General features: G+C 59.2%; 103 protein-coding genes and 1 pseudogene (2 of these 104 cut by a window edge). 75 read left to right on the forward strand and 29 right to left on the reverse strand.

Annotation, left to right across the window (positions count from 1 at the left end; all coding sequences use genetic code 11):
- The 7 genes from ACM1ZW_RS25595 to ACM1ZW_RS25625 form a co-directional block, all read left to right on the forward strand.
- Nucleotides 1-15, forward strand: partial view of a lecithin retinol acyltransferase family protein gene (locus tag ACM1ZW_RS25595; RefSeq protein WP_414880407.1) — the 3' portion only. The gene continues 585 nt to the left of window position 1, outside the view; 15 of the gene's 600 nt are visible here — the last part of the coding sequence; its start codon lies off the left edge, out of view; the stop codon is at nt 13-15.
- A gap of 189 nt (nt 16-204) precedes the next feature.
- Entirely contained in the window at nt 205-2,043 is a 1,839-nt protein-coding gene (locus tag ACM1ZW_RS25600) for an ATP-binding protein (protein WP_414880406.1), read from the forward strand.
- A 62-nt stretch (nt 2,044-2,105) separates the two neighbouring features.
- The gene (locus tag ACM1ZW_RS25605) at nt 2,106-2,681 is read left to right on the forward strand and encodes a response regulator transcription factor (RefSeq protein ID WP_416740846.1); all 576 of its coding nucleotides are present in this window, start codon (nt 2,106-2,108) and stop codon (nt 2,679-2,681) included.
- A 113-nt stretch (nt 2,682-2,794) separates the two neighbouring features.
- Complete coding sequence (locus ACM1ZW_RS25610; protein ID WP_414880404.1) at nt 2,795-3,187, forward strand: response regulator transcription factor; 393 nt, start codon at nt 2,795-2,797, stop codon at nt 3,185-3,187.
- A 359-nt stretch (nt 3,188-3,546) separates the two neighbouring features.
- Complete coding sequence (locus ACM1ZW_RS25615; protein WP_414883897.1) at nt 3,547-4,494, forward strand: LysR substrate-binding domain-containing protein; 948 nt, start codon at nt 3,547-3,549, stop codon at nt 4,492-4,494.
- A 230-nt stretch (nt 4,495-4,724) separates the two neighbouring features.
- The gene (locus ACM1ZW_RS25620) at nt 4,725-5,357 is read left to right on the forward strand and encodes a carbonic anhydrase (RefSeq protein WP_017338978.1); all 633 of its coding nucleotides are present in this window, start codon (nt 4,725-4,727) and stop codon (nt 5,355-5,357) included.
- Between the two features lie 68 nt (nt 5,358-5,425).
- The gene (locus ACM1ZW_RS25625) at nt 5,426-5,902 is read left to right on the forward strand and encodes a DUF1348 family protein (protein WP_017338979.1); all 477 of its coding nucleotides are present in this window, start codon (nt 5,426-5,428) and stop codon (nt 5,900-5,902) included.
- Nucleotides 5,903-6,112: 210 nt separating this feature from the next.
- On the opposite strand, the gene ACM1ZW_RS25630 is transcribed toward ACM1ZW_RS25625, so the two are convergent.
- A complete protein-coding gene (locus ACM1ZW_RS25630; protein ID WP_144425262.1) occupies nt 6,113-6,655 on the reverse strand; it encodes a hypothetical protein in 543 nt (180 codons plus the stop codon).
- 151 nt (nt 6,656-6,806) lie between these two features.
- On the opposite strand from ACM1ZW_RS25630, the gene cynS (ACM1ZW_RS25635) reads away from it, so the two are divergent.
- The 4 genes from cynS (ACM1ZW_RS25635) (at nt 6,807) to grxC (ending at nt 8,622) form a co-directional block, all read left to right on the forward strand.
- Complete coding sequence (gene cynS / locus ACM1ZW_RS25635; protein WP_416739619.1) at nt 6,807-7,274, forward strand: cyanase; 468 nt, start codon at nt 6,807-6,809, stop codon at nt 7,272-7,274.
- A 104-nt stretch (nt 7,275-7,378) separates the two neighbouring features.
- Nucleotides 7,379-7,627 (forward strand): DUF2790 domain-containing protein, encoded by a 249-nt coding sequence (locus ACM1ZW_RS25640; protein WP_017338982.1) that lies wholly within the window; start codon nt 7,379-7,381, stop codon nt 7,625-7,627.
- Between the two features lie 38 nt (nt 7,628-7,665).
- Entirely contained in the window at nt 7,666-8,328 is a 663-nt protein-coding gene (locus ACM1ZW_RS25645) for a carbonic anhydrase (protein ID WP_017338983.1), read from the forward strand.
- Nucleotides 8,329-8,358: 30 nt separating this feature from the next.
- A complete protein-coding gene (gene grxC / locus ACM1ZW_RS25650; protein ID WP_017338984.1) occupies nt 8,359-8,622 on the forward strand; it encodes a glutaredoxin 3 in 264 nt (87 codons plus the stop codon).
- A 17-nt stretch (nt 8,623-8,639) separates the two neighbouring features.
- Here the strand turns inward: grxC and ACM1ZW_RS25655 are convergent, their stop codons facing one another.
- The 12 genes from ACM1ZW_RS25655 to ACM1ZW_RS25710 form a co-directional block, all read right to left on the reverse strand.
- Nucleotides 8,640-10,712: a pyridoxamine 5'-phosphate oxidase family protein gene (locus ACM1ZW_RS25655; protein WP_414880398.1), complete on the reverse strand. Its 2,073-nt coding sequence runs from the start codon at nt 10,710-10,712 to the stop codon at nt 8,640-8,642.
- Between the two features lie 194 nt (nt 10,713-10,906).
- Nucleotides 10,907-11,587, reverse strand: a complete 681-nt coding sequence (locus ACM1ZW_RS25660; RefSeq protein WP_017338986.1) for a glutathione S-transferase family protein — start codon at nt 11,585-11,587, stop codon at nt 10,907-10,909.
- Between the two features lie 100 nt (nt 11,588-11,687).
- Nucleotides 11,688-12,311, reverse strand: coding sequence for a DJ-1/PfpI family protein (locus ACM1ZW_RS25665; protein WP_414880397.1), 624 nt, complete (start codon nt 12,309-12,311; stop codon nt 11,688-11,690).
- A 269-nt stretch (nt 12,312-12,580) separates the two neighbouring features.
- Nucleotides 12,581-13,492 (reverse strand): LysR family transcriptional regulator, encoded by a 912-nt coding sequence (locus tag ACM1ZW_RS25670; protein ID WP_017338989.1) that lies wholly within the window; start codon nt 13,490-13,492, stop codon nt 12,581-12,583.
- A complete protein-coding gene (locus ACM1ZW_RS25675; RefSeq protein ID WP_416739620.1) occupies nt 13,492-14,412 on the reverse strand; it encodes a LysR substrate-binding domain-containing protein in 921 nt (306 codons plus the stop codon). The genes ACM1ZW_RS25670 and ACM1ZW_RS25675 overlap by 1 nt, the downstream gene beginning before the upstream one ends.
- Before the next feature lie 204 nt (nt 14,413-14,616).
- Nucleotides 14,617-15,246: a glutathione S-transferase family protein gene (locus ACM1ZW_RS25680; protein WP_017338991.1), complete on the reverse strand. Its 630-nt coding sequence runs from the start codon at nt 15,244-15,246 to the stop codon at nt 14,617-14,619.
- 107 nt (nt 15,247-15,353) lie between these two features.
- Nucleotides 15,354-16,271: a transcriptional regulator CynR gene (gene cynR / locus ACM1ZW_RS25685; RefSeq protein WP_416739621.1), complete on the reverse strand. Its 918-nt coding sequence runs from the start codon at nt 16,269-16,271 to the stop codon at nt 15,354-15,356.
- A gap of 332 nt (nt 16,272-16,603) precedes the next feature.
- Complete coding sequence (gene gorA / locus ACM1ZW_RS25690; RefSeq protein WP_416739622.1) at nt 16,604-17,965, reverse strand: glutathione-disulfide reductase; 1,362 nt, start codon at nt 17,963-17,965, stop codon at nt 16,604-16,606.
- Between the two features lie 46 nt (nt 17,966-18,011).
- Complete coding sequence (locus ACM1ZW_RS25695; RefSeq protein ID WP_416739623.1) at nt 18,012-18,245, reverse strand: hypothetical protein; 234 nt, start codon at nt 18,243-18,245, stop codon at nt 18,012-18,014.
- 293 nt (nt 18,246-18,538) lie between these two features.
- On the reverse strand, nt 18,539-18,796 hold the full coding sequence (locus ACM1ZW_RS25700) for a DUF2790 domain-containing protein (protein ID WP_416739624.1): 258 nt from the start codon (nt 18,794-18,796) through the stop codon (nt 18,539-18,541).
- Nucleotides 18,793-19,368: a reactive chlorine resistance membrane protein RclC gene (gene rclC / locus ACM1ZW_RS25705; protein ID WP_017338996.1), complete on the reverse strand. Its 576-nt coding sequence runs from the start codon at nt 19,366-19,368 to the stop codon at nt 18,793-18,795. The genes ACM1ZW_RS25700 and rclC overlap by 4 nt, the downstream gene beginning before the upstream one ends.
- Nucleotides 19,369-19,541: 173 nt before the next feature.
- A complete protein-coding gene (locus ACM1ZW_RS25710) occupies nt 19,542-19,883 on the reverse strand; it encodes a carboxymuconolactone decarboxylase family protein (protein ID WP_017338998.1) in 342 nt (113 codons plus the stop codon).
- A 111-nt stretch (nt 19,884-19,994) separates the two neighbouring features.
- Here ACM1ZW_RS25710 and ACM1ZW_RS25715 point away from each other — a divergent pair, with 111 nt between their 5' ends.
- The 6 genes from ACM1ZW_RS25715 to ACM1ZW_RS25740 all read left to right on the forward strand — a co-directional run bounded on the left by ACM1ZW_RS25715 (nt 19,995) and on the right by ACM1ZW_RS25740 (nt 25,055).
- Entirely contained in the window at nt 19,995-20,891 is an 897-nt protein-coding gene (locus ACM1ZW_RS25715) for an AraC family transcriptional regulator (RefSeq protein ID WP_031318950.1), read from the forward strand.
- Between the two features lie 317 nt (nt 20,892-21,208).
- Nucleotides 21,209-21,859, forward strand: coding sequence for a response regulator transcription factor (locus ACM1ZW_RS25720; RefSeq protein WP_017339001.1), 651 nt, complete (start codon nt 21,209-21,211; stop codon nt 21,857-21,859).
- A gap of 473 nt (nt 21,860-22,332) precedes the next feature.
- Nucleotides 22,333-22,800, forward strand: coding sequence for a cyanase (cynS, locus tag ACM1ZW_RS25725; RefSeq protein WP_416739625.1), 468 nt, complete (start codon nt 22,333-22,335; stop codon nt 22,798-22,800).
- Between the two features lie 86 nt (nt 22,801-22,886).
- A complete protein-coding gene (locus ACM1ZW_RS25730) occupies nt 22,887-23,135 on the forward strand; it encodes a DUF2790 domain-containing protein (protein ID WP_017339003.1) in 249 nt (82 codons plus the stop codon).
- Nucleotides 23,136-23,603: 468 nt separating this feature from the next.
- Nucleotides 23,604-24,380, forward strand: a complete 777-nt coding sequence (locus tag ACM1ZW_RS25735) for an alpha/beta fold hydrolase (protein ID WP_414880502.1) — start codon at nt 23,604-23,606, stop codon at nt 24,378-24,380.
- 135 nt (nt 24,381-24,515) lie between these two features.
- On the forward strand, nt 24,516-25,055 hold the full coding sequence (locus tag ACM1ZW_RS25740) for a cytochrome P460 family protein (protein WP_416739626.1): 540 nt from the start codon (nt 24,516-24,518) through the stop codon (nt 25,053-25,055).
- Between the two features lie 89 nt (nt 25,056-25,144).
- On the opposite strand, the gene ACM1ZW_RS25745 is transcribed toward ACM1ZW_RS25740, so the two are convergent.
- Nucleotides 25,145-26,065 (reverse strand): LysR family transcriptional regulator, encoded by a 921-nt coding sequence (locus ACM1ZW_RS25745; protein ID WP_031318951.1) that lies wholly within the window; start codon nt 26,063-26,065, stop codon nt 25,145-25,147.
- 114 nt (nt 26,066-26,179) lie between these two features.
- Here ACM1ZW_RS25745 and ACM1ZW_RS25750 point away from each other — a divergent pair, with 114 nt between their 5' ends.
- Nucleotides 26,180-27,049: an NmrA family NAD(P)-binding protein gene (locus tag ACM1ZW_RS25750; RefSeq protein WP_416739627.1), complete on the forward strand. Its 870-nt coding sequence runs from the start codon at nt 26,180-26,182 to the stop codon at nt 27,047-27,049.
- A 198-nt stretch (nt 27,050-27,247) separates the two neighbouring features.
- Here ACM1ZW_RS25750 and ACM1ZW_RS25755 read toward each other — a convergent pair whose 3' ends face one another.
- Nucleotides 27,248-27,475 (reverse strand): hypothetical protein, encoded by a 228-nt coding sequence (locus tag ACM1ZW_RS25755; protein WP_416739628.1) that lies wholly within the window; start codon nt 27,473-27,475, stop codon nt 27,248-27,250.
- Here ACM1ZW_RS25755 and ACM1ZW_RS25760 point away from each other — a divergent pair.
- Genes ACM1ZW_RS25760 through ACM1ZW_RS25770 form a run of 3 tightly spaced genes read left to right on the forward strand, consistent with a single transcriptional unit; the run spans nt 27,457 to nt 31,115 of the window.
- The gene (locus ACM1ZW_RS25760) at nt 27,457-28,983 is read left to right on the forward strand and encodes an efflux transporter outer membrane subunit (RefSeq protein WP_416739629.1); all 1,527 of its coding nucleotides are present in this window, start codon (nt 27,457-27,459) and stop codon (nt 28,981-28,983) included. The genes ACM1ZW_RS25755 and ACM1ZW_RS25760 overlap by 19 nt on opposite strands.
- Entirely contained in the window at nt 28,976-30,100 is a 1,125-nt protein-coding gene (locus ACM1ZW_RS25765; RefSeq protein ID WP_416739630.1) for an HlyD family secretion protein, read from the forward strand. The genes ACM1ZW_RS25760 and ACM1ZW_RS25765 overlap by 8 nt, the downstream gene beginning before the upstream one ends.
- On the forward strand, nt 30,090-31,115 hold the full coding sequence (locus ACM1ZW_RS25770; RefSeq protein WP_416739631.1) for a DUF2955 domain-containing protein: 1,026 nt from the start codon (nt 30,090-30,092) through the stop codon (nt 31,113-31,115). Before ACM1ZW_RS25765 ends, ACM1ZW_RS25770 begins: the two co-directional genes overlap by 11 nt.
- Here ACM1ZW_RS25770 and ACM1ZW_RS25775 read toward each other — a convergent pair.
- Both ACM1ZW_RS25775 and ACM1ZW_RS25780 read right to left on the reverse strand, forming a co-directional pair.
- The gene (locus ACM1ZW_RS25775; RefSeq protein ID WP_031318953.1) at nt 31,100-31,552 is read right to left on the reverse strand and encodes a YMGG-like glycine zipper-containing protein; all 453 of its coding nucleotides are present in this window, start codon (nt 31,550-31,552) and stop codon (nt 31,100-31,102) included. The two genes, ACM1ZW_RS25770 and ACM1ZW_RS25775, sit on opposite strands and share 16 nt — an antisense overlap.
- Nucleotides 31,553-31,615: 63 nt before the next feature.
- Complete coding sequence (locus tag ACM1ZW_RS25780; protein ID WP_414880386.1) at nt 31,616-32,527, reverse strand: helix-turn-helix domain-containing protein; 912 nt, start codon at nt 32,525-32,527, stop codon at nt 31,616-31,618.
- Nucleotides 32,528-32,688: 161 nt separating this feature from the next.
- Here ACM1ZW_RS25780 and ACM1ZW_RS25785 point away from each other — a divergent pair, with 161 nt between their 5' ends.
- From ACM1ZW_RS25785 to ACM1ZW_RS25830, 10 genes are all read left to right on the forward strand, one after another.
- Nucleotides 32,689-34,047 (forward strand): glutamine synthetase family protein, encoded by a 1,359-nt coding sequence (locus tag ACM1ZW_RS25785; RefSeq protein WP_017339014.1) that lies wholly within the window; start codon nt 32,689-32,691, stop codon nt 34,045-34,047.
- 155 nt (nt 34,048-34,202) lie between these two features.
- The gene (locus tag ACM1ZW_RS25790) at nt 34,203-35,291 is read left to right on the forward strand and encodes a polyamine ABC transporter substrate-binding protein (RefSeq protein WP_416739632.1); all 1,089 of its coding nucleotides are present in this window, start codon (nt 34,203-34,205) and stop codon (nt 35,289-35,291) included.
- Entirely contained in the window at nt 35,288-36,589 is a 1,302-nt protein-coding gene (locus ACM1ZW_RS25795; RefSeq protein ID WP_414880385.1) for an NAD(P)/FAD-dependent oxidoreductase, read from the forward strand. The genes ACM1ZW_RS25790 and ACM1ZW_RS25795 overlap by 4 nt, the downstream gene beginning before the upstream one ends.
- 267 nt (nt 36,590-36,856) lie before the next feature.
- Nucleotides 36,857-37,453, forward strand: a complete 597-nt coding sequence (locus ACM1ZW_RS25800) for a paraquat-inducible protein A (protein WP_017339017.1) — start codon at nt 36,857-36,859, stop codon at nt 37,451-37,453.
- Nucleotides 37,450-38,100: a paraquat-inducible protein A gene (locus tag ACM1ZW_RS25805; RefSeq protein WP_017339018.1), complete on the forward strand. Its 651-nt coding sequence runs from the start codon at nt 37,450-37,452 to the stop codon at nt 38,098-38,100. The genes ACM1ZW_RS25800 and ACM1ZW_RS25805 overlap by 4 nt, the downstream gene beginning before the upstream one ends.
- Nucleotides 38,081-39,736, forward strand: coding sequence for an intermembrane transport protein PqiB (locus tag ACM1ZW_RS25810; RefSeq protein ID WP_416739633.1), 1,656 nt, complete (start codon nt 38,081-38,083; stop codon nt 39,734-39,736). The genes ACM1ZW_RS25805 and ACM1ZW_RS25810 overlap by 20 nt, the downstream gene beginning before the upstream one ends.
- 18 nt (nt 39,737-39,754) lie before the next feature.
- Nucleotides 39,755-40,315 (forward strand): PqiC family protein, encoded by a 561-nt coding sequence (locus tag ACM1ZW_RS25815; protein ID WP_416739634.1) that lies wholly within the window; start codon nt 39,755-39,757, stop codon nt 40,313-40,315.
- A gap of 140 nt (nt 40,316-40,455) precedes the next feature.
- The gene (locus ACM1ZW_RS25820) at nt 40,456-41,469 is read left to right on the forward strand and encodes an iron ABC transporter substrate-binding protein (protein ID WP_416739635.1); all 1,014 of its coding nucleotides are present in this window, start codon (nt 40,456-40,458) and stop codon (nt 41,467-41,469) included.
- 3 nt (nt 41,470-41,472) lie between these two features.
- Nucleotides 41,473-43,071: an ABC transporter permease gene (locus ACM1ZW_RS25825; RefSeq protein ID WP_031318954.1), complete on the forward strand. Its 1,599-nt coding sequence runs from the start codon at nt 41,473-41,475 to the stop codon at nt 43,069-43,071.
- Complete coding sequence (locus ACM1ZW_RS25830) at nt 43,068-44,138, forward strand: ABC transporter ATP-binding protein (protein ID WP_416739636.1); 1,071 nt, start codon at nt 43,068-43,070, stop codon at nt 44,136-44,138. The genes ACM1ZW_RS25825 and ACM1ZW_RS25830 overlap by 4 nt, the downstream gene beginning before the upstream one ends.
- Here the strand turns inward: ACM1ZW_RS25830 and ACM1ZW_RS25835 are convergent.
- Nucleotides 44,135-45,025: a site-specific integrase gene (locus ACM1ZW_RS25835; protein ID WP_017339024.1), complete on the reverse strand. Its 891-nt coding sequence runs from the start codon at nt 45,023-45,025 to the stop codon at nt 44,135-44,137. The genes ACM1ZW_RS25830 and ACM1ZW_RS25835 overlap by 4 nt on opposite strands.
- A gap of 404 nt (nt 45,026-45,429) precedes the next feature.
- On the opposite strand from ACM1ZW_RS25835, the gene arnB reads away from it, so the two are divergent.
- From arnB to ACM1ZW_RS25900, 13 genes are all read left to right on the forward strand, one after another.
- Nucleotides 45,430-46,578, forward strand: coding sequence for a UDP-4-amino-4-deoxy-L-arabinose aminotransferase (gene arnB, locus ACM1ZW_RS25840; protein WP_416739637.1), 1,149 nt, complete (start codon nt 45,430-45,432; stop codon nt 46,576-46,578).
- Nucleotides 46,575-47,594 (forward strand): undecaprenyl-phosphate 4-deoxy-4-formamido-L-arabinose transferase, encoded by a 1,020-nt coding sequence (gene arnC, locus ACM1ZW_RS25845; protein ID WP_416739638.1) that lies wholly within the window; start codon nt 46,575-46,577, stop codon nt 47,592-47,594. The genes arnB and arnC overlap by 4 nt, the downstream gene beginning before the upstream one ends.
- Nucleotides 47,591-49,582: a bifunctional UDP-4-amino-4-deoxy-L-arabinose formyltransferase/UDP-glucuronic acid oxidase ArnA gene (gene arnA / locus ACM1ZW_RS25850; protein ID WP_416739639.1), complete on the forward strand. Its 1,992-nt coding sequence runs from the start codon at nt 47,591-47,593 to the stop codon at nt 49,580-49,582. The genes arnC and arnA overlap by 4 nt, the downstream gene beginning before the upstream one ends.
- Nucleotides 49,582-50,466: a 4-deoxy-4-formamido-L-arabinose-phosphoundecaprenol deformylase gene (gene arnD, locus ACM1ZW_RS25855; protein ID WP_416739640.1), complete on the forward strand. Its 885-nt coding sequence runs from the start codon at nt 49,582-49,584 to the stop codon at nt 50,464-50,466. The genes arnA and arnD overlap by 1 nt, the downstream gene beginning before the upstream one ends.
- Nucleotides 50,463-52,112 carry a lipid IV(A) 4-amino-4-deoxy-L-arabinosyltransferase gene (arnT, locus tag ACM1ZW_RS25860; RefSeq protein WP_416739641.1) on the forward strand — a complete coding sequence of 550 codons (1,650 nt, stop codon included), beginning with the start codon at nt 50,463-50,465 and terminating at the stop codon, nt 52,110-52,112. Before arnD ends, arnT begins: the two co-directional genes overlap by 4 nt.
- Entirely contained in the window at nt 52,109-52,453 is a 345-nt protein-coding gene (arnE, locus tag ACM1ZW_RS25865; RefSeq protein ID WP_416739642.1) for a 4-amino-4-deoxy-L-arabinose-phosphoundecaprenol flippase subunit ArnE, read from the forward strand. Before arnT ends, arnE begins: the two co-directional genes overlap by 4 nt.
- Nucleotides 52,450-52,851: a 4-amino-4-deoxy-L-arabinose-phosphoundecaprenol flippase subunit ArnF gene (gene arnF, locus ACM1ZW_RS25870; RefSeq protein ID WP_416739643.1), complete on the forward strand. Its 402-nt coding sequence runs from the start codon at nt 52,450-52,452 to the stop codon at nt 52,849-52,851. Before arnE ends, arnF begins: the two co-directional genes overlap by 4 nt.
- A complete protein-coding gene (locus ACM1ZW_RS25875) occupies nt 52,848-54,227 on the forward strand; it encodes a UDP-glucose dehydrogenase family protein (protein ID WP_017339032.1) in 1,380 nt (459 codons plus the stop codon). The genes arnF and ACM1ZW_RS25875 overlap by 4 nt, the downstream gene beginning before the upstream one ends.
- A 293-nt stretch (nt 54,228-54,520) precedes the next feature.
- Nucleotides 54,521-56,521 carry a type VI secretion system tip protein VgrG gene (locus ACM1ZW_RS25880; protein ID WP_416739644.1) on the forward strand — a complete coding sequence of 667 codons (2,001 nt, stop codon included), beginning with the start codon at nt 54,521-54,523 and terminating at the stop codon, nt 56,519-56,521.
- Nucleotides 56,518-57,384 (forward strand): DUF4123 domain-containing protein, encoded by an 867-nt coding sequence (locus tag ACM1ZW_RS25885; protein WP_414883921.1) that lies wholly within the window; start codon nt 56,518-56,520, stop codon nt 57,382-57,384. Before ACM1ZW_RS25880 ends, ACM1ZW_RS25885 begins: the two co-directional genes overlap by 4 nt.
- A complete protein-coding gene (locus ACM1ZW_RS25890) occupies nt 57,381-60,995 on the forward strand; it encodes a toxin VasX (RefSeq protein ID WP_416739645.1) in 3,615 nt (1,204 codons plus the stop codon). Before ACM1ZW_RS25885 ends, ACM1ZW_RS25890 begins: the two co-directional genes overlap by 4 nt.
- Nucleotides 60,979-62,115: a hypothetical protein gene (locus ACM1ZW_RS25895; protein WP_416739646.1), complete on the forward strand. Its 1,137-nt coding sequence runs from the start codon at nt 60,979-60,981 to the stop codon at nt 62,113-62,115. The genes ACM1ZW_RS25890 and ACM1ZW_RS25895 overlap by 17 nt, the downstream gene beginning before the upstream one ends.
- Nucleotides 62,105-62,707 (forward strand): GNAT family N-acetyltransferase, encoded by a 603-nt coding sequence (locus ACM1ZW_RS25900; RefSeq protein ID WP_416739647.1) that lies wholly within the window; start codon nt 62,105-62,107, stop codon nt 62,705-62,707. Before ACM1ZW_RS25895 ends, ACM1ZW_RS25900 begins: the two co-directional genes overlap by 11 nt.
- On the opposite strand, the gene ACM1ZW_RS25905 is transcribed toward ACM1ZW_RS25900, so the two are convergent.
- Complete coding sequence (locus tag ACM1ZW_RS25905; RefSeq protein WP_017339039.1) at nt 62,652-63,623, reverse strand: LysR family transcriptional regulator; 972 nt, start codon at nt 63,621-63,623, stop codon at nt 62,652-62,654. The genes ACM1ZW_RS25900 and ACM1ZW_RS25905 overlap by 56 nt on opposite strands.
- 307 nt (nt 63,624-63,930) lie before the next feature.
- Between ACM1ZW_RS25905 and argH the strand changes: the two genes are divergently transcribed.
- The 11 genes from argH to ACM1ZW_RS25960 all read left to right on the forward strand — a co-directional run bounded on the left by argH (nt 63,931) and on the right by ACM1ZW_RS25960 (nt 75,892).
- Entirely contained in the window at nt 63,931-65,358 is a 1,428-nt protein-coding gene (gene argH, locus ACM1ZW_RS25910; RefSeq protein WP_017339040.1) for an argininosuccinate lyase, read from the forward strand.
- Between the two features lie 150 nt (nt 65,359-65,508).
- On the forward strand, nt 65,509-66,387 hold the full coding sequence (locus tag ACM1ZW_RS25915; protein ID WP_017339041.1) for an amino acid ABC transporter permease: 879 nt from the start codon (nt 65,509-65,511) through the stop codon (nt 66,385-66,387).
- A 10-nt stretch (nt 66,388-66,397) separates the two neighbouring features.
- Nucleotides 66,398-67,162, forward strand: coding sequence for an amino acid ABC transporter ATP-binding protein (locus tag ACM1ZW_RS25920; RefSeq protein WP_017339042.1), 765 nt, complete (start codon nt 66,398-66,400; stop codon nt 67,160-67,162).
- 39 nt (nt 67,163-67,201) lie between these two features.
- A complete protein-coding gene (locus ACM1ZW_RS25925) occupies nt 67,202-68,026 on the forward strand; it encodes an ABC transporter substrate-binding protein (protein ID WP_017339043.1) in 825 nt (274 codons plus the stop codon).
- 184 nt (nt 68,027-68,210) lie between these two features.
- On the forward strand, nt 68,211-69,059 hold the full coding sequence (locus ACM1ZW_RS25930; RefSeq protein WP_416739648.1) for a polysaccharide deacetylase family protein: 849 nt from the start codon (nt 68,211-68,213) through the stop codon (nt 69,057-69,059).
- Complete coding sequence (locus ACM1ZW_RS25935; protein WP_416739649.1) at nt 69,052-69,939, forward strand: polysaccharide deacetylase family protein; 888 nt, start codon at nt 69,052-69,054, stop codon at nt 69,937-69,939. The genes ACM1ZW_RS25930 and ACM1ZW_RS25935 overlap by 8 nt, the downstream gene beginning before the upstream one ends.
- Nucleotides 69,936-71,285: an MmgE/PrpD family protein gene (locus ACM1ZW_RS25940; RefSeq protein ID WP_416739650.1), complete on the forward strand. Its 1,350-nt coding sequence runs from the start codon at nt 69,936-69,938 to the stop codon at nt 71,283-71,285. Before ACM1ZW_RS25935 ends, ACM1ZW_RS25940 begins: the two co-directional genes overlap by 4 nt.
- A 79-nt stretch (nt 71,286-71,364) precedes the next feature.
- Entirely contained in the window at nt 71,365-72,543 is a 1,179-nt protein-coding gene (locus ACM1ZW_RS25945; RefSeq protein ID WP_414879246.1) for an MFS transporter, read from the forward strand.
- Between the two features lie 159 nt (nt 72,544-72,702).
- Nucleotides 72,703-73,410, forward strand: a complete 708-nt coding sequence (locus ACM1ZW_RS25950) for an HPP family protein (RefSeq protein WP_414879245.1) — start codon at nt 72,703-72,705, stop codon at nt 73,408-73,410.
- A 220-nt stretch (nt 73,411-73,630) separates the two neighbouring features.
- On the forward strand, nt 73,631-74,737 hold the full coding sequence (locus ACM1ZW_RS25955) for an enoyl-CoA hydratase/isomerase family protein (protein ID WP_414879244.1): 1,107 nt from the start codon (nt 73,631-73,633) through the stop codon (nt 74,735-74,737).
- A gap of 3 nt (nt 74,738-74,740) precedes the next feature.
- Nucleotides 74,741-75,892, forward strand: a complete 1,152-nt coding sequence (locus tag ACM1ZW_RS25960; RefSeq protein ID WP_017339050.1) for an acyl-CoA dehydrogenase family protein — start codon at nt 74,741-74,743, stop codon at nt 75,890-75,892.
- A gap of 122 nt (nt 75,893-76,014) precedes the next feature.
- On the opposite strand, the gene ACM1ZW_RS25965 is transcribed toward ACM1ZW_RS25960, so the two are convergent.
- The 6 genes from ACM1ZW_RS25965 to ACM1ZW_RS25990 form a co-directional block, all read right to left on the reverse strand.
- The gene (locus ACM1ZW_RS25965; protein WP_017339051.1) at nt 76,015-76,788 is read right to left on the reverse strand and encodes an enoyl-CoA hydratase; all 774 of its coding nucleotides are present in this window, start codon (nt 76,786-76,788) and stop codon (nt 76,015-76,017) included.
- A gap of 45 nt (nt 76,789-76,833) precedes the next feature.
- The gene (locus tag ACM1ZW_RS25970) at nt 76,834-77,961 is read right to left on the reverse strand and encodes an acyl-CoA dehydrogenase (protein WP_416739651.1); all 1,128 of its coding nucleotides are present in this window, start codon (nt 77,959-77,961) and stop codon (nt 76,834-76,836) included.
- 83 nt (nt 77,962-78,044) lie between these two features.
- Complete coding sequence (locus ACM1ZW_RS25975; protein ID WP_017339053.1) at nt 78,045-79,238, reverse strand: acetyl-CoA C-acyltransferase; 1,194 nt, start codon at nt 79,236-79,238, stop codon at nt 78,045-78,047.
- 12 nt (nt 79,239-79,250) lie between these two features.
- Nucleotides 79,251-80,012 (reverse strand): SDR family NAD(P)-dependent oxidoreductase, encoded by a 762-nt coding sequence (locus tag ACM1ZW_RS25980; protein ID WP_017339054.1) that lies wholly within the window; start codon nt 80,010-80,012, stop codon nt 79,251-79,253.
- 16 nt (nt 80,013-80,028) lie between these two features.
- Entirely contained in the window at nt 80,029-81,693 is a 1,665-nt protein-coding gene (locus tag ACM1ZW_RS25985; protein ID WP_416739652.1) for an AMP-binding protein, read from the reverse strand.
- Between the two features lie 185 nt (nt 81,694-81,878).
- Nucleotides 81,879-82,895: an AraC family transcriptional regulator gene (locus ACM1ZW_RS25990; protein WP_416739653.1), complete on the reverse strand. Its 1,017-nt coding sequence runs from the start codon at nt 82,893-82,895 to the stop codon at nt 81,879-81,881.
- 235 nt (nt 82,896-83,130) lie between these two features.
- On the opposite strand from ACM1ZW_RS25990, the gene efeU reads away from it, so the two are divergent.
- Genes efeU through efeO (ACM1ZW_RS26010) form a run of 4 tightly spaced genes read left to right on the forward strand, consistent with a single transcriptional unit; the run spans nt 83,131 to nt 87,342 of the window.
- Complete coding sequence (efeU, locus tag ACM1ZW_RS25995; RefSeq protein ID WP_017339057.1) at nt 83,131-83,970, forward strand: iron uptake transporter permease EfeU; 840 nt, start codon at nt 83,131-83,133, stop codon at nt 83,968-83,970.
- 8 nt (nt 83,971-83,978) lie between these two features.
- Nucleotides 83,979-85,178, forward strand: coding sequence for an iron uptake system protein EfeO (efeO, locus tag ACM1ZW_RS26000; protein ID WP_416739654.1), 1,200 nt, complete (start codon nt 83,979-83,981; stop codon nt 85,176-85,178).
- A 17-nt stretch (nt 85,179-85,195) separates the two neighbouring features.
- A complete protein-coding gene (gene efeB, locus ACM1ZW_RS26005) occupies nt 85,196-86,494 on the forward strand; it encodes an iron uptake transporter deferrochelatase/peroxidase subunit (protein WP_416739655.1) in 1,299 nt (432 codons plus the stop codon).
- Between the two features lie 23 nt (nt 86,495-86,517).
- A complete protein-coding gene (efeO, locus tag ACM1ZW_RS26010; RefSeq protein WP_017339060.1) occupies nt 86,518-87,342 on the forward strand; it encodes an iron uptake system protein EfeO in 825 nt (274 codons plus the stop codon).
- Between the two features lie 62 nt (nt 87,343-87,404).
- On the opposite strand, the gene ACM1ZW_RS26015 is transcribed toward efeO (ACM1ZW_RS26010), so the two are convergent.
- On the reverse strand, nt 87,405-93,209 hold the full coding sequence (locus tag ACM1ZW_RS26015; protein WP_416739656.1) for a hypothetical protein: 5,805 nt from the start codon (nt 93,207-93,209) through the stop codon (nt 87,405-87,407).
- A gap of 107 nt (nt 93,210-93,316) precedes the next feature.
- The gene (pssA, locus tag ACM1ZW_RS26020) at nt 93,317-94,660 is read right to left on the reverse strand and encodes a CDP-diacylglycerol--serine O-phosphatidyltransferase (protein WP_017339062.1); all 1,344 of its coding nucleotides are present in this window, start codon (nt 94,658-94,660) and stop codon (nt 93,317-93,319) included.
- Nucleotides 94,661-94,875: 215 nt separating this feature from the next.
- Between pssA and ACM1ZW_RS26025 the strand changes: the two genes are divergently transcribed.
- The 4 genes and pseudogenes from ACM1ZW_RS26025 to ACM1ZW_RS26040 all read left to right on the forward strand — a co-directional run bounded on the left by ACM1ZW_RS26025 (nt 94,876) and on the right by ACM1ZW_RS26040 (nt 97,078).
- Nucleotides 94,876-95,439 (forward strand): TetR/AcrR family transcriptional regulator, encoded by a 564-nt coding sequence (locus ACM1ZW_RS26025; protein WP_017339063.1) that lies wholly within the window; start codon nt 94,876-94,878, stop codon nt 95,437-95,439.
- Nucleotides 95,440-95,494: 55 nt separating this feature from the next.
- Entirely contained in the window at nt 95,495-95,971 is a 477-nt protein-coding gene (locus tag ACM1ZW_RS26030; RefSeq protein WP_414879237.1) for a DUF1348 family protein, read from the forward strand.
- Nucleotides 95,972-96,077: 106 nt separating this feature from the next.
- A pseudogene (locus tag ACM1ZW_RS26035) lies at nt 96,078-96,185 on the forward strand (hypothetical protein); the annotation flags it as partial.
- A 113-nt stretch (nt 96,186-96,298) separates the two neighbouring features.
- The gene (locus ACM1ZW_RS26040) at nt 96,299-97,078 is read left to right on the forward strand and encodes a TSUP family transporter (protein WP_017339065.1); all 780 of its coding nucleotides are present in this window, start codon (nt 96,299-96,301) and stop codon (nt 97,076-97,078) included.
- On the opposite strand, the gene nudC is transcribed toward ACM1ZW_RS26040, so the two are convergent.
- Nucleotides 97,046-97,876: an NAD(+) diphosphatase gene (gene nudC / locus ACM1ZW_RS26045; protein ID WP_017339066.1), complete on the reverse strand. Its 831-nt coding sequence runs from the start codon at nt 97,874-97,876 to the stop codon at nt 97,046-97,048. The two genes, ACM1ZW_RS26040 and nudC, sit on opposite strands and share 33 nt — an antisense overlap.
- 7 nt (nt 97,877-97,883) lie before the next feature.
- On the reverse strand, nt 97,884-98,696 hold the full coding sequence (locus ACM1ZW_RS26050; RefSeq protein WP_017339067.1) for a crotonase/enoyl-CoA hydratase family protein: 813 nt from the start codon (nt 98,694-98,696) through the stop codon (nt 97,884-97,886).
- A gap of 555 nt (nt 98,697-99,251) precedes the next feature.
- Here ACM1ZW_RS26050 and glgA point away from each other — a divergent pair.
- The 12 genes from glgA to ACM1ZW_RS26110 all read left to right on the forward strand — a co-directional run.
- The gene (gene glgA, locus ACM1ZW_RS26055; RefSeq protein ID WP_416739657.1) at nt 99,252-100,838 is read left to right on the forward strand and encodes a glycogen synthase GlgA; all 1,587 of its coding nucleotides are present in this window, start codon (nt 99,252-99,254) and stop codon (nt 100,836-100,838) included.
- Between the two features lie 14 nt (nt 100,839-100,852).
- Nucleotides 100,853-102,649, forward strand: coding sequence for a malto-oligosyltrehalose trehalohydrolase (gene treZ / locus ACM1ZW_RS26060; RefSeq protein ID WP_416739658.1), 1,797 nt, complete (start codon nt 100,853-100,855; stop codon nt 102,647-102,649).
- Complete coding sequence (malQ, locus tag ACM1ZW_RS26065; RefSeq protein WP_017339070.1) at nt 102,646-104,724, forward strand: 4-alpha-glucanotransferase; 2,079 nt, start codon at nt 102,646-102,648, stop codon at nt 104,722-104,724. Before treZ ends, malQ begins: the two co-directional genes overlap by 4 nt.
- Nucleotides 104,721-107,507 (forward strand): malto-oligosyltrehalose synthase, encoded by a 2,787-nt coding sequence (locus ACM1ZW_RS26070; protein WP_416739659.1) that lies wholly within the window; start codon nt 104,721-104,723, stop codon nt 107,505-107,507. Before malQ ends, ACM1ZW_RS26070 begins: the two co-directional genes overlap by 4 nt.
- Before the next feature lie 2 nt (nt 107,508-107,509).
- Nucleotides 107,510-107,851, forward strand: coding sequence for a DUF2934 domain-containing protein (locus tag ACM1ZW_RS26075; RefSeq protein ID WP_416739660.1), 342 nt, complete (start codon nt 107,510-107,512; stop codon nt 107,849-107,851).
- Nucleotides 107,852-108,058: 207 nt separating this feature from the next.
- Complete coding sequence (gene glgX / locus ACM1ZW_RS26080; RefSeq protein WP_017339073.1) at nt 108,059-110,218, forward strand: glycogen debranching protein GlgX; 2,160 nt, start codon at nt 108,059-108,061, stop codon at nt 110,216-110,218.
- 1 nt (nt 110,219) lies between these two features.
- Nucleotides 110,220-111,209 (forward strand): acyl-CoA dehydrogenase, encoded by a 990-nt coding sequence (locus tag ACM1ZW_RS26085; RefSeq protein ID WP_416739661.1) that lies wholly within the window; start codon nt 110,220-110,222, stop codon nt 111,207-111,209.
- Nucleotides 111,206-111,964 (forward strand): PIG-L deacetylase family protein, encoded by a 759-nt coding sequence (locus tag ACM1ZW_RS26090; protein ID WP_017339075.1) that lies wholly within the window; start codon nt 111,206-111,208, stop codon nt 111,962-111,964. The genes ACM1ZW_RS26085 and ACM1ZW_RS26090 overlap by 4 nt, the downstream gene beginning before the upstream one ends.
- A complete protein-coding gene (locus ACM1ZW_RS26095) occupies nt 111,961-112,560 on the forward strand; it encodes an SAM-dependent methyltransferase (protein ID WP_414883944.1) in 600 nt (199 codons plus the stop codon). Before ACM1ZW_RS26090 ends, ACM1ZW_RS26095 begins: the two co-directional genes overlap by 4 nt.
- On the forward strand, nt 112,557-113,216 hold the full coding sequence (locus tag ACM1ZW_RS26100) for a glycosyltransferase (protein WP_416739662.1): 660 nt from the start codon (nt 112,557-112,559) through the stop codon (nt 113,214-113,216). Before ACM1ZW_RS26095 ends, ACM1ZW_RS26100 begins: the two co-directional genes overlap by 4 nt.
- A gap of 120 nt (nt 113,217-113,336) precedes the next feature.
- Nucleotides 113,337-114,095, forward strand: a complete 759-nt coding sequence (locus tag ACM1ZW_RS26105) for a PIG-L deacetylase family protein (RefSeq protein ID WP_017339078.1) — start codon at nt 113,337-113,339, stop codon at nt 114,093-114,095.
- A 99-nt stretch (nt 114,096-114,194) separates the two neighbouring features.
- Nucleotides 114,195-114,944 carry the 5' portion of an endonuclease/exonuclease/phosphatase family protein gene (locus ACM1ZW_RS26110; protein WP_017339079.1) on the forward strand. It continues 51 nt past the right edge of the window, so the window shows 750 of its 801 coding nt (coding positions 1-750); the start codon lies at nt 114,195-114,197; its stop codon lies beyond the right edge, outside the window.

Consider the following 114,944-nt stretch of genomic DNA (forward strand, 5'->3'; position numbering starts at 1 on the left):
GGTTTGATAGCTTAGTTTGTCGTACGCTTCCCCAACTTTATGTTAGCTGTCTTCACTCATAGAAACGCGGGAGCGACGTCGTTTCCCGGCACGAACCAAAACGCTTTGCTTTCGGATATGGGTTTTGCTTGCTGCAATTTCGCCAGGGGTGTTCACTGCAATCACCCGTAACGAAATGCGTTCCCAGCAGGCCTATTGATTGATATGAAAATCTCAATTGAACCGACGGTAGCTGTAGAAAATCCCGCCCCCCCTACCCTTCATATGCACCTCCAGAGATTTGGCGCCGCCACGCTTTCAGCCGCCATCTTCATCATCGACACACTCACTTCCATCCATATCGCCATTGCGGTGCTCTACGTCGCCGTGATTTTGATGTCGGTGAACCTGTTTTCCCGGAAAGGTGTAATTGGCGTTTCGCTCTCCTGCTTTGGATTGACGTTGGCTGCGTTTTTTATTTCCCATGGCAGCGACTTCAATAGCTCCGCGTTCGCCCGTTGCCTGGTCAGCCTGTCCGCGATCGGTATCACCACTTTACTGGCACTGAAAAACAAAGCGGCCAATGACGAGTTGCAGGAGCAGGTGCGGATGCTCGCGCAAACCCACGACGCCATCATCGTTCGAGACATGAATGGCATCATCACCACGTGGAGCCCGGGCGCCGAAGCCTTGTATGGCTGGTCAAAAGCACAAGCTATTGGTCAGGATTTTCGAAAGCTCCTGCGGCCTCAGCTGACGCTCACCTGGGAGCACGTGATGAACTCGCTGATTGAAACCGGCCGATGGGAAGGCGAAGTTGTGGAACACCGTCGTGACGGAACACCCGTGACGGTTGTAAGTCGTTGCTCCCTGTCACGGGACGAGAGCAATCAACCAAAAGCGGTTTTGGCCACTCACAACGACATCACCGAGCAAAAAAGGGCCATCAATGCCCTGCGACGCAGCGAAGCGTTTCTGGCCGGTGCTCAATGGCTGAGTCAGACCGGGAGCATTGGTCTGAAAATCCCAAGCGGCGAGATGTATTGGTCCGACGAGGCTCGGCGGATATTCGAGTTCGGCGACGACGAGGAACCACTGCTGTCCAGCGTCCTGAAAAAAACCCATCCAGATGATCTGGACGTGGTCAAAGTATCAATCAAGCACGCCTATCAGAAAGAGCCTCACATCAAGGTGGACTACCGGCTTTTGATGACTGACGGGCGGATCAAGCATGTGCAAATGCTGGCTCATCCCGTCCAGGATGCCGCCGGGAATTTTGAATACATCGGAGCACTGATGGACGTCACCGATGCAAAAATGTCTGAGGAAGCGCTCCACCGCTCGCAGACAGAATTGGCTCACGTGACCCGAATCACAACGTTGGGTGAACTGGCCGCATCGATAGCACATGAAGTCAACCAGCCATTGGCGGCCGTAACCACCAATGGCACTGCCGGTTTGCGTTGGTTGAATCGCGAGGTGCCAGACATCGACGAGGTGCGCAGTGCAATGGAGCGGATGATGAGCGAGACCCATCGAGCGAGCGAGGTGATTCGACGTATCCGCGCAATGTCACGCAAGACCGATCCTCAAAGCGTCCCGGTTGATCTCGTGGAAGTCATAGAAGAGTCATTGGCACTGGTCGACAGAGAGGTCAGACGGAACAAAATTGTGCTAGACCATCAATACGATACTGAGGTTGCCCAGATTATTGGTGACCGTGTCCAACTTCAGCAGGTCATCATCAATCTGATCATGAATGGTGTGCAGGCAATGTCCAATACCAAAGGTAAACATCGCACACTCCATTTGCGCCTCAGGCGTTCTGATGCGGGCGAACTGTGCGTTGATGTCAAAGACAACGGCCCCGGTATTTCGCCGCAAAGCATGCCTAAACTCTTCAACGCTTTCTACACCACCAAGCCCGATGGAATGGGTATGGGGTTATCCATTTGTCGATCGATCATTGATGCTCACGGTGGCCGTATCTGGGCAACAAGTGAAGCAGGTGAAGGCGCGGTATTCCACTTGTCCTTCCCCTCCAGCAATGAGGAGCCTGCGTGAACGCAGATATTTCTTCCATAGATAAGGCCCCGGTTGTCTTTGTGATTGACGACGAGGCCCCCATGCGCGAAGCGCTCAGTAGTCTCTTTCGTTCGGTGGGGCTCCAAGTGCAGACGTTTGCCTCGCCGACAGAATTTCTACAACTACCCGATCCCGATGCGCCCAGCTGTCTGGTCCTCGATGTACGGCTTCAAGGCGCCAGTGGCCTGGAGTTCCAACATCAGTTAGTGGAATCGAAGATCGCATTGCCCATCATCTTCATCTCCGGACATGGAGACATCGCCATGTCAGTCAAGGCGATGAAAGCCGGGGCCGTGGATTTTCTGGTCAAACCGTTCCGCGATCAGGATTTGCTGGATGCCGTCGCCGCTGCTCACCACAGGGATGCCAAGCGTCGGGAAATCGACCAGCAGGACGCCGAAATGCATGCCTGCTACCAAACGCTGACACCCCGGGAGCGAGAGGTCATGGCCCACGCAGCCAAGGGCCTGATGAACAAACAGATTGCGGGAGAAATGAATCTGAGTGAAATCACCGTCAAAATCCATCGCGGGCATGTGATGAAAAAAATGCACGCAAAGTCGTTTGCAGACCTGGTTCGAACGGCACAAGCCCTGGGGATCGGACCAAAACGCTGAGCAACACATACGTGTGTATGATTTCTTTTAAGGCTATCGGCAAATAGAGTGGAATTGGCGCGATAGCTTTTCAGCTGTTTCGAACCCATTGATATCGCGCCAGGATCTGCGCGATGAATAAAATCCCTGTGATCTCCATTGTCGACGATGACGAATCTGGTCGAATAGCACTCAGTAGCCTGGTGCGCTCCATGGGCTGTGAACCCAGTCTTTTTTCCTGCGCCGAAGATTTTCTCGCCTGCGCCAAAAGCTACAGCACGGACTGCCTGATCTCGGACGTTCAAATGCCGGGCATGACTGGCCTGGACCTGCAATCTGAACTCCTCAGTAAAGGGCACGACATCCCCATTATTTTCATCACCGCATACCCGGAGGAGTTGGTTCGCAAACGTGCAAATTCCGCAGGGGCGATCTGCTTTCTCAGTAAACCATTTGATGGACAAGTCATGATTGACTGTATTGAACAAATCTTGAGAAATAGGGAGACAGGCCTTGTCACAAATTGACAACCGCGAGGCGTCCAGCAAAGCCCAGCGGTTTAACGGCCAACATTAACTGTCTCTTTTCCGACGCCCAGCCTTAACCCACTCAACTAACACCTACATACTCAAGTATTAGCCCTTACCACTTACACCCTAGACAAACAAAACCTACGTAGAAGTGCCAAGCAAGTCATCATCAATCACTATACAACCAAGCCAACGACAGCGGCATTTCAATTAAATATCAGCCATCAACGCTGTTTAATTGATTCGGTTATTACCGCCCGCCTAGAGGCTCACAAGCAATGAGCCAGATGTCCTTTGAACACCGCTCTTTGCGCGCCGAAGCACAATAACGGGCCGCAACCCTTTTGGTGATGACGATGAATAGAAACGATCTTCGCAAAATCGACTTCAGCCTTCTGATCGTTTTCGAAACGCTGATGCACGAACGAAATCTTACCCGCGCCGGTGAGAAATTATTTCTCTGTCAATCGGCAATCAGTGCTTCCTTAAATCGGTTGCGTCAGTTTTTCGATGATCCGCTGTTTATTCGGATGGGTCGAACCATGGAGCCCACGAGCAGAGCATTTGAAATACAACTCACGTTGACTCCGGCGCTGGACAACATGGCGGCTGCGCTGAGCAATGTTAGCGAATTTGATCCCACGACCAGTACCAACGTCTTCAGAATTGGACTTTCCGATGATGTGGAGTACTCCTTGCTGCCGGGCCTGCTTCGCCAACTGCGTATGGAAGCGCCTCAAGTCAGTTTCGTCGTGCGCCGTACCGACCATTCTTTGCTGGCCAACCAACTGGCTACGGGCGAGGTGTCACTGGGCGTGTGCCACTCCCGGGAACTCCCCGCCAATGCCAAACGAAAATTTCTGCGCAGCATCCGGCCGACTGTTTTAAGTGCCAACACCCTCACGGGTCTACTGGACCTCAACGAGTACTGTAATCGGCCACATGTCTCTGTTTCGGTCAACGGTGAAGCGTCCGATTACATTGACCGGGCGTTGGGATCTCTGGGGCGGCAACGCCAGATTATCCTGGCAGTTCCGCAATACAGTGCGCTTAAAACACTGCTTGAGGACACGCAGATGTTGGCCGTCGTACCCGATTACGTGGCCAAGGCCATGATTCGACAAGGTGGTTTACGCGCGGACCCCGTTCCGATGAGTCTCCCGACTCTCGATCTATCCATGTCATGGAGCGCCACATTGGACAACGATCCAGGCGAGCGTTGGTTACGCTCGAGAATTACTGATTATTTAAGTGAAAAAAGTGGAACCTTGATCGAAATTAGTGCAAAAAAAGAAGCGGCTTAAGATTTCAGTTAATAATTAAGACCCACCAAGGCTAATTATTTCAATAATTGGCAGGGAAAATCACAACCTCCCTTAAACAATACGCAGGCAGCACAAAAGTTCAACAGTATTAGATTCATCCTATCTAACAGATAAATCGTTACTCCCTCTTATTCTTGGACGATGTTTAGCAAGACTTATAACATTGGTCATCGCAATCTCACACAGAGGCTTAACGCCGGTACTTGCACATGAAAGCACTCATCGAAGGCTTCATAAAGTTTCAAAAAGAAGTTTTCCCGCAGAGAACGGATCTTTTCAAATATCTCGCCACCACTCAAAATCCAGAAACGTTATTTATCACGTGCTCCGACAGTAGAGTCATTCCGGAACTGCTCACACAGCAAGAACCCGGAGAGCTGTTCGTTATACGCAACGCTGGAAACATAGTTCCCTCCTATGGGCCGCAGCCGGGGGGTGTCACCGCCTCTGTCGAGTATGCCGTTGCGGTACTCGGGGTCCGTGACATCGTCATTTGCGGTCACTCGGATTGCGGAGCAATGACGGCGGTTTCCAGTGGCAGATCATTGAATCATTTACCGGCAGTGGCAGCCTGGATGAGCTATGCAGAGTCCGCAAAAGTTATGAACGCGACCCGTACCCACGCATCCGATAAAGAACGTGTCAGCTCGATGGTTCGGGAAAATGTTATCGCTCAGCTCTCCAACCTGAAAACCCACCCCAGCGTCAGATTGGCTTTGGAACAGAAAAAACTGAATCTGCATGGTTGGGTGTACGACATCGAAACAGGGTCCATCGTCGCGCTCGATGGCAGAACCAACACATTCGTTCCATTGGCGGAGTTCCCGGAAACTACGGCATAGGACTAACCTGTTGCCTAAGCACATTGCCTGCTCGACCACGATGTCCCCACACATTCGGAGTGAAAATCATGGCTGAATCTGAAACCCGTCCCCCACTGCCCCCTTTCGATCGCGAATCGGCGATTCTTAAAGTCCGGCTTGCAGAAGATGGCTGGAACTCCCGCGATGCAGAAAAAGTTTCACTGGCTTACACCACTGATACCCAGTGGCGAAATCGAGTCGACTTCGCAGTAAACAGGTCTGAAGCCGCAGCATTCCTCACCCGAAAATGGAACAAAGAGCTGGACTATCGACTGATCAAAGAGTTGTGGGCATTTACCGATAACCGCATCGCGGTACGTTACGCCTACGAATGGCACGATGACTCCGGTCATTGGTATCGCTCATACGGAAACGAGAATTGGGAGTTTGCTGAAAACGGACTGATGGCTCATCGGTTTGCCTGCGTCAATGACATGCCAATCAAAGAATCGGAGCGAAAATTTCGTTGGCCGTTAGGCCGTCGCCCTGACGATCATCCAGGTCTTTCTGATCTAGGCCTGTAACCATTGGCGTTCGACAGACGATGTAGCGAAACGTGGTTTGGAGAGTAGTGCGCTCTTCACACGAAAATTTGTAAGTGTCAAAGGCAGACGACTGCAGGCCGTTACTCCCTAAAAAATTACGGCTGTGGAAGTAGATTGCGCCTGTCCTTGACTTTCCCCTCTGCGACTTACACAAAGCTTCGCCTCGTCGGCCAGATCGAGGCGAAAGCTTCACCCTCCCCACCGCAGCGCCAACAGCCTCGCCAATGCCTCTGGCAGATCGCTTAGCCAATCCCGGAAAGGCCGGACCGTTATCGATTCAGGATCATGGTCATGGGATTGCGTGGTCCAGACCACATCGTAACGAGCGAGGATCTCAATCATGTCGCTGCGTTGGTAAGCCTTTTCAAGGGCGGCCACCGCAAGTTCTCGAAATGCTTGTTCGACCGCACCTGGCCATAACACCGCACCGACAGTGCTCGCCACCGTTCCACGCTGATGGATGCGGTGAGCGATCCCGGGAGCGAGTTTTATAGCCTCGCCTTCCTGAAGTAAGGCGATTCGCTGTCGACCGGCACGAATATCCAGTTCGCCCTTGAGCGCCACCACCAGTTTGGTTTCCTGACGATGCATCAACGGTAGGTTGTGAGCCTGTAAGGGCAACACAAAGCGCATCGCCGTGCCCGCCCCTCCAATGCTTGCCTGGGCTACGTCAATCCACACCGGAAAGCCGTTGGGGATCAATAGCAGTGCCTCTGAGTTTTCAACGTTCATCAACACTCCGACCTGCATCTATAGGAACCACCTATGCGCAGGATTGTATATCGGTCTTGGACGCTATGGAGCAAACGGCAGAAGATTGCTTCACACCCAAGCAACACCAACCTGGCAACCGCCACCAAGCAAACCCGATAGGAGAAACACCATGCAACAGTCCCACGCTTACAACGACTCCAGCCTCGAGCTGACCGCGAAAATCCTCGACGCCAAGGCGCGTAAAAACCTGTCCTTCGAAGACGTGGCCCAAGGCACCGGCCTCGGTCTGGCTTATGTCACCGCCGCCCTGCTCGGCCAGCATCCACTGCCTGAAGCCGCAGCCAAAGTGATCGGCGACAAACTGGACCTGGACGCCGACTCGGTCGCCCGTCTGCAAATCATCCCACTGCGCGGCAGCCTGTCGGGTGTTCCAACGGACCCGACCATCTACCGCTTCTACGAAATGATTCAGATCTACGGCACCACCCTGAAAGCCCTGGTTCACGAACAGTTCGGCGACGGCATCATCAGCGCGATCAACTTCAAGCTGAACATGCAGAAAGTTGAAGATCCGGAAGGCGGTCACCGTGCAGTGATCACCCTCGACGGCAAGTTCCTGCCACTGCGTCCTTTCTAAGGATGCAACCGGACCTGTAAATCGGCCCGCAGCCTTGCGGGCCTGCTTCAAAAAAATTCTTAACCCTTTTCGATCAATCACCACATTTGAATGGAGGATCCGTCATGAAAAAAATTCTGTTTCTTGCCCTGTCACTGACCGCTTCGCTGTCGGCCTACGCCCAGCCAGCCGTAGTCGCACCGGAGGCCATTCCATATGCGTATGGCATGCAGCTGGATATCGCCAAAGTCATTCACATCACCCCGACGGCGGATGTCTGCGGTCCGACAGCCGTGCAAATGGCTTACCGTGATTCGCACGGTGAAACCCACATCCTGGAATACAGCGTGATCGGTAGCGGCTGCACCAACTGACGGTCACTCACTCAATACTCAATGAAAGGTAAAACATCATGAAAGCGCTCATCGAAGGTTTTTTGAAGTTCCAAAAAGAAGCATTCCCACAACGCACTGACCTGTTCAAACACCTGGCCACCACGCAACATCCGGGCACCTTGTTCATCACCTGTTCCGACAGCCGCGTCGTACCGGAACTGTTGACCCAGCAAGAGCCTGGCGAACTGTTCGTAATCCGTAACGCTGGCAACATCGTGCCGTCCTACAGCCCTCATTCCGGCGGTGTGTCGGCCACGGTCGAATACGCCGTCGCCGTACTGGGCGTGACTGATATCGTGATCTGCGGCCATTCCGATTGTGGTGCCATGACCGCTGTCGCCAAGTGCAAGTGCATGGATCACCTGCCTGCGGTCGCCGGTTGGTTGCAGCATGCCGAGTCGGCGAAAGTCATCAACGAATCGCGTCCTCACGCCAGTGAAAGCGCCAAAGTCAGTTCCATGGTGCGTGAAAACGTCATTGCCCAACTGGCCAACATTCAGACTCATCCAAGCGTGCGCCTGGCTCAGGAAAAAGGTCTGGTGAATCTGCATGGCTGGGTCTACGACATCGGGACCGGTTCAATCGACGCCCTGGACGCCGACAACAAGACCTTCAAGTCACTGGTCAAGCATCCGAACACCGTTGCCGTTCATGCCCGTCCAGCAAAAGCTGTTGCCTGAATCAGCCACTAATTTCCAGGAGTACTCAACATGCTTGAAGTCACTATGTACACCACCACGACCTGCCCCTACTGCCGCAATGCCAAGCGTTTGCTCGATACCAAAGGGGTGGCGTACAAGGAAATCGATGTGCGCTCAGTCGACGTGAAAAACGAAATGATCAGCCGAAGCGGTCGCCATACCGTCCCGCAGATCTTCTTCGGCAACTGGCACGTTGGCGGCTTCGATGACCTGGCTCAACTTGAAAGCGAAGGCGGCATCGACCCGGTACTCAACCCGCGCATGGCGGGATGAGCACCGATGACGCCAGCTCACAATTCCAGCACCAGGGGGGCGTCGCCCTCCTTGGCTTGCGCTGGCACCGCACAGCAAATCAGTACTTCCCCTTCGGCCGGCATCTCAGCCGGCAGGTTCAGATAATGCACTTGGCCACTGACCAATCGGGTCCGGCATGTACCGCACGATCCGCCCCGGCAACTGAAGTCCGGGTTCAGGCCGCGGCTCTCGGCCAGTTCCAGTAAACTCCCGCCACCCGGCTCCCAACGAGCTTCCTTCGCCGACGCCGAAAACAGCACTTTGACCGGGCTGCTTGCCGCGGGTATCTGCTCGACCGCCGGGGTTAAATGATCCCGTTGGCGAACCAGGGTCGAAGGACCGAAAGTCTCCGCGTGAATACGGTCATCGCCAATACGCAACTGACGCAGGCCGTCGTAAAGCGCCTGGGTAAAAGCACCAGGGCCACACAGGTAAAAGTCGTAATCGTCCAGCGGCAGCAAAGCCTTGAGCAGTTCGACATCCACCCGCCCCGCCACCTCAAAATCCTCACCAACGCGAGCATGAGTTTCCGGCTGGCTGAGCAGGCGCAGCGCACGAATTTTATCCTTGGCTCGAGTCGCCAGTTCGTAAAGCTCATCGCGAAACCCGAGTTCACCCAGGCTGCGCGCACTTTGGATGAACCAGGTGGGTCGAGTGCGACGGATGCGTTCGCCTTCATAAATCACTTCGCGCAGCATCGACAGCAGTGGCGTCACGCCCACGCCCGCGGCCAGCAAAACCAACGGTCGATATTCATCGGCTTGCACCGTGAAACGCCCTTGAGGGGCGCGGGCTTCGACCAGATCCCCTACCTGAACGCGGTCGTGCAGATGCGACGAGATGAGTCCGTCACGCTTGACGCTGATGCGGAAAAAACTGTCCGACGGCGCACTCGACAGGCTGTAGGTTCTGACCAGAGGCGCCTGTCCTTCAGCAAGGCAAAAGCGAACCGGCAGATGTTGGCCAGCCTCGAACCGCGGTATGCCCGCGCCATCGGCCGGTTCAAAATAGAAGGAGCGAATGGAACTGCTCTCGTCAACGATCCGCGTCACCCTCAGCGGCCGCCATTGATCGCGCAGGTAATCGGCTTGCAATCGGCCCTCAGCTTGCTTCCAGCTGCCCGTCATCAGGCTGTTAGGTGAAAAACCTTCAAACCGCCAACGGAGGGCCAACACAGCCTGACGTCGAACCACCTGTTCCACGGTCAGCGTCCAGAGCCGTTCGGCCCCCTGAAAGGCGGCAATCTCCGGCCCCTCGAGGATGATCTCGGTACGCCCGCTGACTTGCAGCATGTCGCCTGTTTCAAAATCGATGAACACCAGCCCCGCGCGCGGGTTGAGCAGGAAATTACCCAAGGTGTTGAAGTGCAGGTTGCCGGCGAAATCGGGAATCGTCAGCACGTTGCTTTCTATCCTGACGAAACCTGAATTGCCACCTCGGTGAGAAACGTCTACCGAGCGCCGGGTTGCGTCGCCATCCAGGTCGACATAGCTGGCGATGAAAAAGGTATCGGCCTTGCTGATGGTCGCCTTCGCGGCTTCATCCAGTTCACTGAGGCATTCGACCGCCACGTTTGCCGAGGCTTGGCCAAGGCTGACCGGCTCAACGCCTCGCAACTGGATGTATTGCGGGCAGTTGCCGAAAGCGTGCACCACAGAAACGGCAAAACCGCCTGACGAGGCGGTACTGATGTTGCCGTTCATGCGATTGCGCCTTCGGGTCTTCAGGTCAATACCCAGCAGTCCCACCGCAGCGCCCTGCTTAAGGGCCGCCCGAACCGGATCACCCTCGGCGGGCAGGCGGTCGAGTTGCAGCATTCGCGGATCGGGAGAATGGATGAAGCCAGGGGGGCCTTCGATCAACGTGGCCCAAGGCATCCCTTGTTCATCGACCGCGCCCACCACCAGGTAAGGCAACTGGTTGTAAAACAATCGATGCTGATCAGGCATGAAGTCACGCACGACCTTGCGTCCGAATATCTCCATTTGATCGGCGACGCCGACGCTTTCCTGCAATTCACGCTCACCCGCATGCCAAGGGGTTGTTCCTGGCGCGTCCGACTGACTCATGATCACCTCTACGCATTCGTAAACAGGTGTCCTTCACCCGCCGCCCGGCGAGGAATGGTTGAATCCCCGGCAGCGGGGTAAATACGCCATTGCCGGTGATCATCAACTCTGCGTTTTGCAACCTCAGGAAGCTCGATACAGACCCTGCACGCACTCGAGCAACCCGGAATCGCCTAAGGGGGGTAGCGACCCCGCTATGGAAGCCCATATAGCTTTTTTCTGTCTTGATCAGTTTGACCAGATGGACGAATTCGCTCGCCTTTAACGTAGGCGCGAACCACTGCTGGACGCTTACTGATTTTCTCTAGCCAAGCGGCGACGTTAGGATAACCATCGAGCGTCATTCCTTGCTTGTCATGTTGCAGCACCCAAGGATAGATCGCCATATCGGCAATGGAGTACTCGCCGGCGACATAAGGCCGTTCGCTCAATTGCTGCTCCAGAACGCCATACAAACGTTCGGTCTCTTTACTGAACCGTGACACGGCGAGCGGCACATGTTCAGCGGCGTAATTCAGGAAGAACACTGTCTGTCCCAATATCGGCCCCAGGTTCGCCGCTTGCCAGAACAGCCACTGCATGACTTCAGCCGCCCCTTTCGCATCGGCGGGCATGAATTGCCCGCGACGCTGAGCCAGGTACAACAAAATCGCCCCTGACTCAAAGACCGATACCCCAGTCTCTCTGTCGACTATCGCTGGAATACGCTGATTGGGCGAAATCCGGGTGAACTCGGTGGAAAATTGCTCACCATTGCTGATATTGACGGGGTGCGCGACGTAGGGATGTTCCGACTCCTCCAGAAAAATGGCGACCTTCTGCCCGTTGGGGGTTGGCCAGTAATAGTAATCGACAGCACTGGAAAGATTGAACATTGGGTTCCCCAATTCGGCAACAGAATGAAAACCTAGGTCACATACTCGTCAGTGCTCAGCTCAAGGCAGCCATGAACGCCGTCGGAGTTGGCGGATCATTTCAGGGCACTTGCGGCGTTTCGTACCAATCACGGCTGGGGGTGGCGAAGCGCATCTTCTTGCGGATAACAGCGGCATTTTCGACGCTGGTTATTTTTTCGAGCAGTACGAATGCAACTTCAGTGGCAGTCCCCGGCCCGCTTGACGTGATGATCTGGTCATCGACAACCACGGGGCGATCGACAAAGCGTGCACCGGTTTCCAACAGTTGGTTTTTCCGCTTGCCTCCCTCCTGGTGATAGGTCGTAGCGTTCCTGTCACGCAACACGCCGGCCACGCCGAGGCATACGGAAGACACGCACACGCTGGCGACGGGTTTACCCGCTTCGACGAAATGCCGGATGGTCGCCAGGAAGGGTTCACTCAAGGCTTCCTCGTAAAAACCCGACGGTTCAAAACCACCCGGCAGTGCCAGGGCATCGAAGCTGCTCACGTCCAGATCGCTCAATAAAAAACTCGGATTGAGCATGAGGCCAAAGGTGGTCACGATCTTTCTGCGAAGGCCGGCGTTGACCAGTTCCACAGGGTGATCACCCAGCAGGTTGGCCCAGCCAAGCACATCGGTAAAAGCGGCCATTTCCAGGGGCTCCACGCCGTTGGCCAGTAACATAAGCACGCGTTTCATCAGTCATTAGCCTCTGCGGTACAGCATGGAAGAGTGTGTGCTTATGCTCCGCCTTAAGCGCGATGTAGAGAACGACCAGAAAATACAATCCACTATTTCGCGCACTGAAATGCCCGAGCGGGCACACGCGAAGAAGACTGTCGTAGTCAAAGACGCGTCCCTTGGGATGATGGTGTCCAATCCGACAGTCGTTGCCTGCCTGTTTGAAACAGCTGCCACTGCCAAGTAATGGCTCGCAGTGACCTCCGCGGTTGGTGCGCTGCAAGCGTTCAAAGCACATCCGGCTGCATGGCCGGATGCTCGCGCAGGCCGTCGACGATGTGGTCAACAAAACTGCGCACCCGCATCGAGGCCTTGCGCCCTTCGCGGTACACCACGTGCACCGGCAGCGCCGGTAACTCATAGGGCTGCAACACACGCCGCAATCGCCCAGTGTTCAAATACTCATACAACGGATAGCTCAGGCAACGGGTAATGCCGGCGCCATAAGCGGCTGCATCGATGGCCGCCTGTACCGTCGCGCAACTGATCCGTGTACGGGCTTTCAAGTGATTGATCTCACCGTCGTGTTGGAAGTCCCACTGGACTCGGTCTCGATAAGCATGGGTGGCGACCAGTCGATGATTTTGCAGTTCCTCGGGTTCGCTGGGCTCCCCGTGAGTAGCCAGATAAGCCGGGCTGCTGCATACCATCGAGCGTACGTAGCCCACCTGTCGTGCGATCAATGACGAACTGGGTAGATGGCCGACCAGCACCGCCACATCGATGCCTTCTTCATTCATGTTCGGAAAACGATCATGGTATTGCGCAAAGACTTTTACCTCCGGGTACAGGCTCATGTAGTCCGTCAGAATCGAGGTCATGACATAACGGCTGAACAGCAAAGGCATCAGCACCGTGAGATTGCCTTGGGCCTGTACATGCAAGCCCTTGGCCGAAGCCTCTGCGTCTTCGATGGCCCTGAGAATGCGTGAACAATCGACCATGAAACCGGCGCCGGCCTCGGTCAGCGACACCCCACGGGTGCTTCGAATCAACAGAGGCACGCCAAGACGTTCCTCCAGCCGTGCAATGGCGCGAACGACCGTAGGTCCGGACACATCCAGACGACGGGCCGCAGCAGCGAGACTGGGACGCTCCGATAACGCTTCGAACATCAGCATTTCATGGTAGCGATCCATCAGTTGGAACCCTTCACCACAGCCTTGAGCGCCGAGTCCTTGCCGAGTCGATCCGCGAGAAAATCCACGAAGGTACGAACCTTTGCCGGAATTCGGGTGCTCTTGAGGTAGACCACTTGAATGGGCAGCGCCGGTGGTTCGAAGTCCTCCAGCACCAGTTCCAGTTCGCCAGCCGCCACCTGGTTGGCCACCTGATAGGACAACACCCGCGTGACACCCCAGCCCAGGCTGGCGATATTGATCGCGGCCTGATTGGCGGTGACCACCAATCGCGGTTCGAATCGAAAGCTCAGGGCGTTGCCGTCGTTGACGAATTGCCAGTCGCTCAGCAAATGGCTGGCCGAAGACATGACGATGTTGGCGTTACTGAGTTCACCGGGATGACGCGGCCTGCCGTTGCGTTCGAAATAATCGGGAGTACCGCAGATCACCTGACGTACTTCGCCAACTTTGATGGCGTGCTGATTAGTCTCATGCAAGTGGCCGATGCGTATGGCCACATCGATACCCTCGTCCGTCATGTTCACGACACGATCCACCAGCAAGGCATTGAGGTGCACCGAAGGAAACTGGTCCACGTAGTCGGCCAGTAGCGGCGCGATGTACAACTCGCCAAACAGCACCGACGCGGTCACGGTCAAATGCCCGCACGGTATCGAGTAACTCCCGGCAGCCGCCTCCTCCGCCTCGTCGATATCACTGAGGATACGCCGACAATCCTCGAGATAGCGTTGACCCGCTTCGGTAAGATGCAGGCTGCGAGTGGTTCGAGAAAGGAGCTGTGTGCCGATTCGCTCCTCCATCGCGGCAATGGCACGGGTCACGCTGGGGGGAGAGATATTCAACAGCCGGGCGGCGGCGGCAAAGCCTTCTTCCTCGGCCACGGCCATGAATATCTGCATTTCTTGAAAACGATCCATAGTCGCCCCTGTCTTGATGAGAGGACAGCGAGGTATCTGGCCGCTTGCGCGGTAAGACCTGATTGCCAGTATCGTCGGCTACAGCGACTTTCGCACGCGCCGTCGGGCTGGCTGCATTTACGTAAAGCGTCCTGGGAAAACCGCGAAACAAATGAAAAGGAGCTGGCCGGAATTATTTTCCCGGCAAGCTCCTTCAGAATCGAGTCAAGCCTCTTGCAAGCCTACAGCAGTACGTTGCATGCCAACGAAGTTCGGCAAACCTTCGATGCTGCTCAACCAGGCACGGACATTCGGGTAGTCAGTCAGCGCCACGTTACCTTCCGGCGCGTGGGACACGTAAGTGTAGGCAGCAACATCGGCGACGGTCGGCTTGTCGCCGGCCAGGAATGTGCTCTGACCCAACTCTTCTTCCATGACCTTAAGCAGGGAATGAGAGCGTTTGATCGTATCTTCAGCGTCAAGACCGGCACCAAACACCGTGATCAATCGTGCGGCGGCAGGACCCGAACTGATTTGACCGGCGGCCACCGACAACCAGCGTTGAACCTTGGCTTGCTCTAAAGGATCGGTTGGCAGCCATTGGCCCTTGCCATATTTGGCGGCGAGGTAAACCACGATGGCGTTGGAATCTGCCAGGACGGTGCCGTTGTCATCGATCACCGGCACTTGGCCGAAGCGGTTGAGCGCCAGGAAATCAGGCGCTTTGTGCGCGCCCTTCATCAGATCCACGAAAACCAGTTCGGTTGGCAGTCCCAGCAGGGACAGCATCAGTTCGACCCGATGAGAGTGGCCAGACAAAGGGTGACGATAGAGTTTGATCGCTTGCTGAGACATGACGTGCTCCGATAGTTGTTAGACTTCGACCCGGTGATCGCGTCGATGGAGTTATCTTCCCCTCCTCTCGTAAACAGCGGAATGACCAGCAATTACAATCCAGCATTTCATTGCATGTAATAATCATTTTTTTCCGACCCTGCTGCCCCTCCCGACACTCCCAGCATCAAGTCCATAAAGGCCACTGACGCCGCGCTGTGATAGTTGTTTTTACGCCGTAACAGCGCGGCTCCGCGCCGTGGCCCCTTGTCCAGCAGCGCGATCCTGCGCAGGGCTCGGTCCTGGGTAGCGATAGGCTCCGGAAGAATAGTGGCGACCGCCGTGTGCCGCATGACTTCCAGCAAGGTATTTACCGAATTGACCTCGATCACCACCTTGGGTGTGATCTGCGTCTTGGCGAAGTACTCGTCAATACAGATGCGGGTGGCGAAGTCGGGCGTCAGCAACGCAAAGTCCAGTTGAGCGACCTGCTCGGCGGTCAACGGTTTCTTGCAGTCGTATAACGGATGATCCCGCCCCACCACCAGCCCCAGGGTTTCTATAAAAGCCGGGATCGTTTCGATGTCCGGGTTTCTCACCTCATCAAACGCAATGGCGATATCCAGTGAGTCATCCGCCAGGCCGGTTTCGATATCGGCCATGGAGAGTTCAAAGATCTCCAGGTGGATATTTGGATAGAGAGCCATGTAGTCGCGCATCAACGGTCCTACCAGGTACGCCATGAACGTCGGTGTCATGGCCAGGCGCAGGGTACCGCGGGACAGATCCTTCACATCGTGCAACGCGCGCTTGCCAGCTTCCAACTCAACCAATACGCGACGTGCACATTCGATGTAAGCCTGCCCCGCATCGGTAGGTTTTACCGTGCGCGAGGTCCGGTCGAACAGCACAACGCCAAGGGTCTCTTCCAACTGTCGGATCTGTTGCGACAAGGTCGGCTGGGAAACATGCAGCGCCTCGGCGGCGCGGGTGAAGCCGGCGTTATCGGCGACAGCCAACAAATAGCGCAAGTGTCGTAGCAGCATGGGATTCCCCCTCTATAGGCCGTGCTTATGCGTTGCATTGTATATCGGTCCTGGACGCTATCGAGCAACCACCAGGACATTGCTCATACCCCGGCAACACCAGGAATGCCAAAGGTTATTCCGGCGAATTGATGTGCGACGCGAACAGCAAACTGGACACCAGTCGTACAAAAGCGCTTTTACACAACCTCTATCGAGGATGTGTAAAAACGTCATAGAGGGATTTTGAATCTCAGGTCCAAGCTTTTTGAGGGTGACGTTCCGTCGTTGCGTCCGGCGTCATCGACAAGTAAGCACATGCCGTGAAAAAAATATGAATTGGCCGTCTGCTGTCATCTGCCAGAGACAGGTGTACGCAGGGTCACAAATTCTTCTGCCGAGGTCGGGTGTACACCGATGGTTTCATCGAACAGACGCTTGGTCGCACCCGCTTTCAACGCGATGGCCAGCCCCTGGATGATGTCTCCGGCGTCGGGCCCCACCATGTGCGCGCCCAAGACCCGATCAGTAACGGCATCCACCACCAGCTTCATCAACGTCTGCTCGGACGAGTCCGTGAGGGTCAGTTTCATCGGCTTGAATCGGCTTTCGAAAACGATCACATTCTGGCCATTCTCCAGCGCCTGTTCCTCAGTCAGCCCAACGGTTCCGATGTTGGGCTGGCTGAACACAGCAGTGGGAATGTGGCGGTAATCTACTGGACGATATTCTTCAGGTTTGAACAATCGACGAGCGACCGCCATGCCTTCCGCCGTTGCAACAGGGGTCAGTTGCACCCGTCCAATCACATCACCCAACGCCAGGATCGATGGTTCGCGAGTTTCAAAGTTGTCATTGACGTCTATGTAACCCTTCTCATTGAGTTCGACGCGGGTATTTTCCAGGCCCAGATTGTCGAGCATCGGCCGCCGGCCAGTGGCGTAGAAAATGCTGTCCGTCTCCAGTTGACGACCGTCGTTGAGTGTCGCCAATAGACTACCGTCAGGCTGTTTATCGATCCGGACGATATCGGTGTTGAATGCCAATTGCAGTCCGCGCTTGGTCAGCTCCTGCACCAGGTGCGTGCGAACCGCCTTATCAAACCCACGCAGGAACAGATCACCGCGATACAGAAGGCTGGTGTCGGCACCAAGGCCATTGAAGATGCCGGCGAATTCGACGGCGATGTAACCGCCGCCCACCACCAGTACTCGCTTGGGCAGTTGCTCCAGAAAGAAGGCTTCATTCGAAGTGATGGCATGCTCGCGACCTGGAATTTCCGGAATGTGTGGCCAGCCGCCAGTTGCAATCAAAATGCGTTCGGCGCTGAAACGCTGTCCATTGATTTCCACATGATGCGCGTCGGTCAGTCGTGCATGGCCTTCGAGTAACGTTACGCCGCTGTTGATCAGCAGTTTGCGATAAATACCATTGAGTCGTTCGATCTCTCGGTTCTTGTTGGAAATCAATTTTTGCCAGTCGAATTGCGCCTTGCCGGCCGTCCAGCCAAAGCCCTCGGCCTGATCGAAGTCGTCGGCAAAATGCGATCCGTAGACCAGGAGTTTCTTCGGCACACAGCCGACATTAACGCATGTACCACCGAGGTAACGACTCTCGGCAACTGCCACTTTCGCGCCGAATCCCGCGGCAAAACGCGCTGCACGGACACCGCCGGAACCAGCGCCAATCACAAACAAATCAAAGTCGTAGGTCATCTCAATTCTCTGCAAGGTCGCACAACACATGTGCTGCCAAATATCGTTAAAGGGGAGAAAAACGAAGTTTCAATGCACGCAACATCGAGACGCACCGTTCCAGGACCGAAGCCTGGTTCTGACGCGTGCCGGATCTATACGTGACAGGAGCCGCGATGTATTCGCTAGCCAGCGCTCCCATCAATTGGGGCAGCAAAAAGCCGCCTTCGTATTCGGTAACGACCATGACCGGAGTATCCAGCCAAGGGTTACCGTCGCAGGAATGAGCGACATCAATCATGTGGGGACTCCCTGGATGGACACTGCATTCACCCGAATTGGGTCAATTGCTTCTGCGTTCAGTCTCACCATGTATGGGCAATTAGAGAACCAGCAGGGATGTCATGACTTAATTGTGCTGAGTGAAACAATCCTGCGAGGCGTTGTTCTGAACATACTGATCAGGCTGCCGTCAGCGTCTTATGCGAGGTCATTGACAGTCACAAATTCCACGCTAATCCCTCTTTCCAGCGACCATCCGACTATGAGGTCGCTGGAAAGACACGGGGGCTTATCGCGTGTTGTCAGGGTCGCTTAGCCGCCGCTGCACGCCGATCCCCAGACTTGATACGTCACGGTGTGACGCTGGCCCTGGGAATCGTCATACGTCAGTACCACGGGGACGATTCCGCAGGCATTACTGACATCGGTGATGCTGATTGTTTTGACGATATCAAGGGGCATTCCGGTCCGTGCAACCTCCTCAGCCGGTGCTGCCACGATGCTGCTGGAAACAATGGCTAACGTCAGAGCAATCACCGGTTTGGAAAAGTTCTCCAATAAGCGGTTCATGCGTGACTTTCCCGCAGCAAATTGCGAGCGGAATCGGCCATCACGGCAAGAGAGCCGGCCAGCATCAATACGTCTTTGAGCACCAGGCGACCGCCACCGGACAGATAGGGAAAACCGTGTTGAGCATCGCCCAGAGCCCCCACCCAGGCTTCGGGCGTAGTGATCAGAAAGCTCAAAGTCACCAGCGGCGTACCGAAGGCCAGCGCACCACCGAGCAAGCCGGTGCGACGTGAGATCGGGTTGGACAGCACCAACAAGCCAATCAGGAGTTCGACAATGCCCAACCCCGTCGAGAATCCGTAAGTGTTGTTGCCTGTCTGCCATGCGCGCTTCTCCACGTTCAGTTCACCTTCATGTGTCAGGTGAGCCTTGTACTCTTGGGGGTGTTCGTAGAAGAACGACATGAAGGGACTGTTGGCCACAAACGGTGTGATGCTATCGGCCTCATATGGGACGAATTTGAGCGCGCCGATCCACAGGAAAACGATGCCGATTGCCAGTCGCATGAGCGAAGCGCCAAAGGTGTCCACTTTGCTGAGGAACCGTAACCAGGTTGTAAATGAGGTGAGCATGGGACTTCTCCAGAACATTGAATGTGGAGTCAGTCTGCTGGTTTTGAGACCAGTGCTTTTGTTCGTCATGCTCAAGTTGTTGCTTGATCGTCTCAACGTGACCTTCACGTTTCAATGACGTAAAAAAACCTCGGCACTTTGTAGTACCGAGGCTGCTTGGACGCGATGTCAGGCTAGTTTTTCAGCGCATCAAACGCTTCGAGCGTGCGTAGCGAATAGATGTAAGCAGCGCCCGCGTTCATCGAGATAGCCGTGGCCAGGGTCGCAGCCACCTCTTCGCGGCTCGCGCCTGCCTTGATCGCTGAGTTCGTATGTGCGGCGATACAACCATCGCAACGAGTAGTGACAGCGACGGCGATCGAGATCAACTCGCGTGTCTTGACATCAAGCACATCGTTTTCGGCAGCGGCTTCACCGAGTGCCATGTAGGCTTTGACCATCTTGGGGTTGCTCTTGCCCAGTGCGCCGAAGGCTTTCTGGATAGTGGGCAATAATTCGGACCAATTATTGAACATAGCGTAAATTCCTGAGCAGGTTGAGTGTACTGTTTCGACACACTCAGTTTTCTCCAGTGGCGCGATTCAGGTTTGTTCGATCGGCTCAGCTTTTATTGCGAAAGACTCAAAATGAATTCAATCGATAAACTCATCAGCTTGGCCAACGTGCGCGGCAGCCTGGATTTGCGCTGCCAGTTCGAGGGGGATTGGGCTCGCGAGCATGAGCAGGAAGCCTTGGGCAAGGCGCCCTATCACATCGTGTTGGCCGGAGAGTGCCAGGTATATTTTCCAGATGGCGAGCGTGTTTCCATGAAGACCGGGGACATTTTGCTGCTTCCACGGGGCGTGCCGCATGTCATGCACAGCACAGGCAAAACCGTAGCGCCGACCGTGCCGTACGTTAGCGAAGGTGGTGTCGTGCCGATGCATCGTATTGGCGGGGCCAGTCGCGATTTCGACATGCTCTGTGGCGGGTTTCACTTCAATCGCACGTCACTGCTCTTCGCTGCGCTGCCCGAGTATCTGGTCATCCCGCCCACCGCCAGTGGGCAGCTACTTGCGCTGGTGGAGATGCTGCGTGGCGAAGCGGACGGCGACCAGGTCTGCTCCAGATTCATGCTCGACGCGCTATCCCAGGCGCTGTTCACCTTAATCCTGCGAGCGCACCTGGCAAGCGATGGCCAGACCACTGGCTCATTGGCCTTGCTCAGCGACAAACGCCTCGGACGCGCCTGGCAGGCGATGCTGGCCGACCCTGCATTCGAGTGGACCGTTGAAGGGCTGGCGGAAATGGCGAGCATGTCCCGCGCAACGTTCCTGCGCGCATTTGCACGTGTGGCTGGCGCGTCACCCTGGGTGCTGTTGACTCAGGTCCGTATGGAAATGGCGTTCAACCTGCTGAGCCATTCCCATCTGGGGCTGAGCGATATTGCCGTACAGGTCGGGTACCAATCGCAATCGGCCTTCAGCAAGAAATTCAAGGAGTTTTACGGCGAGGCGCCAGGCAAACTGCGTCGCGGGATTTAATTCTACGGCAGGTCCATCGGCGACACGGCGGTCACGATCTTCAAGGAAACCTCCCCCGGCCGTATGCCTGTTCGCGCCGCCCTGGCAACAGGATTGTGCTAGACCTTAGATATGATTGCGCTGGTGTCGAAGTCGTAGGGAGGCCGCATCCAATGGCGCCAGGTGATCAGCCATTTGCTCATCAATGACTTGCAGTCAATCACAGATGCCACAGCAAGGCTTCCCGCCTTGTGCTCGAGCCTTTGACCATAGGGAGGTTCTGAGCGAGGAGACACCGCCGCTTTCCACTTGTCGTTACCTACCTGGGAGGAGCACATGTGAGTCGAGATTCCCTCTCTGATTCGCCTCTGGATAACGGACCAATAGTCTTCGTTGTTGATGATGATGAGTCCGTGCGCATCGCATTGAGCAGTCTTTTCCGCTCGATGGATGTGCGGGTCGAGACGTTCGCCTCCGCGGCCGAATTCATTCGCCGCCCCGACCCTCAAACACCGTGCTGCCTGGTGCTGGATGTTCGCCTACAAGGGTCCAGTGGCCTGGATGTCCAGCGAGAGTTGCTTGAGTCGGCGAATAAGTTGCCCATCATCTTCATTTCCGGGCATGGCGACATCGCGATGTCTGTTAAAGCGATGAAGGCTGGCGCCCTGGACTTCCTGGTCAAACCGTTTCGCGACCAGGACCTCCTGGACGCGGTATCGGCTGCACTAAGGACAGATACAAAGCGCCGTGAACTGGCCAAGGAGGACGCTGGTTTGCATGCCTGTTACCAGTCACTGACTGCCCGGGAACGCGAAGTCATGGCTTATGCCGTGAAGGGTCTGATGAATAAACAGATCGCCGGCGAGATCTGTATCAGTGAAGTCACTGTCAAAATTCACCGCGGGAACGCGATGAAAAAAATGAAGGCGAAGTCGTTTGCTGATCTGGTACGAATGGCTGAATCGCTAGGGATAGGAGGTAAGCACTGAATCAATTTAAGGCGTAAGTACTGTGTACTTGGAAGCAATACGCTCTTGGAGTGTCAGGCAAATGCCTCTATGCACCTGCCCCACCGTCCGTCCCCTCTCTTATTACTCCCACTCATACTCACAAATCTCGCCCAGCTGAACGCCGACAAATTGTCCAGCACAATTAAAAAATCAAAATCTCGCCGTCCGCCATTAATACTCAAGTATTAGCCGCTACCACTCACGCGCTAAAAAATTCGACCTTATGTCGAAGTGCTTATCGGCTGCGACAGTCCTATCCTGTGTTCAAGCAAACGAAAACACCGAACGAGCAGACACCAGTGACAAAAGCAATCAGTCCCAATGCATACAGATCAATTCGGCGAACTTGAATGGAGGCTCAGACACTACCAACAGTTTTGACAATGATTACCGATTTCTAAAACAACACTAATCAATATCATCCGTTACATAATCTCGACTGGAGAAACGCCATGACACAGTCACACGTTTATAACGAAGTCAGCATTGCATTGACGACCGAAATCCTGCAAGCCAAAGCCAGCAGAAACCTGTCATGGCAGGACCTGTCAAACGGTACCGGGCTGGGCCTGGCTTACGTTACTGCAGCCCTCTTGGGTCAGCAACCGCTGCCAGCTGACGCAGCCAGAATCATCGGCCAAAAACTGGGCCTGAACTCCGAGAGCGTGGCTTTACTGCAAATCATTCCACTGCGTGGAAGTTTGTCAGGGGTCCCTAGTGATCCAACCATTTACCGTTTCTACGAGATGATCCAGATCTACGGAACGACGCTGAAAGCGCTGGTTCACGAGCAGTTCGGCGACGGCATTTTCAGCGCAATCAACTTCAAGCTGAATATGCAGAAAGTTGAAGATCCAGAGGGTGGCCACCGTGCAGTGATTACCCTTGACGGCAAGTCCCTGCCGCTACGTCCTTTCTGACGGTATAACAGGCACAACAGGCCGACGTGCGGGCCAATTAAAGCCCTCTCAACGAGCTCACATCCATTAAACCGGAGATCACTTTCATGACTAAATTCCTGTTTTTCGTCTTGTCCGTTACGGCCTCATTATCGACATACACACAAGAAGCCAACGCAGATCCAACAGTTGACATATATAAATATGGAATGCATCTAGACATTGCTAACGTGGTCAAAACCTCACTGGCAGCTGATGTCTGCGGACCCACACCAGTGCGGATGACATACAACGACTCTGACGGTGAAGTACACATCCTGGAATACCGCGTCATTGGCACCGGATGCACGAATTGAGGTAACCATAGGAACGCGAGGATAATGAAAATAAAAAACACCTCATTGGCGTTTTTTTGAAAAGTCACTGCTAGCACACCCAACGACCTGCGCATTACCTGCTCGCCATACCCGCGTTGCTGCGTGATACAAGAAAAGATCACTCTGGCGAAAGCGCCAGGCCAGTAAGAGGGCAATAGCCTTTCAGCGCTTAAACTTCGGCTGTTTCACCCAGTGAAATATTAGATTGTTCTTTTTGGTCGTTCTCACGCAATTGATAGAAGCAGACCATGATCCGCGCAGTCGATCGATTCGTTACAGGTATAGCTGTCTGTGCTCGAAGATCCGTGGACTTCTGGATGGCGCAAAAAAGTGTCTGAAACGCTCCATAGACGTTGCGCCAACGCCCTCCCCATGAAGGCGCAGACAGTTCTGCACCCGTTTCAAATTTACCTGACTGCGTCAATCTTCTATACACAGGAACATTCGATGAAACAGTTATTTGCAGGGCTTGCGCTCGCAGCAACAATGATCAGTTCGACCGCTGCATTGGCCGCTCCGATCAAACCAACCGTTGTGTTGGTGCACGGAGCCTTCGCCGACTCCAGCAGTTGGAACGGTGTGGTAAGAATTCTGGAAAAGGATGGATATCCGGTAATCGCGGCCTCCAACCCTCTTCGCTCGCTCAAGGGTGACGCACAGTCTGTCGCGGATGTGTTAGCGAGCATCAAGACTCCAATCGTCTTGGTCGGGCACTCTTATGGCGGTCCGGTCATCAGCGAAGCTGCCTATGGAAATGCCAACGTCAAAGCCTTGGTTTACGTCGCTGCTATTGCGCCCGAGGCAGGTGAGTCCACCGCAGACCTGGCGGGTCGCTTCCCAGGCAACACACTTGGCCCAACCTTGGCGCCACCGGTTGAATTGGCCGACGGTGGTAAAGACCTCTACATCCAACAGGACAAGTTTCACGATCAGTTCGCCGCGGATGTGTCGAACGCCGACGCCAAGGTCATGGCTGCGACCCAACGCCCTGTGACCGCAGAGGCGCTCAACGAAAAGTCGAGCGAGCCAGCGTGGAAAACCATTCCTTCATGGTTCGTTTACGGTGACAAGGACAAGAACATCCCCGCGCAAGCCCAGGCGTTCATGGCTGAACGAGCGCATGCCAGACAGACCGTCGCGGTCAAAGGCGCGTCCCATGTCGTGATGGTGTCCAATCCGAAGGTCGTTGCCAGCCTGATTGAAGCGGCTGCCACTGCCAAATGACGATTGCCTGCAACCGTCAATGGAACGGTCGTGGCACTCGTTCAATCAGCATCTGGCCGAAAGGCCGGATGCACTTGCAGACCTTCGACAAGGTCGTCGACGAAACTGCGTACACTCATCGTTGGAGAATTTGTGATGACTTCCAAATTGCTCGTTCTGACCGCGACCCCCAGTATTCTTTGCGGGCTAGCTTTCTCTATTGTTGCAAACGCTGATTCAACCCCCGGTACGGCCGCAGAGGGGTCGCCAGTGTTTGGGGTGACACTCCCACCGGGCTACCGGAACTGGCAATTTGTCAGCATTGCTCATGAAGAAGGTGATAAACCTGACATCCGTGTCATTCTGGGAAATGATGTCGCCATGAAAGCGTTCAGGGATGGGACACGGCCATTTCCAGATGGCACTGTCATCGCTCGACTCGCTTATCAATATGAATCCTCCGCGCAAAACAACGCTGTGTTTGGTCGGGACCAATCTTTCATCGCGGGCGAGCCCACGAACGTCCAGATCGAAGTCAAAGACTCTAAGCGTTACGCCAATACAGGCGGATGGGGTTACGGGCAGTTTGAAAACGGCAAGCCCAATCCCAGTGAAAAGATCGTCAATGGCTGCTTCGCTTGCCATACGAAATTGCCCACTGCGACGGACCTGATATTCACAAAGTATTCCGAATAACTGGCCGTCGCTGGTGAACAACCGTCACTGGACGGGTGCCCACCGATGCGAGTATTGCTTCAGTTATGCTGGCTCAATCGCCGTAGGCGTCAATCGGCACGGAAGTGTTGGCAGAGCGATTCTCGAAAATGCTCCAACAGAAAATCGACGAACACCCGTGTTTTGGCCGGCAAAGATTTTTTGGAAGAGTAGTAAACCGAAACCACGCCCAGATCGACATACCAATCTGGCAATAATCGAATCAGCTCACCGCGTTGCAAGCGAGGCCAGGCGCGATCCAAGGGCAGCAGTGCGACACCTAGCCCCATCACAGCACAGCTGCATAGCGCCTCCGGGTCGTTCATGATGGCTGCGGGTTTGAGATTGAGGTCGAACCGCCCTTCCCCAGCATCACGAAGCGTCCAGTTCAGCAAACGCCCTGAGTTGGTCGAACGCATTACGATGCCATCAACCCCCTGCAACTCGCTGGGCGTAGTGGGCAGCGGCTTGCCTTCCAGCCATGACGGAGCAGCGACAGCCACGAGATGAAGTTTGGCGAGTTCTCGTGCCACAACGCCAGGTGACAATTCCATGCCGCCACCGATAGCGACATCAAACCCTTCACCTATCAAATCCACGCGTCGTATTTCTAAATGCCAATCTGGCACCACCGCGGGGTAACGCTGCATGAAGGTCTTGAGCAATGGCAATACATAATCGTAAGCCAAAGATGGTGACAAATTGACCCGCAATCGTCCTGCGGGGACTTCTCTGGCTTCGCTTATCTGATTGATGGCCCCCTGGAGGGTTTCCAGGCCTTCTGCGACCTGTTGGTAAAACAACTCTCCCGCTTCGGTGAGGGTGATACTTCGCGTGCTGCGGTGGAACAAGCGCGTACCCAGATTGGCTTCAAGGCGCGCCACATTCTTACTGACAGCGGCTGCGGAAATGCCCATGCGCCGTGCGGCTTCGGAAAAGCTGCTGGCTTCCGCGGCACGGGCGAAGGATTCTAGATTACCTAGAGTTTCCACGATCATCTCCAACTTTTGGTTGAAGCTGATTCTACCTATTGAAGACTAATTTATCTTTTATGCTTTGGTCATGATGGGCTTCCTCCTGGTTATCAAGATTGGAAGCAAAGCATCATGGCAAAATTTCTCGTTACTGGCGCGACAGGCAGATTGGGCAATGCTGTCTTGCATTCACTGGTACAAAAAATCCCGGCATCCGATGTTGTGGCAATGGCACGTGATATTGAAAAAGCCGCGCCCCTGGCTGCACTGGGTATAGAAGTGCGCTACGGGGATTACACCGATTACGATTCGTTGGTGGCGGCATTCGAAGGCGTCGAAAAAATCTACATGGTGTCAGCCGTAGCCTTCAGTGATCGTCTTGCCCAGCATAAAAACGTGATCGTTGCTGCCGGCCGGGCCGGTGTTCGCCATGTGGTTTACACCAGTATTCAACGGGTCAACGATGAGCTGGCTCCTATTGAAGGCGTGACTGAAAGCGATATCGCTACCGAACGATTGCTCAAGAGGTCGGGCCTCACGTACACGATTGTTCAACATCCCCTATACGCCGACGATTTGCCCTTCCTCACCGGCGCCGATGCGGCAAAAGAAGACTTCAGTGCCCCAGCAGGTCAAGGTCGAGCCAGCTTCGCCACTTTTGCCGAGCTGGCAGAGGCCGGTGCCGCACTGTTAACCGAAACGGGGTATGAAAACCGCACTTGCCTGCTGAATGCGGGACAGACGTGGTCATTCCAGGACATCGCTAACGGGTTGGCTCGACTGACGGGGAAGCCGATTGATTACCAACCCATTTCCACTCAAGCATTCATCGCCGCTCGGGAGGCTGAAGGCTGGCCAACCTCGGTCGCGAAATTCCTCAGCGGCTGGGGTAACGCCATTGATAAAGGCGCTTTCGACCAGAGCAGTCATACGCTTGAAAAACTGTTGGGACGCAAGCCGAAAGACCTTGAGGGTATGCTACGGGTCGCTTTCTCTCTCTAACTATTTGTTCTTCGTTCCTTCCCATGCTGCATAGCGTCTTGGTGGGAGGCTGCGTGTTGAGGCGGGTGAACTGCCGTCTCAACCCACAATACTCCCCCCAGCCCTCATTCTATTGTCAGTTGTTCAATCAATGCCGAATGCTCGGGAAACTCCGCACAGGGCTTTTGCCTGCTGCCGCTGCCGCCACGATGGGCACCATCAGCCATGAGCCATCAGCCATGAGCCGAGCATCAGATCTATGATCGCGATGCCCAGTCTGAAGCGCCATCCAGCGGCATGCGGTGCATTCATGGCTGCCGTTCCTTTTTGACGAGTCATATTGAATGTGATGCCGCGTGAAAGCTTAGCAGTCGGCTGATCATCAGGGCGTCTATGCTCTTGTGAACTTAATGGACCGGAAAACGTGCATGCATTTGACGCGATCAAGCCAACTGCTCCTGCTGGGTGTACTGGGCTTGAGTGGTTGCGTGCGCCTCGGGCCGGATTTTCAGTCACCGAAGCCAGCCTGGATTGACCACTGGAGCTCCCCTGCTCTTGAGCAATCCAGCCAGCGCAACCTGCATCCTGATCTGCGGCAGTGGTGGCAAGTCTTCGGCGATCCGGTGCTCGATCGTTTGATCGCCGAGGCGGACGCCCAAAATTCGGATCTGAAAATCGCCGGTCTACGAGTGATGGAGGCCCGTGCCCAACTGGGCATCGCTCAAAGCGGGCGCTACCCGCAATTGCAGCAAGCCAGCGTCGACAGTCTGTACTTCAACCGCAGGCAATCCGGCGGAAGCAATCCGCAGGACAGTCATTTCTGGCAACACAGCGCCGGGTTCGACATTGGCTGGGAGCTGGATTTCTGGGGTCGCTTCAGCCGTGCCATCGAATCCGCCGATGCCGGTTACTTCGCCGCACAGGCCAACTACGAAGACGTGCTCGTCCTGCTGCGTGCCCAAGTGGCGGACACCTACTTTTCGTTGCGCACCACCGAGGCGCGTTTGCGTGTGGCGAAGGAAAACGCCAAACAACAAAAGCGTAATTTCGAGATCACCGAAAAGCTGTTCAACAGCGGCCAGCAAGCCGAGCTCGACCTGCAACAGGCCAAGACTCAGTACCTGGGCACCCTGAGCACCATTCCCAACTTTGAAGACCAGGTGCTGCGTATCCGCAATGCGCTGGCTGTGCTGGTCGGTCAGCCACCCGGTGCACTGTCACAGTTGCTTGAGAATGAAGGACTGATCCCGCTGGTAGACCGCGCAGTGCTGCAGGATGTGCCCGCCAACCTCCTGCTGCGCCGACCTGATGTGCGCGCGGCCGAACTCAACGTCGCAGCCCAGTCGGCGCTGATCGGTGTGGCCGAAACCGAGTTCTACCCGTCGTTGACTTTGCTCGGCAGCATCGTCTGGTCGGCCGACACGCTGAACGGCACCTCCAGAAGCCTGGACTTCATCGGCGGCCCCAGCCTGCGCTGGAACCTCTTCGACCATGGCCAGATCAGCAACAACGTGCGTATCCAGGATGCGCGGTTGCAGCAGTTGATCGAAGCCTACCGCGACAAGGTTCGCCAGGCGGCGCGTGAGGCCGATGACGCCGCCAGCGGATTGATCAAATCCCTGGAGCGCGAACGTATCCTGCGTGAGGCGGAAGTCTCCGCCAAGCGCTCGCTGGTGCTGGCCAACGCGCAATATCGTGAAGGTTATTCGGACTTCCAACGGGTGCTGGATGCGCAACGCGCCTTGCTGGAGCAACAGGACAATTACCTGGTCAGCCGCAGCAATGCCGTGAGCAATGTGATTGCCCTGTACAAAGCCCTGGGCGGTGGCTGGTATAGCGCGCTGCCGAAAATCGATGCGGCGACCCGCCGGCAAATGGAGCAACGTACGGACTGGGGCGATCTGCTGGATGAGCCTTCAGCTGCACAAGCCAACAAGGTAAAAGACCATGAGTGAAGCCGCACCGCCCTCCCCCAAGGCACCCGAGCCGCCCGCCGATCCGGCGAAGAAAGGCATCAAATGGGTGTTGCTGGTCATCGTCCTGAGCCTGGCCTGGTATTTGTCGGCGGACCGGTTCACGCCTTACACCCAACAGGCCCGGGTAGGCGCCTTTGTCATTCCGGTGGCGGCTGAAGTGGCCGGCCGGGTCAATCGCGTCAACGTGCGCAACAATCAGGACGTCAAGGCCGGAGACGTTCTGTTCGAGGTGGATCCCCAGCCGTATCAGATCGCCGTCGACCGCGCACGCGCAGACCTCGAATCGACACGCCGACAAATCGGCGCCAGCACCGCCGGCATTGCCTCGGCACAAGCCAATCTGCGCGCCGCCCAGGCCAACGAACTCAAGGCGCGCCAAGACAATCAGCGCCTTGAGGGGCTGTATCGCGATGACCCCGGAACCATTTCCGTACGGCTTCTCGAAGTGTCTCGGGCCAATCGCGAACAAGCCGTCAGCCAGGTCGCCGCGGCCCGTGCCGAAGTCCAGCGTGCGCGTGAGCAGGAAGGTGGCAGTGAGGAAGATAACGCTCTGCTGCGCAGTGCCGCGACGGCGTTGTCGAAAGCCGAACTGGACCTGGCCAACACGCAGATTCGCGCAGGGTCGGCAGGCTTGATCACCGACCTGCGCACCGATGCCGGGCAGTTCGCCGCCGTCGGCAGTCCGGTGATGACCCTGATCGCCATCCACGATGTGTGGATCAGTGCTGACATGACCGAGAACAACCTCGGTCGGGTCAGGGTCGATACGCCGGTGGCGATTGTTCTGGATGCGCTGCCGGGCGAAGTGTTCGACGGGCGCGTGCGCAGCGTCGGTTACGGCGTCAGTGTCGGTCAGACGCCGGCACCCGGTACCTTGCCCAATGTACAGAACAGCCGCGACTGGCTGCGTCCAGCCCAGCGCTTCCCCGTGATCATTGAGTTTTCCGAGGAATCCAAAGCGCGGCTGCGCGACAGCCGTGCGATGCGTGCCGGCGGCCAGGCTGAAGTCATGGCCTTTCCTACCCAAGGCAATCCATTGAACCCGCTCGGTCGTCTATTTTTTGGTCTGATGAGCTGGCTGTCCTATGCCTACTAAACGCACACCCAGGGCTCAACGCGCACTGCGCCTGGCCACGGGCACTGCGTTGTGTCTCGCCGGGAGTTTCGGTTTGGGCTTGCCGATTCCCTTTATCGCGCCGGTGCTTGCGTTGTTGCTCCTCGCCACCGTCAACCGGCCTTTGCCGTTCAAGGCCGGAATTGTTCTGGCCGTCGTTGCAATGTTGACCACCGGAGTCGGCCTGTTGTTGATACCGGTTCTGCGTTATTACCCGGTCAGTGGCGTGCTGCTGGTCGGCGTCTGTCTGTTCCTGGTTTTTCGTTTTGGATTGCGCGGCGGCAACAACCTGATCGTCACGTTCCTGGTGATCGGCCTGACCATGATTTCTTCAGCCGGTGTCGCCGAGTTCGACCTCGCGGCGATGGTTATTGGCGCCCTGGTCAAAGGATTACTCCTCGCCGTTTTGGTGGTGGCGGTGAGTCACTGGCTGTTTCCCGACCCGCCCAACGCGCCGTCGCCACCCCCTGCGCCGCTGTTACCGGAGGAAGAAGTCAGCCGGGTTGCGCTGCGTGCAACCCTGATCGTGTTGCCAGCGTTTTTGCTGGCAATGATCGATCCGGCGAGCTACCTGCCGATCATTCTGAAGGCAGTCGGCCTGGGCCAGCAGAGTTCCACCACGGCCCGAAATGCCGGTCGCGAACTCGTCGGTTCGACCCTGCTGGCCGGCGTGCTGGCGGTGTTGTTCTGGAGTGCGCTGAGCCTGTTTGTGCACCTGTGGATGTTTTTCCTGTGGATGCTGCTGTTCGGTCTGATCCTGGCGCGCAAGTTGTACGCCCTGAGCCCGACCCGGCTGAGCCCGGGGTTCTGGCTCAACAGCCTGATCACGATGATTATCCTGCTCGGTCAGTCGGTGCAGGACAGCCTTGCGGGCAAAGACGTCTACACGGCATTTGCCGTGCGCATGGGACTGTTCATGCTAGTGACGTTGTATGCGTGCCTGATGGTTTATCTGCTGGATCAGCGACCGCCAAAACGCGTTCAGGGATTAACCTGATACCCCTTTCCTTGCAGGCAACTGGTGTAGGCCGTCGAACTGGTGGAAGCGGCGGTTTTCTGTTGCGCCCGGCGTTCCTGGCGTTGACGCGATCCCCCCACCACCGCACCGGCGGCCGCCGTCTCTTTGGCCCGGTTCTGCCGATAATCCTGCTTCACATCGTCATCCACACGGTCATAAAACTCATCGTGCTGGCGACCGCGAACCTGAGCTCCAGTGGCGCCGGCAGCGGCACCGACAGCCGCTCCTTTCAGGCGGCCACCGGATGCAGGCGGCGGCGTCGAAGTCTGACCCGCGGCGATGTTGTGGCAGGCCTCGATGTCCAGTTGGGTTTGTTGCGACGTCTGGCCCTTCAACGGGACCACCGTTTCGGCCCACGCCTGCGTGGCGGCAATCGACAGCGCGACACACAGACCAAGGGAAGACAAGCTGTTCATGATGACCTCCGAGGTGTCCTCAGCCTCCAGAGTGTAGATCACCCCCGCGCGCCCTCCCCCGACTTATGACTGACGGCCAGCACGCTTGAGCGTTTCACTCGGCAGCTCTTTGAACAGCGCGCGATAACTGCTGGAAAACCGACCCAAATGCCAGAACGACCATTGCATCGCCACTTCGGCCACAGTGGTTTCCGTGGGCGAGCGACTGAGCAGTTCGCGGTGAGCGCTGTTGAGGCGGCGCAGGCGCAGCCAATGGGTCGGCGTCATGCCGGTGTACGCCTTGAAGGCGTGCTGCAACTGACGCAGCGACACCCCGGCGACCTGGGACAGTTCCAGCAAATTCAAGGTTTCTTCCGGGGAATCGGCCGCCCATTCGCCGATACGCTTCATCACCGCCCGCTCTTCGGCGCGACGCTGCAAACCGCCGCGGTCCAGGCAGACACAGGCGTTGTCGAGGATGTACAGACAGTCTTCCAGCAACTGCTGGGTCAACGCCTCTTTGCTCGGCGGATCGAGGGTCTGCGCCAGACGGGTCAAGGTTCCGCTCAACCAGCGACTGAACAGCGCGTTCTGCTCCGAGTTCAACGGTGCCATGAACAGCCCTTCGAGCCTGGCGACATTCAGCCCGTGCCGTTGAACGAACTCAGGCCCGAACACCACGGCAATTTCCTGATAGTTCTCCGGCGTGATCCAGATGTTGCGGCTTTCTTCATTCAACACGTACAGCGCGTTGTCGCTGCGATCGAAACAGAACGCCAGTGAACCCTCGGGCGCGCTGAAATTCTGTTCGACCCGAGTGTTCATGTGTTCCTCGTAGATCTCTACGCCTTGCAGGTCCAGATACCGCACCCGCCCGGCAAAATGCCCCGGCGACATCTGCTGGTAATGCTGGACCCATCCCGGCGTGGCGCGGATTTGCTCGGCGACATCGGCGGTGTTGAACGCTTGGACCTGTAATGGATTGCACGTTGTCATGGGTGACCTTACGCACTCGTTTGGTGCGTTTTGGTGCTGCTGAAAGTGGATAGATGGAACGTCAAGGCTCGCCCAAGATAGTCGTCAACGCGTCCCAGGGGAAGTGTGTGGCGGATGAAACCACCCTCCCCGGCGTTAATAAAACCAATAACGAGGTCTTTATGAATGTCCCTTTCGATCAGCTGCTCACATGGCTGAAAGATCACAAGATTACCGAAGTCGAGTGTGTCGTCAGTGACCTGACCGGCATTGCACGCGGCAAGATTGCACCCACCAACAAGTTCCTGCATGAGCGAGGCATGCGCCTGCCGGAAAGTGTGCTGTTGCAAACGGTAACCGGGGACTTTGTCGACGACGACATCTACTACGACCTGCTCGACCCGGCCGACATCGACATGGTGTGCAAGCCCGTTTCAGACGCGGTCTACGTGATCCCATGGGCCATCGAGCCTACCGCGATCGTGATCCATGACACCTTCGACAAATTTGGCAACCCGATCGAACTGTCGCCGCGCAACGTGCTGAAGAAAGTCCTGCAGCTTTACACCGATAAGGGCTGGAAACCGATTGTCGCGCCGGAAATGGAGTTCTACCTGACCCAGCGTTGCGAAGACCCGGACCTGCCGCTCAAGGCCCCGCTGGGCCGTTCGGGCCGGGCGGAAAGCGGTCGCCAGTCGTTTTCCATCGACGCGGCCAACGAATTCGACCCACTGTTTGAAGACGTCTACGACTGGTGCGAATTGCAGGGTCTGGACCTCGACACGCTGATCCACGAAGACGGCCCGGCACAGATGGAAATCAACTTCCGTCACGGCGACGCGCTGGACCTGGCCGACCAGATCACCGTGTTCAAACGCACCATGCGCGAAGCGGCTCTCAAGCACAACGTCGCGGCGACGTTCATGGCCAAGCCGATCGGCGATGAGCCGGGCAGCGCCATGCACATCCACCAGAGTGTGGTGGACATCGCCACCGGCCAGCCGATCTTCGCCAATGCCGACGGGCAGATGAGCGAGCTGTTCCTGCACTACATTGGCGGCCTGCAGAAATACATCCCCAAAGTACTGCCGATGTTTGCGCCCAACGTGAACTCGTTCCGCCGCTTCCTGCCCGACACCTCCGCACCGGTGAACGTCGAATGGGGCGAGGAGAACCGCACCGTGGGCCTGCGTGTGCCGACCTCCAGCCCCGAGGCGATGCGCGTGGAAAACCGCTTGCCGGGCGCGGATGCCAACCCGTACCTGGCCATCGCTGCCAGCCTGTTGTGCGGCTACCTCGGCATGGTCGAGCGCATCGAGCCAAGCGCTGCGGTGCAGGGCCGGGCCTATGAGCGACGCAACCTGCGTTTGCCGATCACCATCGAAGACGCGCTGACGCAGATGGAAGAATGCGAAACCATCGGGCGCTATCTGGGTGACAAGTTTGTCCGCGGTTATGTCGCGGTCAAGCGCGCGGAGCACGAGAACTTCAAGCGGGTGATCAGTTCGTGGGAGCGGGAGTTTTTGTTGCTCAGCGTCTGAGCCCTACACACATCCCCTGTGGGAGTGAGCCTGCTCGCGATGGCGTCGGCACAGCCAACCTCTGTATCGATTGGCCCACCGCTATCGCCAGCAGGCTGGCTCCCACAGGAATAGCGAAACACCTGAATAACCCAATAATTCCAAGAGGTGTCGATATGCGTCTATTGAAATCCGTGGTCCCGGTCGCGCTGGCCATGCTGGTCAGCTCCGTTGCACAGGCCCAGCCGACCGTCAGCGTCTACAACTGGACCGATTACATCGGCGAAACCACCCTCGCCGACTTCCAGGCGAAAACCGGGATCAAGGTGATCTACGATGTCTTCGATTCCAACGAAACCCTTGAGGGCAAACTGCTCGCCGGCCGTACCGGGTATGACGTGGTGGTGCCGTCCAACCACTTCCTCGCCCGCCAGGTTAAGGCCGGCGCGTTCCTCAAACTGGATCGCGCGCAGTTGCCGAACTTCAAGAACCTCGACCCGAAACTGCTGGCACTGCTGGAGAAGAACGACCCGGGCAACGAACACTCCGTGCCGTATCTGTGGGGCACCAACGGCATCGGTTACAACGTCGACAAGGTCAAACAAGTGCTGGGCATCGATCACATCGACTCCTGGGCCGTATTGTTCGAGCCGGAAAACATCAAGAAACTCAGTCAGTGCGGCGTGTCGATGATGGACTCGGCGGACGAAGTGTTCCCCGCCATCCTCAACTACATGGGCATGGACCCACGCAGCGAGAACCCGGAAGACTTCAAGAAAGCCGAAGCCAAGCTGCTGAGCATCCGCCCTTACATCACCTACTTCCACTCGTCCAAGTACGTGTCGGACCTGGCCAACGGCGACATCTGCGTGGCCTTCGGTTACTCGGGTGATGTGTTCCAGGCCGCCAACCGCGCCAAGGAGGCCAAGAACGGCGTGAACATCGCTTACGCGATCCCCAAGGAAGGCAGCAATCTGTGGTTCGATTTGCTGGCGATTCCCGCCGATGCCAGCAACCCGAAAGAGGCTCACGCCTTCATCAATTACCTGCTGGACCCGCAAGTCATCGCCAACGTCAGCGCCTCGGTCGGTTACGCCAACCCGAACCCTGCCGCCAAGCAGTACATGGACGCTGAACTGGTCAACAATCCCGAGGTTTACCCACCTCAGACCGTGCTCGACAAACTCTACATCTCGACCACCCCGCCCCAGACCATCATGCGTTTGATGACCCGTTCCTGGAGCAAAGTGAAGTCCAACAAATGAACCCGTACAGCAACGAACATGCGCGCTCCTATTACGCCGCGTCGGCCAATGCGCTGGCGCCGTTCCCCGCCTTGACCAAAGACCTTGTGGCTGATGTCTGCGTGATCGGCGGCGGGTTTACCGGGGTCAACACCGCCATCGAACTGGCGCAGCGTGGGCTCTCGGTGATTCTGCTGGAGGCCCGACGGATCGGCTGGGGCGCCAGCGGGCGCAACGGGGGGCAGCTGATTCGCGGCATCGGGCATGACGTCAGTGGATTCACCAAGCATGTCGGTCACGAAGGCGTTCGCTACCTTGAGCGCGCCGGGATCGAATCGGTGGAACTCGTGGGCAAGCGCATCCGTGAGCACAATATTGATTGCGACCTGCGCTGGGGTTTTTGCGAACTGGCGAACACCCAGGCGCAATTCACGGCGTTCAAGGCTGAACGGGAAAGCCTGGCCGAGTCGGGTTACGCCCATGAAACCCGGCTGGTCGGGCCGGAGCAGATCCGAGAACAAGTGGTCAATTCGGGCGTGTATGCCGGTGGCCTGGTCGACATGGGCTCGGGGCACTTGCACCCGCTGAACCTGGTGCTGGGCGAAGCGCGGCTGGCGCAATCGCTCGGGGTGCAGATCTTCGAGCAGAGCCCGGTGCTGGAACTGATCCATGGCAGCACGGTGCAGGTTCGTTGTGCCGGCGGCACGGTGCGTGCCGGCAGTCTGGTGCTGGCGTGCAATGCGCATCTGGACGAACTGGAACCGAAACTCAGCGGCAAGGTGCTGCCGGCGGGCAGCTACATCATCGCCACAGAACCATTGGCGCCTGAGGTTGCCGCGCAATTGATCCCGCAGAACCTGGCGCTGTGCGACCAGAAAGTCGGCCTGGATTACTACCGGCTCTCGGCGGACCGGCGCTTGCTGTTCGGCGGTGCCTGTCATTATTCCGGTCGCGATCCTGCAGACATCGCCGCTTACATGCGCCCGCAAATGCTCAAGGTGTTCCCGCAACTGGCCGATGTGCGCATTGATTATCAGTGGGGCGGCAAGATTGGCATCACGGCCAACCGCTTTCCGCAGGTCGGGCGCTTGCGCCAGCACCCGAACGTGTTTTATGCCCAGGGTTACTCCGGCCACGGGCTGAACGTGACTCACTGGTGCGCAAAACTGCTGGGCGAAGTGATTCATGCCGGGCACAGCCAAGGCTTCGACGTGTTCAGCGCCGTGCCGCACATGACCTTTCCCGGTGGCCCGATGCTGCGTTCGCCGTTGCTGGCTCTCGGTATGTTCTGGTATCGGCTGCGTGAAATCCTCGGCTGAAACCGGAGCACAGACCTCACACAAAACCTGTGGCGAGGGTATTTATCCCCGTTGGGTCGCGAAACGGCCCCCTGCATTCTTTCAGGTAACCCCCGGAAGCAGGTTTAGCGACGGCTTCGCCGCCGAACGGGGATAAATCCCCTCGCCACAAATGTCGATCTTCGCCCTCCGTTGACTCGCCAAATTGCCTTTCGATTTGCTCATTCGCAACGCACTTCTATATTGAGGAGGTGCTCTGACTTTCCTGTGTCCTGGCGAGTGCGGCCTATGGCTACGACTGACCAACTGATCATCTGCGAGCACTGCGACTGCGTGTATCAAAAAGTCACGCTCGCCAAACATCAGAAAACCCTGTGTACGCGCTGCGGTGGTGTGCTTCAGCGTTATAACGGCCTGACGGTGGAGCAGCGGCTGGCGTTGACCGTGACGGCATTGATGCTGTGGATTTTCGCCAATTTCTATCCGGTGATGAGCATCAGCCTTAAAGGCTTGAAAAACAGCGCAACGCTGTGGGATTCCATAATGGCCCTGACGCTGGGCCCGATTACCTTCATCGCCCTGGTGGCCGCCATTTCCATGATCATTGCGCCGATTTTCCAGTTGCTGCTGTTGATCTGGGTCTTGAGCTTCGCCCTCACCTCCCGTCGCTCACCGGGTTTCAGATTCTGCATGCGCTGGCTGGAAACCCTGCGGCCCTGGAGCATGCTGGAAGTCTGCCTGCTGGGGGCGATGGTCGCGGTGATCAAGCTCGCCGGGTTGCTCGACGTGCTGCCCGGCATCGGACTGTTCGCCCTGGCCATTCTCAGCCTGATGATGATCCGCATTGCCGGGCGCGATATACGTGAACTGTGGGATGTTTTATGACCACGCCTCCGGTCGCGAGCGAACTCAACCTGTGCCTTTGCCACAGCTGCGGCCTGGCCTGTGACATGACCGGCGAACCCCAAGAATGCGAGCGTTGCGGTGCACCGCTGCATCGGCGCAAGCCCAACGCACTGACCCGCACCTGGGCCTACCTGCTGACTTCGCTGGTGTTTTACATCCCGGCCAATGTGTTGCCGGTGATGAACACCAAAATGGTTGGCGCCGGCGCCGACAGCACCATCATGGGCGGTGTGCTGGATTTCTGGCAGCACGGCGCCTGGGACATTGCCCTGATCATTTTCATCGCCAGTATCGCGGTGCCGGGCGTCAAATTCGTCGCTCTGACGCTCCTGCTGGTGACCGTTCAGCGCGACAGCCAATGGGCGCGCAAGGAGCGGTCGAAAATGTACCGCTTCGTCGAGCTCATCGGTTATTGGTCGATGCTCGACGTGATCGTGGTGGCCCTGGTGGCTTCACTGGTCAAGTTTCAAGCCCTGGCCGATATCGAACCCCGCGTGGGCATTCTCTTCTTTGGCCTGGTCGTGGTGTTCACCATGCTCTCGGCCATGAGTTTTGACCCGCGTTTGATCTGGGACCAACACCATTCGAATCACGAGGAGGTCATGGATGAAGTCGCAAGCCACTGACGGACCGCAAGCTCCCGGGCAGGCCCCGATCAAGACCCGTCGTTTCAGCGTTTCCTTGGTATGGATAGTCCCGATTATCGCGGTGCTGGTAGGTATTTCGCTGGTGGTGCACAGCATCCTGCAGGAAGGACCGACCATCACCGTCACATTCAAGACCGGCAGCGGCCTGACCGCCAACAAGACCGAGGTCAAATACCGTAACGTGGTGATCGGGCAAGTCTCCGAGGTAGAACTGAGCAACGACCAGAAAAGCGTCAACGCCACCATCAAACTGGCCAAGCAGGCGGAAAGTTTCACCCGCGAAGACTCGCAATTCTGGGTGGTGCGGCCCCGAATCGGCGCGGGCGGCGTGTCGGGTATCGATACGCTGCTGTCCGGGGACTACATTGGCGCCGACATTGGCCAGGCCAATGCGCGGTCGAAGAACTTCAAAGGCCTGGAAAATCCGCCGCCGATCACTTATGGCGAGCCGGGCAAGCGCTTCATGCTGAACACCCCGGACCTGGGTTCGCTGGACATCGGCTCGCCGGTTTACTACCGCAAGATTCCGGTCGGCCAAGTCGTCGCTTACACCCTGGATGCCGACGGCAAAGGGGTGAACATCGAAGTCTTCATTCACTCACCCAACGATGCCTTCGTCACCGAAAACACCCGTTTCTGGAACGCCAGCGGGATTGATGTGAATGTCGGCGCCAACGGTTTTGCAGTGAAGACCGAGTCGCTGTCCGCCATGTTGGTGGGCGGCATCGCCTTCCGCGCCCCGGAGTACAGCCCCAACGATAAACCGGCCACCGAGGAAAAAGCCTTCGAGCTCTTCGAAGACCAGCAAACCGCCCTCGCCCCGCCCAATGGCAAGGCGCAATACCTGAGTTTGCGTTTCGACCAGGCATTGCGTGGGCTGAAGGTCGGTGCGCCGGTGGAATTCCTTGGCATCGAGTTCGGCACAGTGGTGTCGGTCAATCTGGATTTCGATGCAAAAAAGCGCAGCTTTCCGGTCAACGTCGGCATCGTTATCTACCCGCAACGCCTCGGTCAGGCTCACGCCAAAATGCTTGAGGCGTTGAAGCACGACCCCAATGACGAAGCCGCCGGTGTCAGGCTTATGGGCTCCTTCATCGAAAACGGCCTGCGGGCTCAAGCCCGAAGCGGCAACCTGTTGACCGGTCAGCTCTATATAGCGCTCGACTTCTACCCTAAGGCAGAGAAAGTCGTGTTTGATCCAACCGCTCGGCCTGTGTCCATCCCGACCATTCCCGGCAGCCTTGAACAGTTGCAGGAAAAACTCGAAAGCATGGTCAACAAAATCAACGATCTGCCCATCGGACGCATTGCCGGCAACCTCGACAGCAACCTCGTCGAGCTGCGCAAAGGCCTCGCGCAATTCAACGCCAAGACCTTGCCCGGCGTGCAAACCACCCTGGCGGACGTCAGCAAGACCCTGCAATCGGCCAGCTCGACACTTGCCGAGGACTCGCCGCAACGCGAGCAATTGACCCAGACCCTGGAGGAACTCGGACGCATGTCGCGCTCCTTGCGTGAGCTCTCGGATTACCTGGGCCGGCATCCGGAATCGCTGATTCGCGGTCGCCCCGATAACGCCGCGCCGATGGACTTGAAGGCACCGCCGCGCAACTGACCAACAGGAGCAACACCCATGGTTTCCTCGCTGAAGATGACGTTGGTCACTGCGCTATTGCTGCTCGTCGCGTGCCGCAGTGAGCCGATCCAGTTCCATACCCTGACGCCGGCGCAACTGAGCGGGACGGCACGCGCCAACGGTGGGGAAATCCTGATCGAAGGCCTCAGCGTGCCGCCGCAGGTCGATCGTCCGCAGATCGTCATTCGTCAGGGCAACAGTGGCCTGGCGATTCTAGAGACCGAGTGGTGGGCTGCGAGCCTGGTGGATGAGTTGCGCAGCGCCTTGGCCGATCAACTGGCCAACAGCAATCCCCAGCGCAAAGTGTCGGTGCGCGTGGAGGTTCAGCGCTTTGATTCGGTTCCCGGTCAATACGCGCTGATGGACGTCAAATGGCGCCTGCGCAGTCCCGGCGAAGGCGATACCACGCTGGTCAGCTGCCGAAGTACGTTGCAAACACCTTCAGGGCCGTCCATCGACGACTTGGTCCTTGCCCAGCAGAACAACGTCAAACGCCTGGCCGCGTTGATCAGCCAGGCGGCAGCCGGATCGCAAAAAGGGTGTCCGGCATCGCAATGAATTGACGTTTTTTTCTCATTCATCCCCTTACATTTGGCACCGTCTCAAACCTGCAAATGATTCGTATTGACCTACAATCATTGACGACCCAACGGTCTGTCCAGCGTGCACGAATCTTAAAATCACGGAGCCGCCACTGCATGAATCGCCCTGTCCCCTCTTTCCTGAAAGCCGCCTTGCTGGCCGCCGCCCTGTTCGGTGCAGGTCACGTTTACTCAGCCGATGCCGACGGTATCGTGGTCTACAACGCCCAGCATGAAAGCCTGACCAAAGCCTGGATCGAGGGCTTTACCAAGGAAACCGGAATCAAGGTCACAGTGCGCAATGGCGACGACACGGAAATGGGCAATCAGATCGTGCAGGAAGGCGCAGCCTCCCCGGCTGACGTGTTTCTGACCGAAAACTCCCCGGCCATGGTGCTGGTGGATAACGCGGGGCTGTTTACGCCCGTAGCGCCAACCACTCTGGAACAAGTCGACGCGGCCTACCGTCCGGCGCATGGCAAGTGGGTGGGCATCGCCGCGCGCTCGACTGTGTTTGTCTATAACCCGGGCAAACTGCCCGAAGCCGAGTTGCCAAAGTCACTGATGGATCTCGCCGACCCGAAATGGAAAGGTCGCTGGGCGGCGTCACCGGCCGGCGCGGACTTCCAGGCCATTGTCGCCGCGGTGCTGGAACTCAAGGGCGAAGCCGCCACTCTCGAGTGGCTCAAGGGGATGAAAACCAACTTCACCGCGTATCGGGGCAACAGCTCCGTGTTGAAAGCAGTGAATGCCGGGCAGATCGACAGCGGTGTGATTTACCACTATTACCGCTTCGGTGATCAGGCCCGGACCGGCGAAAACAGCAAGGACACTGCCCTGCATTACTTCAAACATCAGGACCCGGGCGCGTTTGTCAGCATTTCCGGTGGCGGCGTCCTGGCGTCCAGCCAACATAAGGAACAGGCCCAGGCGTTTCTGAAATGGATCACCGGCAAGGATGGCCAGGCCATCCTCAAGACCGGCAATTCGTTTGAATACGCGGTCGGCAAGAACGCGCAATCCAACCCAAAACTGGTGCCCCTGCAGCAGCTCGACGCGCCGAAAGTCGACGCCTCGAAACTCGACAGCAAAAAAGCCGTTGAGCTGATGACACAGGCCGGACTGCTCTAATTGATGCCTGAAACATTACCGGCGGTCGTCGCTGAGGCGATACCCGCACATTTGCGCCGCCGCTCTCGCGGAGTGTTCGTGGGTCGCGGCGGTGCATGGGTGATCGGTTTGTCGGTGCTGGTTTCGCTGCTGGCGCTGCTGCCAATCGCTTTTGTCATCGGCGTGTCCGTGCAAACCGGCTGGACAACCTTGCTCGCACTGGTGTTTCGGCCACGGGTCGGCGAGCTGTTCATCAACACCGTATTGCTGGTGCTGATCACGATTCCCCTGTGCGTCGCGCTGGGCGTGACACTCGCCTGGCTGACCGAGCGCAGCGATCTGCCGGGGCGGCGCTGGTGGTCGTTGCTGGCGACCGCGCCGCTGGCGGTCCCGGCATTCGTTCACAGCTATGCCTGGGTCAGTCTGGTGCCGCCGATTCACGGGCTGTTTGCCGGGGTTCTGGTGTCGGTCATCGCCTACTTCCCGTTCCTCTACTTGCCGATTGCGGCGACGTTGCGTCGCCTCGATCCGGCCATCGAAGATGTCGCGCAATCGATGGGGCTCAAACCTTGGGCGGTGTTTTTTCGCGTGGTGCTGCCGCAGCTGCGTCTGGCCATTTGCGGCGGCGCCTTGTTGGTCGGGCTGCACCTGCTCGCCGAATACGGCCTGTACGCGATGATCCGCTTCGACACCTTCACCACAGCGATCTTCGATCAGTTCAAATCCACCTTCAACGGGCCAGCCGCGAACATGCTGGCGGGTGTGCTCGCGCTGTGTTGCCTGGCGATGCTGACCGTCGAATCGGCGGCGCGTGGCAATGCGCGGTATGCCCGCGTCGGTTCCGGGAGCGCCCGCGAACAGCAGGTCGTACGCCTGAAAAAGTTGCCGACCGTTCTCGCGCTAACCTTGCTGTTGGTGACCTGCGCCCTGGCGCTCGGGGTGCCGTTGATCACCTTGGGCAAATGGCTGATCGCCGGTGGCTCGCAGGTCTGGCAGATGGCCGAGCTGATGCCGGCACTGCAACAGACGCTGCTGCTTGGGGTTGCCGGCGCGGCCCTCACCACCTGCGCGGCGATTCCGATTGCGTGGCTGTCGATCCGCTCGCCGGGTCGGCTGCAACGGATCCTCGAAAGCTGCAACTACATCACCAGTTCGTTGCCGGGCATTGTGGTCGCCCTGGCGTTGGTGACGGTCACGGTGCATTTCGCCCGGCCGATTTATCAGACCACGATTACCGTGTTGCTTGCGTACCTGCTGATGTTTTTACCCCGTGCGCTGGTGAGTTTGCGGGCGGGCATCGCTCAGGCGCCGGTTGAGCTGGAGAACATCGCCCGCAGTCTCGGTCGCTCTCCCGGTCGTGCGTTGTGGTTGATTACCCTGCGCCTCGCCGCGCCCGGTGCTGCTGCGGGTGCCGCGCTGGTGTTCCTGGCGATCACCAATGAATTGACCGCCACCCTGCTGCTCGCTCCGAACGGCACGCGCACGCTGGCGACCGGGTTCTGGGCGTTGACCAGCGAGATCGACTACGCCGCCGCTGCGCCTTATGCCTTGCTGATGATCCTGCTGTCACTTCCGTTGACCGGGCTCCTCTATCACCAATCCAAACGAACGGCTGGCCGATGAACGCTCTTGAACTGCATTCGATCTGCAAATCCTATGGCGCGCATCGCGCCCTGGAAAACATCAGCCTGACGGTGCCCACGGGTAGTCGCACGGTGATCGTCGGGCCTTCCGGTTCGGGTAAAACCACCTTGCTGCGCATGATCGCCGGTTTCGAGTTTCCGGACTCGGGCCGCCTGACGTTCAATGGCCAGACGTTGGTGGACGACACCCACGAAGTCCCGGCGCATCTACGTCAGATCGGTTATGTCCCGCAGGACGGCGCCCTGTTTCCGCACATGACCGTGGCCGCCAACATCGGTTTCGGCCTGTCGACCAAGGGCGCCATCAAACACGAGCGTATTGCCGAACTGATGGACAGCGTGGCACTGGATTCCAGCATGGCCAATCGTTGGCCCCATGAGCTTTCCGGCGGCCAACAACAACGTGTGGCACTGGCGCGAGCGCTGGCGCAACAGCCGCGCCTGATGTTGCTGGATGAGCCATTTTCCGCGCTCGATACCGGCTTGCGCGCCGCCATGCGCAAACTGGTGGCGCGGTTGCTGGCGGACGCCGGTGTCACCACCATTCTGGTCACCCATGACCAGAGTGAAGCGCTGTCGTTTGCCGATCAGCTTGCGGTCATGCGTGAGGGGCGTGTGGTGCAGTCCGGTCATCCGCTGGACCTTTACCGCTATCCCGGTGACGAACAAACCGCAATGTTCCTCGGCGATGCCGTGGTCATGCCGGCCCGGATCGAAGCCGGCTGGGCGCATTGCGATCTCGGGCGGATCCCGGTCAACAATCATCGCAACAACCACTGTGCGCAGATCATGCTGCGGCCCGAGCAGTTGCAACTGGTCGGTATCGTTTCCAGCTCGGTCGAGACCGCCGGTTGTCGAGCCGTGGTGACCGAGCGCGATTTCAGCGGCAATACCTGCACATTGACCGTGGAACTGGAACCTCTGTCATCCACCGACCTGCCCGGTCGGTCATTGATGGTGCGCAGTTCGGGCCTGTACGCGCCACCGACCGGCAGTGCGGTTCACGTCTCGACCATCGGCCACGCCCATGTGTTGAGTGAATCTTAAAGGTCGAAGCGGTCTATCGCCCGCCGCCGCTCATTGTCATCGCGCACGTCGTAGTTGGCTGTCGTCTGGATATTGCTGTGATGGGCAAGTTTCTGCGCAATCGACAAGTCATGTTCCTCGATCACCCGGGTAATGAACGAGCGCCGAAAGTCATGGGGCATGATTTTCACCCCGACCTGCGCGCCGCGTTGCCGGGCGATGTAATAGATCGCATGTTTGGTGATGCGCTCACGGGTGATGTGGCTGCCGCGGCGGATGCGATTGAACAGGAACGCATCATCAACCTCGCCTTCCTTGAGTTGCGAGCGGCGCAGCTCCAGCCAGGCATCCAGTTTGGCGAACGCCCAGGCCGGTGCGTATTTGATCAGCTGTTTGTTGCCTTTGGCGGTCACCCGCAGGCTGCGTTCGGTGAAATCCACCTGATCGAGGTCGAGGTTCACCGACTCTGATTTGCGCATGCCCGAACCGTACAGAATCCCGATGATCGCCGCGTCCCGCAGGCCTTGCGGCCGTGGATCGGCGGCACAGACTGCCATCATTTCCTGGATCAGCGAGCGGCGCAGATTGCGTCCCTGGGACAATCGTGTGCCGGCAATGCCCTTGACCGAGCGCATCTTCAGCAAGTGTTCCTGGCTGATCAGGCTCATGCGCCACGCTTCATTCATCACCCCGCGCACGGCGTTGACGTACAGCGAAGACGTGTTGGGCGCGTAGCCGTCCGCGCGCAACGCCGCCACCAGCGCGATCACATCCTCGGGCTGCAACTGGTGCCAGGGAATCTCCTCGACGTTCATGTCTTCGAAGCCCAGGCGGTCGGCGGCGTCCTGCAACACATAACGCATGGTCAGTTGGCTGGATGGCGCCAGTCGCGCCAGATACAGGGGCATCGGATTGGTCTTTGCAGCAGTTGAATCAGTAACAGGTAAGTCAATCAAAACAAAACGGCCTTGAGTGGAAACAGATCAATAAAACAACTAAGGATTGAAACATTCTTCATATAAAGCGGGACACTTCTGCAGGACTTTTCTACTAAAGAGCGCGATGAACGGCAGAAGCCTGAACATTGGCTTAATAACGTTCAGATAAACGATTCCGTCGCCGTTTTTTGATGTTCCTTTCACAAAAACCGGCCTAACCTCGTCTCTACCCGGTGGGCCTCGACAGGCTCCCAACCTGCCGGCCATGGCTGCAAAAGTCAAATAAGGCTCGTGCCCGACAGGTCACTAAACCATTGAAATCCCGTTTATTTCGGTACTTCCCCCGAAGGACGGCCTACGCCCCGAGGTTTTCCATGAGTGAGGCTTTTCTCCCCTTCTCCCGCCCCAGTATCGGCGATGAAGAAATAGCCGCCGTAGAGCAAGTATTGCGCTCCGGGTGGATCACTACCGGGCCGAAAAACCAGCAACTCGAAGAACACTTCGCCAACTATGTTGGCTGCCGCCATGCCGTGGCGTTGTCCTCGGCCACCGGCGCCATGCATGTCACGTTATTGGCCTTGGGCATCGGACCCGGCGACGAAGTCATCACGCCATCCCAGACCTGGGTTTCCACCGCCAACATGATCTGCCTGCTGGGCGCGACGCCGGTGTTTGTCGACGTCGACCGCGACACGCTGATGAGCAGCGTCGAACACATCGAAGCGGCCATCACCCCACGCACTCGGGCAATCATTCCGGTGCACTACGCCGGCGCGGCATTCGATCTCGATGCGCTTTACGCCTTGGCCGACAAACACGGCATCCCGGTGATCGAAGATGCTGCCCATGCGGCGGGCACCTTCTACAAAAACCGTCACGTCGGCGCGAAAGGCACGGCGATCTTCTCGTTCCACGCGATCAAGAACATGACCTGCGCCGAGGGTGCGATGTTCGTCAGCGACGATGAGGCGCTGGCCAACCGGGTGCGCATGCTCAAGTTTCACGGGCTCGGCGTCGATGCCTATGACCGCATGACCCACGGCCGCAAACCCCAGGCCCAGGTGATCGAACCGGGGTTCAAATACAACCTGGCCGACATCAATGCCGCCATCGCCCTGGTGCAACTGGAACGCCTGGATGAGATCAATGCCAAGCGTACCGCGCTGGCCAGACGCTATTTGCAGCGTCTGGAAGGCTCGCCGGTGCAACCGCTGGCGATTCCGCTTTACCCGCAGCAGCACGCCTGGCACCTGTTCATCCTGCGCATCGATGCCGAGCGCTGCGGACTCGACCGTGAAGCGTTCATGCAAGCCCTGCAGGCGCGGAACATCGGCACCGGCATCCACTTCATCGCCACCCACTTGCACACCTGGTACCGCCAGCGCTTCCCCAACATCTACCTGCCCAACACCGAATGGAACTCGGCACGCCTGTGCTCGATCCCGTTGTTCCCCGACATGACCACCGAGGACGTCGACCGTGTCGTCAGCGCCATCGAACTCACACTGGACACACGCCTGTGAAACCTTACCCGATCCGTTGCGTGTCGATCGTCATCCCGGTCTACAATGAGCAGGACAGCCTGCCCGAATTGCTCAGGCGCACCGAAGTGGCGTGCCAGCAACTGCACCACGACTACGAAATCGTGTTGGTCGACGACGGCAGCCGCGACAATTCCGCGCAGATCCTCGAAGAGGCCGCCAGTCGCGATTGCAGCCCGGTGGTGGCGGTCATTCTCAACCGCAATTACGGCCAGCACGCGGCAATCATGGCCGGTTTCGAGCAGTGCAAGGGCGATGTCGTCATCACCCTCGATGCCGATCTGCAAAACCCGCCCGAAGAGATTCCTCGCCTGGTGGCCCAGGCTGAGCTTGGCTATGACGTGGTCGCCACGGTACGTAGCAACCGTCAGGATTCGGCCCTGCGCCGTTGGCCGTCGAAGCTGATCAACCTCGCCGTGCAGCGTTCCACCGGCGTCGCCATGAGTGATTACGGCTGCATGCTCCGCGCCTATCGTCGATCGATTGTCGACGCGATGCTCGCCTGCCGCGAGCGCAGCACCTTCATCCCTATCCTCGCCAACAGCTTCGCCCGGCACACCACGGAGATCCTGGTGACCCACGCCGAGCGCGAACACGGCGAATCGAAGTACAGCCCCATGCGCCTGATCAACCTGATGTTCGACCTGATCACTTGCATGACCACCACGCCGTTGCGGTTGTTGAGCATTGTCGGCTTCGCCATGGCCGGGCTCGGCGTGGCGTTTGCCACCGTGCTGATTGTCTTGCGGCTGGTGTTCGGCGCCAGTTGGGCCGGTGACGGGATGTTCGTGCTGTTCGCCGTGCTGTTCGTGTTCACCGGCGGCCAGTTCATCGGCATGGGCCTGCTGGGCGAATACCTGGGGCGCATGTACAGCGATGTCCGTGCGCGTCCGCGGTTTTTCATCGAAAAAGTCCTTCGCAGCCAGCCCGCCACACCCGTTCCCGTCATCACCGTTGACGGCCTCAATTCCACTTCTTCAGATCAGGTTCTCTCATGAGCGCAAAAGCAGTTGTTTTCGCCTATCACGATATTGGCTGTACCGGTATCGAAACCCTGCTCGACAGCGGTTATGAGATTGCTGCCGTGTTCACCCACGCCGATGATCCCAAGGAGAACGCTTTCTACGCCTCCGTTGCACAACTGTGCGCACGCCGGGGCATTGCGGTGCATGCCCCGGAAGACGTCAACCATCCGCTGTGGATCGAGCGCATCAGCCAGCTCAACCCCGATTACCTGTTCTCGTTCTACTACCGCCAGCTGCTGAGCGAACCGCTGCTGGCCACCGCGCGCAAAGGCGCGTTCAACCTGCACGGTTCGTTGCTGCCACGCTATCGCGGTCGTGCTCCGGCCAATTGGGTGCTGGTCAACGGCGAAAGCGAAACCGGCGTGACCCTGCACCGCATGGTCAAGCGCGCCGATGCCGGTGCCATCCTCGCCCAGAAGAAGGTTGGAATCGAGCGCAGCGACACCGCGCTGAGCCTGCACGGCAAACTGCGCGGGGCCGCTACCGACCTGTTACGCGACACCTTGCCCGCGCTGCTCGCCGGCAAGGTCAGTGAAACGCCGCAAGACGAATCCCAGGCCACGACGTTCGGTCGCCGCACGCCCGCCGACGGCAAACTGATCTGGCAAAAACCGGCAGAAGAACTGTTCAACCTGGTGCGCGCCGTCACCCAACCTTATCCCGGCGCGTTCTGCGCGGTGGGCGAACACAAGCTGGTTGTCTGGAGCGCCGAAGTGGTCAAGGGCAACGAAGGCCAGATGCCGGGGCGGGTCATCAGCGTCGATCCATTGCGCATCGCTTGCGGCGAAGATTCGCTGGTGATCAGCGCCGGTCAGCGCAACGACAACGGCTTGTACCTGAGCGGGCCGCAACTGGCCGGCGAACTCGGTCTGGTCGACGGTTCCGTGCTGCGAGGTGCCGAATCCGCACGCACGCCACGCCGCACACGCGTGCTGATCCTCGGCGTCAACGGTTTCATCGGCAATCACTTGTCCGAGCGTTTGCTGCGCGATGACCGCTACGAGGTCTACGGGCTCGACATCGGCTCCGATGCCATCTCGCGTTTGCGCAGCCATCCGAATTTCCATTTCGTCGAAGGCGATATCAGCATCCATTCCGAGTGGATCGAGTACCACATCAAGAAGTGCGACGTGATCCTGCCGCTGGTCGCGATCGCCACGCCTATCGAGTACACCCGCAACCCGCTGCGCGTGTTCGAGCTGGATTTCGAAGAGAACCTCAAGCTGGTTCGCTACTGCGTCAAATACCACAAGCGGGTGATCTTCCCGTCGACGTCGGAGGTCTATGGCATGTGCCAGGACGACAAATTCGACGAGGACACATCCAGCCTGGTGGTCGGGCCGATCAACAAGCAACGCTGGATCTACTCGACTTCCAAGCAACTGCTCGACCGGGTGATCTGGGCTTATGGCCAGAAAGGCCTGAACTTCACCCTGTTCCGCCCCTTCAACTGGATGGGGCCGCGCCTCGACCGTCTGGACTCGGCTCGCATCGGCAGCTCCCGAGCGATCACGCAACTGATCCTCAATCTGGTGGAAGGCACGCCGATTCGCCTGTTCGACGGCGGTGAGCAAAAACGTTGCTTCACTGACATTGCCGACGGCGTGGAAGCACTGGCGCGGATCATCGACAACCGCAACGATGCCTGCAACGGCCAGATCATCAACATCGGCAACCCGGACAACGAAGCGAGCATCCGCCAGTTGGGCGAAGAGCTGCTGCGTCAGTTCGAAGCGCACCCGCTGCGCCACAATTTCCCGCCATTCGCCGGGTTCCGCGACGTCGAAAGCAAGGCGTTCTACGGTGCGGGTTACCAGGACGTGTCCCACCGCAAACCGAGCATCGACAACGCCAAGCGCTTGCTGGACTGGACGCCGACCGTGGAGATGAGTGAAACCATCGGCAACACGCTGGATTTCTTCTTGCGTGAAGCCCTGCTCGAAATCGCGGACAACGTTTGATGAAAGCGGGCCTCCGGATTGATGTCGACACCTACCGAGGCACTCGTGAGGGTGTGCCGCGATTGCTGGAAATGCTTGATGAGGCCCAGGTCAAAGCGACGTTTTTTTTCAGCGTCGGGCCGGACAACATGGGGCGGCACCTGTGGCGCCTGATCCGCCCGCAGTTTCTCTGGAAGATGCTGCGCTCCAACGCCGCCGGACTGTACGGCTGGGACATTCTGCTGGCCGGCACCGCGTGGGCGGGCAAGCCGATCGGCCGCGATCTCGGGCATTTGATGCGGCAAACCCGGGCGGCCGGGCATGAAGTCGGCCTGCATGCCTGGGATCACCACGGCTGGCAGGCCAATGTCGGACGCTGGAGCGACGCACAGCTGATCGAGCAGATACGTCAGGGCGTGGACACGCTGAGCGACATCCTCGGACAAAAAATCGACTGCTCGGCGGCGGCGGGTTGGCGGGCGGACGAGCGTGTGATCGAAGCCAAGCAGGGTTTCGGTTTTCGCTACAACAGCGATTGTCGCGGCCGCAGTCTGTTCCGGCCGACATTGGCCGATGGTGGTCTGGGCGTGCCCCAGATCCCGGTGGACCTGCCCACCTTCGATGAAGTGGTCGGCCCGGCCGTCACGGCCGAGGATTTCAACGGGTTCATTCTTGAACGATTCACGGCGCAAAACCTCAACGTCTACACGGTCCACGCCGAAGTGGAAGGGATTCTGATGGCCCACGATTTCCGTCAACTGCTGGCCGATGCGCGTCAGCGCGATATCCGTTTTCAGCCTTTGGGTGATTTGCTGCCCGAAACACTGGACACCTTGCCCGGTGGCCGGGTGGTGCGCGGCGCGCTCGACGGTCGCGAAGGCTGGCTGGGAGTGCAAGGCGTATGAGCAAACGCTGGGCATTGCCGTTGTTGCTGGGCCTTTGTCTGTTGGCTTATCTGCTGCCGATGGGCAGCCACGGTTTGTGGATTCCGGACGAAACCCGCTACGCGCAAATCAGCCAGGGCATGCTCTTGAGCGGCGACTGGGTTTCGCCGCATTTCATGGGCCTGCGCTACTTCGAAAAACCGGTGGCCGGTTACTGGATGATCGCCCTCAGTCAGGCGGTGTTTGGCAACAACCTGTTCGGCGTGCGTTTCGTTTCGGCCCTCAGCACCGGGCTCAGCGTGATGCTGTGTTACCTGATTGCCCGCCGGCTCTGGAACGAGCCGCGCAAGAGTTTTGCCTGCGCGCTGCTGTACATGAGTTTTACCGTGGTGGCCGGGCAAGCAGGTTACGCCAACCTCGATCCGCAATTTACCTTTTGGGTCAACCTGAGCCTGGTGGCTTTGTGGTTTGCCCTGGACAGCGTCAGCCGTGGCCGGCGCCTGATCGGTTGGGCGTTGCTGGGCCTGGCGTGTGGCATGGGCTTCCTGACCAAGGGATTTCTGGCCTGGCTGTTGCCGGTACTGATCGCACTGCCGTGGATGATCTGGCAAAGACGCTGGCACGAGTTGTTGCGCTACGGCGCGGTGGCGATAGCCGTGGCCATCGCCGTGAGCCTGCCATGGGCCTTGGCGGTGCATGCGCAGGAGCCCGATTACTGGCGGTTCTTCTTCTGGCACGAACACATCCGCCGTTTCGCCGGTGACGATGCGCAGCATGACGCGCCGTGGTGGTTCTACCTGCCAATGCTGGTGGCGTTCAGTCTGCCGTGGGCCGCGTTATTGCCGTCGGCACTGAAGCAGGCGTGGCAAACCCGTGGTCAGGCCAGCATCGGCTTTCTGCTGCTGTGGTTGCTGATGCCGATGCTGTTTTTCAGCCTGAGCAACGGCAAGTTGCCGACTTACATCCTGCCGTGCCTGTTGCCCCTGGCCTTGTTGCTGGGCAACGCACTGGCGGATCGCCTGCGGCTGGAGCAAGACCTGGCGTTGGGCATCAATGGCTTGCTCAACCTCCTTCTGGGCCTGACCACCCTGCTCGCCCTTGTCTATCTGCAACTGAAAAACCCCCTGTACGACCACGAACTGCACAGCCTCGTGCTGGTGTTTATAGGCCTGATCGGCTGGATCATGGCCAACCTGCTGCAAGCGTTCCGACCGTTGCAATGCTGGGCGGCGCCGGCCTTCGGCAGTCTGTTGCTGATCGGTGTTCTACCGGTGGCGATGCCCGAAGCGGTGGTGGCCAACAAGATGCCCGACCAGTTCGTCCTCGAGCACGCACAGGAACTCGGCCAGGCCGAAACACTGCTGAGCAACGATCTGGGCGCCGCTTCGGCCCTGGCCTGGCGCCTGAAACGCCCGGACGTGGCGTTGTACAACACGATAGGCGAATTGAAATATGGCCTCGCTTATCCTGACGGCGCGCAGCAGCGCGTCGACCCCGATCGCGTGCTGCAGTGGATGCGCGACGCCCGCCGGAACGGTTCGGTGGGCGTGCTGATGCGGGTCAAAGGGGAGGACGAGCTGCGTGAAATCGAACACTTGCCCAAGGATGGCAAACGCTATGAACAAGGCAACCTTGTGATTCTGATTTTTCCTCAGGGTGCGTCATGAGCCTGTTGCTGGTGTTGGCAGCCTGCCTGCTCACCGGCCTGGGCCAGATCGCCCAGAAATACGCCGTGGAGCACTGGCGCGGCCGGTCATCGGCTTGGGGCGAGAAACTGCGCTCGCCATGGTTGTGGCTGGCAATCGCAGCGTTGGGCGCGGGCTTGCTGGTGTGGCTGCTGGTGTTGCAACGCCTTGAAGTCGGCGTCGCGTACCCGATGCTGAGTCTGAATTTCGTGCTGATCACCCTGATCGCCCGCTTCGTCTTCCACGAACCCATCGACCGCCGTCACTGGTTGGGCGTAGCGCTGGTGATGAGCGGCGTGATTTTGCTGGGACTGCACACATGAGCCTGCGCCGTGGCCTCACCTTCGCCCTCGGCAGCGTGCTGCTGGGCAGCGCCGCGCAGCTGGGCATGCGCTGGAGCATGACGCGCCTGCCGTCCCCCGAGCGTTGGCTGACTGCAGCCATTGATCCGACCGCTGTGGTCGTGGTGCTGGTCGCCATCCTCGCCTATGCCCTGTCGATGTTCAGCTGGCTCGCCGCCCTGCGCGATGTGCCACTGGGCCGGGCTTACTCGCTGTTGAGCATCAGCTACGCGCTGGTGTACCTGCTCGCCGTGGCGCTGCCGGCGTTCAACGAAGAATTCAGCCTTTCCAAAAGCCTCGGGGTGGCCCTGGTCATCCTCGGCGTCATCACCATCAACTCTCGACCTGCTCATGCGTCCAACCTCAGGAGTGACCTATGAAAATCAGTGTGTTTGGTAGCGGTTACGTGGGCCTGGTGCAGGCCGCTGTGCTGGCAGAAGTCGGCCACGACGTGGTCTGCATGGACATCGACGAGAAAAAAGTCGAGTTGCTGCAACAGGGCCACGTGAGCATTTTCGAACCGGGGCTCGCCAGCCTGGTGCGCGAAAGCCTCGACGCCAGGCGACTGCAGTTCACCACCGATGAAAAGTTCGCCGTGCAACACGGCCAGGTGCTGTTCATCGCGGTGGGCACGCCGTCCCGGGACGATGGCTCGGCGGACCTGCGCTACGTACTGTCGGTGGGCGAAGCGGTGGCCCGTCATCGCGAACACCCGGTGATTCTGGTGGAGAAATCCACCGTTCCCGTGGGCACCGGCGATACCTTGCGCGCACACATCGACAAGTGCCTGATCAAGGTCGGGCGGTTGTTGCAGTTCGAGATCGTCTCCAACCCGGAGTTTCTGAAAGAAGGCTCGGCCGTGGCCGATTGCCGGCGCCCGGACCGTATCGTCATCGGCTGCGAAAGCGATGAGGTCCGCGACGTCATGCGCGATCTTTACGCACCGTTCAACCGCAACCATGACCGGATCATGTTCATGGACCTGCGCAGTGCCGAACTGACCAAATACGCGGCCAACTGCATGCTCGCAACCAAGATCAGCTTCATCAACCAGATCGCTGAACTGGCCGAGCACCTTGGCGCCGACATCGAATCGGTGCGCCTGGGCATCGGCGCGGATTCGCGCATCGGCTATCACTTCATCTACCCCGGCTGCGGTTACGGCGGTTCGTGTTTTCCCAAAGACATGCGCGCCCTGATCCACAGCGCCGAAGAAGCGCATTGCTCCAGTGACCTGCTGCAAGCGGTGGAAGCAATCAACCAGCGGCAGAAACACAAGCTGTTCGAACGCATCAACGCGTTCTACAAGGGCGATCTGCGCGGCAAGACGTTCGCCGTGTGGGGCCTCGCGTTCAAACCCAACACCGATGACATGCGCGACGCACCAAGTCGCGTGCTGCTCGAATCGCTGTGGGCCGCCGGCGCCAGCGTGCGCGCGTTCGATCCGGAAGCGATGCAGGAAACCCAGCATTTGTACCCCGACGAAGCAAAGCTGATGCTCATGGGCACCCCGGAATCGGTGCTCGCCGGCGCCGATGCGTTGATCATCTGCACCGAGTGGCAGCAGTTCAAGGCACCGGATTTCAACCTGATCCAGCAACGGCTCAAAGCCCCGGTGATTTTTGACGGACGCAACCTGTACGACGCCGATCGCCTGGCGCGCAACGGATTCATGTACTTCCCGATGGGGCGCGGCGACTCGCGCAAGCTGCCGATTCCGTATCAGCAATGGCCGGTGGCTTCCGACGTCGCTTGATCGTTAACTCGCCGAGCATTTGTCAGCAGTCCCTTGGGGGTAGGGCTGCTGGCACTGGTGTTGTTCAGTACCGGGGTTTGTCAGACGCATCCTGCGTTTTACGCCCTCGATACAGCGCAGTCCCGCGCCCGCCCTACAGCCCCCTCCTACAACCATGTGTCAGTGGTCCGCACCTGACCGTAGATTACAACTTAACGGACTCGCCCTACGCCAAATAGCGATTCGTCTGACATTCATCAATGAGCCGATCCACGCAAAGTCCCGAGTCTTGAAATAGACACAAGGAAATGTGGATGTTCAGCGCCGTTAAACCCGTCGTTTTCACCCTCGACATTCAAGGTTTTCCCCGTGACCTTCAGGTACTCGAATTCCGCGCCAGGGAAGCGCTGAATCAACCCTACGAAGTCAATCTCGAACTGGTCGGCGAACGCCACGACCTGGACATCAAGTCGCTTCATCATCGCTCGGCTTTTTTGCGCTTCGGAGCTGACGGTGCCGGCATCCACGGGCAAATCCAAGCAATTGCCGAAGGTGATTCAGGCAAGCGCCTGACCCGCTACCAGATGACCCTGGTGCCGCACCTCAGCTATCTCTCCCATTGCCACAACCAGCGCATTTTTCAAAACCTCAGCGTGCCGCAAATCATTGCAAAGGTGCTGAAAGATCAAGGAATGCAGGCTGATACCTGGCGCTTCCAGCTGAATGCCGAGTACCGACCCCGGCTGTATTGCGTGCAGTACGAGACGGACCTGCATTTCCTGCAAAGGTTGTGCGAGGAAGAAGGTCTGCACTTTCACTTCGAGCACAGCGCCGAGGGGCATGTGCTGGTGTTCGGCGACGATCAAACCAGTTTTTCGAAACCAGAACGGTCAACCGCCTACAGGCAAGCCAGTGGCATGGTTGCGCAAGCGCCAGTGATCGACCAATTCAAGCTAAAACTGAATACCCGCCCGACCCATGTCAGCCGTCGCGATTACGATTTCGAAAAACCACGCGTGCAACTCGACAGCGAGTCTAAAAAACCGCTGGTGCCGCACCTTGAGGACTATGCGTTCCCCGGGCAATTCATCCATCGTGAGCGCGGTAAACAGCTGACCAATCTGGCACTGGAGCGCCACCGCGCCGATTACCAGCTGGCCAATGGACGCAGTGACCAAAGCGCCTTGCGCAGCGGTCACTTTGTCGAGATGACCGAGCATCCATGCCCTGAGCGCAATGGCCTGTGGTTGTTGACGCAGGTCGAGCATGTCGGCTTGCAACCCCAAGTGCTGGAAGAGTCGATGACCGACACCCGCGCGCCGGACGGTTTCAGCCAGGGTTACCGTAATCACTTCGTCGCCACACCGTGGGACGTGATATTTCGGCCAGCGCTTGACCACCCCAAGCCCCGTATGTCCGGCAATCAGCACGCCGTCGTTACCGGCCCGCCCGGTGAAGAGATTTATTGCGATCAGTACGGTCGAGTGAAAGTCCAGCTGCTGTGGGACCGCGACGGTCAGCAAAACGAACAATCGAGCTGCTGGCTGCGAGTCGCCACAGGTTGGGCTCATGACCGTTACGGCAGCGTGCAGATCCCGCGCGTCGGAATGGAGGTGCAGGTAGGTTTTACCGACGGCGATCCGGACAAACCCTACGTCTTGTGCTGTCTGCCCAACGCCTCGACTCCGGTGCCACTGGATTTGCCCGCGGAACAGACCCGCAGCATTTTCCGCAGCCAGAGCAGTCCTGGCGGTGGTGGTTACAACGAGCTGCGCATCGAGGACAGAAAAGGCGCCGAGGAAATTGCCCTGCGTGCCCAACGCGATTTCGTGCAGCACGTTCTGAACGATGAGCGCATTCAAGTCGACAACCAGCGCAACGTGGTGGTCGGAGGAACTACCAGCCACGACCTGCGTGGCGAGGAACGCCATTTAACCCACGGCACCCGCCTGACCGAACTCAAGCAGGACGACCACCTGCTGGTCCTGGGGGATCGACATGTGCGCGTCGCGAATCAACGCCTCAGTGCGATGCAACAGCTTCACTTCAGTGCGGTGCAACAAGTCGTCATCAATGGCGGGACGCACCTCGCGATCATGGGTGGCGGTCAATGGCTGGTGTTGGGACCGGAGGGCATTTTCAGCAGCGTGCCGATTCTGGTGGGCGGCGCCCCACCCGTGAGCTTGCCAGCGGAGCCTCTGATGCCGGGCGCCTTGCCGTTGCTGAAAGTGACGTTTGATGCGGCCCAACAACGCCATGCATTGATTTCAACCCGTGCCTCGCGCTGCCTGATTTGCGAGGCCGCTCAAGCATGAACCTTTCGACCTCCTTGCCAAACGACCTGCCCTGGAGTGAGCAACAGGCTTTCCTGTTGCTGGACGGCGCAACCCTGAGCGATTTGCCGGAACGGTTGAAAAAACTCTGTCCCGGAGCAAGCACTGTTGCGCTGTATGACTGCGCGCCCTTCACTGCGCTGCGGGATATCTCGCCGATGCTGGTGGCGATCCAACAACCTGACGAACCGATTGTTCAGTTCTATCTGCAACAGGCGCATGAAGAGTGGGGCGTGCTGTTGTTCAGCACCGCACCTGCGCATGAGGTCGCCCAGCACTTGCGCAAACTGCTGACCGTTGAATTGCCTGAAGGTCTACCGGTGGTCCTGCGTCTGGCCGATGCCGCCGTGGCGCGAATCCTGTTCGGCAGCGGTGATCAGCGATTGTTTGGGCCTCTGTCCTGTGTGGTAACGGCCGATATCGTCGGCGCTAATTGGCATCGCCACCAACCCCGGTCGTCCGAGCGTCCTGACCTACCGACGCCCTATCGCCTGAGCCCTGAACAGAGTTCGGGGCTGGACCACGCTGACCGGCGCCGCGTACTGCTCGAACTCGACGCTCATCTGCTCAAACACTTCCCCGAACGCCATGGCAGCGAAACTGTGGCCGAACGCTGGCCAATGCTCGAGCAACTGGAGGCTGAGGCCAGCACGCTGGGTTTGAGCAGCCAGTCCGAATTGTTTTATTACGCCAACGTCATGGCCTCGCTGGATGGCTCATCGCTCGATCAGCACCCGCACATCAACCGATTGCTGCATACGCCGTCGCTGCAATCCCCCGGCGAGCGCGTCGCGCTGGCCGCTGACCTCGCCCACCAGTGGGCCAGCCAACGAGGCCACCCATGACTTCACCCGCCAACCTCGCCGCAGCCGCGGCCTCCAAATCCCCCATCGGCTCTCTGGGGGCTTGCCCGCTGCGGCAGCCCCACGTGCAATTGCTGCCCTTGCGTTACGGACTGGTGGAAAAGCCCCTCGACCCGAGTGCCGAACTGAAGCTGCCCTATGCCCTGACGGCCCGACCGCTGGGCATTCGCCTGCTGCGCGATGGCTGGCTGTACATCATCGACAGCGTCACCGGCCACCTGCATGAATATCAGGTACTCAACGGACTGGTCAGCGCCTTGCTGCACAAGGGCGCCAAGGTCGCCAGCGATCAGCGCACGCCCATCGAAGAACGTCCGGCGTTGGTTTTTTCCAGGCGCAGCACCCTGCACGTGACCTTCGCCGAAGTGCAGTGGACGGCGGCCAAATGCGCGCAAGTGCTCGACAACCGCGAGGAACGCGAACACTTCATGCAAGCCGTCGACCTTGGCCCGGTGCATTGCCAAACCGGCGGCGAGCACCTGCTGACGGTCGCGCAAACCAAGCAGTGGCTGGCGGAGGTTGCGACGGACGCGCCCACTCAAACGCAAACGGAGCAAAGTGCTGACGAACCGGACGCCGTTCTATTGCCTACGGTACAGGTCAGCGACGCCCCCGAGCACGAACGTGAACCCTACTTGTGGGAGCAGCCGCGGCGCTTTCGCGAGGCGCACATTGGCGAGTTGCTCGGGCGGGTGCGCCCGGCTTATCAGGACGACACCTTGTTCCTCGTGGTGCACGACGACCTCGGCGTGCTGCGTGATCTGGCCGAGTATCAGGACACCGTAGTCGGCTGGGTCGACGACTGGAGCAATGCCGACCACAACGAACGCAATTACCTGCTGGCGTGTTACATCGAATCCTTGAGCCAGCTCAGCCCGGCGGATGTCGGCTACCTGGCCGACGCCAGCGATAAACCAGCAGACAAAGCCTTGTTCACCGATCTGCAACAATTACCCGAACCGGACCGTGAACGCACCCGTCAGGCCCTGCTCGATTACTTGAACAGGGGCGGCAAGGTCGAGCCTACGGGCGTACCGGTGCCACCGGAACTGGTGCCGTTGCGCGATCAAGCCGTAGACCATGCCCGCGAGATCAACAGGTTCGACAGCCTTACACCCGACTTCACGGCTGAAAGCCGCGCCATTGAAGACGCAGACCGGCGTTACTACACGCGCCAGCATTTCGAGGTCGCTCCTGGCGATTTCGTCGAACGTCACCTGCAGACCCTGATCAACCTCGGCCAGGCGCACAACCGACGTATCAAGGACGTGCTCGAAGGCCCGATTTTCAGTGGCAAACGCGGGGTCGACGATTTCATCGACCGGGAGGCCATGGACACGGAGCTGTTTCAGCACCGCGACGACCTCAGCCGCTGGAACCGCATGCTTGAGCGCATCACCGCCGACCGCACGATGCTGGTGTGTGCCGGGCGTTACCACCTTTCGGCCTGGTACTACGACGCGCACGAACCATCGCAACTGGGCCAGGCCTTCACTGCCGAATACGCCTGCCTCAAAGACATTTGCCGCAGCGACCACGCCAGCGAAAAAATGCTCGGTTATCTGGAAGAACACCCGGAGTTGAGCCGGCCACTGTTCTACACCTTGCCCCTGCGCCTGCAGCCAGAACGGGCCGCGCAATACACGACGTTGTTCAACGCCGGCATGGGCGTGTTCAACAACCTGCCGCACTGGCTGGGCGAATTGCAGAAAATCGAACAACCGCCCCTGCCGGCCCTCGACGATCTGCCCGAGCATACCCGCGTCGTTGCCGACGCGGCCCAGCACAGCCTCAGCCCGGCGCTGAACCTGGGCCTGAGCCGGGCACTGGAAGGGTTTGACTTGTCGGCAGAGAAAACTCCTGACCTTGACGAATTGTTCCGGCGCCTGCCTAAAGCCTTGTCGCCACGAATACTCGATGCGGCAAAAACCACTGGCGTGACCTTTACTGTCGCCAGCCCGGCGGAACACGGCGCGCTGCAAACCGTGATTAAGGAAATGTTGAGGGAGCGCGATTACCTGAAAACCCTGACCCGTGAGCGCAACCAGATCACCCACAACAAAAACCGCCAAGGGCATAAAACGCCGAGGGCGGTTGAGTTGCAGGAAGAAATTGTGCGGGTGCGTGCACAGTTGACGCAGCTTGAAGGCCGGCTGGCGGGGGCGCTGAGCCCGATTGCCGAACTGCCGGATCAGTCGGTGCGGCTGCACGGCGCGACGCCGGCTCGGGCGGGCGTGACGGTGGTGTTTCCGCCCGCCCAGCAGTTGGAGGTCCGGAGTTTATTGAAGGATATTCGGTTGGGGGTTAGCTCGGTGCCGAATGGGAAGTTGATTCGGAGCGAGGGGATGGGGTTGTTGGTGTTTTTGGTGCAGGGGGTGAATTTGGTTTCGGTCATGAGGGAAACGTTTAACCAGTCACGAGACAAGCGTAAGTTGGAGCCGTTGATTGCTGCGAGTTTTGCGACTGGGGCGGCGGGATTCACCGCAGCGCAAAGTCTGGCTGATACGGCGTTGAAGGCACGTAGCGCTGCACTCGTCGCGGGGCTTCAACACCATGCGTTGCTGAATGTACATGTGCAGATGGGCAAGATGCATATCGGGTTGGGTGGCTTTACCTACGTTTTAGGTTTTGCATCTTCAATGGTCAGCCTCATCAACCACCACCAGAATTGGCAACAGGCGACGCGTAGTGGCAATACTGCTGCGCGGAATAGTGCAGCGCTCGCGACACTGGGCGCTGCCGGCATGACGACCGTCAATGCGTATGGCTTTGGTCACACCTTATACGCGGGTTCCACCGTACTGATGGCAAAAAACACGGCCGCAAGGACCGCTGCGTGGGCCGCCGCAGGCACACGCCTCTCCACCGTGTTCTTCCGCTTCAACCTCGCCGGCGCCCTCTTCACCGTATTGGAATTTGGCGGAACCTGGCTGTACAACCGCTACAACCTTAGCGCTCATGATAAATGGCTGATAACCACGCCCTGGAGTCTGGATACGGATCATCGCGGCGACCATACCCTTGATGAATATCAAAGTTATCTGGCTTATTTGCTTCACGCTCCGTATGTGCAACTGGGCCCGAACAAGCATGACTCCTGGATGAAAGAGCTGCTGTTAAAGGCCAAGCCCAAAGACATTCATCTGGTGTTGCCAGGACTCAAGCTCAACGACTTTCAACCGCCCCTGAACGGTCAACCGACTCATCGCCTGGGGATTGGCGCCCATCGTCTGTCCGTTCCCCTCCACAGTCGCGGCACGCCGCGAGAACACAAGGACGTCATCAGCGAGGAAATCACGGATAACCTGCGCATCGTGCAAGCAGGACCCGACCGGCTGGTGCTGTGCCTGCAGTATCCCGTGGACCCAGACTCTGAATTTACTCCTGCCTCCGAAACGCTAGAACTGGCCGTCTGTATCCAGACCCTGAATGCCAAGGGCGTGTGGGTTTCTCGCATTCGGGTCATTCGCCTGAGCCCTCGGGGTGAAGGCCGCTTTCCGGCGTTGGCCACTCAAACCGTTACCGAGCATCCACCGCTGTTGCGGGTTGAAACCCATTTGCTGGAGCTGGCCGACCATGCCCACCAACCTTGAAAGCGCCCTGCCTGCGCCACACCTTGAGCAACCCCGAAAAGCCGGAGATGTGGAACCGTTTCCCAGTGGGAAGATTACCTATCTTGCACCGTTGCCATTACCGACAGCGATACCGCCGCATGGTCCGCATATCGGGGAACTGAATGAGGTGTACATGGACTTCGGGCTGGGATCACCGCAAGTCTTTATGTGGCAGATGACTCTAGGCTTACCATTCAGTGGCGCTTTCATGATCACGTTCCTAATCCCACTAGCAATTGGCTGCATGGGCCTTATGTTCGGATATGACTTCGCATACACATGGGAGTTTGTCATTGATTTATTCTTCGCGATCTATGGATACGCCTTAGTTACCGGATTTTCCACGCTGGCAATCGGCCTCGGCGTCTGGCATCACAACCACAACAAACGCGCCGAAATCATCCCAACCCGCTTCAACCGCCAACGCCGCGAAGTCTGCTTCATGCCCGAAGGCGCCACCGAACCGCTCTTCGTCCCCTGGGAATCCCTCTCCGCCTGGGTCATCGAAGCCCAAGGCGCGACCCAATACGGCATCCACCGCCAATACGGCATGGGCATCGGTTTCCAGCACGGCGAAACCCTGACCAGCGTCGAATTCCCCTGCTTCGGCCTGCCCATCGCCATCAGCCACTGGGAAGCCATCCGCGGTTACATGGAATACGAAATCCACGACCTCAAATCCATTCAGGACCCGCTAGACCTGGAAGGCCCGAACGACCCACCCCACGAAGGCCTGCACACTTTCCACAACGCTCGCGCACGCATGCATCAGCAAATCCGCGACGGCCAACGGGGTCGAGTATCTGGCTTCTTCTGGTACCTGTACCACGTCATGACCCTGTGGACGATTCCCAACCACCTGACCGAATGGGAAATCCGCCGCCTTCAAAAAATGGCCCCGCAGGCCATGCCCGAAGTGATGCGCCAGTGGTCCGAGCCGTTGCCGAAGGAACAATGGGCGAAACCGAGTGAAGAACTGCTGCGCCTGAGCGATCAGGTCCGCACTCTGCATAAACGCCAACCGCGACGCCCGATCACCGAGATTTTTGCCGAGGTGCAGCGCTTGAATTCGACCGAAAACACCGCGCATGAGCGCTGAAAATCAAGATGGTATCTACCCCGTGACAGACTTGACGATTATTGTGCGCCGCGCCCTGGTTACCGACGCGCCCGCCCTCCCCGACATCGAACGTAGCGCTGCTCAATTGTTTCGCGGCGACCCTTCATTGGCCTGGCTGGCCGACAGCCCGGTGCCCGACGCCGAACACCATCAACAGGCAATAAAGACCGGACCGGTTTGGGTGGCGCAATCGGCCGAGGGTGCACTTGCAGGGTTTCTCAGCGCGGTGGAAGTCGACAACCAACTGCATATTCAGGAACTGTCCGTCAGCCAGCCCTTTCAGGGCCGGGGCATCGGGCGAAAGTTGCTGTTAGCCGCAGTTTCATACGCTCGCGGGCAAGAACTCGCCGGTCTGACTTTGACCGCTTTTCGCGACTTGCCCTGGAATGAACTGTTTTATCGGCGCATGGGCTTCGCAACATTGAGCCCGGCTGAAACAGGACCGCGATTAACCCGGGTATTAAACGACGAAATCGCTCACGGATTACCCGGTGGACGCCGTTGCGCGATGCGCTTCAGCCTTGAACCGGGGCCTTCAAATCAACCCCCATTGCCTGGGCGAACGCCTTGACCAGCGGACTGCGCACGGTGTTGTGTCGCAGGATCAGATTGAACGGAGTGCTGATATGAATCAGGTCGGGGCGTACCGCGCGAAATTGCCCTTGGGCGACCATTGAAGCGGCGTAATGCTGCGGTAGAAAACCGACGAAGCGCCCGGTCTTGATCAGCAACGCCACGGCTTCCACCTGGGTGGCCGAGGCCGAAAAGCTGTCATACCGGGCAAAATTCAATTTGTCGCGGTGGATCGCGTAGCGGTGGTTGATGCACTCGTAATCCTTGAGCACCTCGCTGTTGATTTCTGTCTCCGGCACCGCGAACAACGGGTGACCCACCGCACAGTAAACCTCCGAGCGTTCTTCATACAGCGCGTAATAATCGAACTCTTCACGTTTCTGATAAACAGGGACGATACCGGCCACTAACCGTCCCTCTACGACGCCTCTTTCCACTTCATCCAGCTGCGACGACTGAAGTTGAAACCTTACTTTCGGTGACGTTTCATTTATTCGTTTAAGCGCTGCAACTAACGGCGAATTAACATCGGAAATAGTATTGTCAATAACGCCCACACCAAGGTCGCCAACAAGTTCGTTCTGCGCTGAACTAAGCCGATCACGAAAGTTGTCGACCGAGGCAAATAAATCAATCGACGCCTGATACACCAGACGACCTTCTTCGGTCAGATGAAAACCCTCGCGGCCTCGGGTACACAGGCGCATGCCGATGCGGATCTCGAGGTCGGATATCTGTTTGCTGATGGCGGCCAGCCCCACATTCAGCTCGTTCTGCGCCGCGCTGAAACCACCGGCCTCGACCACGGCCTTGAACACTTTGAGCAGTTTGAAATCCAGTCCGCTGAGGGCCAACGGTGCCCGCTGCACCGGTTTTGGCGCGGGGTTTCCGGAATTGGAAAGTGGGGTTTCCATAATGCTTATTTACCTCTGGCGCGCTATTCAACAACCTGTGCCCAACAACAAAAACATAGCTGGCCAATAATAATGAACACAGAAAACCAGGCTTGGCAACCGCTAATAATCTCCGTACTTCAGTGCCAACTCACTGATTTCGAACCATTAAAAGCTGACACTTCGATCAGCTCTCGCATTGACGCAACTGCGCTTTTCCCCTGCCCTTGAATATTGAACAGGCCTGACCACGCCCCATTGATTTGCGGCGGGTGTTTGCGGCCCGGCACACCGATTTCAGTTCGCTCTACCGACGAGGAAAACAACAATGTCTCAAACCACCGACCGTCTCTGGGGTGCTCGCTTCAAAAGCGGCCCATCCGAAGCCCTGGCGGCCCTGTCCCGTTGCCCCGAGCGCTATTTTCGTCTCACCCCGTACGACCTCGCCGGTTCCAAGGCCCATGCCCGTGAACTGCAACGCGCCGGGCTGTTGAGCGAGCAGGAAACCCTGACCATGCTCGCCGCGCTGGAAGGTATCGGTGCTGACTTCAACGCCGGCAGCATCGCGCCCACCCTCGACGACGAAGACGTCCACACCTTTATCGAACGCTTGCTGACCGAGCGCCTCGGCGCCTTGGGTGGCAAACTGCGCGCTGGCCGCTCGCGCAACGACCAGACCGCCAATGACCTGCGTCTGTTCCTGCGTGACCACGTGCGCACCCTCGCCGTTGAAGTATTGGCTCTGCAACAGGCGCTGGTGGATCAGGCCGAGCAACACATCGAAAGCATCTGCCCGGGCTTCACCCACTTGCAGCAAGCGCAGCCGATCGTCTTCGCTCACCACCTGCTGGCTCACGCGCAATCGATGCTGCGTGACGTACAACGCCTGGTGGACTGGGACGTTCGCACCTCGCTGTCGCCGCTGGGTGCCGCCGCCATGGCAGGTTCCGCCATCGCACGTCTGCCGCAACAATCGGCCAAGGAAATGGGCTACAGCGGCGTTTGCGAAAACTCCATCGATGCCGTGGCCAGCCGCGATCACGTCGCCGAGTTCCTGTTTATCGCCAGCATGCTGGGCATCAATATTTCCCGCCTCGCAGAAGAATTCTGCCTGTGGTCGTCGCGGCAATTTCGCTGGGTCGCCCTGGATGATGCCTACGCCACCGGCAGCTCGATCATGCCGCAGAAGAAAAACCCGGACATTGCCGAACTGGCCCGGGGCAAGGCTGGCCGCCTGATCGGCAACCTCACCGGCCTGCTCTCGACGTTGAAATCCCTGCCGCTGTCGTACAACCGCGACTTGAGCGAAGACAAGAACGGCGTGCTCGACAGCGTCGACACCTTGCTGTTGGTGCTGCCGGCGATGGCCGGAATGGTCGCGACCATGAAGGTCAACGTCGAAGAATTGCGGCGTCAGGCACCGCTCGGTTTCACCCTGGCCACCGAAGTGGCCGACTGGCTGGCGATGCGCGGCGTGCCGTTCAAGGAGGCCCATGAAATCACCGGTGCGCTGGTTCAGGCCTGTGAGAAGCACGACATCGAATTGTGGGAAGCGTCCCCTGCGCTGCTGGCCGAGATCGATCCGCGACTCACCCCGGAAGTGCGCGACAGCCTGACCCTCGAAGCCGCCATCGCCGCTCGCAGTGGCTGGGGCGGTACCGCACCGCAGCAGGTGCGCGAGCAGATCGGTCGGTTGAAGACCGCCCTCGCGGCGCAGCAGCAATGGACCGAGAACTATCAGGGCTTCCGTCTCTAACGGCCGCCACGCATAACCCTGTGGGAGCTAGCCTGCCAGCGATTTGGCTCTGTCTGACAAGCATTCGCTGATTGACACACCGCAATCGCCAGCAGGCTCGCTCTCACAAGGATCTGTGTTGGATTTGAAAGAACAGTACGGAGAAACAACATGAGCCAGACTCAGGCAGAACGACTCAAGGCGGAGCGCAAACTGGCGGAAAACCAGTTCGATATCACCCAGTATGATCACGTGCCACGGCGTTATTACGGGCGGATCTTTTTCGCCACCGTGATCGTCATCGCGATCTTCGGCCTGGTGCGGGCCTTTGCCGAAGGCAAGATCGAATGGTCGTATATCGGCCAGTTCCTCACCTCCCAGGCCATCATGTGGGGCTTGCTCAATACCATCGTCATGGCGGTGCTGGCGATGGGGCTGGGCATTGTGTTCGGGGTGATCACGGCGATCATGCGCATGTCGGCCAACCCGATCCTGCGCTACGTGGCGGTGACCTACACCTGGCTGTTCCGCGGCACGCCGCTGATCCTGCAACTGCTGTTGTGGTTCAACCTGGCGCTGATTTTCCCCACCATCGGCATCCCCGGCCTGTTCGAAATGGACACCGTGAGCCTGATGACGCCCTTCGTGGCCGCCCTCCTCGGTTTGAGCATCAACCAGGGCGCCTACACCGCCGAAGTGGTACGCGCCGGCCTGTTGTCGGTGGACACCGGACAGTACGAGGCCGCCAAGTCGATCGGCATGCCGCGCCTGCAGGCGCTGCGCCGGATCATCCTGCCCCAGGCCATGCGGGTGATCATCCCGCCGGTCGGCAACGAATTCATCGGCATGGTGAAAATGACCTCCCTGGCGAGCGTCATCCAGTACTCGGAATTGCTCTACAACGCCCAGAACATTTACTACGCCAACGCCCGGGTCATGGAGCTGCTGATCGTCGCCGGTATCTGGTACCTGGCCACCGTCACTGTCCTGTCCTTCGGTCAAAGCCGTCTGGAGCGTCGTTTCGCTCGCGGCGCCGGCAAGCGTTCTTGAGGAGCCCCACATGAGAAGCATCGTCAAGGCTGTGAGCCTGAACAAGTATTACGACCAGTTCCACGCGCTCAAGGACGTCAACATCGAAGTCGAGCAAGGCGAAGTGCTGTGCATCATCGGCCCGTCCGGCTCCGGTAAAAGCACCTTGCTGCGTTGCATCAATCAGCTGGAGAAAATCGACAAGGGCGGCCTGTGGGTCGACGGCGAACTGGTGGGTTACCGCATCGCCGGCAACAAACTGCACGAACTCAACGAAGCGCAGATCGCCCGTCAACGCCTGTCCACCGGCATGGTGTTCCAGCGTTTCAACCTGTTCCCGCACATGACTGTGCTGCAAAACATCATCGAAGGGCCGTGCCAGGTGCTCAAGCGTTCGCCCAAAGAGGCGCACGAAGAAGCCGTGGAACTGCTCGCCCGCGTCGGCCTGGCCGACAAGCGCAACAGCTACCCGATCGAGCTTTCGGGTGGTCAGCAACAGCGCGTCGCCATTGCCCGTGCATTGGCCATGCGACCCAAGCTGATGCTGTTCGATGAACCCACTTCGGCACTCGACCCGGAGCTGGTCGGTGAGGTGCTGTCGGTGATGCGCGATCTGGCGCAAACCGGCATGACCATGATCGTCGTCACCCATGAACTGGGCTTCGCCCGTGAGGTTTCCAACCGCATGGTGTTCATGGACGGCGGGCAGATCGTGGAGGCTGGAAGCCCCGAAGAAATACTAATAAGTCCGCAAAACCCACGCACCCAAAGCTTCATTTCTGCCGTTCGAACCTAAGTGCCCTTTGGCGCTCACAACACTCATAAGAGAACGACCATGAAGAACTTCGTTATCCCAGCAGTACTCGCAGGCCTGATGGCATCCAGCGTCAGCTTCGCCGCCGAATTGCCGGCCAGCATCAAGGAAAAAGGCGAGATCGTCGTCGCGATCATGCCGAACTACCCGCCGATGGATTTCAAGGACCCGGCCACCAACACCCTCACCGGCCTCGACTATGACCTGGGCAACGCCCTGGCCGAGCGTCTGGGCGTGAAGATCAAATGGCAGGAAACCGGTTTCGAGCAAATGATCAACGCGCTCACCACCGACCGCGTCGATATGGTGCTGTCAGGCATGACCGACACCGTCGAGCGTCAGGCCAGCGTGACATTTGTTGACTACTTCACCAGCGGTCCACAGTTCTACACGTTGCAGAAAAACAAAGACTTCAACGAAATCACCGACCTGTGCGGCAAGAAAGTCGGCACCAGCCGCCGCACCACGTTCCCGGCGGAAATTGCTGAATACAGCAAGGCCCACTGCGAAGCCGCGGGCAAACCGGCCATCGTGGTGGTCGGTACCGAAGGTTCGGCGGATGCCCGCGCGCAACTGCGTCAGAGCCGTATTGATGCGGCGATGCAAGGCAGCGAGACCTTGTCTTACCTGAAAACTCAAGAAAAGGACATGTACAAAACCGTCGGCCAGCCGATTTCCGTGCAGTTCTCCGGCATGGGCCTGAGCAAGAAAAAGCCTGAGCTGAGCGAAGCGGTGAAAGTCGCGTTGCAGAGCATGATCGATGACGGCAGCTACGCCACCATCCTGAAAAAATGGGACCTGGAATTGGGCGCGATCAAGACGGCGACCATCAACGCGGGCAAGTAATGCGTGCTCCCACAGAGGTCTCGGTCGATCGCAATGTTGTGACCAACCCATAAACCTGTGGGAGCGAGCTTGCTCGCGAAGGGGCCTTGTCAGCCGGCATTTAAGTTGAATGACACACCACTTTCGCGGGCAATCTCGCGCCCACAGGCGCCGGTGTTAACTGATAAAAGTTGGAGCGCTACTGATGTCCTCCTCACCCCAACCCACCTGGCCCGACCAGCACACAGCTTGCCTCGCCCTGGCCTTCGACCTCGATGGCCCCACCGGCGATGCGATGCTCAACGGCTCGATCTGGCACAAGCCCGAGTACTTCGGTTTCGGTGGTTACGGCCCTTACCGCGCACTGCCGCGGATTCTCGATCTGCTCGATGAGTTCCGGATTCCGACCACCTTCTTCGTTCCGGCCTGGGTCGTGGAGAACTGGCCGAAACAGTGCCAGGCCATCGTCGAGCGCGGGCATGAGGTGGCGTACCACGGCTACAAACACGAATCCTTTTACGCCCTGACGCTGGAACAGCAAAAGGACGTGATGAACAAATCCCGCGAGGTGTTCTGGAAATACCTGAACATTCGCGCTGAAGGCTTCCGCACACCGTCCGGCGACTGGCGGGCCGAGACGCCGGCGATGCTGGTGGAAGCAGGCGTGGCCTATTCCAGCAGCATGCGCGGCGATGACCGGCCCTATCTGGTCAACGTCCCGGGGTTCGAAACGCCGCTGGTGGAAATCCCCGGCCGCTGGGAAATGGACGACTACGCCTCCCTCGCCTACACCCGTGCGCCGGACTTCCCCAGCGGGTTGGACCGCACCGCCAGTTATGAGCTGACCCTGGACAACTGGTGCCGAGAATACGACGGTGCCATGAATGAAGGGTTGTGCCTGACCACCCTGTTCCACCCCAAGATCACCGGCAAACCAGGACGCATCCTGTTGCTGGAAAAACTCTTCGAACACATGCGCCAGCGCGACGACGTGTGGTTTGCCACCTGCCGCGATGTCGCCCAGTGGTGGCTGAAGGAGCATCACCATGGCTGATTCCATTCTCTGGCCCAAAGGCTACCGCTGCGCCGTGGTGCTGACCGTCGATTACAACGACATCCACGGCATTCTCACCCAGGCGCCCGAAGTCGCCGGGCGCGACAAAACGCTGTCAGTCTGGCGTTACGGCACACAACGGGGCGTCGACCGCTTGCTGGGTCTGTTCGAAGAACTGGGTGTTTGCAGCAGCTGGTTTGTCCCCGGCATCGTTGCCGAGGAGAACCCGGAACACATCCGGGCGATTCAGGCGGCTGGGCATGAGGTTGCCTGCGCCGGGTATCGTCACCAGAACTACGACACCCTCGATCTGAAGCAGCAGACCGCCGAGATTGCCCGCGGCTGCGAAGCGTTGCAAGCGCTGACCGGTCAACGCCCGACCGGGTTTCGCGTTCCGGCCGGCAACGGTGCGCCGGGGTTCATCGAGGCATTACGGGATCAAGGCATTCGGTGGTCTTCCTCGTGGCGTGGCGATGATTTGCCGTTCGCTCACCCCACGGCGCCCGGCGTGATCGAGCTGCCATTGCATTACGAACTGGAAGACGAACCCTACTTCGCCTTCAACCTGAGCCCGGCGGTGCCGCCGGCGCAATCGCGGATCGCTTCCTACAGCCACACCCTGGGCAACCTGCAAATGGACTTCGCCGGGTTTCACCGCTTCGGGCTCTGTTATGTGCTGCGCCTGCACCCCGAAATCATTGCCACACCCGGACGGATCGGCGTGTTGCGCGAATTGCTCCAGGGCATTCAGCAACACAACGACGTGTGGATCGCCAGCGGTGCCGAAGTCGCTCAATGGTGGGCCGAATCCGCGCAGCCTGTGATCGAGGATCACCCGGCGTCGGTGTACGAGCGGCATTATCGGGATTACCTCCTATGACCGAACGCTTGCAAAGACTGGCGCAGTTTTGCGTCGACACACGATTTGAAGACTTGCCGCCGGCACTGGTGGCGCAAGCCACGCGGCATATTCTCGACACCTTTGGCGCGACGCTGGCCGGGGCTGGCAGCGATGTGGCAAAGCAGGCGCGGCAGGTGTTCGAGGGTGAAAGCGGCACCGCGCGGGTCTGGGGCACGGAAGTGCGGGTCGGCGCCGCGCAGGCCGCCATGCTCAACGGCGTCGCCGCCCATGCACTGGAACTGGACGACACTGGTGGCTGCGATCATTCCGGTGCGGTGGTGTTGCCGGCGGTGATGGCTGCGGTGTCGATGTCCGCTCGACGTGTCAGCGGTCGCGAGTTGATCTCCGCCGTGGTCATCGGTTACGACGTCGGCCGCCGCGTGCTCGAAGCCTGCGGCGGTTACTCGGCGCACAACGGCGCCGGCTGGCACTCCACGGCGACCTGTGGCGTCTTCGGCGCGGCGGCCGCGAGTGGGCTCATTCTGGGGTTGAACGCCGGACAAATGGTGGCGGCACTCGGCATCGCCGGCAGTTTCAGTGGCGGATTGTGGGCCTTCATCCACGACGGCTCGCAAAGCAAAAAACTGCACAGCGGCCGAGCCGCCGAGGGTGGACTGCTCGCGGCGCGGTTTGCTCTGCAAGGCGTCACGGGGCCGACGAAGTTATTCGATGACGTCTGGGGCGGGTTTCTAAAGACCCTGGCCACCGGGATGGCTCAACCTGAAGCGCTGGATGCGGATCTCGGGACTGTGTGGAAACTCGCCCGCTGTTCAATCAAGCCATATGCCTCATGCCGAGGGACACACTCGGCCATCGACGCCTTGGGACTGCTGCTGGAACAATTGCAGGTCAACGTCGATCAGGTCGAGGACATACAGGTCTCGCTGTGCGGTTTCCTGCAGGACATGTGCGGCGGTCAGGACGTGAGCACGCTGGCGGCCGCGCAGATGAGCCTGCCGTATGCCCTGGCCGCCCGGCTGGTGCATGGCCATTGCCGACTGGAAGCCTATGACGATGAACAGCGAGGCGATCCGCGGATTGCCCAGTGGATGTCGCGTATTCGCCTTGAAGTGGACCTGCGACTGTCAGAGGATGGCGAGCCCGTGGTGAGCGTGCAGACCGTGGACGGTCGGCAGGCCAGCCTTTTTGTCGATCCACCGTTGGGTGCGCCGGGTAATCCGTTGAGTGACGAGGCGCTGGAGCAGAAGTTTTTCAGTCTGGCCGGGCGGGTCATGCCGAGGTCGCAGGCTGAAGAATTGGCTGAGCAGTTGTGGCGGTTGGAAGAACTCGAATCAGTTCGGTCGCTGGATCGGTGGTTGACTTGAATCCTGCCTTGCCCGCGATGGACGCCGCTCGGTCTCACGCCGAACACTACAGAATCTGAATAAGGACATTTGCCCCACCGTGGCCACTTACTCGCTTGTTATCCGCCGCTTGATGATCGTCTCGCTGACCATCGTCGTCAGCCGCGCCATCACCAGCCCGTTGCTGACGCTGTTCCTGAGCAACAAGCTCGGCCTCAACCAACAGGACGTTGGCTTGCTGCTGGGCATCGCGGTGTTCATCGCCACCCTGCTCGCGCTCTACGGCGGGTACATTATCGACCGCCTCGAAAAACGTCGCTTGCTGATCCTCGCCATGCTCTCCAGCGCCATCGGTTTCGTGCTGCTGACCTTCGCCGAAAACCTGTATTTGACCACCCTCACCCTGGTGATCACTGAAACGGCGTCGGCGCTGTTCCTGATCGGGTCGAAGGCAATCCTCAGCGAAAACCTGCCCATGGGCCAGCGCGCCAAGGCCTTTTCACTGCGCTACACCCTGACCAACATCGGCTACGCCACCGGCCCGATGCTCGGCGTGGTGATTGCCGGGGTGTACCCGATTGCGCCGTTCCTGATTGCCGGCGCGATCGCGTTTTTCAGTATCTTTTTAATGAGCGGAATCCCCAGGGACTCGGCGCAGACGCCCGCGATCGGCCAGCCACAGAGTTTCCTGAAAACCCTGATCACCCTGAAAAACGACCGCACGCTGATCATGTTTACCTGCGGCTGTCTGCTCAGCACCGTGGTCCACGGGCGATTCACCCTGTACCTGTCGCAATACCTGCTGGTGACCCACGACTCCAAGCGCGCCCTGGAAACCATGGCCGCCCTGCTCGCTTGCAACGCCATCAGCGTGATCCTGCTGCAATACCAGATCGGGCGTTTCCTCAAGCGCGAACAACTGCGTTACTGGATTGCCGGTGGTACCAGCCTGTTCATCCTTGGCCTGATCGGCTTCAGCCTGGCTGACAGCCTGGTGTCGTGGTGCGTGGCGATGTTCATTTTCACTCTCGGTGAAATGATCATTTACCCCGCCGAATTCCTCTTCGTCGACACCCTGGCGCCCGAGGAATTGCGCGGGAGCTACTACGGCGCGCAGAACCTCGCCGCTCTCGGGGGCGCGCTCAGTCCAGTGATTTGCGGCTTCCTCCTGATGCACACGCCGGCGCCGACGATGTTTTATGCGCTGAGCGCACTGACGGCCATGGGTGGTTTCCTGTGTTTCATGAGTGGTCGTCGAGTCGCCTTACCTCAAAAATAATGCACTCAAGCTGCATTAATATGAATTTGTCAGCATGTCGAATGAACGGCACACTGTGTCCTGTTCCTCCCCCAATAGTTGGAACACCTTCAAGGGCTTTCTGGGTATCCCAGCTAAGCCTTTTTTTTGCCTCGATTTTTTCAATGGGTCATTTGCCAAATGCTTGCTCGCTGGTTACCTGCCGCCATCAATACCCGACCCTCGGAATGGAGCCGCGCTGCCATCGGCATGGCGTTGGGCACGATGTTCAGCGTCTGGCTCTGCTCCCAGGTTTTCGGCATCGAAGTCGCGCAGCACCTGATCGGACCGCTGGGTGCGTCGGCGGTGTTGCTGTTCGCGGTGTCCTCCGGGGCGCTGGCGCAACCCTGGTCGATACTCGGCGGCTACTTGAGTGCCGGGGTGATCGCGCTGCTGGTCGCTCATGTGCTTGGACGCACACTCGGCAGCGCGTGCCTGGCCGCTGGCATGGCACTGATCCTGATGTGCTGGCTGCGCTGCCTGCATCCGCCGGCCGGCGCAGTGGCCTTGACGTTGGTGCTGGCCGATCCGGCGACCATCGCCCTGGACTGGAAAGCCCTCGCCCCGGTGATGCTCGGCGCTTCGACGATGTTGTTCAGCGCCCTGGCTTATAACAACCTGACGCGCATTCGTTACCCCAAGCGCGCCAGTGAACCGGTGGCCGTGGTGCCTGCCGATCATCCGCCGATCGATCGCCAGGCCATCACCGCCGAGGATTTGAAACTGGCCCTGGCGGAAATGGAGGCCTTCTTCGACGTCACGCCTGAAGACCTTGAGCAATTGATTCACGTCAGTGAATTGCATGCCAAACGCCGCAGCATTGGGGATGTGTTTTCTCGAAAGGGTTGAAGAAGATCAAAAGATCGCAGCCTTCGGCAGCTCCTGCGTTGGAACACGATCCGGCGCAGGAGCTGCCGAAGCCTGCGATCTTTTGCTTTCGACCTAAGGTAAAAATGCAGACTCGTACTGCACATATCCCGGTTGTACATGGCAAATTTGCACTGGTACGATCCAGCATCGCTCGCGCGCAAGCGTCTCTATAAAGAACAATAAAAGCAGGGAGTTACTGATGACTGCTCAGGTTTCATCGAAGGGGACTTCGTCCATGGATGCCACGCAATATGAAGTGCTGGCCGAGGTTCGCAACCACATCGGTCACCTGACCCTCAATCGCCCCGCCGGTCTCAACGCGATCACCCTGGACATGGTCCGCCACCTGCACCGCCAGCTCGACGCCTGGGCAAACGATCCGCAGATTCACGCCGTGGTTTTGCGCGGCGCAGGCGAGAAAGCCTTCTGTGCCGGCGGTGATATTCGCTCGCTGTATGACAGCTTCAAGAATGGCGACACGCTGCACAAAGATTTCTTTGTCGAGGAATACGCCCTCGACCTCGCTATCCACCATTACCGCAAACCCGTACTCGCCTTGATGGACGGTTTTGTCCTGGGCGGCGGCATGGGGCTGGTACAAGGGGCCGACTTGCGGGTGGTGACCGAGAAAAGCCGCCTGGCGATGCCGGAAGTGGCGATCGGTTACTTCCCGGATGTGGGCGGCAGTCACTTCCTGCCGCGCGTTCCCGGCGAACTGGGTATTTACCTCGGTGTCAGCGGCGTGCAGATTCGCGCAGCCGACGCCCTCTATTGCGGGTTGGCCGACTGGTACCTGGACAGCAACAAACTGGAGGCGCTGGACGAACACCTCGATCAGCTGGAATGGCACGACACGCCGCTAAAAGACCTGCAGGGCCTGTTGGCGCAACTCGCGGTGCAGCAATTGCCCGATGCGCCACTGAGCAAACTGCGCCCGGCCATCGATCACTTCTTCGCCCTCCCCGACGTGCCGAGTATTGTTGAGCAACTGCGCGAAGTCACGGTTGCCGACAGCCATGAATGGGCGATGACCACGGCCGATCTGCTGGAAAGCCGTTCACCGCTGGCCATGGCTGTAACCCTCGAAATGCTGCGGCGCGGCCGGCACTTGAGCCTGGAAGACTGCTTCGCCCTCGAGCTGCACCTGGACCGTCAGTGGTTCGAGCGCGGCGACCTGATTGAAGGCGTGCGCGCCTTGCTGATCGACAAAGACAAGAGCCCGCGCTGGAACCCGCCGACCTTGCAGGCGCTGGACGCCAAGCACGTCGCGAGTTTCTTCACAGGGTTTGACCGGAGCGGGAGCTGAGCCATGCACGATATCGAATTGAGCGAAGAACAAGTCATGATCCGCGACATGGCCCGGGATTTTGCCCGCGGCGAAATCGCGCCCCACGCGCAAGCCTGGGAAAAGGCCGGCTGGATCGATGACGGCCTGGTGGCGAAGATGGGTGAACTCGGCCTGCTGGGCATGGTGGTGCCCGAGGAATGGGGCGGCACTTATGTCGATTACGTCGCCTACGCCCTGGCGGTGGAAGAGATTTCCGCCGGTGACGGCGCCACGGGCGCACTCATGAGCATCCACAATTCCGTGGGTTGCGGGCCGGTCATGAACTACGGCACCGACGAACAGAAACAGACCTGGTTGCCGGACCTGGCCAGCGGCAAGGCCATCGGCTGCTTCTGCCTGACCGAGCCACAAGCCGGCTCCGAAGCGCACAACCTGCGCACCCGCGCCGAACTGCACGACGGCCAGTGGGTGATCAACGGCGCCAAGCAATTTGTCAGCAACGGCAAACGGGCGAAACTGGCAATCGTGTTTGCCGTGACGGACCCGGATCTGGGCAAGCGCGGTATATCAGCGTTTCTGGTGCCAACCGATACCACCGGTTTCATCGTGGATCGCACCGAACACAAGATGGGCATTCGCGCTTCCGATACCTGCGCGGTGACCCTGAGCAACTGCACGATTCCCGAAGCCAACCTGTTGGGCGAACGCGGTAAAGGCCTGGCCATTGCCCTCTCCAACCTCGAAGGCGGGCGCATCGGCATCGCCGCGCAGGCGCTGGGCATCGCCCGTGCCGCGTTCGAAGCGGCGCTGGCCTATTCCCGTGATCGGGTGCAGTTCGACAAGCCGATCATCGAACACCAGAGCATCGCCAACATGCTGGCCGACATGCACACCCGGCTGAATGCTGCACGGTTGCTGATCCTGCATGCCGCGCGCTTGCGCAGTGCCGGCAAGCCGTGTCTCTCGGAGGCTTCGCAGGCCAAGCTGTTTGCCTCGGAAATGGCCGAAAAGGTCTGCTCGTCAGCGATGCAGATTCATGGCGGGTACGGGTATCTGGAAGATTACCCGGTGGAGCGTTACTACCGGGATGCACGGATTACGCAGATTTATGAAGGGTCGAGCGAGATACAGCGAATGGTGATTGCCCGGGAGCTCAAGAACTACCAGGTGTGAAGCCTTAAAAGCTTCGCGGGCAAGCCCGCTCCCACGGGATCTCCGGTGTCCACAGATGTTGTGTACACAGGAGAACCTGTGGGAGTGGGCTTGCCCGCGATGGCGTCCGCAAGGACGCCGCATTACTTGCCGACGAACTCCGCCTCACGCTTGGCAATAAACGCCGCCATCCCTTCCTTCTGATCCTGCGTCGCAAATGCCGCATGGAACACCCGACGCTCAAAGCGCACGCCTTCCGACAGGCTCACCTCAAACGCGCGGTTGACGCTTTCCTTGACCATCATCGCAATCGGCAGCGACTTCCTGGCGATCAACGTCGCGACTTTCAGCGCTTCCTCCAGCAATTCATCCGCCGGAACGATCCGCGCGACAATCCCGCAACGCTCCGCTTCCACCGCATCGATCAAACGCCCGCTCAGGCACATTTCCATCGCCTTGGCTTTTCCGACTGCGCGAGTCAGGCGCTGGGTGCCGCCCATGCCCGGCAGCACGCCGAGGTTGATTTCCGGTTGACCGAACTTCGCGTTGTCACCCGCCAGGATGAAATCGCACATCAACGCCAGCTCGCAGCCGCCGCCCAGGGCAAAACCGTTGACCGCAGCGATGATCGGCTTACGGCGGTTAGCCACGCGATCACTGTCGCTGAACAGATCATCGAGGTAGATCTGCGGGTAGGTCAGCTCAGCCATTTCCTTGATGTCGGCACCGGCGGCGAAGGCTTTCTTCGAGCCGGTCAGCACGATGCAACCGATGTTCGAATCCGCTTCCAGGCCATCGAGGGCGTGGTTCAGCTCGCTGACGATCTGCGCGTTCAACGCGTTCAGCGCCTGCGGACGGTTCAGGGTGATCAGGCCGACACGGCCGTGGGTTTCCAGCAAAATCGTTTCGTAACTCATAAATAACTCCTGTTTTGCATAACGCTCAATCTCTGTAGGTGTTTTTTAGAGACTGCGCGAAATGACCATGCGCTGAATATCACTGGTGCCTTCGTAGATCTGGCAGACCCGCACGTCGCGGTAGATCCGCTCGAGCGGGAAGTCGTTCAGGTAACCGTAACCGCCGAGGGTTTGCAACGCGGCGGAGCATACCTTTTCAGCCATTTCCGAGGCGAAAAGTTTGGCCATGGAGGCTTCTACCAACGCCGGTTTGCCGCTGTCACGCAATGCCGCGGCGTAATGCACCATCTGCCGGGCGACGGCGATCTGGGTTGCCATGTCGGCCAGACGGAACGCGACGGCCTGGTGTTCGATGATCGGTTTGCCGAAACTCTCGCGCTCACGGGCGTAGTCCCGGGCCGCTTCAAATGCGGCGCGGGCCATGCCCACCGATTGTGAGGCGATGCCAACGCGGCCGCCTTCGAGGTTGGCGAGGGCGATCCGGTAACCTTCGCCCTCCTCGCCCAAGCGATTGGCCACCGGTACTTTGACGTCTTCGAACAGAATCTGGCAGGTGTCGGAGGCATGCTGGCCGAGCTTGTCTTCGACGCGGGCGACTTTATAGCCTGGCGAATCGGTGGGCACGATCAGCGCGGTGATCCCGCGTTTGCCGGCACTCGGGTCCGTCACCGCAAACACGATCACCACCCCGGCGTTCTGCCCGGAGGTGATGAACTGCTTGCAGCCGTTGAGAACGTAGTGATTGCCTTCGAGACGGGCGCGGGTTTTCAAACCGCTGGCATCGGAACCGGCTTGCGGTTCGGTCAACGCGAAAGCGCCGAGCATCGCACCGCTGGCCAGCGGTTTCAGAAAGCGCTCTTTCTGATCGTCGTTGCCGTAGTTGAGAATCGGCACGCAACCGACCGAATTGTGCACGCTCATGATGGTCGAGCAGGCGCCGTCGCCCGCGGCGATCTCCTCCAGCGCCATGGCGTAGGCCAGGTAACCGGTGTCACAACCGCCCCACTGTTCCGGCACCAGCATGCCGAAGAAACCCAGATCGGCCATCTCGCCGATGGCTTCCTTGGGGAAACGGTGCTCGCGATCCCACTCGGCGGCGAACGGTTTCAGGCGTTCCTGGGCAAACTGCCGGGCCATGTCGCGGATCTGTTGTTGGTCGTCATTGGGAATCATGGTGAATCCTTAAAATCCGGGGTACGCCACAGAACTCTCTGGGAGCCAGCCTGCTGGCTGGCTCCCACAGGGGTGAGGTTGGCCTAGTACAGGCATTCCACGGCCATCGCCGTGGCTTCACCGCCGCCGATGCAGATCGCTGCGACACCGCGTTTCAGGCCTTTCTGGCGCAGGGCCGAGAGCAAGGTCACCAGAATCCGAGCACCCGAGGCCCCGATCGGGTGGCCCAGGGCGCAGGCGCCGCCGTGTACGTTGAGTTTCTCGTGAGGGATTTCCAGGTGGGTCATGGCGGCCATGCCGACCACGGCAAACGCTTCGTTGACTTCGACCAGATCGACGTCGTTCAGCGACCAGCCGGTTTTCTTCATCAACCGCTTGATTGCACCGATCGGTGCCACCGGGAACAGGCCCGGCGTGTCGGCGAATGCCGCGTGGCCATGGATCAGCGCAAGGGGTTTCAAACCGCGTTTTTCAGCTTCGGAACGGCGCATCAATACCAGCGCCGCCGCACCATCGGAAATCGAACTGGAGTTGGCCGCCGTCACGGTGCCGCCTTCACGGAACGCCGGCTTGAGCGAGGCGATCTTGTCCAGTTTGGCTTTCGGTGGCTGTTCGTCGTTGCTGATCACCACCTGCTCTTTCCCGACGGTCACGGTCAGCGGCACGATTTCGTCCTTGAAGCTGCCGTCCTTGATCGCCTGCTGCGCGCGGGTGGTCGAGGCAATGGCGAACGCGTCCTGAGCCTCGCGAGTGAAGCCGTTGGTTTCGGCGCAATCTTCGGCGAAGGTGCCCATCAGGCGGCCCTTGTCGTAGGCGTCTTCCAGGCCATCGAGGAACATGGAATCGAGCACACGACCGTGGCCCATGCGGTAACCGCTGCGGGCGCGGTCCAGCAGGTACGGCGCGTTGGACATGCTTTCCATACCGCCGGCCACGACAACATCGGCGCTGCCGGCGATCAGCATGTCGTGGGCCAGGATGGCCGCTTCCATGCCCGAACCGCACATTTTGTTCAGGGTGGTGCAGCGGGTCGATTTATCCAGCCCGGCACCCAGCGCAGCCTGACGGGCCGGGGCCTGGCCAAGGCCGGCGGGCAACACGCAGCCAAACAGCACTTCTTCAATGGCATCCGGCGCCAAACCTGCACGTTCAACCGCAGCACGAATGGCGGCAGCGCCCAGTTGTGGCGCGGTCAGGCTTTTCAGTTCGCCCTGGAAACCACCCATCGGGGTGCGGACGGCGCTGACGATAACGATTGGATCGTTGGCAATAGTCATGACAAATCCTCCTTACTTCGCGGCCATGCGCAAGGCGCCGTCGAGACGGATCACCTCGCCATTGAGCATGCTGTTTTCAATGATATGCCTGACCAGCGCGGCATACTCGCCCGGTTTGCCCAAACGTGGCGGAAAAGGCACGCCAGCGGCCAGGGAATCGCGGACTTCCTGGGTCATGCCGGCCATCATCGGGGTTTCGAAAATGCCCGGAGCGATGGTCATCACACGGATGCCGAAACGCGCCAGTTCACGAGCAGCGGGCAAGGTCAGGCTGACGATCGCGCCTTTGGACGCGGCATAAGCCGCCTGGCCGATTTGGCCATCGTAAGCCGCCGCCGACGCAGTGTTGATGATCACCCCGCGCTCGCCATCGGCATCCGGCTCGGTTTCGGCGATCGCCGCCGATGCCAGACGCAGCATGTTGAAGCTGCCGATCAGGTTCACGTTGATCACCTGGCTGAAACTGGCCAGCGCGTGCGGGCCGTTCTTGCCGAGGATCTTCTCGCCACGGACGATGCCGGCGCAGTTGACCAGGCCGTTGAGGCCGCCAAAGGCCTTGACCGTCGCCTGCACCGCCGCTTCAGCGGCCGCTTCGTTGCTGATGTCCGCGACCACGCTTTGCGCACCGAGACGTTCAGCCTGGGCCGCAACAGCGTCGGCGTTCATGTCCACCAGCATCACTTTGGCGCCGGCTGCGACCAGCATTTCAGCCGTGGCCGCGCCGAGCCCGGAGGCACCACCGGTGACGAGAAAAACCTTGTTTTCGATCTGCATCATTGTGTCCTTGGATTCAAGCTGAAGCGTTCTTCGCCGCGGCCTCTTGAGCCTTGGCGATTTCCTGGTTGCGCAAGATAAAGCGCTGCAATTTGCCGCTTGGGGTTTTCGGCAACTCGCTGACAAATTCGATTTCACGGGGGTACGAGTGCGCGGCCAGACGCTTGCGCACATGTTGGCGCAGCTCTTCGGCCAATTCGGGGGCGGCGCGGTATTGCGCGCTGAGCACGACGAACGCTTTGACCAGCTCGGTGCGCTCCGGATCGGGCTTGCCCACCACCGCCGCTTCGACCACGGCCGGGTGTTCGATCAACGCGCTTTCCACGTCGAACGGCCCGACGCGGTAGCCGGAGGTGGTGATCACGTCATCACTGCGGCCGACGAAGCTGATGCTGCCGTCCGGGTTCCACTCGACGGTGTCGCCACTCAGGTAATAGTTGCCAACGAAGGCCTTGGTGGGCGCGCCTTCGTAACCGGCAAACCAGCACATCGGCGACTGAGTGCGGTCGATGGCCAGGATGCCCGGCTGGCCGACGCCCAGCTCCTGGTACTCGTCGTCGAGCACCACGATGCGGTGGCCTGGCGAGGCAAAACCGGCGGCGCCCAGGTGAATCGGATGTTCGAGACCGTGGTGGTTGCACAGGACCATGCCCAATTCGGTCTGGCCGTAATGGTCATGAATCACCACGCCGAGGTTGTCGGCGAACCAGCGAATCACTTCCGGGTTCAACGGCTCGCCGGCACTGCTGACGATGCGCAATTTGCCCTTGATCGATTTGGCGAACTCGTCGCCACCGGCGATCAGCAAACGATATGCCGTCGGCGACCCGGTGAGGTTGGTGATCTCGTATTTGTTGATCACCCGGCAGGTGCTTTCGAGGGTGAACGGGCCATCGTAAAAGGTGATCGGATGCCCCATCGACATCGGCCCGGTCACACCAAAATAGATGCCGTAGGCCCAGCCCGGATCGGCGACGTTCCAGAATGCATCTTCCGGGCGCAAGTCCACGGCGTCACGGGTGTAGCTCTGAAAGGCGACGATGGCCTTGAGCGGCACGGACAACGCCTTCGACGGACCGGTGGTGCCCGAGGTGAACATCAGCAGGAACGGCTCTTCACCGGTCAGCAGCACCGGCTCGCACTCGGGGGAATAGTTGGCCAGTTCGGCCCAGAAACTGAAATCGCCGCGGACAATGCCCTGGCCTTTCGCGCCACCGACGGTGACGATGGTCGGGCAGTCGGCAACTTCAGCGAGTTTGGAGCGGTTGACCGCGTCGGTCACCACCACTTTGGCGCCGGAACTGCTCAGGCGATGCTCGATGGCTTTGGGGCCGAATGCGGTGAACAACGGCTGATACACCGCACCGATGCGCCAGGTGGCGAACACGGTGATCAATAATTCGATATTGCGCGGCAGCAGGCCGGCGACCTTGTCGCCTTTCTTCACGCCCTGAGCCAGGAGGAAATTGGCGAAACGCGCAGCCTTATCCTGCAGCTCGCTGAACGTGTACGTGGCGCTGGTGCCGTCGCGGCCTTCCCAGAACAGCGCGATGCGGCCTGGCAACGCATGCCGGTCGCAACACTCGACGCAGGCATTGAGGGCCGTCAGATCGCCCGCGAGTGCGGTATCGACGGTGTGCTGATAATTGAACTGTGACGTGGCAGACAAGTAATCGCGCATTGCCAGAATCCCTCTGTATTTTTATTAGGCTGGGGGGAACCGTAACCAACAGGGAAATACTCGCTCTGCGCGGGGGGTGGGGCAATGGTCAAAGCTATCAAGTTGTCTGACTGGTTTGGCCAAGAATTGAGGAATGCGGCGCCTGGGCGGCCGCCATCGCGGGCACGATCACTACAAAATCCGGATCAGTCGGCCTCGTTCAGAATCAAACTCCGGTAATGCCCCGGATTCGACCCCGACCACTTGCGAAAAGCCTTATAGAACGAACTCGCATCGGCAAACCCCAACCGCGTAGCGATCTCGGCGAAGCTGATACTCGGTTCAGCCAGCCAGACAATGGCCAGTTCCTTGCGCACGCTGTCCTTGAGCCCCTGATACGTCTGCCCCTCTTCCGCCAGTCGCCGACGCAAGGTCGAGGCCGACATGCACAGTTGTTGCGCCAGAGGTTCGGTCTCTGGCCACTGTTCGGCGGGCAACTGCCGCAAATCGTGCTTGATCCGGCTTGCCAGGCTCTCCGGGTCGCGGTACTTGACCAGAATATTGGCCGGCGCATGGGCCAGGAATCGCTTGAGTTCTTCGGCGCTGCGTTTGATCGGCAAATCCAGGCAGTCGGCCGAGAAAATCATCCGGGTGCGCGGCCGGTCGAAACGCAGGTTCTCGGAAAACATCACCTGATAGTCGTCACAGAAATCCGGCTGCGGGCAGCGCAACTCGATGGCCAGAATCGGAATCCGTCGCCCCGCCAGCCAACAGGCAACGCCGTGAACGATCATCCAGTAGGTGAAATAGGTAAAGGCGCGACGCGGGGCCTGGTCGTCTTCCAGCAGCACGATCTCTGCGAGGCTTTGCTGGCGAACCAGCTGCGCGGGCAGGTGTTCGAGCATCAACGACAGAAACCCCAGCCCCGAGGTCAGGCCGGCAGCGAGGCTCGGCTGGACCATGGAACAGCGGCACAGAAACGCCAGACTGCCGGATTTGAGCTTGCGCGGGTCCATGCCAAAAAATTCATCGTCCCGACGCCGCGCCAGCAAGCGCCAAAGCCGTGCGTACGCGGTGGCCGGCACGCGGGCTGTGGTCGATTCGAGCAGCCCCGGATCGATGCCGACCTTGTTCAACACCTCGTCGGTGGAGGCGCCGGGGGCGCAACTTTGCAACAGCGCTTCACGCACCAGTTGAATGGAGATGGTGTCTTTTTCCGACATTGAGCGGGGTGTGCCCTGTTTTTATGAATGGTGCGCATATTAGCCCGATAAGATCAAAAGATCGCAGCCTTCGGCAGCGCCTGCATTTGGTATGCATTACCTGTAGGAGCTGCCGAAGGCTGCGATCTTTTGATCTGTTCAGCTTAGGTTCAGGTTAATGCCAATGATTGCCATTTGGTAATGAGTGTCATTATGTTACAAATTAGCACCCTATCTAATTCCCAGACGGTGCCGAATGCTTGTCCCTTTTCTGATCATGCTGCGCGAAGGCATTGAGGCCGCATTGATCGTTGGCATCATCGCCAGCTACCTCAAGCAAACCGGTCGCGGTCAATGGATGCCTGCCGTATGGATCGGCGTGTTTCTCGCCGCCGCGCTGGCCCTGCTGGTGGGCGGTGGCCTGGAGTTGGTCAGTGCCGAATTCCCGCAGAAACAACAGGAACTGTTCGAAGGCGTGGTCGGCCTGGTCGCCGTCGGCATTCTCAGTTCCATGGTGTTCTGGATGCGCAAGGTGGCGCGTTCGATCAAGCATTCGCTGCACGTCTCCCTCGATCATGCGTTGACCGGCTCCAGGCATCAAGTGACAGCGCTGATCGCCATGGTGTTTTTTGCCGTCGCCCGGGAAGGCCTGGAAACGGTGTTCTTCCTGCTCGCGGTGTTCCAGCAGAGCGAAGGGCCGGCCGCACCGATCGGTGCCCTGCTCGGCCTGATCCTGGCGATCATCGTCGGTTTCCTGATCTACACCGGCAGCATGCGCCTGAACCTCGGCGCGTTCTTCCGCTGGACCGGCCTGTTCATCCTCGTGGTGGCCGCCGGCATTCTCGCCAACTCGGTGCAGGCGCTGCATGAAGCCGGGGTCTGGAATCACCTGCAAACCGTGCTGTTCGATTTCAGCGCCACGCTGCCGATGGATGGCCCGCTGGGGTCAGTGCTGGCCGGCATGTTCGGGTATCAGGATGCACCGACTGTCAGCACCCTGGGTGCCTACCTGATCTATCTGGTGCTGGCGCTGGTGATGTTTTTTCTCCCCGCGCCTGCACCCGCTAAACACGCTTCTTCCGTTTCCAGTCAGTAAGGGCCTACATGTCAACGCCTACTCCTCCAGTGGCCTCCCCTCCCCGTGCCTTGCGCTGGGCGGTGGCCGGTTCGGTGATCGTGATGATCGCCGCCGGCGGCCTGTTCTACTACGCCTCAAAAATGGCTGCGGCCAAACGTCAGGCCAACCATGATGAAGTGCTGGTGACCATTCACCCGCACAGCTGCGAGCCGAATGCATTGACGGTGCCGGCCGGTCGCGCCAGTTTCCGCATCGTCAACCACTCGGACCGCGCCGTTGAGTGGGAAATCCTCGATGGCGTGCTGGTGGTCGAAGAACGGGAAAACATCGCCCCCGGCCTGAGCCAGGTGATCAACGCCAACCTGATGCCCGGCGATTACGCGATCACTTGCGGCCTGCTGAGCAACCCGCGCGGCACGCTGCATGTGACGCCTACCACCGCTTCCGATGCCGCGGCCAAAGCCAAACCGTCGATGGTCGCTTTCGTCGGGCCGCTGTCGGAGTTCCGCGTTTACCTGAGCAGCCAAAGCACCGCGCTGATCAAAGCCGTCACAGCGCTAGAGCAAGCCATCGAAGCCGGCGACCTGAGCCAGGCGCAAGCGTTGTATGTCCCGGCCCGCACCGCGTATCAGCGCATCGCCCCGGCCGCACAGCGCCTCGCCGAACTCGACAACACGATCAACGCCCGTGCCGATTACTTTGAAAAACGCGAGCAGGATCCGGGTTTCAGCGGTTTCCATCGCCTCGAATATGCGCTGTTCCAGCAACGCACCCTCGACGGCCTGACACCGGTGGCTCAACGGTTGCTGACCGACGTCACCACGCTCAAACAACAACTGCTCGCCCAATCGCTACCGCCGGAACAGCTGGTCAGCATCGTGGTGCGCAACCTCAACAACCTGGGCGAAGTGCGCGCGAGCAGCGGTGAAGAAGAACGCTACAGCCACACCGACTTGAACGGTTTCGCCGGCAACCTCTTTGCTGCCCGCAAAGTCGTCGACCTGTTGCGTCCGCTGCTGACCAAGTCCGCCGCCGAACTGCTGCCCACTCTCGACAACGCCATCGCCAGCCTCGATGCAGAACTTGACGGCTTCAAGGTCGAGAAAGGCTACGCGAGCTACGACAGCGTCAGCGCCGAACAGCGTAAACAGATCGCCGACAAGGCCAAGGCGCTGGCCGACGCACTCGACGGCATCGATCCCGCCCTCGGCCTTTCCGGCCTATAGCAGAAGACGAACTTCAGATGAACGATTCAGAGCAATTCAACCTTCAGCGGCGCCGGGTATTGATGGGCATGGGCGTCGCCGGCGTGGCCCTGGCCGGTTCAGCCTTGAGCTGCCCGGCCCTGGCCGCCAGCCCCGCGCAAGTCACCGAAGCGCCGAGCAGCGACAAGACCGAGGACCGCCACGATTTCCATGGCCAGCACCAGAGCGGCATCGTCACCCCTCGACCGGCGTCCGGCATGCTGGTGTCGTTTGATGTGTTGGCCAGCGACCGCGAGGACCTGGAGCGGCTGTTCCGCACGCTCAATGAGCGCATCGCGTTCCTGATGCACGGCGGCCCGGTGGCGCAGGTCGATCCGAAACTGCCGCCGGTGGATTCAGGCATTCTCGGCCCGGTGGTGACGCCGGATAACCTCACCATCACCGTGTCGGTCGGCGAATCGTTGTTCGATGAGCGCTTCGGCCTGGCGAACGCCAAACCGAAACGGCTGATCCGCATGGTTGGCTTTCCCAACGATGCGCTGGAGGCCGATTGCTGCCACGGCGACCTGAGCCTGCAGTTCTGCGCCAACACCGCCGACACCAACATCCATGCACTGCGCGATATCGTGAAGAACCTGCCGGACCTGCTGCTGGTGCGTTGGAAACAGGAAGGCAGCGTACCGCCGCAGGCTCCCGCGAAACCGGGGGTGCCGGCACAGAGCGCGCGCAACTTTCTGGGCTTTCGCGACGGCTCGGCCAACCCCGACTCCAACGACGCCAAGGCCATGGACAGCATCGTCTGGGTCCAGCCCGGCAACGACGAACCGGCCTGGGCTGCCAATGGCAGCTATCAAGCGGTGCGGATCATCCGCAACTTCGTCGAACGCTGGGACCGCACACCGTTGCAGGAACAGGAAAGCATCCTCGGACGAATCAAAAGCACAGGCGCACCCATGGGTGGCGCTCATGAAACCGAGGTCCCGGATTACGGCAAGGACCTGGAAGGCAAGCTGACCAAGCTTGACGCCCATATCCGCCTGGCCAACCCGCGCACCGCCGCGAGCCAGGCCAACCTGATCCTGCGCCGGCCGTTCAACTACTCCAACGGCGTGAACAAGAACGGTCAGCTGGACATGGGATTGCTGTTCATCTGCTACCAGGCCGATCTGGAAAAAGGCTTTATCACTGTGCAAACCCGACTCAACGGTGAACCGCTCGAGGAATACCTCAAGCCGGTCGGCGGGGGATACTTCTTCACCTTGCCGGGTGTGACGGGCGACCAGGATTTCATCGGTCGCTCACTGCTTGACGCTGCCTCCCCAAAAACAACCGCATAACCACCCCCATACGGAACCGTCCCATGAAAAAGTCGCCCCTCGCGTTACTGCTGACCCTTGGTTTGCTCAACACCCCGCTTTCGGCTTTCGCGGCGACGGCGCCGCTGGAACTGGTGGGGCCGATCTCGGACTACAAGATCTACGTCACTGAACAATTGGACGAACTGGCCAGCCACACTCAGAAATTCACCGACGCCGTGAAGAAAGGCGACCTTGCCACCGCGCAAAAACTCTATGCGCCGACCCGGGTTTACTACGAGTCCATCGAGCCGATCGCCGAACTGTTCAGTGACCTGGACGCGTCCATCGACTCCCGTGTCGACGATCACGAAAAAGGCGTGAAGGCCGAAGACTTCACCGGTTTCCACCGCATCGAGTATTCGCTGTTCTCCGAGAAAAGCACCAAGGGTCTCGGACAATTGGCTGATGGCTTGAACAAGGATGTCAAAGACTTGCAAACCCGCGTGGCCGGCCTGACCTTCCCGCCCGAGAAAGTGGTGGGTGGCGCAGCGGCGTTGTTGGAAGAAGTCGCGGCGACCAAGATCTCCGGCGAGGAAGATCGCTACAGCCACACCGATCTTTACGACTTCCAGGGCAACATCGACGGCGCGAAGAAAATCGTCGACCTGTTCCGTCCGCAGATCGAGAAGCAGGACGCGGTGTTCATGGCCAAGGTCGACAAGAACTTTGCAACGGTGAACAAGACATTGGCCAAATACAAGACCAGGGATGGGGGTTTTGAGACTTACGACAAAGTGAAGGACAGCGACCGTAAAGCGCTGGTTGGGCCGGTGAATACATTGGCTGAGGACTTGTCGACGTTGCGTGGGAAATTGGGGCTGAACTGAGTTTCAACCCTTTGAAGGACGCTTCGCGGGCAAGGCTTGCTCGCGAAGCCGTCCAGGCGGGGTCAGCGCTGCTGAAGTTTTAGATCCAGAGGGATGAAACCCACAAGTGCAGGCCCGAAAGGCCTACCGCTATTGTCCACGCCATACCATTTGTTGTTCTGATGAATGGCCGTGGTGTTAGTGCCTCGGTGAATGCCTTGCATGAGCGCGTGATCAGCATCCACCCAACCCGACATTTTTTTCCCCGCCGCCCCGGCGGCTCCTCCGAAAAAGCCCCTGACTTGATTGAGGCCGGTTTGCAGGCGACCGAGGCCGTTTTGAGTGATATCGAATACACGACTGGTCAGCATTTGACCAAAGCGCCGCATGCCTCTTGCAGTGCCCGAGAGGAGATCAGGCAATCCGCTCAACGGGTTGATGACCGAATGGACTGAACCCGCGCTGATTTTCATTAACTCAAAAGCCTTCACCTTGACCGGTGAAACAGACTTGACCACGCCCACTGCCGTACTCACTCCACCGAGCAATCCGGACAGGCTTGAAACAGCATCGGAAAAACACCCAAACACGCCATTGATCAAGCCCATGCGCGTCCCGGTGCTCAAATCGCTCACACAGCCGACGAAGGGAATCAGCTGCAGTGCAAAGCCTTTCAGGTTTTCCCAGAATTGCTTCTGCTTGTCCCGGGGTGTGAGTCCTTTGGCGCGATCCAGCAGAACCGCCTTTTGCCCCTGCAGAAAATTATCGTTGATCACCGCATTGATGATCCTCGCCAGCTTGGGCGAGAAGTAACTATTGGGGACGTATATTGTTTCATCTGCGTAACCCACCAGCGGCGTAGCGGCAAAGCTGTCACCCAATTTCTCGATGATCAACTTGGGTGATTTGACATGGGTTCGCGGTGCGGCCCCTGTTGTATATGCCAGAAAATCGAAGGGCAACTCAGCGCCTCGCTGAACGACTGCATTGACTGGAGAACCTTTACTGACTTTGACTTTTTCGACTGTCATCACGCCATTCAGCGGCAGCACATCGGGCAGGTCCGAACGCTTGATGATTTTCATCTGCGCCGGGAACACTTCGAAGTAGCTGATTTTTCCACCGTGCTCACAGCGTATCAGCGTGCCATATCCCCCCCGAGCCGCCGCCTGAAGCTCGCGTGTTTCATCCTCTTTTATCCTCCCGGTTTCTTCTCGCAAGGTGAACAGTTCGATGGTCCCCAGCTCAATACATTGGCGGTCTTGCAAAGGCAGTTCGGCGAACAGCAGTTGGGTTGGAGCGATAAACGCTTCAGAAAATCCGGCGAAATAGCCGTCCACGGAAGACGTTAAAAGCGTGTCGAGGTCTGGTAGTGCCTGGATTCTGGTTTCCCACACCCCTTCCGTCATCCCCATCCGGCTGGGTTGCCACCAATTTTCAGGGGTCAAGTCACCGGCCATGTACACCTCGACCAGATCGTGGGTGGTCCCTTTGGCGGCCTGGAGGTTCCAGCTGGCACCCAATAATTTTGACCAGAGTTTCATCGCCCCTATTTCGTGATCACTGGCATCCGGAAATACCTTGCGTAACTCAATGATTGCCATGTCCCTGCGCGTTTGCAGCGGCCGGGAAAAGGTCTGCAATGCCTTGGCAATGTCAGTGCGCTGCCTGGCGAACATTTTGGCGGCGTATTCATAATCCCCGGGGGAATAGGAAGACGTGTGCCTCTGTCGAATAACGCCGTTCATGACACCCCATGCCACTAAGATGTCGACACCGGCGCTCTGAAACAACAGGCGGCTTTCTTCGGTGGCTGGATCAAGCACTGCAAGCGCCATGAGCTGGTCGGCGGGCATCGCACGGGAACAGCCCTGATTCGTTGCTTCCACGATGGCAACGCCCAGGCGCAACGTCATCCAGTTGACCGTTCCCATGTGCACGTTGCTACCGCCAGGCACGAGGAACTCCGGGGCAACCTCGGCCAGGAACAAGTGCGCCACCAGTGGTGCAGTCAGCGCGCTGACACCCTTGTCACTAATCAAATGATTTTCGATATCGGCACGTATCGCACCCAGTTCACGCCCTCTGTTGCCGGGCTGATAAACATCGTAACCGGCAATGTTTCCGGACTTGCCAGGCGCGTCGGGATCAACGCTCAGTTTTATCGCCGTGCACAGGAGCTGCTGGCAGTGCTCCATGGAAGCCGTTTGCCCTTCGGTGGCTCCGTACCAATTGAGTTTTTTGACCAATTGCTGTCCCCAAGCGTCGGCACCATACGTGTCGAAAATCTCAGCGAGCAAATGGTGGGCATTGTTTCGCCGCTGTTCGACTGAGGTGCCGGTGAGCGGATAAGTACCCAACGCGTGGAAGATTGACGGCGATCCGTCCAGAAGTACTTTGGACAACTCAATAATCTGAGTCTTTTCAGCGTTTGATAGCGTGACAGGCGCAGTATTAGCCAACGGCCAGTCTGCCCCATAGTTGCCTAACGGTGGGGATGGCGGCATTGACGTGTTCAGCCAACCAATGATGTTACGCACCTCTGCGACATTTTTGGGCGCATCAAAGCCTCTGAAACGGATGACTTGCAGCAGGTCAGCAGACGTACTGGAGTACAGTGCGCCGCCGGATGTTCTGGCCTGCTCAAACAACTTGTCGAGCGCCGCCTTTAACGCAGGCCGTGCGTTCACAGCGCCAGTCAGATCAACCCAGATCCCCTCGGAGAACACTTGGATTTTTCGCTCAGCGAGCCTGACAGGGAATAGGCTGCAGTCGATTTTCAGAGCCTGGCAAAGTTCGATCATCGCTGGCAACGCCAGTAAATCATGCAGGTGACGGCGTATTTCCTGGCTTGCCTGCTCAAGTGGTCTGCTGACAAAACCAGCCATGGTTTCCGACAAGGTAACGGGCGCGCTATCGGCCTTGTCCTTTACCACCCGTTCGAGGGCAGTGACCAACAGTGCGCACTCCTTGGCAACGTCAGCAATCTGTTCGACCTGTTCGATCGCTTTTTCCAGGCGCGCCTTTTTAGCGGTAGAGAACGCGGGCCACGCCGAAGTTTTCAATTGGCTGGCGATTTGTTGTGCGCTCACTGTCCGGGATGGCGGGTTTACCCCGTAAAACCCGAGCACAGTATCGCGAGGAATGGCGTTGGAGTCCGAACTCAAATGACACAACCCGAAATCGCCGGGGTCGAGCAATTTCAGGATCGGCAACAGTGATTTTGCCGCCGGCCACCACCCCGAATGATCCCACAGCCCGAATTCGTGGAGGGTGGTCAGGCCGTTTTTGGTGATGGACCCTGTCACCCGGTCGTGATGGATGCGCAGCGTTGGCAAGGCCAGGCCTTTGGCAGTGAAGAACTCCAGAAGCGCGTTGTCGTTCACGGCTTGCTTGTACAGTTCGACCGATGAGTGGATCAGCGTCCCCGCAGGGATCACCACTGGGGTGTTCCGATTGGACTCCAGCACTGTAAGGACGTCACTGTGCAGCTGATGATCCGCGGTGGAGAGCGCGCCCGGATCATTCAACGTCTCCAACACCCACTCGGCGGCCCGTTTTGATCGTTGTGTACGTTCTGGCTCTGTCGTGCCCTCATCAATGAGTGGAGCAAGATCGTGGTGCTTGAAATAGTCATCCCGGGGGTGTTCGGCGACCTCGAGGATCAATTCAGCGCTGCTAATGCTCTGGTTCCATGGCACCGGCTGCAGCAACAAGCCGGCAACATCGTTCACCAATCGGGGATCCTCGTGAGGATCCTCAAAAGTCGAGTCGGCGATTCGCGCCCTGATAGCCTCGTCAACCGATGGCATTGCGCTCAGGGCGGTTTCCACTTCATTCAAGATGTCGCCACGCAGTCCGGCGTCTTGTTCCTGGATAAAGTGTGGACCACCGATAATTGCTCCGGCCCGGAGTTTGTGGAATTCATGGACAGCCGCATAAATTGTGGCCATCGCGATCGTTGCGGCGGCGCGTGGGTGCTGCCGGGCAGTACCCGTCACGGAGTTCAACGTCGACACACCCATCGCGGACAGGTAACTGCCGACTGTCTGAAGCCATACGCCAAGATCGGAGTACAACGTATCGATGAAACGCTGCTGTTGTTCCAGCGGTTCGACTGTCGGCGCGTAAGGACTGTCCGGGTTGGCTACAGGTTCCGACTCATGAGGGAGGAAGGGTTTGAGCAGGTCTGGAAGCGCTCCAAACAGGGTGCGCAGCGGGACAAGTTCAGTCTGCTCGACTGCTTCGACGGGGTGCCAGCCGGTCAGCAAATGCATGGATTGCGTAAGTAATTCGTCGATGTGCCGGGCAAACCGTTCGGCTTGCTCAAATGCTCCGACATAGAGTGATGCCACATTTTCCTGTGCATGTGGGCGGGGCCGTGTACCGTCCAAACGCACAGGCTGGGGGACATTGAAGGGTTGGCCTAGGACTGCGGCGTTTGCGACAGTCACATTAATCTGTGGCGAAACGGATGATGGGCTCCCGCTTTCATATTGCACTGGCGGTTGCGCCTGCTGAGCGGGCCGGCCAGGGAGAACGGGCCGCCCGGCCACGGGGACCTTCAGCTGCCGGGCATTGTCGACGGCATTCAGCACATACAACAGTTTGGCCCACCCCCCTTGCGGTACAGGTGTTCCACGGACATCGATATGTTTGAAGAAGTCAGCATTCTGATTAATTGCTTCCAACGCCGAGAGCAGTGAAAAGCCATCCTCCTGCCCGGTGTCTGCGAGTGCTTTTCCAGCTTCGCTATTGACAGAAACGCCGCCCCGTTTAGCTTCCTCCTGAAACGCGATAATCGCCGTCGACACTGCCGTCGACGCACTAGCCCACACCCCCGTTGCCGCAGTTTTGCCTGCCGACTTCGCACCATTGAACAATGCTTTACCCAAATCCATCACGGGCAACGCGCCCAGTGTATTGAGTGCCGAATTCGCCCGATTGACCCAATGCTGTACGCCGGCCGTCAGCCACGCAGGGTCTGTCCACTCGTTGAACAATGGCGGCACAGACTTCAGCTCGATGTTTTGCCAGAGCGCCTGGACTGCCCGTTTGTGCCGGTCCGGGAAACGCTCACGTTGAGTGGTCTCATCCAGGCGTTGCAGAAATTCGCCCAATAAAAATCTGGTCTCTGCGGGTGATGGCCGGACAGTCAAAAACTCTTCCAGCTTGGTCAGCGTGCTTTCGATTCGCCCCTCACGCCATGGCCTGATTGACGACCGGCAGTCCCTGACGGTGGTGCGCAGGCATTGCCACTGAAGATCCGACAACAACTCACCATTGGCGATCAGCTCGTCTAATTGATGTCGCGATGAATTCCTGTGTAACTGTATAAATCCGAGGACACTGTCGGGGTTGGCGCTTGCGAACAATTCGAGACGTTCGCCGAATACCTCCCCCCAGCGCTCAGGCGGCAAATGGCAGATGACCTCGACAATGGCACGCAGTCGCTCGACGGTCAGGTCGCCTTTGGGCTGAATCGAACGCATCATCGCCTCCACGAACAAGTCAGCCATCGAACGACCCACATCGGTTTGCAAAAGGCCGCTTTTCAAAACATCAAGCACCTCCTGTTCCGAAAGCCGCTGTGTCTTCAAGTGCTTTCTCAAGGAAGCCCAGGTTTTCTCAAGCGACATTTGATCGAAGACCAGTTCGCCAGGATACCCATCCCCCTTGCGATACACCGGAGGATAAAGGTCGTTCAACTCTGCTGAGAACGATGAATCGAACACCGGAAATCTGGCTCCGGGGAACATCGTGCGTGTGGGGATGTTTTGCGCTTTGAGGAGTTGCTTGCTGACCCGGGTCGAATCAGGCGTGTCATTGCCTGAACGGAAGGAGAATGCAGAAGGCGTTGCATTGGAAGGGCCACACGGAGCGGGCATTGGAAATCTCTTGTTTCATGAGGTCACGGCGGCACGCTAGAACCTGTCCCGCCCCCTCACTATCAAATAACGCCCAAAGTCCGGTGCCCCTTCAAAGCACCTGAAACTTACAAAATCCGATACAACAATCGCTCGATCCGCACTCGACTCACCCGCTTGAGAAACTTGGCCACTGCCGCCGGGTAATCCGGCAGGGTTTCCAGATCCTGATACCGCTCGATACGCGTGGTGTGCTGGAAAATCTCCGCCAGCTCGCTGCGACGCGGTTGCAGCAACTCCCCTTTTGGGTCATCAATCAGCAACGCGTTTTCCAGGTCGAGGCGGAACGCTCGCGGGTTGAGGTTGTTGCCGGTCAGCAAGGTATAACGCTGATCGATCCACATGCCTTTGAGGTGATAGGTGTTGTCGCCGTCCTTCCACAGGTGCAGGTTCAACTGACCGCTGTCGACGCTGCGATGATGACGCTTGGCGAAACGGCGCAGGCTGATCTCGTAGAGGTAGGGCAATGCTGCGATCACCTTGAAAGGCTCGCTCGGCGGGATGTAGAAGTCATTGGCGGTCTTGTCGCCGACCACGATGTCGATCTTCACGCCACGCGCCAATGCCCGATTGATTTCCCGGGTCACCGCCAATGGCAAGTTGAAGTACGGCGTGCAGATCGTCAGTTGATGCTGCGCGCTGGCGATCAATTCGCAGATCACCCGGCTCAACGGATTGTTCTTGCCCACCCCGAGCAACGGGCTGACCGACAAACCGTCCTTGGCAGTGCTGCCCATGGTGGTGTCGTACGTAGCGTGCTTGAGGCGGCTGCGCAGGTCGCCGATGTCATTGCGCAGGCTGCGGGTGGTCGGCAGGTTCGGCAGATCGAGGCGATGCACCGCTTTCGAGGCGACCAGGCCGTGCTGGACCAGGTGCTGCATCGAATCGGCCAGCGCGCTGCTCTGCAGCAGGTGATAACGGTCGTAGCGGTATTTGTCGAACTTGTGCAGGTAGACGTTGTTGAGACTGGCGCCGCTGTAGATCACGCAGTCATCAATCACGAAGCCTTTCAAATGCAGCACGCCGAACAGCTCGCGGGTCTGCACCGGCACGCCGTACACCGGTACAACGCTGTCGTGGGTGCGCGTGGTTTCCTGGTACCACGCCGAGTTGCCCGGCTGCTTGCCGGCACCGATCAGGCCACGCTGGGCGCGCAACCAGTCGACGACCACCACCACGTCCAGTTCCGGACGCGCCAGTTTCGCGGCGTGCAAGGCATCGAGAATTTCCTGGCCGGCTTCATCCTGTTGCAGGTACAGCGCGACGATGTAGATGCGCTGGGTCGCTGCGGCGATTTTTTCCAGCAGGCAACGACGGAACTCGGCAGCGCCAGAGAGGATGGTGACGGCATCGGCGGTCAGCGGAAAACTGCGCAGTTTAGGCAGCAGAGAGCGTTTGAAAAGCGACGGCATAGGGCTCGCAATGGGTCGAATCCGGAGAGTTCGAGAGCTTACACCATGGATGGGCTTGGGTCTTGCTGGTGTCTGTGCTGCCCTCATCGCCAGCAGGCTAGCTGCCACATCTGAAATGCATTCCCCTGTGGGAGCGGGCCTGCAAGCGATAGCTATCCAATCAATAATAAAAAAGCCGCTTGACCAAGGAGAACGATCGTTCTACTGTTGGCCGCATGAACGAAATAACTAGCAACGACACACGCGACATCATTCTGGATGTCACCGAAAAGTTGATCTACAAAAGTGGCATCTCTGCCACCGGCATGGATCTTCTGGTGAAAACCGCCGGCGTCTCCAGAAAAAGCATTTACCGCTACTTCGCCAATAAGGAGGAGCTGACCGTCGCCGCCCTGCAACGGCGCGACGTGCGCTGGATGCACTGGTACAGGACCGCCGTCGACCAGGCCGAAACCCCGGCCGATCGCCTGCTCAACCTGTTTACCGTGCTCAAGACCTGGTTTGCCTCGGAAGGCTTCCGTGGCTGTGCCTTCATCAACACCAGCGGTGAAACCGGCGACCCGCAAGACCCGGTTCGCCTGGTCGCCAAAGAACACAAACAGAAGCTGCTCGACTACGTGCGCGAGCTCTGCACCGAACATGGCGCCAAAGACCCGGAGACGCAGGCCAGACAGCTGCTGATCCTGATCGACGGTGCCATTACCGTGGCGCTTGTCATGGGTGATCACAGTGCCGCCGATAATGCGCAATGCATGGCGCGAAAGTTATTGGACCTGTAACACTTAACCAAGCCCGACAACTTGCTTGAACTTTAATTTGATAGGGAGACTTTACATGTCTAACGCCGAAGTTCGTCCGCCATTGCCGCCCTTTACCCGTGAGTCCGCCATCGAAAAAATTCGCCTGGCCGAAGACGGCTGGAACTCCCGTGACCCGGAACGGGTGTCCCTCGCCTACACCCTGGACACCAAATGGCGTAACCGCGCCGAATTCGCCTACAACCGTGAAGAAGCCAAGGGTTTCCTGACCCGCAAATGGGCCAAGGAACTGGACTATCGGCTGATCAAGGAACTCTGGGCGTTCACCGGCAACCGCATCGCTGTGCGCTACGCCTATGAATGGCACGACGACTCGGGCAACTGGTTCCGTTCCTACGGCAACGAAAACTGGGAGTTCGACGAGAACGGCCTCATGGCCAACCGGTTCGCCTGCATCAACGACATGCCGATCAAGGAAAGCGACCGCAAGTTCCACTGGCCGCTGGGTCGTCGGCCGGATGATCACCCAGGGCTGTCCGATCTCGGTCTTTGAATTCACATAGATCAACTGTGAGCGGGCTCGCCCGCGATAGCGGAATGTCAGTCAGCCAATGTGTTGAATGTGACGCCGCCATCGTGGGCAAGCTTGCTTGTGTTTGCTCGACAGGCATTGGCGTAATGCGCGGATTGTCGGGGATTGGGCGATTAACGGGACTGAGCCGCCGTTTGTGTGGCAGATCGAGAATGGGCCCGACCGTAAAATCTGAATCCGAGCCTACAAGGAATTGAGGCAGCGCGGTCGCAGCAGAAGTTGGATGTAGGTAAGATATCGGCCCTTCCCCGCAGCCATTTCCTGCACCCCGCCGAATAAGTCGATTCCATGCCTTTCGAACTCAGCGTTGATCTCTCCACCCTGGCCATTCTGGCCGTTGTCGCCTTCATAGCCGGTTTCATCGACGCCATTGCCGGCGGCGGCGGTCTGTTGACCACCCCGGCGCTGCTGACCGCCGGCTTGCCGCCGCATCTGGTGCTGGGCACCAACAAACTCAGTTCGACTTTCGGCTCGGCCACCGCCAGCTTCACCTTCTACCGGCGCAAGCTGTTCCATCCCCGGCAGTGGCTGCACGCCATTGTCGGCACGCTGGTCGGCGCGTTGACCGGTGCGGTGGTTGCGCATTACCTGCCCGCCGAATGGCTGAACAAGATGCTGCCGGTGATCGTGTTCGCCTGTGGCCTCTATCTGTTGTTTGGTGGCACGCCGAAAGCGCCGCTGGACAGCAACGCGCCGATCAAGAAAAAGTGGCAATCGACCCAAGGCTTCAGCCTGGGTTTCTACGACGGCGTGGCCGGCCCCGGCACCGGCGCGTTCTGGACCGTCAGCAGTATGCTGATGTACCCCATCGACCTGGTGAAGGCCAGCGGTGTGGCGCGCAGCATGAACTTCGTCAGCAACATTGCGGCGCTGTCGGTGTTCATCTTTTCCGGGCAAGTGGACTGGATCATCGGCCTGTGCATGGGCCTGTCGGTGATGGTCGGTGCATTCTTCGGCGCCCGCTCCGCCATCAGTGGCGGCGCCAAATTCATTCGTCCGGTGTTCATCACCGTGGTGCTGGGCCTGACCGTGCGGCTAGCCTGGCAACACTGGTTCAGCGTGGCCTAGACGCCGCGCCACATAGACGTCGATCAGGTAACGGGCAATCGAGCGTGACGCCGGCAACGGCGGCAGCTCGTGCACGTTGAACCACTGGGCGTCCTCGATCTCGTCTTCCTGACAGACAATTTCGCCACCGGCGTACTCGGCGTGAAAGCCGAGCATCATCGAGTGCGGGAACGGCCAGCACTGGCTGCCCATGTACTGGATGTTCTTGACCTCGATCTGCACTTCCTCGCGAACCTCGCGAATCAGGCAATCTTCGGCCGACTCGCCCGGCTCGGCGAATCCGGCCAGCGTGCTGTAGACCCCGGTGACAAAACGCGGTGAACGCGCCAGCAGGACTTCATCGCCACGGGTAATCAGCACGATCATGCTCGGCGAAATGCGCGGGTAATAACGCAGGTCGCACGGTTCGCAGTACATCGCCCGCTCCCGGATGACTTGCTTCGTGGCCTGTCCGCAATTGCCGCAAAAGCGGTGCTCGCGGGCCCAGGTGCCGATTTGCGCGGCATACCCCAGCACCTTGTAAACAGCGTGATCACCGTCGAGCATGAACGCCCGCAGGCCTTTCCAGTTGCAGCCCGGCACTTCGCTGTGACTGCGCAGCTCCAGCAGATACACCGGCTCGCCATCCAGGTGGCCTATGCCATGTTCGGCAAGAATCGTCAGGTCCTGACGCTTGAGCCATTCGCGCGGGAACAGCGCGCCATTGTCATCGAACAGAAAGCCTTCGGGGCTGCGCGCGACGGCCCAGCCGCCCGGTTGATCGGTGTCCAGTACTGCGGTGGTCCAGCGTGAAGTCATTTTTCAATCAATCCAGAAATTCGGGTTTCTGTTTGCTCATATGGGCGGCCATGGCCACGCGCAAATCGGTAGATTGCAGCATGGCGGCGTTCCAGGTGGCGACGTATTCGAGGCCGTCGTCGATGCGATGGTCACGCATGTAGCTGATCATCTCCTTGGTGCCGGTGACCGCAATCGGCGACTTGCTGGCGATGTCGCGGGCAATGCCCATGACGCCGTCGAGCAGGCTGGCGGTGTCGCTGTAGACGCGATTGACCAGACCGATAGTGCGCGCTTCCTCGGCGCCGAACGAGCGACCAGTGTAAGCCAGTTCACGCAGCATGCCGTCACCGATGATCCGCGGCAAGCGTTGCAATGTGCCAACGTCGGCGGCCATGCCGATGTCGATTTCCTTGATCGAGAATTGCGCATCTTCGGCGGCATAACGCATGTCGCAGGCGGCTATCAGATCGATCGCGCCACCCAGGCAGTAACCCTGAATCGCCGCCAGCACCGGCTTGCGGCAATTGTCGACGGCATTGAAGGAAGCTTGCAGTGCCAGAATCTTGCGCCGCAGCAGGCGGGCGTTGCGCCCCACGTCCTTGCCCAGCTCATTGGCCACGCCGGCCAGCATCATCAGGTCGATACCGGACGAGAAATGTTTGCCGGCGCCACTGAGCACCACCACCCGCACTTCGTCGGTGTCGTCGATCCACTGGAAGATCTCGATGATCTCGCTCCAGAACGCGGCATTCATCGAATTGATCTTCTCCGGACGATTGATCTGCACATGGGCAATTTTATCGGCCAGTTCGACGGTGAACGCAGTGTACTGAGACATGGCAGTGATCCTTTACCGGGCAAAAATGAGGCCCGAACTATAACAAGGCATGCCGTTCGGCAGTAAGGCAGCGGTTCGGCCAAAAGCGGGACTGCAGGGCGCACCAGCGTAGTGCGCAGGCGTGACAGCACTCGCACATTCATGTGAACGCCAGGTTACCTTTTGGGGCTCGATCGCAAAAAAACGTGCACTTCGTCGGAGCGTTTGAACCCTTTTCATGCACGTCCGTACCTCATTGAACCGATTGTCGAACAATTTTGCCATCTGTGCTTCACCGCTCTAAGTTCTGGCCTAGACTCATTTTCGCGAGGCAAAACCGGTCGGTCACAAAGTGCAAAAATAATCGAAACTTTTGCTCTTCGTGGCCGGTCCTCTGAAAGGTAGGTGCGTTGCGACTGGTGCAATCCTTGCAGCGTCCACTCCAGCCAATCTGCTTCAACGCATGGGCCGCGTTTGCTGCCCAGTGCGTCGCGCGTTTGCGCCCGGCCACAGGAATTGGCCACGAAACACCGTTTGCCAGACCTGAGAATTAGATCAACAACACGGGAGATTCATATGATCAGTGCGGCTTTAGACATTCAGGGAGAACGTGCTCATCAGCAGGTCGGCGATGCGAGCGCCGTGAGCGCCCCAAGTGCCAAATCGATCAACGTCCCGAGCACCAAGACGCTGATACCGGTGGCCAGTCAGAACCCCAATCGAAAGAAAGTGTTGTTCGTGACCTCGGAAATCGCCGACCTGGTGAAGACCGGCGGTCTGGGCGACGTCTCGGCAGCACTGCCCCGGGCCATGGCGCTATTGCACGATGTGCGTGTGCTGATCCCCGGTTACCCGCAAGTGCTGCACAGCGAAAACCCGATTCACATTATTGGCGAGCTCGGTGGTCATGCCGCATTGCCACCCTGCAAGATCGGGCGCATGGACATGCCCGACGGCCTGGTCATTTACGTGTTGATCTGCCCGGAACTCTACGAGCGCGAAGGGTCTCCCTACGGCGCCAACAACGGTCGCGACTGGCCGGACAACCATATCCGCTTCGCCCGCCTGGGCCTGGCCGCTGCCGATATCGCTGCCAACCTTGCCCAAATTCACTGGTGCCCGGACCTGGTTCACGCCCATGACTGGCCTGCCGGCCTGGCGCCCGCCTACATGCACTGGCGTGGGCAACGCACCCCGACGCTGTTCACGATTCACAACCTCGCCTACCAGGGCGTGACCAGTCTTGGATCGTGCCCGGAACTGGGCATTCCCGCACATGCTCTGCAACAGGAAGGCATGGAGTTCTACGGCAAGATGTCGTTCCTCAAGGCCGGCATGGCCTATTCGAGCCACATCACCACCGTCAGCGCCACCTATGCCCAGGAAATCACCACCCCGGCCTTCGGCTGCGGTCTCGACGGTTTTCTCGCCGCCAAGACCCAGCAAGGTCTGCTCAGCGGCATTCCCAATGGCATTGATGAAAGCTGGGACGCCGCCACCGACTCGCACCTGTTCCGCCCGTTCAGCATCGGTGACTGGGAAGGCAAAGCGGTCAACGCGGCGCACGTGCGCGACCTGTTTGGCCTGGACGATTCAGAAGGTCCGCTGTTCGCCGTGGTCTCGCGCCTGGTGTACCAGAAAGGCCTGGACCTGACCGAAGCCGTGTCCGAGTACATCGTCCAATCGGGTGGCCAGATCGCGATCATCGGTCGCGGCGAGCCGGAAGAAGAACAAGCCATGCGCGAACTGGCCCTGCGTTTCCCCGGGCAAATCGGTGTACGCATCGGCTTCAACGAAACCGACGCCCGCCGTATGTTCGCCGGCAGCGATTTCCTGCTGATGCCATCGCGTTATGAACCGTGCGGCCTCAGCCAGATGTACGCCCAGCGCTTCGGCTCGTTGCCGGTGGCCCGTAACACCGGCGGCCTGGCCGACACCATCGAAAACGGCGTGACCGGTTTCCTGTTCGACGAATCCACCGTCGAGAGTTATCAGGAAGCGTTGAGCCGGGCTTTCAAGGTGTTTGCCTTTCCCGACCTGCTCAATGCCATGCGTTGCCGCGCCATGGCGGCGCCGTTCAACTGGTGCAAAGCGGTCGAACCCTACGCAGAACTCTACGAACAGCTGGTCGCCAAGGCGCTGGGGAAATCGAACAGACAGTAAGAGGTTTTTGAACAATGCCGTTACGGACCCTTGAGACCTGGCCCCACGGCGCAATCATGCTGGACGCAGAACACACGCGTTTTGCCTTGTGGGCGCCAGATGCGTTTTTTGTCAGTGTCGAACTGGAAGATGGACAATCCTTGCCGCTACTGCCTCAGGCCGATGGCTGGTTCGTGATCAAGGCGCGTTGCCCCGCAGGTACGCGTTATCGCTACAACATAGACGGTGAGATTGAAGTCCCCGACCCCGCCTCCCGCGCGCAGGCCGGCGACATTCACCTGCACAGCGTGGTGGTCGATCCCCTCGGCTACACCTGGCAACACAGCGCCTGGCTGGGACGGCCATGGAACGAGGCGGTGATCTACGAGTTGCATGTCGGTGCGCTGGGCGGCTTCAGCGCAGTCGAACAGCACCTCGAACGCCTCGCGGCGTTGGGCATTACGGCCATCGAGCTGATGCCTATCGCACAATTTCCCGGTGAACGGAACTGGGGCTATGACGGGGTGCTGCCCTACGCGCCCCAGGCGTCCTATGGCACCCCTGAACAACTCAAGCACCTGATCGACACCGCCCACGGCCATGGCCTCGCGGTGATCCTCGACGTGGTCTACAACCATTTCGGCCCGGATGGCAATTACCTGCATCGCTACGCCAAGGGCTTCTTCAACGAAGACAAGCACACGCCCTGGGGCGCGGCCATCGATTTCCGGCGGCGCGAGGTGCGTGATTTCTTCATCGACAATGCGTTGATGTGGTTGCTGGAATACCGCTTTGACGGTTTGCGCTTCGATGCAGTGCACGCCATCGAAAGCCCGGACTTTCTTCAGGAGCTGGCACAACGGATTCGCCAGCAGACCGATCCGGTGCGGCATGTGTGGTTGACGGTCGAGAACGAGCACAACCAGGCCAGCCTGTTGCAGGAAGGCTTCGACGCGCAGTGGAACGACGACGGCCACAACGCGTTGCACGTCCTGCTGACTGGCGAAACCGATGCCTATTACGCCGACTACGCGGACAATCCCACAGAGAAACTGGCTCGTTGCCTGAGCCAGGGTTTCGTGTTCCAGGGCCACACCAACCGACACGGTGAAGCGCGGGGCGAGCCCAGCGGGCACCTGCCCCCCAGCGCGTTCGTATTGTTTTTGCAGAACCATGACCAGATCGGCAATCGTGCGTTCGGTGAACGTCTGCCGCAACTGGCCCACCCCGACGCGCTGAAAGCCGCGACCGCACTGTTGCTGTTGTCGCCGATGATCCCGCTGATGTTCATGGGCGACGAGTTCGCCGCCGAGCAACCGTTCCTGTTCTTCACCAGCCATCACGGCGAGCTCGCGGAACTGGTCCGTGAAGGCCGACGTAACGAGTTTGCCGCGTTTGATGCGTTTGCCGATCCGGAGAAACGTGAACGGATTCCCGACCCGAATGCACAGCAGACCTTCGAAGACTCTCGCCCCTGCCTGACGGCCAGTCGAGACTCCGCCATGTACCAGCTGTATTGCCAACTGTTGAAAATCCGCCATGAGCGGATCGTGCCACACGTGTCCGGCGCCCATCCACTGGGCGCCGATGTGCTGGCCGAAGGCGCCGTCACGGCGCGCTGGCAACTGGGCGATGGCAGCCTGCTGCGCATTGACCTGAACCTCAGCGGCAAGCCAGTGGTCCATTCCCCACAGGCCGGCAATGCGTTGTTGTTCGAACACCCGCCGGAGTCCGCCGACCTGTTGGATCAGGGCACCCTTGCCCCGTATTGCGCGCTAGTCAGCCTCACGGCCGCGGCCCCTTTGCTACCCCCGGATGGAGAGCGCCAATGAGCGATGCGCAACTGGAAATACTGGCCGGCCGAGCTGGCCTGGCGGTCGACTGGATCGACGCCAACGGCCGCCCACAGAAAGTCGCCCCATCAGTGTTACGTAACGTCCTGACCGGACTCGGCCACCCGGCCGGCACCGCCCAGGAAATCGACGCCAGCCTGCTCGAATTGCAGCAGGTGCAACAGACCCGGCATTTGCCGCCGCTGTTGACCGCAGACTTTGGCGTGGGCCTCAACCTGGCGCATTACTTCGAGCCGCAGACACCCTGCGAGATCCACCTTGAAGATGGTTCGCGGCTCAGCCTGAAACTGGATGCCGAGGCGATATTGCCCGGTCTGATCCCGGTCGGTTACCAGCACGTCAGCATTGACGGGCAGTCCTTTACGCTGGCCGTGGCACCGTCGCGCTGCTACAGCGTCGGCGACGCCGTCGACAGCCCGATCCCCCGCGCCTGGGGCCTCAGCGTGCAGCTGTATTCGCTGCGCCGTCCCGGCGATGGCGGTTTCGGCGATACCCAGGCCCTCGAGGATCTCGCCCGGGTGGCCGGTGAACGGGGCGCCGAAGCCTTGGCGATCAGTCCGCTGCACGCGATGTTCAGCAACGACACCCAGCGCTACAGTCCCTATTCGCCGTCCAGCCGTTTGTTTCTCAACAGCCTGTACGCCGCGCCCGGAGCGATCCTTGGTGAGCGCGCAATGCGCACAGCGATAGATGCCACCGGGCTCGCCGCGGAACTCAAGCACCTCGAGGCGCTGCCACTGGTTGACTGGCCCGTCGCGGCCGAAGCCAAGCACCGTCTGTTGCAAGCGCTGTACGAAGGCTTTGTCCAGGGCGAACACCCGCTGCATGAAGACTTCAGCAGTTTCCGCCACGCTGCCGGCGAAGCCCTGGAAAACCACTGTCGCTTCGAAGCCATCCAGGAAGCCCGCGCCGCCAAGGGTGAAAACCTCGACTGGCGCGAATGGCCCGAGCAATGGCGCGATCCGCGTAGCGCGGCGCTGGCTGACTTCGCCGAAGAGAATGCCGGGCGCATCGGCTTCTTTGCCTTCTGCCAATGGCTGATCACCCGCTGCCTGGAGCGCGCACAAACCGCCGCCCGCAGCAGCGGCATGAGCATCGGCTTGATCGCTGACCTGGCGGTGGGTGCCGACGGCGGCGGTAGCCAGGCCTGGAGTCGCCAGGACGAATTGCTCGCCTCCCTGACCGTGGGTGCGCCACCCGACATCCTCAACCGCACCGGCCAGGGCTGGGGAATTTCCGCGTTCTCGCCCGAAGGCCTGGTACGCAATGGCTTTCGCGCCTTTATCGAAATGCTCCGGGCCAATTTCGCCCACGCGGGTGGCCTGCGCATCGATCACGTCATGGGGCTGCAACGGTTGTGGGTGATCCCCAACGGCGCCTCACCCGCTGACGGTGCTTATCTCTATTACCCGGTTGACGACCTGTTGCGCCTTCTGACCCTGGAATCCCATCGGCATCAGGCCATCGTCCTGGGCGAGGATCTCGGGACGGTACCGGACGGTCTGCGGGAAAAACTCATCGCCCGCTCGATCCTCGGCATGCGCGTGATGCTGTTCGAACAGGACAACGCTCGCTTCAAACCGATCCTCGACTGGCCGGACAACGCCTTGGCGACCACCAGCACCCATGACTTGCCGACGCTCAATGGCTGGTGGCATGGCCGCGACATCGACTGGAACGCTCGACTGGGGCTGGTCGATGCCCAAGGTGAAATCGAGTGGCGCCATCATCGCGAACGGGAGCGCGAAGGCCTGCGGCGGGTGTTGAGCGAAGACCCGCAGAACTTCCGCGAGGAGTCCCACGAAACCGATCAGGTACTCGACGCCGCCATTCGTTTCCTCGGCCATACCCGCGCTCCGTTGGTGTTGCTGCCGCTGGAGGATGCCCTGGGCATCGAACAGCAGGCCAACCTGCCCGGCACCATCGATACGCATCCCAATTGGTCGCGACGTTTGCCCGGCGACAGCGAAGCATTGCTCAATGACCCGGACGCCGCCCGGCGTCTGGAACTGCTCGCTTGCGCGCGACTTCAGGCCGCCGAGCGTGACCGATGAATCCGCCACGTACCCAACCGCTGCGGGCGACCTTGCGACTGCAGTTTCATAAAGGCTTCACGCTCGACGATGCGGTGCCGCTGGTGCCCTATTTCGCCAGCCTCGGCATCAGCCATGTCTATGCCTCGCCGCTGCTGAGCGCCCGCGCCGGCTCCATGCATGGTTATGACGTGGTGGACCCGACCACGGTCAATCCTGAACTGGGCGGCGAAGCGGCATTGCGCCGGCTGGTCAGCGCGTTGCGTGCACAGGACATGGGGCTGATCCTCGACATCGTCTCCAACCACATGGCGGTCGGCGGCGGTGACAACCCCTGGTGGCTGGACTTGCTGGAATGGGGACGCCTGAGCCCCTATGGCGAGTTCTTCGACATCCAGTGGCATTCGCCCGATCCGTTGATGGAAGGCCAGCTGTTGTTGCCCTTCCTCGGCAGCGATTACGGCGTTGCGTTGCAGGACGGCACCCTGCCCTTGCGTTTCGATGCGCAGCATGGCGCGTTTTACGTTGAGCACTACGATCATCACTTCCCGATTTGCCCGATGAATTTTGGCGAACTGCTGAAAGCGGATGACGAGCAACTCAAATCACTGGCCGACCGCTTCAGCACCTTGAGTTATCAGAACGACGCCCACCGTCTGGCGATGCCGTTGAAAGACGAGCTGCGTGAACTCGCCACCGACCCGGCCGTGCTGCACATCATTGAACAGAACCTGAAAGCCTACGATTCGCTCACGCCCGACGGCTTCCAGCGTCTGCATCAGTTACTGGAGCGCCAGAGCTATCGCCTCGCCAGTTGGCGTACGGCAGCGGACGACATCAACTGGCGGCGCTTTTTCGATGTCAACGAACTGGGCGGCCTGCGCGTTGAGCGTCCGGCGGTGTTCGAAGCGACCCACGCGAAAATCTTCGAACTGGTGGCTGAAGGCTTGATCGACGGTCTGCGCATCGACCACATCGACGGCCTCGCCGACCCGCGTGGTTACTGCCGCAAACTGCGCCGGCGGGTCGACAGCCTGGCACCGGATCGGCACTTGCCGATCTACGTCGAGAAGATCCTTGGCGAGGGGGAAACCCTGCACCGTGACTGGTCGGTGGATGGCACCACGGGTTACGAATTCATGAACCAGTTGTCATTGCTGCAACATGACCCGGAGGGCGCACAAACCCTGAGCGAGTTGTGGAGTCGCTACAGCGAACGGCCCGCCGACTTCCGTCAGGAAGCCCAACTGGCGCGCCAGCAGATCCTCAACGGTTCCCTCGCCGGTGATTTCGAAAGTGTCGCCCAGGCCCTGTTGCAAGTGGCCCGGGATGACCTGATGACCCGCGACCTGACCCTCGGCGCGATTCGCCGGGCATTGCAGGAACTGATCGTGCACTTTCCGGTGTATCGCACTTACATCAGTCCCCGTGGGCGCTCCGCGCAGGATGATGTATTTTTCCAGCAAGCCTTGGACGGTGCGCGGCAAACCCTCGGTGAGGCCGATTGGCCCGTGCTCGATTGCCTGGCCCGATGGCTGGGGGGTGAACCGTGGCGCAAGCGTCCGGTGGGCCGTCCGCGCAAGATGCTCAAGCATGCCTGCGTACGCTTTCAGCAGTTGACCTCGCCGGCGGCGGCGAAGGCCGTGGAAGACACCGCGTTCTATCGCTCGGCAGTTCTGCTGTCGCGCAATGATGTGGGGTTCAGCACCGAGCAGTTCAGCGCGCCGGTGGCCGACTTCCATGCCGCGTGCCTCAATCGCCTCGAAGAATTCCCCGATAACCTGTTAGCCACTGCGACCCACGACCACAAACGCGGCGAAGACACCCGCGCCAGGCTGGCGGTGTTGAGCGAGCGCAGCGCGTGGTTCGCCTGGCAGGTGCCGCTCTGGCAAACACTGGCCCGGCCGCTGCGCGACGACGACCAGATGCCGTCCGCCGGCGATGAGCTGATCCTGTATCAGGCGCTCCTTGGCAGCTGGCCACTGGATCTGCGCAATGACGATAAAGCCGCGTTCGAGCACTACACTCAACGTATGTGGCAGTGGCAACAGAAAGCCTTGCGCGAAGCCAAGTTGCAAAGCAGCTGGAGCGCGCCGAACGACGCTTACGAACACGCAGCTCACCAATTCCTCGAACGCCTGCTGCTCAGCCCTGAAGGTGAACGGCTGCGCGCAGCCCTCGGTAAAGCGGCGATGTCGATTGCTGCACCCGGTGCACTCAACGGCTTGGCGCAAACCTTGCTGCGCATGACCGTGCCGGGCATTCCGGACCTTTATCAAGGCAACGAGTACTGGGACTTCTCGCTGGTAGACCCGGACAACCGCCGCCCGGTGGATTACGCCAGTCGCCACCAGGCCATGCAGCGTCCGCAGGACGTGCCTGACCTGCTGGCGAGCTGGCGGAACGGGCACATCAAACAAACCCTGATTGCGCGCACGTTGAACCTGCGCGCCGAGCATCCCGAGCTGTTTCAGCGAGGGTCGTATCAAGCCCTGGAAGTGGTCGGCAGCGAGGCGCACCGGGTGCTGGCATTTGCGCGCTCGTACAACCAGAAGCGGGCCATCGTGATCGTACCGATACGTTGTGCGGGCCTGCTGGAAAACAGTGCCGAACCCAAGGTCGGCGCGCAGCTGTGGGGCGATACGCGGGTCAAATTACCGTTCACCACCCCTGACGACAATCTGAAGGGACTTTTTTCCAGCGTCACAGTCACAGAACACAAGGAGCTGATGATTGGCGCCGCGCTGGGGGATTTCCCGGTCAATCTCTTTATCCAAAACCTTGAGTTCAGTTCAGGAGCATAGCGATGAGCACCGACGAAAAACGCATCCGCGAATTTGCCTATCAGATCTGGGAATCGGAAGGGAAACCCGAGGGCGAGGAAGCTCGTCATTGGGAAATGGCTCGCAAGCTGGCGGAAGCTGAAGCCCTGGCGCCGAAGAAGTCACCGAAAGCCGCCGGGAGCAAAGCCGCCACCGTCAAACCGGCAGTCAAAGCGGATGGCAAGCTCAACGGGCAGGCCGATGGCAAGGCTGCGGCATCGAAAGCCAAGGGCAAACCGGCCGCGGCGGCTGCGAAAGTAACGCCGCCGGGTGAAAAAGTGGCCGAGAAAAAACCGCGTGCCACGAAAAAACCACCCGCGGTTTGACGCTTCACTTCGTTTGCACTTGATTGAACTCGTGGCGAGCCCGCTCGCCACAGTGGGCGCGTTCGCCCACGAAAACACGAAAAATTGAGCAGGAGCGAGGCTTGCCCGCGAAGGCGGTGTTTCAGTCAACACTTGAATGGTCTGACTCACCGCCCACGTGGGCAAGCCGCGCTCCTGCAAAGAACTCCCATTTTTGCAGGAGCACCTATGACCAGTCCGAAAAAATCCGCGCCAGCACCTCAAGCCGAGGCCTCGCGAATCCGTGAAGGCTTGCCCTTCCCGCTGGGCGCCACCTGGGATGGTCTGGGGGTCAACTTTGCGTTGTTTTCCGCCAACGCGACCAAGGTCGAACTGTGCATTTTCGATGACGCCGGCGAAGTCGAACTGGAACGCATCGAACTGCCGGAATACACCGACGAGATTTACCACGGTTACCTGCCCGACGCCCATCCGGGGCTGATCTACGGTTACCGGGTCTACGGTGCCTATGATCCGGCCAACGGTCATCGCTTCAATCACAACAAACTGCTGATTGATCCTTATGCCAAACAACTGGTCGGCCAGCTGAAATGGTCCGAGGCGCTGTTCGGCTACACCATCGGCCATCCCGACGCCGACCTCAGTTTCGACGAACGCGACAGCGCGCCGTTCGTGCCCAAATGCAAGGTCATCGACCCGGCGCACACCTGGGGTCACGACCATCGCGTCAGCGTGCCGTGGGACAAGACGATCATTTATGAGACCCACGTGCGCGGCATCAGCATGCGGCACCCTTCCGTCCCCGAGAACGTGCGTGGCACCTTCGCCGGGTTGATGGTCGATGATGTGCTGGAACACATCCGCAAACTCGGTGTGTCGAGCGTGGAATTGCTGCCGATTCACGCGTTTGTGAATGACCAGCATTTGTTGCACAAGGGCATGACCAATTACTGGGGCTACAACAGCATCGCGTTTTTTGCCCCGGACCCGCGCTACCTGGCCAGCGGCAAGATCGCCGAGTTCAAGGAGATGGTCGCGCACCTGCACGAAGCCAATCTCGAAGTGATTCTCGACGTGGTCTACAACCACACCGCCGAGGGCAACGAACAAGGCCCGACCCTGTCGATGCGCGGCATCGACAACGCCTCGTACTATCGCTTGATGCCCGACGACAAGCGCTTCTACATCAACGATTCCGGCACCGGCAACACCCTGGACCTGAGTCACCCGTGCGTGCTGCAAATGGTTACCGACTCTCTGCGTTACTGGGCCACGGAAATGCACGTGGACGGTTTCCGTTTCGACCTGGCGACCATTCTCGGTCGCTATCACGATGGCTTCGACGAGCGTCACAGCTTCCTCGTTGCCTGCCGACAGGACCCGGTGCTGCGCCAGGTGAAAATGATTGCCGAGCCGTGGGACTGTGGTCCCGGTGGTTATCAGGTCGGCGGCTTTCCGCCAGGTTGGGTCGAATGGAACGACAAATTTCGCGACACCGTGCGTGCATTCTGGAAAGGCGATGACGGTCAACTGGCCGACTTCGCCAGTCGTATGACGGCTTCGGGCGAAATGTTCAACCAGCGTGGCCGCCGGCCGTATGCGTCGATGAACTTCATCACCGCCCACGACGGTTTCACCCTCAATGACCTGGTGTCGTACAACGACAAACACAACGAAGCCAACGACGAGAACAACCAGGACGGCAGCAACAACAACCTGTCCTGGAACCACGGCGTCGAAGGCCCGACCGACGACCCTGAAATCAACGCACTGCGCCAGCGGCAGATGCGCAATTTCTTCGCCACGCTGCTGCTGTCCCAGGGCACGCCAATGCTGGTGGCCGGTGACGAGTTTGCCCGTACTCAGGAGGGCAACAACAACGCTTATTGCCAGGACAGCGAGATCGGCTGGGTCAACTGGGACCTGAGCGAAGACGGCAAGGCCCTGCTGAAGTTCGTCAAACGCCTGATCAAGTTGCGCCTGACCTACCCGATCCTCCGTCGCGGACGATTCCTGGTGGGCAATTACAACGAGGACATCGGCGTCAAGGACGTCACCTGGCTCGCACCGGACGGCAGCGAGATGAGCATTGAGCAATGGGAAGACGCGCACGGCAAATGCCTGGGCATGTTGCTTGATGGTCGCGCACAGGAAACCGGGATCCGCCGCAAGGGCGGTGACGCGACCTTGCTGCTGGTGGTCAACGCCCACCATGACATCGTCAACTTCACCTTGCCCGAAGTCCCGGACGGCGGTTTCTGGACCTGCATGGTCGACACCAACCAACCGTCGATTCGTGGTCAGGAACGCTTCGAGTTCGGTCACGAATATTCCGTCACCGGCCGTTCGCTGCTGTTGTTCGAATTGCAGCATGAGGAAGAAGAGTGAAATGGACCTACAGGCTTTTCTTCAGCGACAGTCAGCGGACTACGCCGACACACGGGCGCTAGGCCGGTGCCTGCGGAAGCTGGTCGAGGCCGGTCTCGATCAGCTTCCGCTGCCGGGCAGCGGCCGGACGCTGGAGCGCTTTCAGCGTCTGGCCGAGGTCGGCGGGCATGATCTGGGGTTGTGCAAGTTGTACGAAGGTCATACCGATGCCCTGGCGATCATTCAGCAACTCGGCGGTTCGCCCACGCCTTCCAGCACTTGGGGAATGTGGGCCGCCGAGCCGCCGGACGCCCGGGTGCGGGTCAGCCCTCAAGGCCAGATGGTTGCGCTGAACGGGCGAAAGGCCTGGTGTTCAGGCGCGGCGGTGTTGAGCCACGCGTTGCTGACGGCGTGGGATGAACAGGAGCGCCAGCAACTGGTCGCAGTGGCGCTGGACCAGCCCGGCGTAACCGTCACCGATCAAGGCTGGCAAGCGCTGGGCATGGGCGCCACCGGCAGCGTCGAAGTGCTGTTCGACGGCGCCGAGGCGCAGGCCATCGGCAACCCCGGCGACTACCTGCAACGCCCGGGTTTCTGGCAAGGCGGGATCGGCATTGCGGCGTGCTGGTACGGCGCGGCGCAGAGTCTCGCCGAACGCCTGCGCAGTCACTGCGGCCATCGCGAAGAACCCCACGCCCTCGCCCACCTTGGCGCCGTCGACAGCGCGCTGCACGCCGCGGCAACGGTATTGCGATTCAGCGCGTTGAGCATCGATGCCGCCCCACAGGAAAACGCCGAACGCCTCGCTCGCCGCGCCCGTGCGGTGGTTGAGAATGCCGTCGAACAGGTGATCCTGCACGTCGGCCACGCCCTCGGCGCCGGCCCTTATTGCAAGGACCGGCAATTCGCCCGACTGATCGCCGACCTGCCGGTGTTCCTGCGCCAAAGCCACGCCGAACGCGACCTCGCCGCGCTCGGCCAGCACATCATCAAGGGAACATGGACGTTATGAAAACCAATCCCATCGTCGGTCAGGGCACACCCTTGCACCTGTGGCAAACCTCCAGCCACCTGGCCCAAATGCCGGTGATCGACATTCTCGACCTGGTGCCCGAAGGTTCCCGGGCCGTGATCGTGGCCCCGCACCCGGACGACGAAGTGCTCGGCTGCGGCGGTTTCCTGCAATTGCTCGCCGCCGCTCAGCGGCCGTTGCAACTGATCTCGGTCACCGATGGCAGTGCCAGCCACCCCGGCTCCCGGCGCTGGCCGGTAGAGCGCTTGAGCGCGGTCCGTCCGCAGGAATCCGTTGAAGCGTTGCGTCGACTCGGTCTGCCGTTACACAGCCTTAAATGGCTGCGCGGCGGGTTTGCCGACAGTCAGGTGGCAGCGCGGGAAACGCAATTGGCTGAATTCATCGAGCGTCACCTGCGCCCCAACGACGTGGTCTTCACCACATGGCGCGAAGACGGCCATTGCGACCATGAAGCAGTCGGGCGTGCCAGTGCCGCAGCGGCGAAACGCGTCGGGGCAACGGTGCATGAACTGCCCGTCTGGACCTGGCATTGGGCAACCCCTGAAGACAGTCTGGTGCCGTGGCAGCGTGCGCGAAAAATCCTCCTGGCCCCGCCGCTGGTCGCGCGCAAGCGTCATGCCATCCATGCCTTCGCCAGCCAACTGGAAGGCGACCCGAATATCGGCTTGCCGCCGGTGCTGGCACCGTACGTGCTTGATCGTTTGCTGCAACCGTTCGAAGTGGTGTTTCTATGAGCGTCGAGGATCGCTACTTCGACGGGTTGTTCGCCGGTAGCGACGATCCCTGGGCGTTTCGTCAGCGCTGGTACGAACAGCGCAAGCGCGCGATCACCCTCGCCGCGTTGCCCCGCCCCCGCTACCGCTCCATCTTCGAACCCGGTTGCGCCAACGGTGAACTGAGCGCCGAGCTGGCCACACGTTGCGACCGTCTGTTGTGTTGCGACACCGCAGCCGCCGCCGTGACGCTGGCCAGAACGCGCCTGAGTCTGTTCGACCACGCTGAAGTGCGCCAAAGCCGCTTGCCCGGCGACTGGCCGAACGAGCAGTTCGACCTGATCGTGCTCAGTGAAGTCGGTTACTACCTGGACGCCGGTGACCTCAATCAACTCATCAAACAGGCGACACAGTCACTGACTGCCGACGGCCAACTGCTGGCCTGCCACTGGCGCCCGCCGATCGATGGTTGCCCGCTCAATGCCCGGCAGGTCCATGACTTGCTGCACGAGCATTTGCATCTGCCACGCCTGGTCTTGCATCAGGAAGCCGATTTCCTGTTGGAACTCTGGAGCCGCGAACCGCGCTCCGTGGCGGCGCTGGAGGGCTTGCGATGATTGGCATTCTGATCCCGGCGCACAACGAAGAAGCCTTGCTCGAAGACTGCCTGCAAGCCGCGCTGGGTGCCGCGCAACATGAACTGCTGGACGGTGAGGCGGTCGAGGTGCTGGTGGTGCTCGACAGTTGCACCGATCGCTCGTCCGACATCGTCGGCAACTACCCGGTGCACTGCCTGGAAATCAATGCACGCAATGTTGGCCAGGCCCGCGCTGCGGGTGCGCGGTTTTTGCTGGATCGCGGGGCGCGCTGGATTTCCTGCTCCGACGCCGACAGTCGCGTCGCTCACGACTGGTTGGTGGCGCAACTGTCGCTGGAGGTGGATGCGGTGTGCGGCACGGTGACCGTAGAAACCTGGGATGAATCCTTCAGTGAATTGGCACAGATTCGCTATCACCAGCACTATCAGAACCGTGAAGGACATCGGCATATTCACGGCGCCAATCTCGGCATCAGCGCCGAGGCCTACCGGCTCGCCGGCGGTTTCGAACCCCTGGCATGCGACGAAGACGTGCAACTGGTGCGGCAACTCGAACGCTGCGGCGCGACAATTGCCTGGAGTCATCGGCCCCAGGTACTCACCAGTGCCCGACTGGACAGCCGGGCCCGGGGTGGCTTCGGTGACTACTTGCGCGACCTGGTGCATCCCGGATGAAAAGCCGAGCGGATCAAACTCGACGCGACGAATAGCCGATCTTGAGCAATACTCTGCTCGCTGCAATCCAGGGTTCGGAGCGCGGCACTTTGCTATCAACGTGAACAAGGACGTAGCCCGATGAAATCCGTTTCCATCAGCGACAGCAGTCCATCAGCGCAAGTCTGGAACAGCGCTCTTCAGCTGGACAATGTTCCGGTCATCAACACTCAGACCCTGGTCCCTGCTGGCGCGCGCGCCGTGGTGATCGCGCCGCATCCCGGTGACGAAGTCGTGACCTGCGGCGGTCTCCTGCAATTACTCAGTACCCTTGGCCATCCCCTGCAATTGATCTCGATCACCGACGGCAGCGCCAGTCATCCGGGGTCGCAGCAGTGGTCGGAGAAACGCCTCAGCGTGTTCCGCCCCCAGGAAAGCGTCGAAGCCCTGCGCCGGCTCGGGTTGCCGATGCACAGCCTGAAGTGGATTCGCGGCGGTTTTACCGACAACGCCCTGGCCGAGCGCGAGCTTCAATTGACCCAGTTCATTACCCGCTACCTGCGGCCTGGCGATGTGGTGTTCACCACCTGGTGCGAGGACGGCAATGTCGACCATGAAACCGTCGGCCGCGCCAGCGCCAAAGCCGCAGCCTCCGTCGGTGCGGCGTTCAACGAAATGCCCGTCTGGGCCTGGCATTGGCCATCGCGTGACAGTGGATTGATCCCCTGGCACCGCGCACGCAAGGTCCGCCTCGATACCTGGACCGTTGCGCGCAAAAGCCACGCCACCCATGCTTACGCCAGTCAGCTCGACGGTGAACCGGCCATCGGTATTCCCCCGCTGCTGCCACCGGTGCTGCTTGAGCGGATGCGGTTGCCGTATGAAATCGTGTTCGTCTGAACGACACCGATCCCACAGGGGAAGGCGTTACATTCGGACTGAACTGCCTGCGCCGGTTTCAGTCGCATGCATAGGCAACCCTGATTCAGAGGAGTGAACGTGACCAATGATTCCAAGCCGCAGGCCGTCGACTCGGTGCCATTGAACACGCCCCCGGCAATTCATCGATTGCGGGTGTTGACGGTCAACACCCACAAGGGGTTTACCGCGCTCAACCGACGCTTCATTCTTCCGGAACTGCGTGAGGCGGTACGCAGTACTTCCGCGGACCTGGTGTTCCTGCAGGAAGTCGTCGGTGAACACGAGCGGCACTCTTCCCGTTTCAACAATTGGCCGCAGACCTCGCAATACGAGTTTCTGGCCGACAGCATGTGGAGCGATTTCGCCTACGGGCGCAATGCGGTATACCCCGATGGTCACCACGGCAACGCCCTGCTGTCCAAGTACCCTATCCGCGAATACCGAAACCTCGACGTCTCGATCACCGGGCCCGAACGCCGAGGACTGCTGCATTGTGTGCTGGACGTACCGGGCCACGCCGAAGTCCATGCGATCTGCGTGCACCTGAGCCTGCTGGAAAGTCATCGCCAGTTGCAGCTCGAATTACTCTGCCAACTGCTGGAATCATTGCCCGACGATGCCCCGGTGATCATCGCCGGCGACTTCAACGACTGGCAGCTGCAAGGCAACACCGCCCTCGCCCGCCGTGACTACCTGCACGAAGCCTTCGAACGTCACCACGGTCGCCCTGCCAAAACCTATCCGGCACGGTTTCCGTTGCTGCGCCTGGACCGGATTTACCTGCGCAACGCCAGCAGCCACGAACCGCGAATATTGGGCAGCAGGCCA

This window comes from Pseudomonas sp. NFX71 (assembly GCF_048079215.1).
GTDB classification, from domain to species: Bacteria; Pseudomonadota; Gammaproteobacteria; order Pseudomonadales; family Pseudomonadaceae; genus Aquipseudomonas; species Aquipseudomonas fluorescens_B.

Excerpts from the sequence above, each read along its gene's own strand:
- ACM1ZW_RS25600 (WP_414880406.1), top strand. The coding sequence starts at position 205 with ATGAAAATCTCAATTGAACCGACGGTAGCTGTAGAAAATCCCGCCCCC.
- ACM1ZW_RS25605 (WP_416740846.1), top strand. The coding sequence starts at position 2,106 with ATGCGCGAAGCGCTCAGTAGTCTCTTTCGTTCGGTGGGGCTCCAAGTG.
- ACM1ZW_RS25610 (WP_414880404.1), top strand. The coding sequence starts at position 2,795 with ATGAATAAAATCCCTGTGATCTCCATTGTCGACGATGACGAATCTGGT.
- ACM1ZW_RS25615 (WP_414883897.1), top strand. The coding sequence starts at position 3,547 with ATGAATAGAAACGATCTTCGCAAAATCGACTTCAGCCTTCTGATCGTT.
- ACM1ZW_RS25620 (WP_017338978.1), top strand. The coding sequence starts at position 4,725 with ATGAAAGCACTCATCGAAGGCTTCATAAAGTTTCAAAAAGAAGTTTTC.
- ACM1ZW_RS25625 (WP_017338979.1), top strand. The coding sequence starts at position 5,426 with ATGGCTGAATCTGAAACCCGTCCCCCACTGCCCCCTTTCGATCGCGAA.
- ACM1ZW_RS25630 (WP_144425262.1), bottom strand. The coding sequence starts at position 6,655 with ATGAACGTTGAAAACTCAGAGGCACTGCTATTGATCCCCAACGGCTTT.
- cynS (WP_416739619.1), top strand. The coding sequence starts at position 6,807 with ATGCAACAGTCCCACGCTTACAACGACTCCAGCCTCGAGCTGACCGCG.
- ACM1ZW_RS25640 (WP_017338982.1), top strand. The coding sequence starts at position 7,379 with ATGAAAAAAATTCTGTTTCTTGCCCTGTCACTGACCGCTTCGCTGTCG.
- ACM1ZW_RS25645 (WP_017338983.1), top strand. The coding sequence starts at position 7,666 with ATGAAAGCGCTCATCGAAGGTTTTTTGAAGTTCCAAAAAGAAGCATTC.
- grxC (WP_017338984.1), top strand. The coding sequence starts at position 8,359 with ATGCTTGAAGTCACTATGTACACCACCACGACCTGCCCCTACTGCCGC.
- ACM1ZW_RS25655 (WP_414880398.1), bottom strand. The coding sequence starts at position 10,712 with ATGAGTCAGTCGGACGCGCCAGGAACAACCCCTTGGCATGCGGGTGAG.
- ACM1ZW_RS25660 (WP_017338986.1), bottom strand. The coding sequence starts at position 11,587 with ATGTTCAATCTTTCCAGTGCTGTCGATTACTATTACTGGCCAACCCCC.
- ACM1ZW_RS25665 (WP_414880397.1), bottom strand. The coding sequence starts at position 12,311 with ATGAAACGCGTGCTTATGTTACTGGCCAACGGCGTGGAGCCCCTGGAA.
- ACM1ZW_RS25670 (WP_017338989.1), bottom strand. The coding sequence starts at position 13,492 with ATGGATCGCTACCATGAAATGCTGATGTTCGAAGCGTTATCGGAGCGT.
- ACM1ZW_RS25675 (WP_416739620.1), bottom strand. The coding sequence starts at position 14,412 with ATGGATCGTTTTCAAGAAATGCAGATATTCATGGCCGTGGCCGAGGAA.
- ACM1ZW_RS25680 (WP_017338991.1), bottom strand. The coding sequence starts at position 15,246 with ATGTCTCAGCAAGCGATCAAACTCTATCGTCACCCTTTGTCTGGCCAC.
- cynR (WP_416739621.1), bottom strand. The coding sequence starts at position 16,271 with ATGCTGCTACGACACTTGCGCTATTTGTTGGCTGTCGCCGATAACGCC.
- gorA (WP_416739622.1), bottom strand. The coding sequence starts at position 17,965 with ATGACCTACGACTTTGATTTGTTTGTGATTGGCGCTGGTTCCGGCGGT.
- ACM1ZW_RS25695 (WP_416739623.1), bottom strand. The coding sequence starts at position 18,245 with ATGATTGATGTCGCTCATTCCTGCGACGGTAACCCTTGGCTGGATACT.
- ACM1ZW_RS25700 (WP_416739624.1), bottom strand. The coding sequence starts at position 18,796 with ATGAACCGCTTATTGGAGAACTTTTCCAAACCGGTGATTGCTCTGACG.
- rclC (WP_017338996.1), bottom strand. The coding sequence starts at position 19,368 with ATGCTCACCTCATTTACAACCTGGTTACGGTTCCTCAGCAAAGTGGAC.
- ACM1ZW_RS25710 (WP_017338998.1), bottom strand. The coding sequence starts at position 19,883 with ATGTTCAATAATTGGTCCGAATTATTGCCCACTATCCAGAAAGCCTTC.
- ACM1ZW_RS25715 (WP_031318950.1), top strand. The coding sequence starts at position 19,995 with ATGAATTCAATCGATAAACTCATCAGCTTGGCCAACGTGCGCGGCAGC.
- cynS (WP_416739625.1), top strand. The coding sequence starts at position 22,333 with ATGACACAGTCACACGTTTATAACGAAGTCAGCATTGCATTGACGACC.
- ACM1ZW_RS25730 (WP_017339003.1), top strand. The coding sequence starts at position 22,887 with ATGACTAAATTCCTGTTTTTCGTCTTGTCCGTTACGGCCTCATTATCG.
- ACM1ZW_RS25735 (WP_414880502.1), top strand. The coding sequence starts at position 23,604 with ATGAAACAGTTATTTGCAGGGCTTGCGCTCGCAGCAACAATGATCAGT.
- ACM1ZW_RS25740 (WP_416739626.1), top strand. The coding sequence starts at position 24,516 with ATGACTTCCAAATTGCTCGTTCTGACCGCGACCCCCAGTATTCTTTGC.
- ACM1ZW_RS25750 (WP_416739627.1), top strand. The coding sequence starts at position 26,180 with ATGGCAAAATTTCTCGTTACTGGCGCGACAGGCAGATTGGGCAATGCT.
- ACM1ZW_RS25760 (WP_416739629.1), top strand. The coding sequence starts at position 27,457 with ATGCATTTGACGCGATCAAGCCAACTGCTCCTGCTGGGTGTACTGGGC.
- ACM1ZW_RS25765 (WP_416739630.1), top strand. The coding sequence starts at position 28,976 with ATGAGTGAAGCCGCACCGCCCTCCCCCAAGGCACCCGAGCCGCCCGCC.
- ACM1ZW_RS25770 (WP_416739631.1), top strand. The coding sequence starts at position 30,090 with ATGCCTACTAAACGCACACCCAGGGCTCAACGCGCACTGCGCCTGGCC.
- ACM1ZW_RS25775 (WP_031318953.1), bottom strand. The coding sequence starts at position 31,552 with ATGAACAGCTTGTCTTCCCTTGGTCTGTGTGTCGCGCTGTCGATTGCC.
- ACM1ZW_RS25780 (WP_414880386.1), bottom strand. The coding sequence starts at position 32,527 with ATGACAACGTGCAATCCATTACAGGTCCAAGCGTTCAACACCGCCGAT.
- ACM1ZW_RS25785 (WP_017339014.1), top strand. The coding sequence starts at position 32,689 with ATGAATGTCCCTTTCGATCAGCTGCTCACATGGCTGAAAGATCACAAG.
- ACM1ZW_RS25790 (WP_416739632.1), top strand. The coding sequence starts at position 34,203 with ATGCGTCTATTGAAATCCGTGGTCCCGGTCGCGCTGGCCATGCTGGTC.
- ACM1ZW_RS25795 (WP_414880385.1), top strand. The coding sequence starts at position 35,288 with ATGAACCCGTACAGCAACGAACATGCGCGCTCCTATTACGCCGCGTCG.
- ACM1ZW_RS25800 (WP_017339017.1), top strand. The coding sequence starts at position 36,857 with ATGGCTACGACTGACCAACTGATCATCTGCGAGCACTGCGACTGCGTG.
- ACM1ZW_RS25805 (WP_017339018.1), top strand. The coding sequence starts at position 37,450 with ATGACCACGCCTCCGGTCGCGAGCGAACTCAACCTGTGCCTTTGCCAC.
- ACM1ZW_RS25810 (WP_416739633.1), top strand. The coding sequence starts at position 38,081 with ATGAAGTCGCAAGCCACTGACGGACCGCAAGCTCCCGGGCAGGCCCCG.
- ACM1ZW_RS25815 (WP_416739634.1), top strand. The coding sequence starts at position 39,755 with ATGGTTTCCTCGCTGAAGATGACGTTGGTCACTGCGCTATTGCTGCTC.
- ACM1ZW_RS25820 (WP_416739635.1), top strand. The coding sequence starts at position 40,456 with ATGAATCGCCCTGTCCCCTCTTTCCTGAAAGCCGCCTTGCTGGCCGCC.
- ACM1ZW_RS25825 (WP_031318954.1), top strand. The coding sequence starts at position 41,473 with ATGCCTGAAACATTACCGGCGGTCGTCGCTGAGGCGATACCCGCACAT.
- ACM1ZW_RS25830 (WP_416739636.1), top strand. The coding sequence starts at position 43,068 with ATGAACGCTCTTGAACTGCATTCGATCTGCAAATCCTATGGCGCGCAT.
- ACM1ZW_RS25835 (WP_017339024.1), bottom strand. The coding sequence starts at position 45,025 with ATGCCCCTGTATCTGGCGCGACTGGCGCCATCCAGCCAACTGACCATG.
- arnB (WP_416739637.1), top strand. The coding sequence starts at position 45,430 with ATGAGTGAGGCTTTTCTCCCCTTCTCCCGCCCCAGTATCGGCGATGAA.
- arnA (WP_416739639.1), top strand. The coding sequence starts at position 47,591 with ATGAGCGCAAAAGCAGTTGTTTTCGCCTATCACGATATTGGCTGTACC.
- arnD (WP_416739640.1), top strand. The coding sequence starts at position 49,582 with ATGAAAGCGGGCCTCCGGATTGATGTCGACACCTACCGAGGCACTCGT.
- arnT (WP_416739641.1), top strand. The coding sequence starts at position 50,463 with ATGAGCAAACGCTGGGCATTGCCGTTGTTGCTGGGCCTTTGTCTGTTG.
- arnE (WP_416739642.1), top strand. The coding sequence starts at position 52,109 with ATGAGCCTGTTGCTGGTGTTGGCAGCCTGCCTGCTCACCGGCCTGGGC.
- arnF (WP_416739643.1), top strand. The coding sequence starts at position 52,450 with ATGAGCCTGCGCCGTGGCCTCACCTTCGCCCTCGGCAGCGTGCTGCTG.
- ACM1ZW_RS25875 (WP_017339032.1), top strand. The coding sequence starts at position 52,848 with ATGAAAATCAGTGTGTTTGGTAGCGGTTACGTGGGCCTGGTGCAGGCC.
- ACM1ZW_RS25880 (WP_416739644.1), top strand. The coding sequence starts at position 54,521 with ATGTTCAGCGCCGTTAAACCCGTCGTTTTCACCCTCGACATTCAAGGT.
- ACM1ZW_RS25885 (WP_414883921.1), top strand. The coding sequence starts at position 56,518 with ATGAACCTTTCGACCTCCTTGCCAAACGACCTGCCCTGGAGTGAGCAA.
- ACM1ZW_RS25890 (WP_416739645.1), top strand. The coding sequence starts at position 57,381 with ATGACTTCACCCGCCAACCTCGCCGCAGCCGCGGCCTCCAAATCCCCC.
- ACM1ZW_RS25895 (WP_416739646.1), top strand. The coding sequence starts at position 60,979 with ATGCCCACCAACCTTGAAAGCGCCCTGCCTGCGCCACACCTTGAGCAA.
- ACM1ZW_RS25900 (WP_416739647.1), top strand. The coding sequence starts at position 62,105 with ATGAGCGCTGAAAATCAAGATGGTATCTACCCCGTGACAGACTTGACG.
- ACM1ZW_RS25905 (WP_017339039.1), bottom strand. The coding sequence starts at position 63,623 with ATGGAAACCCCACTTTCCAATTCCGGAAACCCCGCGCCAAAACCGGTG.
- argH (WP_017339040.1), top strand. The coding sequence starts at position 63,931 with ATGTCTCAAACCACCGACCGTCTCTGGGGTGCTCGCTTCAAAAGCGGC.
- ACM1ZW_RS25915 (WP_017339041.1), top strand. The coding sequence starts at position 65,509 with ATGAGCCAGACTCAGGCAGAACGACTCAAGGCGGAGCGCAAACTGGCG.
- ACM1ZW_RS25920 (WP_017339042.1), top strand. The coding sequence starts at position 66,398 with ATGAGAAGCATCGTCAAGGCTGTGAGCCTGAACAAGTATTACGACCAG.
- ACM1ZW_RS25925 (WP_017339043.1), top strand. The coding sequence starts at position 67,202 with ATGAAGAACTTCGTTATCCCAGCAGTACTCGCAGGCCTGATGGCATCC.
- ACM1ZW_RS25930 (WP_416739648.1), top strand. The coding sequence starts at position 68,211 with ATGTCCTCCTCACCCCAACCCACCTGGCCCGACCAGCACACAGCTTGC.
- ACM1ZW_RS25935 (WP_416739649.1), top strand. The coding sequence starts at position 69,052 with ATGGCTGATTCCATTCTCTGGCCCAAAGGCTACCGCTGCGCCGTGGTG.
- ACM1ZW_RS25940 (WP_416739650.1), top strand. The coding sequence starts at position 69,936 with ATGACCGAACGCTTGCAAAGACTGGCGCAGTTTTGCGTCGACACACGA.
- ACM1ZW_RS25950 (WP_414879245.1), top strand. The coding sequence starts at position 72,703 with ATGCTTGCTCGCTGGTTACCTGCCGCCATCAATACCCGACCCTCGGAA.
- ACM1ZW_RS25955 (WP_414879244.1), top strand. The coding sequence starts at position 73,631 with ATGACTGCTCAGGTTTCATCGAAGGGGACTTCGTCCATGGATGCCACG.
- ACM1ZW_RS25960 (WP_017339050.1), top strand. The coding sequence starts at position 74,741 with ATGCACGATATCGAATTGAGCGAAGAACAAGTCATGATCCGCGACATG.
- ACM1ZW_RS25965 (WP_017339051.1), bottom strand. The coding sequence starts at position 76,788 with ATGAGTTACGAAACGATTTTGCTGGAAACCCACGGCCGTGTCGGCCTG.
- ACM1ZW_RS25970 (WP_416739651.1), bottom strand. The coding sequence starts at position 77,961 with ATGATTCCCAATGACGACCAACAACAGATCCGCGACATGGCCCGGCAG.
- ACM1ZW_RS25975 (WP_017339053.1), bottom strand. The coding sequence starts at position 79,238 with ATGACTATTGCCAACGATCCAATCGTTATCGTCAGCGCCGTCCGCACC.
- ACM1ZW_RS25980 (WP_017339054.1), bottom strand. The coding sequence starts at position 80,012 with ATGCAGATCGAAAACAAGGTTTTTCTCGTCACCGGTGGTGCCTCCGGG.
- ACM1ZW_RS25985 (WP_416739652.1), bottom strand. The coding sequence starts at position 81,693 with ATGCGCGATTACTTGTCTGCCACGTCACAGTTCAATTATCAGCACACC.
- ACM1ZW_RS25990 (WP_416739653.1), bottom strand. The coding sequence starts at position 82,895 with ATGTCGGAAAAAGACACCATCTCCATTCAACTGGTGCGTGAAGCGCTG.
- efeU (WP_017339057.1), top strand. The coding sequence starts at position 83,131 with ATGCTTGTCCCTTTTCTGATCATGCTGCGCGAAGGCATTGAGGCCGCA.
- efeO (WP_416739654.1), top strand. The coding sequence starts at position 83,979 with ATGTCAACGCCTACTCCTCCAGTGGCCTCCCCTCCCCGTGCCTTGCGC.
- efeB (WP_416739655.1), top strand. The coding sequence starts at position 85,196 with ATGAACGATTCAGAGCAATTCAACCTTCAGCGGCGCCGGGTATTGATG.
- efeO (WP_017339060.1), top strand. The coding sequence starts at position 86,518 with ATGAAAAAGTCGCCCCTCGCGTTACTGCTGACCCTTGGTTTGCTCAAC.
- ACM1ZW_RS26015 (WP_416739656.1), bottom strand. The coding sequence starts at position 93,209 with ATGCCCGCTCCGTGTGGCCCTTCCAATGCAACGCCTTCTGCATTCTCC.
- pssA (WP_017339062.1), bottom strand. The coding sequence starts at position 94,660 with ATGCCGTCGCTTTTCAAACGCTCTCTGCTGCCTAAACTGCGCAGTTTT.
- ACM1ZW_RS26025 (WP_017339063.1), top strand. The coding sequence starts at position 94,876 with ATGAACGAAATAACTAGCAACGACACACGCGACATCATTCTGGATGTC.
- ACM1ZW_RS26030 (WP_414879237.1), top strand. The coding sequence starts at position 95,495 with ATGTCTAACGCCGAAGTTCGTCCGCCATTGCCGCCCTTTACCCGTGAG.
- ACM1ZW_RS26040 (WP_017339065.1), top strand. The coding sequence starts at position 96,299 with ATGCCTTTCGAACTCAGCGTTGATCTCTCCACCCTGGCCATTCTGGCC.
- nudC (WP_017339066.1), bottom strand. The coding sequence starts at position 97,876 with ATGACTTCACGCTGGACCACCGCAGTACTGGACACCGATCAACCGGGC.
- ACM1ZW_RS26050 (WP_017339067.1), bottom strand. The coding sequence starts at position 98,696 with ATGTCTCAGTACACTGCGTTCACCGTCGAACTGGCCGATAAAATTGCC.
- glgA (WP_416739657.1), top strand. The coding sequence starts at position 99,252 with ATGATCAGTGCGGCTTTAGACATTCAGGGAGAACGTGCTCATCAGCAG.
- treZ (WP_416739658.1), top strand. The coding sequence starts at position 100,853 with ATGCCGTTACGGACCCTTGAGACCTGGCCCCACGGCGCAATCATGCTG.
- malQ (WP_017339070.1), top strand. The coding sequence starts at position 102,646 with ATGAGCGATGCGCAACTGGAAATACTGGCCGGCCGAGCTGGCCTGGCG.
- ACM1ZW_RS26070 (WP_416739659.1), top strand. The coding sequence starts at position 104,721 with ATGAATCCGCCACGTACCCAACCGCTGCGGGCGACCTTGCGACTGCAG.
- ACM1ZW_RS26075 (WP_416739660.1), top strand. The coding sequence starts at position 107,510 with ATGAGCACCGACGAAAAACGCATCCGCGAATTTGCCTATCAGATCTGG.
- glgX (WP_017339073.1), top strand. The coding sequence starts at position 108,059 with ATGACCAGTCCGAAAAAATCCGCGCCAGCACCTCAAGCCGAGGCCTCG.
- ACM1ZW_RS26085 (WP_416739661.1), top strand. The coding sequence starts at position 110,220 with ATGGACCTACAGGCTTTTCTTCAGCGACAGTCAGCGGACTACGCCGAC.
- ACM1ZW_RS26090 (WP_017339075.1), top strand. The coding sequence starts at position 111,206 with ATGAAAACCAATCCCATCGTCGGTCAGGGCACACCCTTGCACCTGTGG.
- ACM1ZW_RS26095 (WP_414883944.1), top strand. The coding sequence starts at position 111,961 with ATGAGCGTCGAGGATCGCTACTTCGACGGGTTGTTCGCCGGTAGCGAC.
- ACM1ZW_RS26100 (WP_416739662.1), top strand. The coding sequence starts at position 112,557 with ATGATTGGCATTCTGATCCCGGCGCACAACGAAGAAGCCTTGCTCGAA.
- ACM1ZW_RS26105 (WP_017339078.1), top strand. The coding sequence starts at position 113,337 with ATGAAATCCGTTTCCATCAGCGACAGCAGTCCATCAGCGCAAGTCTGG.